The organism is Pseudomonas sp. P5_B3, assembly GCF_056400405.1.
On record NZ_JBFULI010000026.1, the window covers coordinates 1 to 81159 of the forward strand.

Here is an 81159-nt window from a genome sequence, read left to right on the forward strand (position 1 = left end):
GCTGCGACCACACGCAATACTTCCATGCCCTGACCGTCGCCGAGGTTGACGTCCAGCAAGACAACATCTGGCGGTTCACGCCGAATGGCGACGATGGCGGCCGTTGCGCGGTGGAACACCCCGGCAAGTGACAGGCCAGCGATCCTTGGCGACACCGTGCGCCTCAGTGCTGGCACGGCGTTCGAATCCTCAACGACAAACAGACGCAAAGGGCCTGAATATCTGGCTGGCATCAGTGCAGTCAATGGTTCTGTGCTGGTGACCTGCATGATTTCACCTCTCTTTTTTGACATAGCTGTACAAGACGCTGACGAAGACAACTCCACTCAGCGGACCAAATCTTGCGCAGGGGGAAATATGCTCGAGTAGAACGAAACCGACTATCGACGTTAGCGGGACATCTTTGTGGAGATATCGGCCAAGAGCTTGTAGTGATTCCACTACAAGCAGGCTGGAACGGGTGACGGGGCGCTCTAACTCAACAGGCCGTTTTCGAGCGCATAGCGGGCCAGTTTCGCGTTGCTGTCCATCCCGGTTTTTTCCAGGATGCGTGCCCGGTACGTCGTGACGGTACTCGGGCTCAAGTGCAATATCTGCGCGATGCGGACAATTCGCTCGCCTGAAGCGAGGAGCTTCAGGACTTCAAGTTCCCGGTCGGATAGCGCTTCGTGGGGTGCCTCGTCGCCTCTGCCGATAGCGTTGACCAGTTTTTCTGCCAGCTCTGGACTGACGTGCTTGCCGCCTGAGGCCACCTTGCGAACTGCCGTAACCAGGGTGGCTGCGGAAATATCCTTGGTGAGGTATCCCGCTGCGCCGTGCTTGATTGCGCGTAACGCATAGGCCTCGACCGAATGCATGCTCAACATCAGAATCGCGAGCTTGGGCTTCTCTGCACGCATGAGCTTGAGGAGTTGGAGGCCGGTTTTATCGGGCAGCTGAATATCTACCAGCGCCACGTCGAAATCCTGCTCCCGGACCAGGCGCATGGCGTCTTGTGCCGTCTCTGCTTCGCCCGTTACGTCGATCTCGCCGGCAGTCTCCAGCATGCGTCGCACGCCGTTACGCACGATGCTGTGATCGTCCACCAGCAAGACTCTGATTTTTTGGTCAGTCATCTGTATTTTCCATTCGGCAGTGGCCAGCAAGCCATGGAATCAGCTGCAGAGTTTGACGTTAGCAGGCACAGAGCACACTTGCACTTTTGCCTCAGGCATTGGTGCTCGCTTCTCCGCACAGCGGGTGCAGGCGGTTGGAATGGCCTGTTCCCGGCCAATTTCCCCAGGCTGCGGGGCATTGCGCCAACCTTGCTAATATTTCGTAAGCCAACGCTCAGTTCTCAGCATGGTCAATACTGCAATGCCGGCTCCTGCATGACGCCTTGCGCGTGGCATCCATTTTGACTGGACATAGACATGGCCACAGTAACGACACCAATCGAAGTACTCGACATGAAGACGTTGCTGACAGCGCTGAAGGCGTTGCGCAATGGTGACTTCACCAAGCGTATGCCGGATGACTGGACCGGCATGCCGGGCAAGATCGCCGACACGCTCAACGAGATCATCGACATGGCGGCCGACACCGCCACCGAATTCGAACGCGTGGCGCGACTGATCGGCAAGCAGGGCAAGGTCGATGAGCGTATTCAATTGCCGATGATGAAAGGCTCTTGGCAAAAGATCGTCAACTCGAGCAATGCGCTCACCAGCGACCTCATCAGCCCGATGAACGAGATGATTCGCGTTATCGATTCGGTTGCCGAGGGTAATCTGAGTCAGCGGGTACCACCGGTACTCAACGGCCTGAAACTGCGGGGCCAGTTCCTCAAATCCGCCGGGATCGTGAACACCATGGTGACTCGACTGGGCTCCTTCGCTTCGGAGGTGACCCGCGTGGCGCGTGAAGTCGGCACTGAAGGGATTCTCGGTGGGCAGGCCAAAGTCAAAGGGGTGTCCGGCACCTGGAAAGATCTGACCGACTCCGTCAACGACATGGCCGCCAACCTGACCACTCAGATGCGCAACATCGCTTACGTGACGACCGCTGTGGCCAAAGGCGATCTGGGCAAGACGATTACCGTCGAAGCCAAGGGCGAGATTCTCGAACTGAAAAACACCATCAACACGATGGTCGACCAGCTCTCGAGCTTCGCCTCGGAGGTGACCCGCGTGGCGCTGGAAGTCGGTACCGAAGGCAAGTTGGGCGGTCAGGCGGAAGTGCGCGGCGTATCAGGCACCTGGCGCGACCTGACCGAATCGGTCAACGGCATGGCGGCCAACCTGACCACCCAGGTGCGCAACCTCGCACAGGTGACGACCGCGGTGGCGCGCGGCGACCTCGGCAAGAAAATTACCGTTGAAGCCAAGGGCGAGATTCTCGAACTGAAAAACACTATCAACACAATGGTCGACCAGCTCTCCAGCTTCGCCTCGGAGGTGACACGCGTCGCGCTGGAAGTCGGTACCGAAGGCAAACTGGGCGGACAGGCCAAAGTGACCGGCGTGTCCGGTACCTGGAAGGACTTGACCAACTCGGTCAACGGCATGGCGGCCAACCTGACCACCCAGGTGCGCAACATCGCCGACGTGACGACGGCGGTGGCCAACGGCGACCTGTCGCGCAAGATCACAGCCGAAGCGCAAGGTGAAATTCTCCAACTCAAGGAAACCATCAACACCATGGTGGACCAGCTCTCGACCTTTGCCGACGAAGTGACGCGCATGGCACGCGAAGTGGGAACTGACGGAAAACTTGGTGGTCAGGCCAAGGTGACGGGTGTCGGTGGGACCTGGAAAGATTTGACCGACTCGGTCAACAGCATGGCGGCCAACCTGACCAATCAGGTGCGCAACATCGCCGACGTGACGACAGCAGTCGCCAAAGGTGACCTGGGGCGCAAGATTACCGTGGAAGCCAAGGGTGAAATCATGGAGCTGAAAAACACCATCAACACCATGGTGGACCAGCTCAACAGCTTTGCCGCCGAAGTGACGCGGGTGGCGCGCGAAGTCGGCACCGAGGGAAAGCTCGGGGGACAGGCGCAGGTGCAAGGCGTGTCCGGCACCTGGAAGGATTTGACCGAAAACGTGAACTTCATGGCAGCCAACCTGACCAGCCAGGTGCGAGGCATCGCGAAAGTGGTGACCGCTGTAGCCAACGGCGACATGAAGAAGAAACTGACACTGGAGGCCAAGGGCGAGATCGCCAAACTGGCCGACACCATCAACGGTATGACCGATACGCTGGCGCTGTTCTCCGATCAGGTGACCTCAGTGGCGCGTGAAGTGGGCGTCGAGGGCAAGCTGGGTGGCCAGGCCAACGTGCCGGGTGCTGCCGGCACCTGGCGCGATCTGACCGACAACGTGAACGGTCTGGCGGCCAACCTGACCAATCAGGTGCGCGCAATTGCCGATGTGGCGACTGCCGTGACCAAGGGCGATCTGACGCGTTACGTGGAGGTGGAAGCAAAGGGTGAAGTGGCGGAATTGAAGGACAACGTCAACGAAATGATCCGCAACCTGCGGGAAACCACGCGGCAAAACGCGGAACAGGATTGGCTCAAGAGCAATCTCGCGAAGTTTAACCGCCTGCTGCAGGGCCAGCGCGATCTGGCGGCAGTCTCCAAGATGGTGCTGTCTGAACTGGCTCCGCTGATCAACGCCCAGCACGGTGTGTTCTACATGATGAACGAGAGCCCGCCCGATCCTGCGAAACTCAAACTGATGTCCGCTTATGCGTACAAGGGCAACATCAATGTGAACGATGAGTGGCGGCTCGGCGAGGGCCTGGTCGGGCAATGCGCCTACGAGAAGCGGCGCATCCTGCTGACCGATGTACCCGCAGATTACGTCGCGATTTCATCGGGACTGGGTGCGGCCGCCCCGCTCAATATCATCGTGTTGCCGATCCTGTTCGAGAACAAGGTCAAGGCCGTCGTGGAAATGGCTTCGTTCACGCGCTACAGCATCATTCATCAAACCTTCCTCGATCAACTGGCTGAATCGATTGGTATCGTGCTCAACACGATCGAAGCCAATATGCGTACCGAAGAACTGCTCAAGCAGTCGCAATCGCTGGCGCAGGAGCTGCAAAGGCAACAGGAAGAATTGAGACAGACCAACGAGGAACTGGAGGACAAGGCCGGACTGCTGGAGGAGCAGAAAGCCGAAGTGGAGCGCAAGAACCGCGAAGTCGAAATCACCAAGCTGTCGCTGGAGGAGAAGGCGGAGCAACTGATGCTGACCTCCAAGTACAAGTCCGAATTCCTTTCCAGTATGTCCCATGAGCTCAGAACGCCATTGAACAGCTTGCTGATCCTGGCCCGGCAGCTCAGCGACAACGCGGAGCACAATCTCACGCCCAGGCAGGTCGAATATGCCAAGACCATCCGTAGCGCGGGCAAAGACCTGCTGGAGCTGATCGACGAGATTCTCTATCTGTCCAAGATCGAGTCGGGTACGGTCACACTGGATCTGAATGAAGCGCTGTTCGCCGATCTGCACCACCAGATCGAACGCACCTTCCGGCCGGTCGCCGAAAGCCGGGGCCTGGACTTCACGATTGAACTGGCCCCTACCCTGCCCCCCTGCATCCGGACCGATGAAAAGCGCCTGCTACAGGTGGTCAAGAACCTGCTGTCCAACGCTTTCAAGTTCACTGAACAAGGCAGTGTCAAGCTCAGCATCGAACCCGCTGTGTCCGGGTGGAGCGTGGATCACAGCGAACTCAATAGCGCCGATGCGGTGGTTGCCTTCGTGGTCACCGACACCGGCATTGGCGTATCTGCCGACAAGCAGAAGCTCATCTTCGAAGCGTTCCAGCAGGCAGATACCGGAACCTCACGAAAATACGGCGGCACCGGCCTCGGTCTGTCGATCAGCCGCGAGCTCGCACACCGGCTGGGCGGTGAGCTGCGGCTGATCCCCGGTGAGATCGGCAAGGGCAGTACTTTCGCGCTGTACGTGCCCTTGCGTACACAGGATGCCCAGCATCAGACGCTGGACGAATCAGCGACAGAGGCAGTACCTGGCCAAGTCAGGCGCGACCCTGTGTCAGACCCGTCTGTACAGATACCGGACGACCGCGAGTCTGTCCAACCCGGGGACCAGGTGCTGCTGATGCTCGAGGGCGACACCCGATTCGCCAGCATTCTGCTCGAGGCCGCGCACCACGAGGGGTTCAGGGCTATCGTCACGACCCGTGGCGCGGATGCACTGGAGCTTGTCGAACGCTTCAAACCCGCCGCGATCACTCTGGACCCGGGCCTGACCGACATCGATGGTTGGTCGCTACTCGAGCAGTTCAAGCGCAATTTCGCCACGCGTCACATCCCGGTCCAGATCATCTCGATCGCTGACGATCACACACGCGGGCTGCGCTATGGCGCTTTCGACTATCTGCTCAAACCGGTCACAGCCGACGAGATTCAAAATGCGCTGGTGGGCATCGTGGCATTCGCTCGGCGCAAGACCAGGAATCTGCTGCTCATCGACGGCGACGAAGGGAGCCGCGCCCGTATCCTCGATCTACTCGGCAATACCGATGTGAAGATCGCAACGACCGGCAGCGGCGCGCAAGCCTTGAACAAACTGGCAACGAAACGCTACGACTGCATGGCAATCAATCTCAAATTGCCCGACGTATCCGGCATCGGGTTTCTCGAGGCGTTGCAGGAAGACCACGCCATGCGTGAATTGCCGATCGTCGTCTATGGTGTAGAGACACTGACCAAGCCGGAACGCGAGCGTTTCAGGACACTGCTCGGCAAGGGCGTCATCAAGGCAGTTCAATCGCCCGAGCGCATACTCGACGAAACCGCGCTGTTTCTACACCGCGTCGTAGCCAGTCTGTCGCCGACCCAGCGCAAGATGCTGGAAAAACTCTATCAGGGATCAGACAGTCTCGAGGGTAAAAAGGCCCTGGTGGTCGACGATGACGTGCGCAATATTTTTGCCCTGACCAGCGTGCTCGAGTGCAACAAAATGCTGGTGGCCACGGCCGAAAACGGCCGAACCGCCATAGAACTGCTGCAGCAGCAGCCCGATACCGACATCGTGTTGATGGACATCATGATGCCCGAGATGGATGGCTTTGAAACCATGCGCCAGATCCGTACATTCAAAAGGTTTGAAACCCTGCCCATTATTGCGCTGACGGCAAAGGCGATGATGGGTGACCGTGAAAAGTGCCTCGAGGCAGGAGCATCGGACTATGTCAGCAAGCCGGTGGATACCGACCAGCTGCTGTCACTGATGCGCAAATGGCTCTATCGATGACGCTGTACCGCGCTCATTGCGGCCAGCGCAAACCGAAGTGGCAAAAATGAAGTGGCATAAATATGCAGGAACCCCCGGCATTCAAAGAGAGAGCCCAGGTGCGGCAAGCGCTCCCGCCTGATGGCGTACCAGCATCCGTGTTGCTGGTGGATGACAATCCCGGCAAGCTTACGGCGCTCGCCGCGGTGATTGCCGACATGGGCCTCGATGTTGCCACGGCGACCTCCGGGCGCGAGGCGCTGCGCCTGCTATTGCAGCGCGACTTCGCCGTCATTCTGCTCGACGTGAAAATGCCCGTGATGGACGGTTTTGAAACCGCGGCACTCATTCACGGCCGCCCGAAATCGGCCCACACGCCCATTATCTTCGTCACGGCGGAGGCCGATACGGATTCCGAGCGTTTCCGCGGTTATACGTCCGGCGCAGTGGATTACATCTTCTCGCCGATTGTGGCCGAAGTTCTTCGCGCCAAGATCCTGGTGTTTGTCGACCTGTACTACTTGCAGCGCAAACTGACGATGCAGGCCGAAGAACTGCTGCAATCGAAGCTGCAGCTGCGTGAACTGGCCGCCTATCAGGAGCGCATCAAGGAAGAAGAGCGAAAGCGCATCGCACGCGACATCCATGACGAGCTGGGGCAAAGTCTGCTGGCATTGCGAATTGACGTCTCCATGTTGCAGGCGCGCACCAGTACCCGGCACCCCAAGCTCAACGAAAAGGTCAGCGACGCCCTGAATCACCTCGATTCAGCCATCCGCAGTGTCCGCAGCATCATCAATGATCTTCGACCGCCCGTACTCGATCTGGGACTACAGGCAGCGATCGAGTGGCAACTTGAAGAGTTCCGGCAGCGCAGCGTGATCGATTGCACGATGTCGGTGAAAGACGAGAGTTTGCGTTGCGATCTGAATGAAAAATCCGCCACGACTCTGTTTCGCATCGTGCAGGAATCGCTATCGAATATTGCCCGGCACGCGCAAGCGACACAGGTGCATATCGAACTCTACCGGGAGGGCCGCCGACTTTACCTGCTGATCAAAGACAATGGTGTCGGCATGACGGATCGCAAAAAATCGAACTCGTTCGGGTTGGTGGGGATGAAGGAACGCATCAGCATGCTCGGCGGCGAATTCACGATCGACAGCGCACCGGACAAAGGAACGAGATTGACGATATCGCTGCCACTCGACTGACGTGGCCATTTCTCTTGGCCCAGACACTGCGCACAATCGCACCCGTTATTGGGGGATATTCCCCGTCATCGGGGGTATTCATCCTGGCTGCTCCTACCTGCCTGAAGCCAGCAGACAAGGGGTATGCGGCGTAGAGCCATTAGTCACCTTCTTTCACTTTTGGCGGAAAATTTGCATCATCCTTATCCCGGTTCGAAATCAAACATTTCGCCAGCCGGGCCAGGAGCAGTGGCTCAATACCCATGTATTGCCGCGCGCTCCGAGGAATCGTCAGAGGTGTTTGCGATGAAACTGGATGCCGGAAGGCTGAATCCTAGTCCATTGTCCAAAACCAGGCTGGCGTTAAGTATCTCTGCTGCCGTGATCGTGTTTGGGCTGGGCTTGTCCCAGACCCGGGCAGCCCCCCTCGACAACACCGATCCACCGCCTCCTACCGACCCATCGGCGTTCACCAACCCGCCCGCCGACCCCAATGCCGCATTGCGGGACTTGCTCAAGCTGCCTCCCGCAAACGTGGGCGCCTTCGACTTGCCCAATGGAGTGGTCGGTAACCGCCAGACCCCCTTGGTCGACAATGTGCTGCCACCCGATCTGCAACCCAGCTTCAACATCCCCACTAACGGTAATGCCAGCCCGGTGTTCGGGGCTCAACCGTTCACCCAGAAGCTTGAACTGTTCGAGGAATTCGGCTCGAACAAACTGGATGCGACCGACCCGCCATCCCCGGTTCCATTTCCGGTTCCGACGCTGGGCCCCGCACCGGCGCAAGATCCATTGAACGTGGCACGTAGCGGCCCGTCTCCGGATGCGCTGGACGCCTTTCTCAGGCAGCCGGCATTGACGCCCTTCCCGACAGAGTTCTCCAATGTCCTGGACCGCAACCCCTGGAAGGCGCAGATCGAGCTTTTCCTCAATCGCCGAGTCGACTCGCCCGCAGAAGGCCGGCCACCGGGCAAAGGCTGGTCGCACCAGCGTTTCAATGAGTTTTTCCCGCGCGATGCCTTCAAGACTGTGCAAGCCGGCGCGCACGTCAACAGCGGCTTGCGTGATCGGATGCAACGGCATAACTACGCTGTGGGGGAATTTGCGCCCGGCGGGCTCTATCACAACACCAACGGCAACCCGGCCAACGAGGGCACCACCAAGGGCATTCAAGTGCAGTTCCACCCCAACTTGCCTGTCCAGGACCATAATGCGTTGTGGACATTCGACGGCACCTTTCCGCCCAAACTGCTCCTGGTACGCTATGGCCAAGCGATGCTGATGCGTCATTACGATGCCTTGCCCATTGACCCGTCGGCCAACCGGGGCTTTGGCCTGCACACCCTCACCACCCATGAACACAACGGCCACTCGCCCGCCGAAAGCGACGGTTTTACCAACGCGTTCTTCTTCCCAGGCCAGTACTACGACTATCGCTGGCCGATCCAGTTGGCCGGTTACGACACCATCAACACCACTGCCGAGGACCCACGGGCCGCGTTCCCGTGCGACCCCGGTGAAATCCTGTTCGTCAACGACGCCAGCCCCGGCTTCAAGACCTGCAACAACGGCACCATCAAGATCCGTGGCGACTGGCGCGAAACCATGAGCACCCACTGGTTCCACGACCACATGCTCGATTTCACCGCGCAGAATGTCTACAAGGGCAATGCGACGATGATGAACTACTACAGCGCCGTGGACCGTGGCAACGAGGCGGTCGACGACGGGGTCAACCTGCGCTTGCCCAGCGGTTCGGGGCTGGGGTGGGGTAACCGCGACTATGACGTCAACCTGACGATTGCCGACAAGGCCTGGGACCAGACCGGCCAGTTGTGGTTCAACCCCTTCAACACCGACGGCTTTCTCGGTGACCAGGTGCTGACCAACTGGGAGTTCAAACCCTTCCTGGACGTACGTGCCCGCCGCTACCGTTTCCGCATTCTCAACGGATCGGTTTCTCGCTTCTTCACGCTGGCGGTGGTGCGTCAGGTCAGTGGTAATGGTGGCGAGTTTCCTGGCCCGAACAACTCCGGAGTTTCCTATAACCGGGTGCCGTTCCACATGATTGCCAACGACGGCAATATCATGGAGCACGCGGTGCCGTTCGATGGCAGCCTGGACCTCGATGGCGACGGCGACACGCAGGACCACAATGCCATTCTGCCGATACTGGGCATTGCCGAGCGCTATGACATCGTCGTCGACTTCGCGACAAACGGCATCAGCCCGGGCGACAAGATTTTCTTCGTCAACATTGCGGAGCATGAAGACGGCAAGCGTCCGAAACGCGACATTCCATTGGCGGATGTACTCTCCGAGAAGTACCTGCCCGTGGTCAGGCAAACCAGCCACGGGCCACAGTGGGTCAACGGTGACCCGGGCGTGGGCCTGTTCCTGCAACTCAACGTCCAGCCTTACACCGGCCAGGATGTCAGCATGAATCCGGTCGACTTCGAGCCCGCCAAGCCTGGCAAGCCCGAGGGCAAGTTCATGATCCCCTTGCCCTTGCATCGTGATGACCCTGCGGATATCGCCCGGCTTGCCCAGGCACGGCACCGCACCTTTATCTTTGGCCGCTCCAACGGCACGGACTTCAAGCCCTGGACGATCAAGACCGATGGCGGCGAAGGCTTCGGTATGGACCCGCGGCGGATTTCAGCCGCGCCACAACTGGCCACTGGCCCGACACCGGCAGGGTTCAAGGGCGAAGGCACGCTGGAAGTCTGGAAGATCGAGAACGGCGGCAATGGCTGGAGTCACCCGGTGCATGTGCATTTCGAGGAAGGGATCATTCTCACTCGAGGTGGCAAACCACCACCCGAATGGGAAAAAGGAGCGCGCAAGGATATCTACCGTGTAGGCCGCGATTCCGACAGCCTCGACGATGTCGAAATGGCCATACACATCCGTGAGTTTGCCGGTACCTACATGGAGCACTGCCACAACACACAGCATGAAGACACGGCGATGCTGCTGCGCTGGGACTCTGAGCACCCGGGCCAGTTCCAATTGATGCCCACACCCTTGCCCAGCTGGGACGGCGTGAAATTCGTGAACTCGGTTGCATTACCGACATTCCGTACCGGAGATGGCGTCGGGCCACAGGTCGAGGTCAACAAAAACCCGTAAATAGCAGCAGCGGAGGCAAAGGCTAGCGTCGTCTATCAAACGGCTGTTTATGTCGTCAGCAAATGCACAGGCAACTTTTTTGCTGAAAATTCCCCTGTGGCTATGCCGCGAATTGGCTTTTTTCGAGGGGAAAATGGCAGTGCATTGACCTGGTTTGTTAACCCGGCCAAAGGCTTTTTTATGGCTGATTCGCTCAAAACCCCCGATGTCTTCCATGGAATCTGGAATAAAAGACGAAAAAAACGCCGGGGCTCTCGTCTGCCTTCCCATTCGCCGCAAACCCGGTAATGGTGCAGGCTGCACGATAAAAGATGGCAATGTGCAGCTAGCCAGGAACACTGCCGTTGGTCAGCAAAATTGATCAAGAAATGAACGGATACAGTTTTTTCGGTCAGAATACGCAGCAGGTGGCACGGGCTCTGAACCTCACCTGACCCCCAGAAGCGGAAGTTAAACCTCATATGCGCCAAGTGCGGATGCGGTTTTTTATTACCTGAAAATGGAAATAATCGAATGACTAAAAGTTCATTCGCCAAACTCGCTTTTATCTTGACAGCGTAATGCCGCAAGATAATTCAATTGAAACGGCTGAATCATAACTTCCGTCAGCAACGGCAAACTCTAATCACGCCGTCCTGAACGTCAGGTTGATTCACTGTTAGAACAAAGAGGTAGTCATGGAACTTAGTATTCTTACTTCACCAGTCGGGGAATATTTACGCCTGGGCGTTGTATATTTTCATCTTATCGCCTGCTGCGTGGCAATCGGGCTGGTTTTGACCAGTGACATTGCAATGGTCAAGCAACTCCTGAAGGGCGATGCGTCAGGTCACCACGATGACGCGCACATGGACAGTCTTCAAAAGACCGTATCGCTTGCACTTGTCTGGCTCTGGATTACAGGCATTGCTATTGTCGGGATCGATTATGCCGGCAAGGGGATGGAGTATTTCCTCAATCCAAAGTTACAAGCCAAAATCGGCATCGTTGTGCTGTTGACCATTAACGGCTTCGTGTTGCATCGCGCTGTATTGCCGGCGCTGAAGAAAGCCGGTTCGTTACTGAAACTCTCCTTCAGCCTGCGCATGCTGGCGCTGTTCTCGGGCGCGTTCTCTGGCGTGTCGTGGTTCTATGCCGCCATGCTGGGTGTTGGTCGTCCGCTGGCCTGGAAGTACTCGCTGGTGGAGTTGCTGGCAGCCTATCCGGTGCTCATCGTCGGCGGTTTCGGAATGATGGTACTGCTCACCGTCTGGGCAAAAAACAAAGACGCCGAAGCGCGCCAGGAGCAAGGCACCTGGACTCCAGGAAACGCCGCCCTGGCTGGCTGGTGAATCCAGGTTGAACAAGGACGTTCAGCGCTAACCCATGAATTCTGCTTTAACTGTTAAAAAATCTCACTTGAGGATACCCAAATGAAATCCATGAAAGTTCTCTTCGTAGTCGCCGCTCTGACCGCTTCTTCTCTGGCGATGGCCACAGGTGGCGGTGACCGGACCGTCGCACGCATGGAGTCGGCCCGGACCGTCTCGATGAAAGCCTTCCAGGTTGCCCAGAAACAGAAGGCTGAAGCCGCTGTCACTCAAAGCAAGGCCAAGGCAGCCGACCGCACCAACAGCTGATCTGTTGTGTCGAGTCCACAGTCCAAGCAGCCCGTCTCCACGGGCTGCTTCGTTTACAGGCCGTCGTGGCACGCGTTATCAGCTTTCATCTCCAATAAATTGCTTCATCGGTAAACGCCCCTCGCGCCAACTCAACGTTGCGTCTCTACGATCCTGAGCCAAGGCCAGCGAACCTGGTAACTTTTCGCCTTCTGGTCGAACAAGTCTGGCCTGGGATTCTTTGGATTGATTCTAAGTAGCCCCTGCTCAGTATCGGCCAGGCCGTTGGGTGCATAGACCTCGCCCGTTTCAATATCCAGCCCCATGCAGGTACCGGCAATCAGGTAGCGATCGATCCCGTCTCTGGCCGACTGAAGTTGTGGATAATCCCCGCCAAACCGCTGGTTGTACCACAGGTGAACGCGAGCCTGATTCTTGAATTCAACGTTCACGTCGAGGTGGTTGAACAGATGCCGAGCGGATTGGATGACCTCATTCTCGGCTTCCCACGACAGATCATCATCGAAGTAAAAAACGTCGTAATCCTTCACCCCCCACGCTGGCGGTCGCTGTGACTGATGATTCCACACGGCCTGGAACAGGCAACCGGCGGTGAGCATGCACTGGTTCAAACCGAGCTTGGGCAAGCGATCGGCAAGTTCTGCGTTTACTGGATTGGTCATTGCGATCCTGACCAGGCTTTCGACAGTCGATGTCATTTTCATCCCTTCCAAATCGATCAAGTCCTGGCGACCGACGATACCGCCAACGCTTTACAAATACGCGAAATACACCGCCCTTTACTCACCCTCGGCCAATCTGGCGCGAATCATGCCTCATTCAACGACATGAAGTCGGTACGGACTATGTGGATGACACTTTTGAAGTGAGCCGCCTCAGTGCCTGCCCCGATAATCGATAGCTTACTGACGAACGGTCGAGGTCAAGCATGACGAGCGCAACGATGGAACAAGTCAGCCCAAGAACGCTGAGAAGAGTGATTGTGGCTGCCGGCATCGGCAATTTCGTCGAGTGGTTCGACTTCGCCGTCTACGGCTTTCTGGCCACGACCATCGCCCAGCAATTTTTCCCCAGCGGCGATGCCAGTGCCGCGCTGCTCAAGACCTTTGCGGTATTCGCCGTGGCCTTTGCGTTTCGGCCCCTTGGCGGGATTTTCTTCGGCATGCTGGGCGACAGGATCGGCCGCAAGCGAACCCTGGCGATGACCATTCTGCTGATGGCCGGGGCGACGACCTTGATCGGCCTGCTGCCCACTTATACGGCGATCGGAGTCATGGCGCCGATTCTTCTGTCCCTGATCCGTTGCGCCCAGGGTTTTTCCGCCGGGGGTGAATACGCCGGTGCCTGTGCCTACCTGATGGAGCATGCACCGAGTGACAAGCGCGCCTGGTACGGCAGCTTCATTCCGGTGTCGACATTTTCCGCCTTCGCCGCGGCAGCCGTGGTGGCCTACGCACTCGAGGCGTCCTTGTCGGCCGAAGCAATGGGCAGTTGGGGCTGGCGCCTGCCGTTCCTGATTGCCGCGCCCCTGGGCCTGGTGGGTCTTTACTTGCGCTGGAAGCTCGATGAGACACCGGCATTCCAGGCGGTGACCCAGGAACATGCAGTCGCACACTCCCCACTCAAGGAAACCTTGCGCAACCATGGTGCGGCTATCTGCTGTCTGGGTGCTTTTGTGTCACTCACGGCACTGTCGTTTTATATGTTCACCACCTATTTCGCGACTTACTTGCAAGTCGCGGGTGGCCTGAGTCGCGCCACAGCGTTGCTGGTGTCGCTGATTGCATTGCTGTTCGCTGCGGCGATCTGCCCACTGGCCGGGCTGTACTCGGACCGGGTCGGGCGTCGAATGACGGTGATGACCGCTTGCGGTCTGTTGATTGTGAGCGTGTATCCATCGTTCCTGATGGCCAGCTCCGGCTCGTTCGCAGTGTCCATCGGCGGCGTCATGCTCCTGGCGATTGGCGCGGTGTTGTGTGGCGTGGTGACGGCGGCCTTGCTCTCGGAAACCTTCCCTACCCGTACCCGATACACCGCCTCGGCGATCACCTACAACATGGCGTACACCCTCTTTGGCGGCACCGCTCCGCTGGTGGCGACATGGCTGATCAGCACCACCGGCAGCAACCTGTCGCCAGCGTTCTATCTGATCGCGGTTGCATTGCTCGCGCTGGCGGGTGGTCTGGCATTGCCGGAGACTTCGAGGATTTCCCTGCATGACGTTGCGTCGCAAGAAAAAGCCGAAGGAGTGAGCGCGTCCGCCTGAAACACCAAAAAAGCCTGTCCTGGGCCCGGTGCGGATCTGTAGGAGCGAGCTCGCTCCTACAGTAGCAACACGTCCGCGGAGCGCCCGTTGCCAACGATGCCACTAAGGCAACGCATACACCCTGAACAGTTTTTTCACGGTAGCGTTGGTTCCGCCCAGGTACTGGTCGTAGGCCTTTTCTATGAAGCCCGAGTGATAGGCTTCACTCAGGGCCATATCGACCAGCAAGCGGAAGTCTTCGTCGTTACGCTCCACGATCATCGCCACCGGCGAGTACTCGAAGATGCGGTCCAGGAGCATCAGGTTCTTGGCCGCGCCCTCCTTGGCGACTTCATTGCGCAGCAGCATGCGTTCGGAGAAGAAGGCATCGGCCTTGCCCTCGGCGACCAGCTTGACGCCCTCGTCGTTGTTGGCCACGGTCACCAGCGAAGCGATCACGTTGAGCAGGCGCATCTGTTCGCGAATCCAGTCTTCGGTCACGCCCCCCTCCAGGGTCGCGTAGGTTTGGTTGGCCAGACCGTTGTTAATGCTGGCACGCCAGGTCGGGCCGGTATTGGCCACCTTGCCATTGAGCACATTGAGCAGCGATTCGCGAGCATCGTTGCGCACCACGACCGAGAGGCCGGCAGTGTAGATCGGTATGGAGTAACTGATCATCTTGCGCCGTTCCAGGGTAGGCGGTGTCGGCGTGCAGAGGATGTCGACTTTACCCTGGCTCACCGCGTTGACCTCGTCCGAAATCTTGACGGGCTGGTAGCGCACTTGCAGGTCGGGCAGACCCAGCTCGCTCTTGAGCTTGTCGGCGACTTTCAGGCACAGGTCGATGGCATAACCGCTGGCTTTGTCGCCTTCCTGCTTGCTGAAAGGGGCCAGGTCCGGCAAGTAGCCCAGGGTCAAGGTTTGGCTGCTGCGCACGCGTTCAACGGTGTTGGCGCCAGCCACTAGCGGCAGCGTCGAGAGTGCGAAGGCAAGCAGCAGTCTGGTGGTTGTGGCAAATGGTACGTTCATGTCCGGTTTCCCCGTATGCAGATGTCTGTGCAGTCCTGTTGGCCACGCCTAAGGGTTTGCGGCCCTTGCCTGGTTGGCCGCCGGCGCGTCGGTGAAGCGCTTGGCGAGGAATCCATAGAGCAGGTAGCCGAAAGCGAGCACCAGGGTGCCGCCCATCACTGCGTCCTTGCCGCAGGCATACAAGGCGTACAAGGCGTACGTTATTGCAATCAGCAGGACCACCACGTTACGCGAGTGTATGGCCGACGAGACCCCGGCCTTGTGCATGATCACCAGCAGGCCGGTCATCGCAGTTATATAAGGGATCAGGTTGGTGACCGCCGCCAGGCTGACCAGCTTGCTGAACTGTGCGGCGGCGTCGGGCGAGATGGTCGACAGGGCCAGGAGGGTCTGCAGCACACCGCAGACAATCATGCCGACGACGGGGGCATTCATGGCGTTGACCTTGCTGAACAGCTTGAGGAACAGGTTCTGGTCAGCCGTCATCTTGGCGGTTTGCGCCAGGGTAAATTGCCAGCCCAGCAGCGAGCCGACACAGGCCATGACCGCCAGCGCCATGACGATATTACCGACCATCGGGCTGAACATCGTGGCATAGACCAGCGCGAAGGGGGCGGAGGACTTGGCCAGCTCAGCGTTGGGAATGATGCCCTGGATAACGGTGGTCGACAGCACATAGACCACGGCGGCACCCAGGGTGCCGAACAGGCAGGCCAATGGCACGTTGCGTTTGGGGTCTTCCACGGCATCGGTGGCCTGGGCCGCCGACTCCATGCCCAGGAAGGCCCACAGGGTCAGGGGAATGGCTTTGCCGATGGCTTCGGAAATCGCCAGGCTATTGGGGTTCCAGGCGGCGGCCAGCACATCGGGCTTGAACCAGAACCAGCCGATGATGCTCAGGCCGGCTACCGGAATAATCACGCCCCACACCGTGAAGGCGCCGATCTTGCCGGTGATGCCTGGGCCACCGAAGTTGGCGAAGGTGGTCAGCCAGATCAGTGCGATCGTGCCGATGCACAGTGGAATCGCACCCGTGCCCAGCCAGGGCACGAAGGCCGTCATGTAGCCCACCGCCGAAATGGCCACGGCCACGTTGGCGATGGCCAGTGACAGGAAGTACAGGTACGAACAGAGGAAAAAACCCGACTTCGCATGGGCCTCTTCGGTGTAGGCGGACAAACCGCCGGAGCGCGAGCAGAAGACGCCACACTGGGCAAAGCAGTAGGCGATGGCCATCGAACCAATCGCCGTGAAAATCCACGACAACAAAGAGACGGCACCCAACTGAGCCATGTTGGTGGGCAACATGATGATGCCCGAGCCCATCATGTTGACCGTTACCAGCGTCGTGAGCCCCATCAGGCCCATTTTCTTGCTTGAATCAGCCATCGCAAACTCCTTGCCCTGTTCAGAGAGTTAACCCCTGGGCCCGCTGACCTGACACCTGCCACCGAGTACGAGGGTGATCCTTACTGCTTGATCACATAGCCATACGCCCGCGTGCGACCGCCTTCCTGCTGCAGATAAACGCCTTGAAGTTCCGGTGTGAAGCCGGGCAAGCGGTTGATGCCCTCCTCCAGCGCCAGGAAGTACTTGAGCACCGCGCCACCCCAGATTTCTCCCGGCACCACGCACAAGACGCCCGGCGGGTAAGGCAACGCGCCCTCGGCTGCAATGCGACCATCGGCATCCGCCAACGCCACCAGCTCGACGTTGCCGCGGATGTACTCGATTTGCGCTTGCTGCGGGTTCATGGCCTTTTTCGGGAAGTGTTCCTTGCGGAACATGTCCTTCTGCAGCTGCTGCACGTTGTGGCTGCGATACAGGTCATGCATTTCCTGGCAGAGCCTGCGGATGGTGTAGTCGCGGTAGCGTTCTTCGTACTGCGTATAGATCGCTGGCAGCACCCGGCTCATCGGCGCGTCGTCCTGAACGAAGCGTTCGAAACGGGCGATCTGTGCCGCCAGGTGACTCATCTTTGCCCAGTCTTCAGCCGGGGTGAGCAGGAACAGGATGGAGTTGAGGTCGCATTTTTCCGGAACGATGCCGTTCTGGCGCAGGAAGTTGGCCAGGATGCCGGCGTGAATGCCGAACTCGGTGTAGCTGCCGTCCACCGGGTCGATGCCCGGCGTGGTGAACAGCAGTTTGCAGGGATCGATGAAGTACTGCTTGTCGGCATAACCGGGAAAGGCATGCCAGCGATCCTTCGGATGGAACTCAAAGAAACGGATATCGCTGGCGATAGCATCGGTCGAATGATCCTGCCATGGGCGCCCGTCGATGGTATCCGGCACGAATGGGCGGACCATGGTGCAGGCTTCGATGATCAGCTTGCGCGCATTGATGCCGAACTTCACGCAGTCGTCCCACAGGCGCAGACCACTGCGGCCTGAGTGAATGCGGGCATTCACATCCAGTGAGGCGAACAGCGGGTAGAACGGGCTCGTTGAAGCCTGGGACATGAAGGCGTTGTTGAGCCGGTGATGGTTGCAGTAGCGGGCCTGGCCTTTGATGTGCCGGTCTTTCTTGTGGATTTGCGAGGCCTGGGAGAAACCGGCCTGCTGCTTGTGTACCGATTGGGTGACGAAGATGCCCGGGTCGTTCTCGTCCAGATCGAGCAGCATCGGCGAGCAATCCTTCATCATCGGAATGAACTGTTCGTAACCGACCCACGCCGAGTCGAACAGGATGTAGTCACACAGCTTGCCGATGCGGTCGACCACTTGCCGGGCGTTGTAGATGGTACCGTCATAGGTGCCCAGTTGAATGATCGCCAGGCGAAACGGCCGTGGCAGTTGCGCCTTGTCCGGGGCGACTTCGGCGATCAGCTGGCGCAGGTAGTCTTCTTCGAAACAGTGAGCGTCGATGCCGCCGATGAAGCCGTAGGGGTTGCGCGCGGTTTCCAGATAGACCGGCGTGGCGCCGGCCTGCAACAGCGCACCCTGGTGATTGGATTTGTGGTTATTGCGGTCGAACAGCACCAGGTCGCCCGGGGTCAACAGGGCGCTGGTCACCACTTTGTTCGACGCCGAGGTGCCGTTGAGCACGAAGTAGGTCTTGTCGGCGTTGAACACCTTGGCCGCATGTTTTTGCGCCAGCAGCGCCGGGCCTTCGTGGATCAGCAGGTCACCGAGCCTGACGTCGGCGTTGCACATGTCGGCGCGAAACAGCGTCTCGCCGAAGAAGTCGAAAAACTGCCGACCTGCCGGGTGTTTGCGAAAGAACTGGCCGCCCTGGTGGCCGGGGCAGGCAAAGGTCGCGTTGGCCGATTCGGTGTAATGCTTGAGCGCATCGAAGAACGGCGGCAGCAGGCTTTCTTCATAGGCCTTGGCGGCGGTCTCCAGTTGATTGCCGTAGTACTCGGCATTATTGCTGGACAGGTCAAACACACCATTGACCTGCAAAATCACATCCTGCAGTTGTTTGTAGACCTCCAGGGAACGATTGCTGCGGCCCTGAGAGGCCACCAGGAAGATGGGGATGTCGAAGCCGGTACGCTTGATGGCATCCAGCGCCCCTGCTGCCAAATCATCTTTCGAGAGTACGGCGACAGCGACATCGGTAAAGTCAGTCTGGTCGAGCTGGACGATTTCACGGGAATTACGAAAGCAAACTCGTACCGCATCGCTGGCAGCGATTTTCAAGGCGTTCATAACCAGAATCTCTCGGTCTGTCTGACGTTGAAGTTCCTGGGACGACCAACTTCAGAGGCATCATGTCCCGGGGTCAGGAGCGATTGCCCTATTGGGTATAGTTCATTTTTACTATTTGTTACTTCCTGCCGATTTTTTAAGTTGAATTAATCCAAAGGCATTGATCCTCAGCAATCACGCACAACGCTTGATTGCGGATGAAGCACCCCATCGGTTGCATTCAACCTTTGGGGTGCTGCTCATCCAGCCATCAAGTGCGCCCTGCGGAACCTGAGACGGGCAAGTTCCCGAGCAATTTGAGCCCGGTGCTCTTCACGAAAGTTTCATAGTCCATGGGCTTCTCGATTCGGGTTTCAGCATTAGGCAGTACGTAGGCCCAGGCACGTTTGGACGATGCGTCGTACACCAGCTTGAACAGGCKGGTCGGCACCCAGACCTGGTTGTCGCCGATGGTGGAGTGGCCAGGGTCAAACAGCGGGCCGGTAAAGACAAACACGTTGCCATCGGCGCGCTTGGCAAACTTCCTGACATCAGACTCGACCTTGCTCCAGATCTTGCGGTTGTTGGTCGGGTCTTGCGGCACCATGTTCGACAGCGCAAAGGATTGGGCCATTGCATTGGGGTTCGGTGCATCGGCGGCCGGGGATTGGTGACCACGGTCCACGGCCGGGTGCTGGCTGCGGTAATCGCTCAACTCGGCGCGCCCGCTCTTGGGAATGCGTGGGTCCGGATAGAACTGGTTGGTGCGCTCCTCCCCTTTGGCATCCTGCAACTGGGCCGCATTCAGGCGTTCGACCACAACCAGCGGGGTCTTGCTGGTTTGCGAGTACAGCACCGCGAAGTTGTCGGAACACAGCGCCAGGGGTTTCATGGTTGCCGGCACGGTGGCGGTGTTGATCGGTTTCGCTGCCGGGAACAGATCTGCACAGCCGTCAAACGATGCCTGTTTCTGTTTGCTTGAATAGAGGTCCAGGGCCGCGCTCTGGCTGATCGAGCCCGAGCGGGACGTTTGTTCATGTTGCGCGGTGGGCGGCTTGAGCAGGTCCAGCAGACCGCGGGCTTGTGCCCCGGTCGAGAGCAAAACAAGGGCCGACAGCCCAACTGCAATTTTGCGTAGGTGCATGCTTAAAATCTTCGAATGGAATTGAGGGGTAAACGTAGGGCGAGTCCCGATTCACGGAACCAGGTGGAGGCCGTTGCTGATTATGTGGCGGCGAGCATGCTTTCACTGTCCTTGATCAAGTTACCGATGCGGGGCCGGTCGGTTCCGGGCAGATCGACCGCTTGGGGTCGTGCGGGGTTTATTGACCATGACAAGATACGTTAGTGCCGGGCGGCGGTTGGATTCTATTCGCCAGTGCTCGGCGAAGAAGCGGACCGGATGACATATCCAGTACCACTCGATACCCTTGCGCCCCCGGGTGCCTGACGGCAATTCGGGCCAGACTCACTCCATCCAGACGAACCAAAAATGAAATCCTCCGCAGGTTTGCTGTTGTCGGGTATCGAGCTGGACCGTACCAGCTCCATCCCCTTGTACCGCCAACTCTACTTGCAGATTCGCAAACAGATTCTCGGTGGCAGGATTCAGGGCGGCGTACGTCTGCCGTCCACCCGGACCCTGAGCAAAGAACTGCAGCTTTCGCGAATCAGCATTCTCAATGCGTTCGATCAACTGATTGCCGAAGGTTTTCTGACGTCGCGCACCGGGGCCGGGACCTACGTCGGCAATGAATGGGAAGGCCGCGGTACTGATGACGAAGAACACCAGCCCCAGCCGCCTCGCCTGTCCGATCTGAGCCAGTCCATGCTGTCGTTGCGCAGCGATCATTTTCGCGGCGTTTCCTATGCGGACTGGGCGACCGGGAGCCCGACCTCGTTCCTGCCCAGCCACAGTGCCTACGATGCGTTTCCGCAATCAGTCTGGAAACGGCTGATGAACCGCCACCTGCACAAGCCGACCAAGGCCATGCTCGGTTATGGCGAACTGCAAGGTTTGCTGGCCCTGCGCGAGGCGATTGCCGAATACGTCTTCGATGCCCGGGGCATCGACTGCGCTGCCGAGCAGGTGGTCATCGTTTCCGGTGCCCAGCAAGCCTTTAACCTGCTGGGCATGCTGTTGCTCAATCCGCAGGACAGCTTCTGGATGGAGGATCCGGGGCATATCGCGGCGCGAATTGCGCTCCAGGCCCAGGGTGGTCTGGTGGTCCCGTTGCGTATCGACGAACAGGGGATCGATGTCCGGCAAGGTGTGGCGTTGTGTCCTGACGCTCGCCTGGTATTTACCACACCTTCGCGTCAGCATCCCTTGGGCATCACCATGAGTTATGCGCGGCGCCAGGAGCTCATCGACTGGGCTGCCCGCAATCAAAGCTGGATCATCGAGGACGACTGCGACAGTGAGTTTCGCTACAACGGCCGCCCCCTGCCGGCACTCTATGCCATGGACCAATGGGCCCGGGTCATCTACGCCGGAACGTTCAGCAAAGTGCTCTTCCCCTCGCTACGACTGGGTTACGTGATACTGCCGAACGCCCTGATCGAACCCTTCTGCACCCTGCGGGCGGTCATGGATCGCAGCCCGCCCACGCTGCTACAGGCCGTCACGGCAGACTTCATGCGCGAAGGCCACTTTCTCGGTCATATTCGTCGAATGCGTGCGCTGTACCAGGCTCGCCAGCAAGCACTGGTCGAACAACTGCAGCAACGGCTGGGCACTTTCTTCAGGATCACGCCTGTTGAAGCCGGCATGCACCTGATCGCCTGGTTACCCACGCATCTCGATGACGACGCCCTGGCCAGGGAACTCGGCCAGCATGGCATTCATACCTATCCCCTGAGTGACTACTGCCTCGAGCATGTCTTGCCACCGGCGCTGTTGATCGGCTTTGCCAGCACCCCTGAGGACCAGGCCCAAGAACGCGTCGAAGCGCTGGCCCAGGCCTTGAGCAACATGGGCTATCTGCTGCAGGCCACTTGACGCAAGGCAAGTGGTCTTATGATTTAACTGATAATGGATCTATCGAGAGTTCCTGACTGGCGCGATAAAGGCTGCGCCGGTAGACCCGGCGTCTGAACCAGGAACGACTCGTATGAACAATAAGATCCAGGAACGATTCAACGCATTGCTCAGCCATAAGGCTGTCGAGGCCGGGGCTCCCCCCGTACTGACTGAGGCACTGGCCCGCCAGTTGCTCGACCGACTGGGCCAACTGCGCCTGTTTGCCCATGCCTACCCCTTGCTGACCAACCTGACCCACGGCCGCGTGACACCTGCTGACCTGCTGGACTTCGCCTATCGCCACGAGCTGCAGGGGCTGAGCCTGCACTTGCTCGACGGTGAGGAAAACAGCCTCAGTCAAATGACAGCCACGCAACTTCAGGCGTTCGCTGCCAAGGCCAAAACACTCGGGCTGGATGTGCATCTGGAAATCAGCAGCACCCTGAAAAAAGATGTCGATCAAGTGATCGCCATTGCCAGGGCGCTGGGCACCCGCAACATCCGTGTTTACTCACGCTACGAAGGAGCGCTGTCGCGGGTCATGGACCTGATCGAGTCGGACCTGCACTACCTCGCGCAGCAGGCAGACGAGCACGACCTGTTCTTCGACTTCGAGCAGCATGAGGAGCTCAAGAGCAGCGAGATCGCGCAACTGTTGAACCGCCTGAACCACCCTCGGCTGCATGCCCTGTTCGATTTCGGCAACATGATCAATGCCTGCGAACAGCCCCTTGCTGCGCTCCGTAACCTGGCGCCGCACATACGCCAGACCCACCTCAAGGGTGTGCGCATCGTCCCCGAGCAAAATGCATTCGGCCATTACGGCGTGCTGCAGGGCTGTGACGAAGACGACCTGCCCAACGCACGCATGTTGTTCGAACTGCTGATGCTCGGCGAATCAGCTGTGCAAGTGATCGCGTTCATTCTCGAGCAGGAAAACCACTACGTTGCCCCGGCGTTCCGCCAGATGGACGAAGCCGCGGACCCGTTCATTGCGTACCGGGAAATGAGTGAAACAGCGCTGCCGGAAGGCTTCTCGCTGGAGCAAATGCTGGCCGATGAACACCGTTGGGCCAACAACCAGGTTGCCTATGTACGAGGTCTGCTGGCCGAGTTCCGAACCCTGGCCGAGTTGACCCTGGCCCATTGCGCTGACGCCTGAACCTGACGTGCCGACCGGCACTGCCTACCCAATCAAGCCTGGAGAACAATAATGACATCCCATGACAAGGCCAAATGGCTCAGATTCCTGATTCTCATCCTCGGTGGCGGCACCATCTACAAGCTGGCGAATCTCAAAGACGCCTTTTATATCCCCATGCAAGAGTTCATGGGGCTGTCCCACACTGAAATTGGCGTGCTGCTGAGCGCCAACGCCATCATCGCCACCGCGCTGTTTGTGGTGGGCGGCATGCTCGCCGATCGGTACGATACGCGTAAGCTGATCCCCCTCGGCCTGATCGGTACCGGCAGCCTCGGCCTCTACCTGGCGACCTTTCCGCCCTTCAGCAATCTGCTGATTGTGTTCTGCCTGCTGGCCGTATGTGCCGACTGCATCTTCTGGCCCTCGCTGCTCAAAGCCATCCGCAATCTGGGAGACGATAAGGAACAGGGGCGCCTGTTTGGCCTTCTGGAAGGTGGACGTGGTGTCGTCGATACCCTGGTCGCCTTCTCTGCACTGGGCGTGTTCGTCGCCATGGGCTCCGGTGAAAACGGTCTGAAGTCGGCGATCCTCTTCTATTCGGTCATCGACATTCTTGCCGGGACCCTGACCTGGCTGCTGCTCAAGAGCGGCAATACCCAGTCGACCGCCAAGCCCAAGAACGGAATGTCGAACCTGCTAGAGGCCATCAAGGTGCCGGGCATCTGGCTGGTCAGCCTCAACGTGTTCATGGTCTACATCGTGTATTGCGGCCTGACCTATTTCATTCCCTACCTCAAGGACATGTACGAACTGCCCGTCGCCCTGGTGGGCGCCTATGGCATCATCAACCAGTACTTCCTCAAGATCCTCGGCGGCCCCGCCGGTGGCTTCATTGCCGACAAGCAGTTCAAGAGTTCCAGCCGCTATCTGAAGTGGGCATTCCTGGCTTTGTTGCCGCTGATGGGCGTCATCATGCTCATCCCGAAAAGCCCGGGTTTCATCTATGCGGGCATGGCAGCCACCCTCTCCTTCGCGCTGATTGTCTTTTCCATGCGCGGCGTGTTCTGGGCACCCATGGGTGAAGTCGGCATACCCCAGCACATCACCGGTTCAGCCTTTGGCATTGGTTGCCTGGTCGGCTATGCGCCTGGCATGTTTGCCTACGTCATCTACGGCGCAATCCTTGACCATTTCCCGGGTCAGCAAGGCTACAACTACGTGTTCTCGTTAATGAGTCTGTTGGCCATTGTCGGGTTCATGGTCTCCAGCCTGCTGTATCAAGCGGTTCGGAAAAACTCCACGGTCACCGGCAAGGTCAGCGCCGCGCAAGCCTGAACATAGGTCGGGTGTACGCGTCGCAACACATTGCCGTGCGGCGGTAACCGARASGTTTCGGTTACCGCCGCACGGGCGCCGCCATCAAGCAGCACTGACGATGCTCTTGCTGATCATCCGTGGTGTGTAATCCATCGGTGAAGCTGTCGGATCGCTATACAGTGAACTACTGTCAGTCATGGGCGTGGCGTCCACAGCCAATCTCCAGATATCCGTTGAGTTGCAGGGTTTCCAACCGACTTATCACGATGATCAGGGAACCAGGTCGATGGCAAAAGATGCAAAAGCCGAATCGGAACACGCGACTTTTATCGCACAGGAGACTGAGGCTCTGGTCGAGCCAGCCCTTGTTTGCGATGCCGCTCGCAATGGAATCTGGCGCACACGGATCAGGGTCAAGGCGCGCAATCTGAGTCGCTCGACCCAGTTTGTCATTGCCGCTGCGGTGATCCTGGGACTGACCATGTTCTTCGTCGGCAAACTGGTGAGCGCACGCATAGAAAGTGCCGCGGTACATAGCGCAGCAGAAGCAGGCGCTCAGTACATGGATACGTTTCTGGAGCCCTATGTGCAGGAGATGAGCCGGGACAACAAACTCTCGGATGCAAGTGTCCAGTCCCTGGACCACCTCACGGAAAGTCGTTCGCTCAAACATCATATTGTCTCGATCAAGATCTGGCGGGCGGATGGCACGGTGGTCTACAGCACGAATAAAGCCATCACCAACCACACATTCCCTTTGGATGAGATCACCGAGGCACTCAAGGGCAAAGTGGTCACCGACCTTGAAGGGCTGAACGAGGATGAGAACGAGTTCGAGCGCAACCTCAACGTGCCGCTCTATGAGATCTACGCGCCCCTGCGGGATTCAAGCACCAGGAAAGTCATCGCGGTGGGTGAATTTTATGAAAAGGCCGATAGTCTGAAGCGCGAGATCAATCGCGTCCGAGAGCAGGTATGGGTGGTCGTTGGCGCCGCGACCCTGGCAATGCTGACGCTGCTTTTTTTCATCGTGCGACGCGGTGACAAGATCATCCAGCGACAACAAGTGGCACTGCGCTTACGGCTGCAGGAGCAAACCCGTCTGCACATCAGCAATGCCGAACTCCAGAGCAAGATGGCGACGGCTACCCAGGAGTTTTCCCATGTCAACGAACTCACCTTGAGGCGCATTGGTGCAGACCTGCACGATGGGCCGGCGCAGTTATTGACCTTGATTCTGATCCGGCTCGACGACCTGGCCGAAAACTGTTCCGCTGTCGATCAGGAGTCGCTGGAAACCATTCGTGGCGCCGCCACCGACGCACTGCGTGAGGTCCGCGATTTATCGCGAGGCCTGGCACTTCCGGAAATCAATGAATTGAGCCTGGTGGAAGAGTTGCAACTGGTGGCGCAACGGCACGAGCAACGCACTGGCACCAAGGTCACATTAACCCTGGGACTGCTACCGGAGGCCGCGCCACTACCGCTCAAACTCTGTTTGTACCGTTTTGTGCAAGAAGCCCTCAACAACGCTTACCTGCATGCCAACGGCGAGGGTCAGGTCATCCAGGCGCAATACATTGATGAAGTATTGAACATCAGCGTCAGGGACAGTGGTCCAGGCATGGCGGCGGACGCCATGCTGCAAGGGGCATCCGGCAGAACCCGATTGGGGCTCGCCGGTTTGCGTTATCGCATTGAATCTCTGGGTGGGTTGTTCAGCATCGACTCTTGCGTCTCTGGTACGTCGGTCAATGCACAGTTCAAACTCTAGGGAGTGTTCCGGCATCCATTGGTGTTTTTGCTGCGCCGTTGTGAAGTCGCCCGACAGCTTCGCGCTCCCTGTAATGCCGTAGAGCCGTGACCGCTTCGACACGATTTCGGGCGTGCAGTTTCTGCATCACGCAGCCCATGTGGTGCTTGACGGTTTTTTCGCTGATCATCAGCTTTGTCGCAACCTCCCTATTGGTCAGCCCCTTTGAAACTTCACGAATGACCTCCTCCTCGCGATGGGTCAGATCAATCGTGTGAATTTGCGCTTCGGGCTTCTTGTCGTTACTCAGCAGTTTGTTGGCGAACTCGGGGGTGATATACGTCTCCCCCCTGGCAACCGATCTGATAGCCAGGACCAGTTCCGGTCCGCTGACTCCTTTCAACACATACCCGCGCGCGCCGGCCTCCAGTGCCAAAAAGGCGTCATCTTCGGCTTCCGAAACCGTCAGCATCAGTACCTTCACATTCGACAGTTGAGTGGAAATGAACCGCACCGCGGCGAACACATCGCCCGGCATATTGACGTCCATCAACATCACATCCGGACGGATCTTGCGGGCAATATCCATGGCATCTTGCGCATTGGCGCCCTGCTCCACGACCTGAAGATCCGCCCGTTTTCTCAACGTATTGGCAACTCCCTCACGCAACATCGGATGATCGTCGGCAATGCCGATGCGAATGGTTGGATTCATGACGCGCTCCCGAAACGATCAGCACTCGAACACTCATTGATTAATAGCAGGGAACCGGGGACGCCGCCGGTCGCCAGTCGCATGTCCCGGGCTCCTGGTGTTCGGAAATCAGACTTAGGTCGGACTCAATTCGATCGTCAACAAGCATTCACTATGACAAGACTCTGATTTTCAGACGCCAACCCATTGTTTTAAAACGCCATTAAAAACGTCAATAAACAGCCGGCGCCATAAAACCCGGCCCCATCTTTCATCCGACCAACAGTCGCTCTCCTGCGCTTGGGTACATACAGCCCCCGTGCTCGATAGCAGGCGTTCTCGCGATGAGGCCATCGCAGCCAACATCCATGCCGCCTGACACGCCGCCATCGCGAGCAAGCTCGCTCCCACAATTGATCGCAGGTGTACGCAAATGACGCGCTCACCGCAAAGCCACTGTGGGAGCGAGCTTTTCGGTTCATGTATCGTCACAACCACCTCGCGAAAAATCCGTGATGACATGTCATGACCTCCTTCAGAAACGGACTTTGCCCAGCAAATACGGGGGTTTAAAGGACGAACGGTCGAGAGGCGTCAAGCGCGGGGAATTGCCGGGAGATTGCAGCCACTACAGGCTTTTCAGGCAGGCACGTTCGTCGCGGTGCGATGAACTTCACTTTCATCGCGTGTCACATTAAGTCCTTGTCAAGCGAACTTCAGTAGAGGTACAGCCTTATGAGCATCGCCACAATTGTCAGTGCCGTGATTTCCAGTCTCGCACCCAGTGTCTTCGACCAGAACAGCCTGCAAGAACCCGGCGCGCATGTCTCGGCCGTCGAATACCACTACGGAATGGACATCGATGTGAAACGGGTATTGCAGCGCACTGATACATCCGACAAGACCGGCGTGGTACCGGTGACCCTGGTCTACGAAGACAGCGAAGGCGAGATTCACAAGATCCGCTTCCTCGAATGGGGTGCAAGCCCCGCCGACCCCACCAGAATTGCCTGATCCGCTCACCGATAGGGTTCTGGGCCGTGCCTGCGCGGCGCAGGCCGGAACCCCGAGTCGCTCCAGTCACAGCAACTCCTCCACCGCCGTGGCGCGGGTGTTCCGGGAGCAAACCTGAAAGCGCTTCAACGCGCCCCCCTAGGGTCGGGACGCAGTGATCGGTGACAAGGGTACGCTCTGCGTGACTTTGGCCATCTGGGTGATTTCCACCTGCACCTTGTCCTTGCCGAGCAGGTAATCGGCCAGCTTCTGGGAGAATGGCCAGTAGTTCAGTGCAGCAGTCAGGGTCAGCGGCCCGACGGCGTCGGCCGGTACCAGGAAGGAGAACTCCCCGATATCGTAGCCCTTGGGCAGAATGCGGTTGTCCGAGAGAATCTGTGTGGCATTCCAGACCTCGACGTCCAACGGATTGCCGTCCTCGTCGCCGATGTGCACTTTGAAGTTTCGCGTGTTGTCCTCGGTCTTGCCGTCCTTGATCGCACCCAGTCGATAGACCTCGCGACCACTGGCATCCAGCACCCGGAAGTCGATCCAGATCTCCCGTCCCTCCGGAAAACCGGTCGGCAGCTTGTGCCCGGCGCCGACGTTGGAAACTTTGACGGCTACCGAGTTGTATTGCCCGGGAATGATGGCGGCCGGCAGTTGCTGGAAGGTTATTTCCCCCGCCCGCGCGAGCATGTCGCGCGCGCGTTGCGCGCCCACTTCCTGACCGAGATGCTTGAGCATCATCGCGTTGGCTCCGCTGAACCAATGCGAGGCGACCTCCTCGCGGTCTGGCCCCATGATCGCGGCCTTGCCCGCAAAACCCGGCATATGGCAGCTCTGGCAGGTTACGCCGTTAAGGCTGTAGGCGCTCTCCTGCCATTCGTCATAGGTACGCTCGACCGCCACACTGCTGAACGGGTGCGTGACGTTGTGGCAGGTGCCGCAAAAGTCCGAGCGCGTGTGCAGAGCGGAATACACGGTGTCGTGATAAGGCGAAACGGCGTCTTTACGCGGGCCGAACTTGGTCGGTTTACCGTGCGCTCGAGGGCTCAGAACATAGGCACCGTTATCGAGGCCCGTGCGGGCACTGATGTTGTGGCAGGTCTCGCAATCGACCCCGGGCATCGGATGATTTTTCGCGCTGTCTTCAATTGAAGAGCGGTTGACTTGCGAATTGATCTGCCCGGTCGTGAGACCGATCGGGGTATGGCAGCCGGTGCAGAAGTTATCGACCTTCCCCTCGGTGGCCGAACTCGCACGCTGGAGCAAGGCCCGATAGATGGGTTCATCCCAGGCCTGGGACATCATCGAGGAGCGCCACTGTTTGTAAATCTCCGTATGACAAGCGCCACAGACCTGGGCATTGTCGAAGTCATTTACATTCAAAACCAGGTTGCCGGGGGTATTGGCCCGATGCGGAAAGAACGGCATCGCGCCAGTCACGTGCATGAGCCTGGAACGTGCCGGCTCCAGCCACTTCTCATTACTTTGATTGTCATTAACCTGAGGTTCGTCTGCCGCCATCAGCGTTACCGTCAGCAGGCAAGCCAGAAAACACAACCCGCGCAGCGCTACTTGCGCACGCGTATATCTGGAGTGGCTCATAAGCATTTCCCCTGGACGGTTGCAGAGGAGGACAGCAGCACTTCAATTGAGCAGGCGGGGTATTTCGCGATGTAAACCGATGGTTACATGCGATCACTCAATGGGGTACTGACAGCTCCACAGGTTCCCGACTCTGCAACTTTCAAGAACGGGACAAGCTCTCACTCAGCAATTACTTTGCCAGCGTTGTGTAAAACGCGTGCGAGCCCCGTAAACATTGGCCAGAGGTTGAAATACCGTGCTGGAGGAGACGCGAATACTGCTGGGGAATGGCGCCCCGTTTGTGGGGCAGCTCACTCCGAAATCGGGGGCCACTCACTTGACTCGCTACGACTTACTCCCGGTCTTTCGTCGAGCGGATGAGATTGCCCCGTAACTTCACAATGGCCTTCTGCATTTGCACGAAGTCGTCGGGGTCAAGACCGGTTTGCGGGAAGCCGTCTTCGGTGAGGCCTTCGCGCAGTTTTCGTCCCTCTTTGGTCAGACTGATCCGCACCTGGCGTTCGTCTTCCGGGTCGCGCTGGCGCAGCAAATACCCCATCGCTTCCAGCTTCTTGAGGATCGGCGTGAGGGTATTGGATTCGAGAAACAGCTTTTCGCCGAGGCTGCCAACGGTCTGGTTGTCTTCCTCCCACAGCGCAACCAGGGTGATGTATTGCGTATAGGTCAGGCCGAGCCGTTCAAGCATCGGCTTGTAGGCCTTGCCGAAGGCCAGGTTGGCTGAATAGACCGCAAAACACAGGAAATCGGAGAGTTTGAGATCCAGGGCGGATGTTTTGTCGGTGTTTTTCATGGACGTTCTCATGGGTCAGTCTTGCAAGACTGAAACTATACGTCGTACGCGATGGTRTCGGAAGTGCGTATAAACACTGAAGGCCGGCTCACCGGGAAAATCCCTGGTGAGCCGGCCTTCAGTGGGTTATGCCGTCAGGACATTGATGTCGACATCGATGTTGCCGCGTGTTGCCTTGGAGTACGGGCAGATTGCATCGGCGTTGTGGGCCAACTCGGTCGCCACCCCATGATCMAGCCCCGGCACGCGCAAAGTCAGTCGTGCCTGGAGGAAGTAAGCCGCGCCGGTCTGGCCCAGGTCCACTTCGATGTCGACGGCCATATCCGCCGGCAACACGATATTGCGTTCCTGGGCCACCAGCCCCACTGCCGCGGTGTAGCAGGCAGACCATGCCCCGGCAAACAGCTGCTCGGCTTTCGGGTGCGGCTGGACGGCGGCAAAAACATGGGCCGGTTGGGCGGAACCCGGTGACGACAGTTCGATATCGAGATTGCCTTTGTGACCGCCAACAGCGCTGCGAGTGGTGTGGGTTTTGCCGGTAGCCAGTACTTTTTCGATCTTGCTCATGGGGATTTCCTCAGTATTTAATATGCATGCGATCTTATCGTATACGGTGTATTTAGCATTTAAAAAGACAGCGTTCAGCAATTGGCGTGTGCAATGATCCAGTTGTTGCCGTTTTGGCCATGGGAGGCTTGAGCGGTAGAGATAAACATTTTGCGGCTGCTTGCGGTGTTCATGGCTGAATCTCCAAACGGCAAGGGTTGCTGTTGGCTGTGTTCGCACTCGATTAGATCGCATGCGATAGATGAATATTCAACCAATGCCCCAATGATGTCAAAGTTTATTTTATGCCTTGGCGATGAGCGGTAGACACAAGGTCAACCCCGCTACCCTCCCCCTTGCCGAAAGAATGATCGGCTTCTCACCGTCCGGCCCTATGGGGACCCCGGGGTGAGGTATTGCGCCAGGAACGGATGGTGTGAGTTGTTGTTGCCCGGTTCTCTGGAGCGGCATGCTTCACCAGACAAATTCCTGAATCACAAACTGCCCCGTCCGCGGATCGAACTGACGCACGAAGTGAACGTGCCTGGAACCGAAGCGCCGATCGCTGAACCCGGGCCCTCTGATCACCTCGAAGCTGTTTATCCGGTGGATCGGTACGAAATGCCGGTTATCCATTGGTACGAAATGTCGGCTGTGCATTGGTACGAAATGCCCGCTGTGCATTGGTACAAAATGCCCGCTGTGCATTGGTACGAAATGCCCGCTGTGCATTGGTACAAAATGCCGGCTGCGCATTGGTACGAAATGCCCGCTGTGCATTGGTACGAAATGCCGGCTGTGCATTGGCGCGAAATGCCGGTTCCCCATATGAAACGAGCCACTGTGGAAATGGTGGAATTGCCCGCATTGCTGTAGCTGCCCACTAACCGGAACGGCCGGGTGAGGATTTTGACCGAGGCCGCCACCGCTGATTGCCTCCAGGGAGAGGTTGCTTGCCAGAAGCCCCGCGACCAAGAGCAGGAGTTGCTTGAAGATACGCATAGCGCCACCTCCGACGGTCCCCCTGCACTAAATTATAGTCGGCCATGGACCCCGGCCGGGCCTTGGCGCTGAAACAGACATCTAGCCAAACGGCGTTCTTGTTTCTGTGTTTCCCGGGATTGCGTGAAGAACCCCCAAAAAAAAACGCCGACGTTGCCGTCGGCGCTCAGGAATAGCGATGTCTTGCGATGTATTTCTACATCGAAAGGATATGATGCTCGAAAGCCGACATCTGCCAGACCTTTGGGCCCCGCTCTCAGAACCATGTACCTTTAGGGTATAAGTCCCTCCGCAGGGGCGCTGATGTTTCAAAGGGTCAAACGGTTTTACCCGTCTTTACCTGGATTTTCGTCAGCTCAGCGCAGCGCAGGAATACCCGCGAACAGCCAAGTCTCTTGAGTCGGCGTTGCCTCGTGGCGATTGCGCGCCCACTGAGTCAGCGCCACCATCATCGCAAAGCCGAGTACGATCAACACCGGATAGGCCATCAGCAACTCGGTGAGCGAGTATTTCCAGGCCAGAGGTCGACCGACACCGAGCATGGCGGCATACAGCCAGGACACGCCCGACAGTGCGCCAGAGAACAGGGCAAACATTCGTACACTGACCTTGAGATCAAGCAGCGATCCGACCTTCAGCATTGCCGGCAATACATAACGGTGCAACAACATGCCATTGAATGTCAGCAACAATACAATAATGACTTTGGCTTGAAGTTTCGGATTGGCAAAATAGTTCATGCCTTTATCAAGGTAATCAATACCTATAATCGCAGCTCCGGTGATCCACAAGAATATCAACGCATTGGAAACAGACTTCTGAAGACTGGCCATATGTTCATTATCGTGCCCCGACGACACACGACCTTTCCATAAGTCCTTGACCATTGCGGCATCGCTGGCAAACACCAGGCCAATAGCTACGCAACAAGCCAACAGGTGAACGTAAACAACACCTAAACGCAAAAACTCCATGGATTCTTTCTGGCTGATCAGGCCGATCATTGTATTAATATCCAAGATTACATCTCCACTTATAGCGGCAGTGCAAATTGCACCATGCCCCAGGCATGCGAATTATTTATTCGCACCTGCAAGATCAAGTTCGCAATGATTAAAGCAACTTAATAATTAGGTATTACAAGAGGGAGCGACTCGCCCAGCGAGTCAGTGATGACGGCATACTATCACTCCAGGTCTCAGGTAAAAAAAATCCCCATGTGCATTCCATTCAATGCAGATGAGGTATACGTCCATTTTTCTAGTGAGTACAGCGGGACCCTATAGGATCCGCCTGCTGGGAAATCAGAGCCCACCATATCCCGATCGTTCAATTTTTGAGCAAAAGCATCGACAAACGGTACTGTTTCCAGCACCTGGGGATCCCTGTCTCTTTGGCTGAAACCCGCGGTGCTACGCCGCTGAATCGTTTCTTTTCGTACGTCGAAAAAAATACCGCTATTTCACTGAACTTTCGTCGCCAGACCCGACCAATGGCGAAAACTGCTTACCGCGAAGGCCTGCGCAAATTTTCGAAAATGGGCCCGCTGGACTCTTTCGACCAGGCTGTCGGCTAGTTCTCCATCGCCGATGCCAATCAAAATGCGAAAGATCATGCCGCGCTGATAGCTGGGGAAAAATCAGAGCGGATCAATGCACTCAGGGAAGAAGAATAATGAGGCCGACCCAAGAGCCCATCCATGGCCCTGCGACCAGCAGAGCCATGGATGGGCCGGATCAGCCGCGAATGAACTTCAGCAGATCCTGATTGACCACATCGGCGTGTGTCGTGCACATCCCGTGCGGGTACTTCTCGTACACCTTCAGGGATCCGTTTTTCAGCAACTTGCTCGACAGCAGCGCAGAGTCGGCAATAGGAACGATCTGGTCGTCATCACCGTGCATGACCAAAGTGGGTATGGTGATCGCCCGCAGGTCATCCGAGAAGTCTGTTTCAGAGAAGGCCTTGATGCACTCATAGTGGGCATTTGCCGCGCCAGCCATGCCTTGCCGCCACCAGTTCTGGATCATGCCCGGTGAAACAGCGACACCCGGGCGGTTGAAGCCGTAGAACGGGCCACTGGCAACATCCAGATAAAACTGAGACCGGTTGGCCGCCAGTTGCCTGCGCATGTCATCGAACACCTCGATTGGAAGACCGCCCGGGTTTGCCGGGCTCTTGACCATGACCGGCGGTACCGCACCAATCAGGATCAGTTTGGCCACGCGCTTGTGCAACTGACCATGCCTGGCGACATAGCGCGTTGCCTCCCCGCCGCCGGTCGAGTGGCCGATATGCACGGCGTTGCGCAGGTTCAGTTGCTGTACCAACGCGGCGACATCCGCCGCGTAGTGGTCCATGTCGTGGCCACCGCTCACCTGAGACGAGCGGCCGTGGCCGCGGCGATCGTGTGCAATGACGCGATAGCCCTGGCCAACGAAGAACAGCGCCTGGCTGTCCCAATCGTCACCGCTCAGCGGCCACCCATGGTGGAACACGATGGGCTGGGCGCTCTTCGGGCCCCAGTCCTTGTAGAAGATTTCAACGCCATCTTGGGTGGTCACTTTGCTCACGGTCATGGTTCCGCTGTTGGTGTAAGGAGAGTTGACGGACGAGAGTGCAAGACCGGGTGCCGAGGACAAGGCAACGAGGGCCGTGGCACTCAGGCCGAGCACCAGGAAATCCCGTCGGTCCGGGCTGACAAGCCTTGAATTTTCGCTATCGCTCATGGGTGACTCCGCGTCAGTCAGTGACACGGGAGCCGTAAGGACTCCCCTGTCTGGTCAGGAAATGGGTCATGCCCAAGGTCAGCGCCCTTCCAGCTTTTTCACGACCTCATCGGTCGTCATCAGGCCGTTGGCGATGTAGCGGAAGTTGACCAGCGCGCTACCGTATCCATCGCCGTCAGGCAGCTTCGGGCCGGCGACAGCGTCACGTACGACAACCACCTCGAAACCGCGCTCCAGAAACTCGCGTAGATGCGATTCGACACACAGGTTGGACGCCATGCCAGCCAGGATGATTTTGTCGACCCGCTGCTTGCGCAACTGCAGCATCAGATCGTTGCTTTGCGGGCCATATAACTTGTGCGGTGAGGCGACGAGGGTCTTGCCGTCTTCGATGAAGGGTTTGAATTCCTTCATGAAGTCGGCACCCGAATTGCGAAATCCATCCAGCGTCAAGGCGCCCTTGCGGTCGAACATGCCCAGCTTGTGCTGAACGGTCTCCGCTGGCGCTTCAAACTCCCACTGATGATCATGGGGGTAGTAGTAGTGCGGCGAGATGGCGACGGTCGCTCCAGCTTGCTTGAACGCCGTGAACAGCCGGGTCAGATTCGGCACCAGGTTCTGCTCGGTAACGCTCTGGCCGAAGATTGACCATCCAGCACCCTCCGGACTCATGAAGTCGATCTGCGGGTCGATCACGACCAGCGCGGTTCGACTGGAATCCCATTGAAAGGTGGAGGCCGGGAGCGCGGGTTTGACCGGATCGGCGTAGGGGTTCTCGGCGGCAAAGCCGATGCCGGGCGCCATCAGGATCGCCCCCAGCAAGGTGGCGCAGGAGAGGAGTCTGCCGGGATGAATTCGATTGAAGGTCATTTTGCACGTCCGCAATGTGGGGGTGGTGCATTTACGGTACGGCGAGAAGACGGCACGAAATGGACATTTATCCCTGGATTTCGGCCGACAAGCCCGGTCCCCTTGCATGAGGCGGGTGGCTCGATGCCCCCCGTGACCTTCCATTCAACAAGTGCGTACTATGGCACCCCAATCAGTCTTTGGATGTTCCGTGCATGCAGCGTCACATATGTTTCCTGGTCTACCCGGGCTTCGTATTGCTGGATCTGAGCGGCCCGCTCGAAGCCTTCTCCAACGCCAATCGTGCCCCCGCTTCGGGCTATCGATTCACAGTCGCTTCGCTTGAAGGCGGATTGATCAGCGCTTCGAGCGGACTGCAAGTCGCGACGCAAGCCCTGGAGGTTGTCGACCATCTCGACACGCTGATCATCGTCGGCGCCCCCACCGCTCCGATCGATGACCGGATGATGCCGATGGCAGCGGCGATACGGCAGATGTCCCCGCGTGCTCGCCGCACTGCCAGCGTCTGCACCGGCGCCTTCCTGCTGGCCGAGAGCGGCCTGCTCGACGGTCGTGTCGCGACCACGCACTGGAACTACGCGCCACAATTGCAGGCACGCTATCCGTCACTGCGGGTGGACGGAGATCGTATCTGGACCGAAGACGGCAATGTCTGGACGTCCGCTGGCATGTCGGCTGGCATCGACATGGCCCTGGCGATGATCGAGCAGGACTTGGGCAAGGAAGTGTCACGCTCCGTCGCGCGCATGCTGGTGGTCTACTATCGGCGACCCGGTGGTCAGTATCAGTTCTCTTCGCTGCTGGATTTCGACCCTGGCTCGGATCGGATCCGCACGGTGCTGAGCCATGTGCGCGATCATCTTCGTGATGATCTGTCGGTTGAACGCCTGGCAGACGTTGCACATATGAGCGTGCGCCAGTTTGGCCGCGTCTTCGCGGCATCGGTGGGGGTGACGCCGGCGAAAGCTATCGAGCGTCTGCGTATCGAGTCTGCGCGGCCATTGGTTGAGGACGGGCACCAGACTTTCGAAGAGATCGCCAGGTGCTTCGGGTTCGGCGATGCCGATCACATGCTTCGCAGCTTCGTGCGAGTCGTGGGGCGCACGCCACAAGAACTGCGTCGCAGCGCCCGTCAGGCCAAAGGCAATGGCTCCGGAAAAAAGCTGGACCCATCGCCGGAGTAAGCGAAGGCGCGTACGAACCCCGGATCGGGCTCAAGCCAGCAACTCGGTGATCCACCGGGCCTGACGCGCGATGTCCTGCACCTTTTCTTCGGGCACGGCCTGTTGTACCCGGGCAAAGTGGGTCAGGGTCTTCTGCTTCTGGCGCAGCTTGCGCTGCCATTTGAGCAGGAACGCCGGACTGCGGGCCTGCATCTGCAATGGGCCGAAGTACAGCTCCTCGGCGGTGTACATCACCGGCCCGGCGTGCTCGGCGATGATGATTTCGTAGTCGAAACGATTTTCCCGCAGCACTTCCTCGCAGAGGATGCGGTAGCCATTGTCCATCAGCCATTGGCGCAGTGGCTGTTCGCCGCCGTTGGGTTGCAGGATCAGGCGCTCCTGACCGCTCAGGTACGCCTTGCCGCTGTCGAGAATGTCGCGGATCGTTTCGCCGCCCATACCGCAGATGCTGATCGCCGTGATCCCGTCTCCCGGCTCGATTGCCGCCAGGCCGTTGGCCAGACGCACGGTGATCTGCGGGTCCAGGCCATTCTCGCGCACGGTGCGTTCGGCCGCGCGGAACGGCGTCAACGCCACCTCGCCGGCCACCGCCGCCGCGATGGCGCCACGGCGCATCAACGCCACCGGCAGGTAGCCGTGATCCGAGCCGATATCGGCCAGGCGCGCGCCGGCTGGCACATGCGCCGCCACGCGCTCCAGGCGCATGGACAATGTCTGTTCGTTCACCTGCGGCCCCTTTTCACCACGAACGTCCGGCGCCTTTGGCCGGATCGGGGCGCGATTGTGTCGAGCAACGCCGTGCATTTCAAATTTATGTGGCCAAGTTTATGTAACCAAGGTCATTGCGCCTTTATGCAATCACTTGCGCATACACCGATCTGTCGACGTTGCCACCGGACAGAATCACACCCACCCTTCTTCCCGACATGGCTTCACGTTCCGAAATCAGCGCTGCCAACGCCGCCGCACCGGCCCCCTCAGCGAGGTTATGGGTATCGGTGTAATACACGCGCATGGCCTCGGCGATCTGGTCATCGCTGACCGATACGATCCGCGCCGCACCCTGCGCGTAGACGGCAAAGGCCTCAGGCACCGGCTTGCGTACGGCCAGACCGTCGGCAAAGGTGGTTGCCGAGGCGGTTTCGCATAGGACTCCGGTGTCAAACGACAACTGTGCGGCGGCCGCCTCCGTGGAAACCACGCCCACCACCCGGGTGTTCAGGCCTAGCGCATCGCGGGCGGCGATCACCCCGCAAATCCCCGATCCACAGCCAATCGGTACATATACGGTATCCAGGTCTGGCGCTGCGTTGAACAGCTCCAGCGCATAAGTGGCGACGCCTTTGACCAGCTCGGTGTGAAACGGCGGAACCAGGAACAGGTCATGCACGTGCGCAAGGCGTGCAGCCTCTTCACGGGCATCATCGAAATCGCGGCCATACTCGACCACTTCAGCGCCAAAGCCGCGCATGGCGTTGTTCTTTTCTACCGAGTTACCTTGCGGCACGACGATCAACGCCCGCAAACCCAGAGCGCCAGCCGCCAGCGCCAGGCTCTGGCCATGGTTGCCGCGGGTAGCGCTGACAATGCCCTTCGCGCCTGGGTGCTCGCGTTTGAGCCAATGCATGAAGGTGATACCGCCGCGCACTTTGAAAGCACCGGTAGGCGTGTGATTTTCGTGCTTGACCCACACCGTGCAACCCAACCGCCGAGCCAGCAACGGCCATGGGTACTGGGCGGTGGCCGGCATGACCTGGTAAACGTTGCGTGCTGCCTGTTCGATATCGTCGCGAGTCAGTCTGTGCATGAGTTATCCCCCTGAGATGTTGCCCAGTCTGGACACGGACGCAGTACGCCGGCTTTCAAAAAACTGACCTGACTTTTGTCCCCCCTCTTCACTACTATGGTGTTCATGAGCTATCGAAACCGCATGACGCCACCACTTCTGTCCGAACCGGTCCGCCGTATCGAGGCCGGTGCGTGGTCGATTGAATTGCTCCCCGCAAGCGCGTACGCGACCCGATATGTGGCGACCCAGGCGGGAATTGGCTTTGCCTTCGACAGCCAGAGAGGCCTGCACGCTATCGGCAGTGACCGGGTACAACCCTTCGATGCCATGCCCAACGGCCTGGCGTTCGTTCCCGCCGGGTGTGACGTGTTGTCCGAATCACCCACGGGCGGTGAATACCTGCGGGTGATGCGCACCGACGGTGTTGTGCTGGTCGGGGATCGTGCCTTCAACAATCGCATCGACCGGCAGGCCACTGCCCTCGCATGGCGAATGCGCATCGCGCTGTTGCACGCTTGCGTGGAGGACGATTGGGAGGCCTGGGCACTGGCATTGTCTGAGCGGGCGACGGGTAGCGAAGCAGTGTCGGCAGCGCCCCCTGGCTCGATAACGGGCAACCGGATGCGCTTGCTCGATGAGTTCATTGATGCGGGCCTCGATGGTCCGTTGAGCGTATCGGCGATGGCGGGCGTGCTTGGATTGTCCGAAGGCTATTTCATGCGGTCCTTCAAAAACGTCACAGGCAAAAGCCCGCACGGCTACCTGATCGACCGACGCCTCGCCAGGGCCCGAGCCCTGATGCGCGATTCGACTGCCACGCTGACGCAGATCGCCTACGCCTGCGGTTTCAACTCCCAGGCACACATGGCGACCACCTTCAAGCAACGCCTTGGCGTGAGCCCGGCGCAGTTGCGTCAATGTTCAAGGTTCAGTTAGCGCCGGGTTTTCAGTTGGCTCCGCGTTTTTTGATGTTTGCGATGGGCCGGTGGTCGTTGCATTTCGGTTGTCGCCGGCGTTTGGCTAAGCTTAATGAATCAGGGCGAGCTGAAACTTGTGTGATTGCGGCCATCAACGGATCTGGATGGGCATCAAGACGGTACTCCCAAAGGAGACGACTATGTACGCGGTGATAAGAACCTACCTGGGTACGGGAGCGAAGCAGCTTTTCGAGCGTCTGGAAGAGCGCAAAGACGACATCGAAGCGACCTTGCGGACAGTGCCTGGCCTCGTCAGCTACACATTGCTCAATACGGGTGACGGTGGTACGGCGATCACTGTTTGCACAGACAAGGCCGGCTGTGATGCGAGCCTGAAAGTGGCGCGTGACTGGATTCAGAAAAACACCTCGAGTATCCGCGCCAACCCGCCGATCGTAACCGAAGGACCGGTCATAGTGCAGATCAACTAGGGGGCGTGCTGGCGAGTGCTATACTTTTTTTCAGATTGCAAGAAGTGTGCAACGTTCCCCACGGCACAGCTACTGACTGCAAATCTCGGTTGTTAACGGCTGCCGGACAAAGGAGGTCTACGGCAAACTTGGGTTTGGAGGTGTGGCATGAATCGGCACTATTACATCAGTGACAATCTCAACGATCTCGAAACAGTTGAAAATGAGTTGGAAGCCAGCGGCATCAATTCTGAACAGATTCATGTACTCAGTGAAAAAGTTGCTGATGTCGAAGAACATCACCTCCACGAGGTCAACTCGTTAATGGAACAAGATGCTGTTCATTCCGGTGAGATTGGTGCTGTGGTCGGTCTGCCCCTCGCAGTACTGGTCCTGGGTGGCGCCTATTGGATGGGCTGGACCGAATCCGCCGCAGGCTGGATGCCTTTTGTCTTCCTGGCCATTGTTATTTTGGGCTTCTGCATCTGGGAAGGCGGTTTTTTTGGGTTCCAGGTGCCGAACACTCACTTCCGCAATTTCAAGCAGGTGGTAAAAGAGGGCAAACATATTTTCTTCGTGGATGTTGAACCGGATCAGGAATCGATCCTGGACCAGGTAATCGATCATCATCCAAATCTGAAGATCGCCGGCACGGGAGCGGCAGCTCCCCACTGGACAGTGGCCTGGCAGCACAAATGGCATCAGTTCAAGCGAGTGATATCGGGTTAGCGTCTGGAAACTGATGGCCATCCGAAAGCGGCTTATTGGCCGAAGAAAATGACCCGACTGAGGAAGACATAGTCTGCTTCGGTGGCCATCAGTCCGACCAGCACCAGTAAACACAAAGGCGGCACCAATATGGCATAGACCAGGGCCAGCCGCTCCCAGGCCATATGCATGAAGATGGAGACAATTAAACCTGCCTTCAACAACATGAAAGTGATAATCAGGAACCACCGAAGGTAGCCATGGAAGTGGAAATAGTCGACAAGGTACGACATCGTGCTGAGGACGAATAACAGCCCCCAAATTTTAAGGTACAAACTGATTGGATGTTGCTGACTCTGAGCCTGTGCCATCACCGTGTTCCTCTACCATAAATAGAAGAATGCAAAAATAAACACCCACACCAAATCCACGAAGTGCCAGTAAAGCCCGGCTATCTCGACGTTCTGATAGTTTCCGGAGCGCTCATAATCTCCCCGCAATACTTTGCGCGCCACAATGCTGAGGTAGATGGCGCCGATTGACACATGCAGTCCGTGGAAACCGGTAATCATGAAAAAGCTTGCACCAAATTGCGCCGCCCCCATGGGGTTCCCCCAGGGACGCACCCCTTCTGCGATGAGCTTGCTCCATTCAAAAGCTTGCATGCTGACGAAGGTCACCCCCAAGGCAGCGGTCGCCAGCATCAGGGCCGTGGTTTTCACGCGATCACGGCGATAGGCGAAATTGACGGCCATGGCCATGGTGCCGCTGCTGCTGATCAGCACAAAGGTCATGATGGCGATCAGAATAAGCGGGATCTCTCTTCCGCCGATCGTCAATGCGAACACTTCACTGGGGTTCGGCCAGGCGGTGGTAATAGCCATACGTACCGACATGTAGCCGGTCAGAAAACAGGTGAATATAAAAGTGTCGCTGAGCAGGAATATCCACATCATCGCCTTGCCCCAGGGGACCTGCTTGAAGGCCTCCCTATCCGAGGACCAGTCGCTGGCAATGCCCTGCCATCCCGGTGCAGGTGGCGAACCTGGTGGATTGGATGAACGGGGCTCGGTTTGGGCTTGGGTTTGGGCTAGTGGGTGCAATGCCATGGCTTTTCACCTCAGGCCGCAGAATCTGGCGATGGCTTCATAGGTTTGCGGCGTGCTGGCCAGCAGCGCGAAAAGCACGAACCAAAGGCCCAGCAAGTAATGCCAATAGATGGCGCAGAGCTCGACGCTGGCGCCAAGTTGCGCCAATGGCACATGACGCAGAAATTTGGCGAGGATCCAGCACCAGGCGATCAGCCCGCCCAGCAGGTGGAGCCCATGCAGGCCGGTCAACAGATAGAAGAAACTGTTGGCCGGATTGCTGGCGACAAAGTAGCCCCAGGCGACAAACTGCTGCCAGACCCAGAGTTGCCCCGCCAGAAAGGCAATGGCAAAGACGCCCCCCAATGCAAAACCAATCATGGTTGCGCCCGGTCGAGCCTGTCGGGCGGCCATGCGCGACCACTGCAGTGCGATGCAACTGAGTACCAGAAAAGCCGAGTTCAGCCAGAGCGGCCGGAGATTGCCTAACGGCGCCAAAGGCTCTGTCAGGGGTTCCCAGTCGGCCATTTGTGAACGGGCGACAAAGGCGATCAGGAAGAGGAAGAATAACGAACTCACCACCACCAGAAACAGGCGCAGGCCTACTCTTGCGGTTTGGCTTCGATCGGCCCCCTCGGCGGCCTGAATACCCCCAGGGTCGTGACTCCAACTGCCGCCGGGATCAGCGCCGCCGGCGTTTCTCAATAGCAGCCTGTTCATGTCTTGGCGTCCGCGATTTTAGTTCCGGCACTGAGTTGCCGCATGTGCTCCAGCTCCTCGGCGGAAACCGTTTGCGGCACAAAATCCTGTTCTATCCCCGGCACGCTGTAGTCATAGGCCCAGCGATGCACGACCGGCAATTTCTCTCCCCAGTTACCGTGTTTCGGCGGAGTGTCCGGCGTTTGCCATTCCAGGCTGGCCGCGCCCCAGGGATTACTGCCTGCGGGCTTGCCTTTGAACACACTCCAGGCCAGGTTGAACAGGAACAGCAATTGGGAAACCCCGACAGTCAATGCGACCACCGTAATGAAAACATTCAACTCTTGCGCGGACTGCGGGATGAACGCGTAGTTTTCATAGGCGTAGTAGCGGCGTGGCATGCCCTGGAAACCCAGGTAGTGCATGGGGAAGAAGATGGCGTAGGTGCCCACAAAGGTAATCCAGAAATGCAGCTTGCCCAGGGTATCGTTCGTCATGCGCCCGGTCACTTTCGGAAACCAGTGATAAATGCCGCCGAATACCACCAGTACCGGTGCGACCCCCATGACCATATGAAAGTGGGCCACGACGAAATAAGTGTCCGAGAGCGGTATATCCACGATCACATTGCCCAGAAACAACCCGGTCAGACCGCCGACCAGGAAGGTGACGATAAAGGCCAGGGCAAACAGCATCGGCACGGTCAGATGGATGTCGCCGCGCCACAGGGTCAATATCCAGTTATAGACTTTCAGCGCGGTCGGCACCGCGATGATCAAAGTGGTGACGGCGAAAAAAAAGCCAAAGTACGGGTTCATTCCGCTGACATACATATGGTGTGCCCAGACCACAAAACTGAGTACGCCAATCGCGATAATGGCCCACACCATCATTCGGTAGCCGAAGATATTTTTACGCGCATGGGTGCTGATCAAGTCGGAGACCAGGCCAAATGCAGGGAGAGCAACGATGTAGACCTCCGGGTGGCCGAAGAACCAGAACAGGTGCTGGAACAATATCGGGCTGCCACCCTGATGACCGAGCTGCTGCCCCAGCGAGACCATCGCCGGCATAAAGAAGCTGGTACCCAATAGCTTGTCGAACAGCATCATGATCGCGCTGACAAACAACGCCGGGAAGGCCAGCAAGGCCATGATCGAGGCCATGAAGATTCCCCATACCGAGAGCGGCATGCGAAACAATGTCATGCCATGCGTGCGCGCCTGCAATACCGTGGTGACGTAGTTCAAGCCGCCCATGGTGGTTGCGACAATAAAAATCGCCAGTGAGACGAGCATCAGTACGATGCCCCACTCCACTCCCGGTGTCCCCTGAGTAATGGACTGCGGCGGATAGAGCGTCCAGCCTGACCCCGTGGGGCCGCCAGGCACAAAGAAACCGGCGAGCAACACCAGTACCGCCAGCAGGTAGGTCCAGTAACTCAGCATGTTGACATAAGGGAAGACCATGTCGCGGGAACCCACCATCAGTGGGATCAGATAGTTGCCGAAGCCCCCCAGAAACAAGGCCGTCAGCAAGTAAATGACCATGATCATGCCGTGCATGGTCATCGCCTGATAATAAGTACTGGCGTCCATGAACGCCAAACTGCCGGGGAAACCTATCTGCAGGCGCATCAAGTCGGACAACACCAAAGCGATAAGCCCCACGAACAAAGCCGTCAAGGAATATTGAATGGCTATGACCTTGTGGTCCTGACTCCAGATGTATTTGGTCAGGAAACTCTTGGGCTCGTGCAATGCTTCTGTCTCGGCTTGCTCCGCATAGGCCATCACGTCATCCTCCTGCCGAAGTTTCAGTGTATTTCTGGCTGCTTTACGGCTACTTCCCTGGCTGCGCCTTGCTCGCATCAGCATCAGTATTCGCTTTGGATTTGATAAAAGCGATCAGTGCATCCAGCTCCTTGTCACTCGGCGCCAGGGCCGGCATCACGGCTGCATAGCCCTTGACGATTTTGGCATTGGGATGAAGAACCGAATCTTTGAGATAGCCCTCATCGACCTTCACGCTCGTATCGTCGGCAAGGGTTTCGGTCTTGCCATACAGGCCCTGCCAGCTGGGACCGACGCCCTTGTTGCCATCGACACTGTGGCAGGCCAGACAGCCGAGCGACCCGGCCAGTCGCTGCCCCTGCGCCACCAGGTCTTCACCCGGGCTCGACGCTTCGCCAGTCGAAGGTTCAGCGCCTTGCCCCGCAGCACTCAGTGATTTGATCAGTGCGATGACAGCACCCAGTTCATCGTCATTGAGAGTATAGGCCACCATCACTGGCGGGTAGCCCTGTACCAGGCGGGCCTTTGGATCGAGAATCGACTCTTTCAGGTAGGCCTCGTCGACCTGCACACGGGAGCCATCGGCAAGCTGTTCAGTGCGGCCGTACAAATCCTTCCATCCCGGGCCGAGACTGGCACTGCCATCCTGGCTATGACAGGCCTTGCAGCCATGTTGTTCGACCAACTGGCGGCCTTTTTCCAGCACGCTGTCCCGACTGGGCCTGGCCGCCGTCGTCAATGTCTGCGCAAAAGTCGGTTGGCCTTTTAGCCATTGATCGAAGACGGCCTGTTCCTCCACGATCATATGGCCACGCATGTTGTAATGACCTACGCCACAATATTCAGCGCAAAGGACTTCGTATTTTCCGGTTTTAGTCGGCGTAAACCAAAAGTACGACACCATCCCAGGCACCATATCCATCTTGCTGCGAATTTGCGGTACATAGAAATCGTGCAGGACATCTTTAGCGCGCAGCAAGACTTTCACCGGCCGATCGAGCGGAAGGCGAACTTCATTATTCATTACCAGCACATCGTCCTGCCCTGCAGGATCCTTGGGATCAACGCCGAGGGGATTGGCGGAATCAACAAACTTGATATCCGACTTGCCCAACTTCCCGTCCTGGCCGGGAAAACGAAAGGCCCACTGCCACTGCTGGGCGACCACTTCAAGTTCGTAAGCATTGTTCGGCACCCGGATGAAATCGTTATAAACAACCAGACCAGGCGCCAACATCCCGGCAATCCCTAGCGAGGTAACGATAATCAACCATAACTCCAGCTTTTTATTTTCTGGCTGATAGGCCGCCCGAGACCCCTTCTTGTGACGAAAGCGCATCACCGCTATCGCCATGAATACCGTGATGGCAATGAAAAATATTCCGCTAATGACCAGGGTGATGAACAGGGTGGTGTCTATAGAGCCCCAGTTGGAAGCTGCCGGTGTCGCCTGCCAGGGCGCTAGTATGTTGAATAGCACTGATGCAATAACGATTAGTATCAGGACAATTGCTATTGCCATTTCCTCTTCATCCTATTCCTGTTGTTCATTGGTTATGCAACAGCATCGCCACTTACGTCCAGGCAGGGCAGACAAATACCACCCAGCCGGGCGGGTAAAGTCAGTGAGAAGTATAGAGCCATCGGCTTGTACCGTGAGGCTGACAAGGAAGTTCCGGTTGCCAGCTATACTTGATTTCTGATGACGAACGGCAGAGTGCGACCGCAAGCGGCCCCAAAGGATGAACCCTGCCCTTGTGTAGTCATCAAACGTAAGTGATGACCTTGAGCAGAGACGATAGCTACAGCGTTCAGCAAACCACATGGGAGGTTTCGTCATGAGTGCCCTGACGATCGAAGGCTGGTGCAAGCCCAGCCCCGACCAGAAGTCCATCCCGATCGGTGAGATCCATTTTTACGTCGACGGCCCTCTGCATGTCCGTCTGGAGGAGGCCGAAGAGCGCTTGCAGAATTCCCACGAGCGTGAGTCCATGGTCGATGTCGATATGGACTCGATGGAGTTGATCATGCCGGAGGGATACGCCCCCTTGTCCGACTGTCAAATGCGAGTCTATCTGCACGACGAACGCGGTCAGTTTCATCTGGTCGGGCACCGTGCGAGCGACGGCAGCTTGATCTATACCAACGCGGTGTTGATCGATCAGCTTATTGAGTAACGGCCGGGTGATTCCCGGCACCGGACTTTTGCTTGCTGATTGTCTGCACCAGGCGCCTTGGGAGGTACCGAACTGGCGTTTGAATGCGCGAGTGTCGAGCCACTACGTGCATACGCCAGAACGTCAGGTATTGCATCGACTGGAGAGTCGCAACCCACACTCCAACCATTAATTCCATCGGTTATTTGTGTGAGGAGCATTCGTTCTATTGGGCTCGGTACAGGTGGCTAATCTTCTGAAGTTGAGGGGGGAACCTTCAGAAAGGCGAAAGCATATGGACGCAAACCTGATCGAAACCGACTACCTGATCATCGGTGCTGGCGCGACGGCCATGGCTTTCGTCGATACGCTACTCAAGGAAACGAATGCACGCATGATAATGGTGGATCGACACGACCGACCTGGCGGGCACTGGAATGACGCCTACCCGTTCGTACGATTGCACCAGCCCTCGGCCTTCTATGGCGTCAACTCACGGGAACTGGGCAGCGGAACGAAAGACCAGGCGGCACTCAACGAGGGCTTGTATGAGCTGGCCTCCGGCGCCGAGGTGGTGAGCTACTTCGACCAGGTGATGAATCAGCAGTTTCTGCCGTCAGGTCAAGTCCGTTACTTCCCCATGTGCAACTACACCGGCGACCGCATTGACGACCACCGGTTTACCTCGCAGGTCAGCGGCGTAAACCATCAGGTCCGGGTGCACAAAAAGGTGGTAGACGCCACCCATGCCCAGACGGCAGTTCCCTCGACCCACCCGCCCAGGTACAGGGTGGAGGCCGGCGTACAATGCGTGCCACTGAACGACCTGCCGAAGATCCGGCACCCCCACTCTGGCTACGTAGTGGTGGGGTCGGGCAAGACCGGGATCGACGCGTGCCTGTGGTGTCTGCAAAACGGTGTTGCGCCCGCAAAAATCTGCTGGATCATGCCGAACGATCCGTGGTTGATCGACCGGGCCAACCTGCAACCCGGCCCCGACAGCTTCGAACGAACAGTCGGCGGCCTCATGGCACAATTCGAGGCCATCGCAGCCGCAGGCTCGATCCCGGACCTGTTCGCAAGACTTGAGGCGGCTGGCCAGCTCCTGCGCCTGGATAAGTCCGTCGAACCCACTGCTTACCGCTGCGCCACCGTCACACAAGCGGAATTACGCGAGCTTCGACGCATCGGCAACATTGTGCGCCTGGGCAGGGTGCGAGCTATCGAGCCAGCGCGCATCGTGCTCGACCGGGGCAGCATCGCCACGAGCCCGGATACTCTGCACATTGATTGCAGCGCCAGTGCCATCCCGTCACTGCCTGAAATGAAGGTGTTCGACGGCGCCAGGATCAACCTGTTGATGGTCAGCAGTTGCCAACCCGTGTTCAGCGCGGCCCTGATCGCTTATGTGGAAAGCCACCTGACCGATCAAGCGCAAATGAACGCGCTTTGCACGATGGTGCCCCCGCCTCACGTCCCCACGGACTGGATCAGAATGTGGGCGGTGTACCTGGGTAACCAACTACGCTGGGCAGAGCATGAAGGCCTGTCGCGCTGGATCAGGCAGTCGCGCTTATTCTTTCTGACGGCGGTGCTCAGGGGCCTGCAAGAAACCGACACCGAGAAAATGGCACAACTGTATCGGCTCTCTGTCAGCCGGCAGAAGGCTCAGGCGAATCTGCCGCGGTTGCTGGAGTCCATCGCTTGAATGGCAGGAAGCGCACATGAACGAGCCACACCTCGAAATACTCGACATCAATGGCATCCGCATGCAGGTAGCAACGCAAGGTTGCGGCCCGTTGGTCTTGCTATGCCACGGTTTCCCGGAGCTGTGGTACTCGTGGCGCAACCAGCTTGCGGCGTTGGCGAGCGCTGGCTATAGAGCGGTCGCGCCCGACATGCGTGGCTATGGCGGCACCGATGCGCCGGCCGAACCCGACGCCTACACCACGCTCCACCTGGTAGGCGACATGGTGGAGTTGGTCAACGCACTCGGCGAACAACAAGCCGTGATCGTCGGTCATGACTGGGGCGCGCTGGTGGCATGGAGCGCAGCAATGATGCGACCCGATCTGTTCCGCGCAGTGATCGGCATGAGCGTGCCCTTCTCGCCACCGGGTCGCGTGGAGCTCCTGAGCGCGCTTGCCTCGCGGGGTATCAGCGACTTTTATATCCAGTACTTCCAGACGCCGGGTGTGGCCGAGGCCGAGCTGGAAAGCGATGTCGAGTCGTCGATCCGGCGTATCTACTTCAGTGGTTCGGGTGACGGGCCCGATGGGCCGGTGTTCGGCCGGCTGCAGCCAGGCCAGGGTTTCCTGGGGGGGATGATCGAGCCAGAAACCCTGCCAGCCTGGCTAAGCCTTGCGGATATTGCCTACTACACCGGCGAATTCACCCGCAGCGGATTTCGCGGCGGCTTGAACTGGTACCGCAACATGACTCGCTCATGGGCACTGCTGGCACCCTGGCGCGGTTGCATTATCCGCCAGCCCTCGATGTTCATTGCCGGGAGCCGCGACGCCGTGCTGAAGTTTCCGGGCGCTCCGCAGCAGATCGAAGCTTTCGCGCAGACACTGCCGGGCCTGCGTGGGAGTCATATCCTCGAAGATGCCGGCCACTGGATACAGCGAGAGCGCGCGACAGAGGTCAATGAACTGCTACTGGGCTTCCTGAAAGAACTCTGATGACGTATCACCAGCATTTAATACATATTCTCATTTGTATTTTCTGAATATTGCTGTTTCAAATCGTCAAGGGTTCAATCAATCCGGGGGCTGCTCCAACAGGTCTAGCAACCGAGGCTCAATCGAAGTCGCCGTTACTTCGAGCAGGGCCAGCGTGACAGGCAGCTTGAAGCGTCGTCGCCCCGCGCTGCCAGGATTGACAAACAATCGCTCCTCACGCCATTCCATGCGTGGCTTGTGGGAGTGGCCGGTGATCACCAGCTTTATGCCTGGGTCCAGATCGACCGGAACATCGGCAATGTCATGCACCAACAGCGTCTGCCAACCGTTGAGGTCCAATCGCAGAAAATCAGGGAGATTTCCTGCCCATGCCTGGTTTTGATCATTGTTCCCGCGCACGACGTGCAGCGCAGCGATAGACGCCAGTCGGTGAAGAATTTCCGGGCTACCGATGTCGCCGGCATGAATGATCTGCTCGCACCCCGCCAGGGCGGCAAGCGCTTCGGGACGGAGCAAGCCGTGGGTATCGGAAATCACGCCAACTTTCATGCAAGCTCCAGAACGATATGGGCAATGGCCTGAATATTATGTGGACCCCAGGGAATCGAACGGCACCCAGTGCGGTCCAACACGTGGCAGGACAACCTGCCCGAATCATCGCCTGCCGACCGCCATTGCCTCTGGGAGAACCAATTGTCACCTGCCTTTATGCGCCAACTTGTCCGCTTGGCGATAGCGCTTTTCTGCGTTGGTACTTCGTCCTCTGCTTTCGCCTGCCCGCAAGGACAGTACCAGGTCTGCGTGGGCGCTTGTTTTTGTGCTCCAGGCTCCAAAGGGGACGTTGGGGAGATCTTCGATAACATGAACCAGATAGCGGCCGCCGGTTTACAGAGCTGGATCGTGCAATCGCGCAATACCCTGGCAACGGGTGATATCCGGCCAGTCCCGCTGAATATCCGGGCCCAGCTCGAACCCTACTATGACATTGGAGTGCTCGATTCGGCTCGCTACAAGGTTGGCGACGATGCGGAATTGAACGCCGCAAACACCATGCTGCAGAATCCCGATGTCAATGCAGTCACCCTTGTCGACATCATCGTCTTTCGCAGTCCCGATGATGCACTGAACAATGTCGCGCTGTGGGCGCACGAACTGAAGCACGTGCAGCAGTACCAGCAATGGGGCGTCAGCGAGTTCGCCACTCGCTATACCCGTGATTACTCAGCCGTTGAAACGCCTGCCTACGCGATCCAGACCCAGGTAGCCAGAGCGCTGAGGGCCAGCGTGGCCCAGCCAGGGTCTCCTCGAGTTCCTTCAGTGGAAGCAGCGATAACCCATGAGTAGCTATGCTTGGTTTGTTGACAGACTCTGGTAGCAACATCGTGAAAGGAGGCGTTTGAGATGCAACTCATCACGTTGAAAATCGATAAACCGGATATGACGAATTTCATTTTGGGTCAGACTCACTTCATCAAGTCCGTCGAGGACATCCACGAAGCGCTGGTTAATGCCGTGCCAGGTATCCAGTTTGGCGTGGCCTTTTGTGAAGCCTCTGGCAAGTGCCTGGTGCGATGGTCTGGCACCGATACCTCAATGATTGAACTTGCACAGAAGAATGCGAAAGCCATCGGCGCAGGCCATAGCTTCATCATTTTCCTGGGCGATGGCTTCTATCCGCTGAACGTGTTGAACACCATCAAAATGGTTCCAGAGGTATGTCGTATTTTTTGTGCAACAGCCAATCCAACCGAAGTGATTCTCGCCGAGACGGAACAAGGGCGAGCAATCCTGGGCGTAGTGGATGGCTTGCGTGCCAATGACATTGAAGGCGATGAAGACATCCAGTGGCGCAAGAACCTGTTGCGGCAGATTGGCTACAAACTGTGAGCTGAATTCAATAGCCCCCACTGAAACGCTGAACAACAGCCCGCCACCCTCTCAGTGGATGGCGGGCTGTTGTGTCACTGGCTTTACGCCATATCAGGCTTCGTGCGTGCACGTTGCTCCCGGGCAGACGCTCGCCTGAGCAGCCTCCTGATTCAACGAATCAAGTCACGGATATTTACCTATAGAGCAGATCCTTATACGATGAAGTCCACTCTACTGCGCTCCATCAGGCCTGAGTAAGCTATGGTTGTTATGCATAACAAAGCGATCCAACAAAATGTGCTCTATAGCCACGAAAATTTTGCGTAGAAAAACAAGCAGAATCTGCATGCAGATTCAACTACTTCTACAACTAAATACAATACCATTGAGCACCTGAACAATGAACAACCCTGATTCTCCGCCCGAAAGCTCTAAAGCTTTCAGCATCGTCATAGTGAATTACAAAACACCGGAAATCACCAAGATATGCCTGGACTTATTGCACCAGCATGTGGGCACCAAAGGCGTCCCAATATGGGTAGTTGACAACTACTCCGCCGATGAAAGCACTGAGTATTTACGAACGCTTGACTGGATCAATTTAATCGAGCGTTCTGTAACCGAACCAGAACCAGGCCACATCGCGCATGGCAAGGCACTTGACCTGGTGCTGGAGCGGATTGAAACCGATTATTTATTCTTGATGCACACTGATACGTTTGTTTTCGATAAAAATGTTTTTCCGATGATGATGAATAAATGCTTAAAAAACCCGAACGTCGTTGCCGTCGGTTGTGTTGAGCAATTAAACCGCGGCACCACCAGAACTTTTTGGCGCTTTAGCTCGCGACTATTCAAACATCATTTCAGGCGCCTGAAAATCTCGATGGGATTGCGTTCCAGAGAACCAAAACCGTACAAAGAAGTCTACTTGAAAAGTTTCTGCACCTTGTGGAACTGCAAACTCATCAAACAGCACAACTTGCATTTTTCGATGGATGACCGTGTACCAGGCTATACACTCCAGGACCGCATGACCGAGCTTGGCTATGTCGTTGAAATGTTATCGCCGCGTAAAATCTTCAGTTATCTGGATCACATTCAGGCCGGCACTGTCGCAGCGGCTGGTGGCTATGACAAGACTCATAGACGAACCAAAATGTACAACAACATCCTTAAGCGTCTGAACAAGGACGACAAAAAAAGCTAAGTTACGAATAGACGCAACGAGCCGTGCGCTCAACGCTGCTTGACGTCACCTATAAGTTTTTATATTAAGTTATTGGAGCGGTAATGGCACCCATCACTCAAGCACTACCTATCACCCTGTCCCCGGAGCTTGATTTCGACCAAAACGCCGCCAGCGCCTTTGGTGAGTCATTGACCAGTCGCTATACTCAGGCTACGCCATTTCCGCACATAGTCATCGACAACTTCTTGCACGAAGACCTGATTGCAAGTATCTGCTCGCACTTCCCAACCGAGCCAACCAATAACGAAATGCTCTACGAGCGAGGCTATAAAGGTCAACGAAAACGTCAAATCAGTCCCAACGAATGCGCGCCCCATTTGAAGGCTGTTTTCAACATCTTTAACTCGGCCCCCATGTTGCAATTTCTTGAAAAGCTCACCGGCATCGAAGGTTTGATACCCGACCCCTACTTTGTCGGTGGCGGCCTGCATGAAACCAAAAGCGGTGGTTTCCTGGGGGTGCACTCGGACTTCAGGCTCAACAAAAAGCTTAATGTTGAGCGCCGACTGAATATCATAATTTATCTGACTGAAGACTGGCGAGAGGAATACGGCGGCAACCTGGAACTTTGGGATGTCGACATGAAGACCTGCCTTAAAAAAATCCTGCCGATTTACAATCGATGTGTCATTTTCAATACGGACAAAGACAGTAATCATGGGCACCCAGAGCCTTTGACGACTCCAGAACACATCACCCGCAGGTCTATCGCACTTTATTACTACACCGCAGGAACCATGGTGATCGATCCTGCACAAAGAAACAAAACCCACTACAAACCAAGGCCAAAAGATCGTTTTAGCCTAAAGTACTACATGAATAAACTCATCAAGAAGAAAAACTAAACGGTATCGCCAGACGATCGAGTTCGTGCTTTTTTGAGCGTTAGCTTGCCAATCAGGATATGCCCCCAGGCTCAGTTACAGCGTCGATCAAATGGCCCATGGGGCGCCAAAGATTATAGCCGCTAGTCCTCAAAACGCCCCGTGGCATCTCGATCGCGCTCGTAGTGTCGGGTGAGCGCAAACGCCGGCAACCAGGCCTCGCGCCGCACGATCCAGCTCTCGTAGGTTGGGGTCAACTGGTCAGGGGCATCCAGGGATCCGAGGTTCACCTCGACTTCGTCTGCGCTGCGCGAGAACACCGACGAACCGCAGTGCGGACAGAAATGCCGCCCGGCGTAGTCACGTGTTTCGCCTTCGATCGTCACCGCATCCTGATGAAATATCGCGGACGCATGAAACAGCGCCCCGTGATGCTTGCGGCAGTCGAGGCAGTGACAAACGCCAACCCGGAACGGGCGCCCCGATGCGACAAGGCGCACCTTGCCGCACAGACAACCGCCGGTGAATCGGTCCATGCGGTGTCTCCTCCAGGCCGTCCGAAACGGCGTATCAGCGTGGAAACAGGAACGTCACGGCGGCGCGAAAGCCCCAGCCTTGTGGGCCGTCTTCCGGGCTGTCGAGCCAGTAGCGCGGGCCGGCCTGCACCGTCAGCGGCTGGCCGCCGATTCTCAGCAGTTGGGTGACCGTCAGGTTGATCGGTACCGACCATTCGCGCGATTGCCAATTGTAGGTCGACTCGGTGTTCACCCCGTAGGTCGTGTACGTATGAGTGGTGTACGAGAGGAAGGGTTGCAGGAAGGTCTGGTTGACCTTTTCCTTGTCGTCTGGCGGGCTGCCGTCCAGGCCCCAGATATGGTTGGCCAGAATGCCTCGGGTCCAGCCATTGGACTGTTTCAACGCCACCGCCGTCGGGCCCAGGCCCCATTGCTCGCTGCCGAGCAATTCGTCACTGCCGGTCGGTATCAACAACGCCGGGCCGCCGCCGAGTATCCAGCCACTGTCCGTGGGCTTGGTCGGCGAGAAGAAAAAGCTCTGGGTGATATCGCCTGTGCCGGACTTGTCCGCCGCGCCATTGGGAGCCAGGCCGTGCTGGTCGATGATCGGCAGAATGGTCCGGGAAATGAGGTTCCAGTCTTCGTTCAAGGCAAACGGCAGCACAGGCTGGATATTGGTGACGCTGTGCATACCCTCCCCGGTCGGCCCCATCTTCTGATCCCAGTTGTACTGCACCGGCAGGCTGTACATCGCCGCGACCGGGTTGAGGGCTTTCTTCGCCAACTCTGCCGAATCGTCAGCCTGAGCCACCGTGATGCAGCCCAACACAGCGACGAGTGTCGACGCGGTGCCCATCCATCGTTCTTTCCGATCCATGCTCACTCACCTGTAGACGCCAAAGCCGGGTTGCAAAGGGTTAGCGTAGGCAACTGTGATCGATGTGCAATCTTTCCTGGTCGTGCGTTTAACAGTTTTTAAGAGTTATTGATTCGGATTATCCCGCTGCTACGGGCAGCATTCGGCCCGCATTGACCGGCGTGCAAGCACCTGCTTTGCGTAACCGACTGGCGAATACCAGTGCCCGAATACGAGGCGCCCAGCCCAATGCCTGGAGCCAGGTCGGAACCCGAATGACAACTTTCATCACTTGAGAACCAAACACATGGGCATGTCGAATAAATGGATTGCGGGTATAGCTTTGAGCTGTGTATTTCAGGTCGGCTGTGTCTCGAAAGTGGCACAGCAAGAGCAATACTCGGGCTTCCTGGGCAATTACCAGGGCCTGGAGGAGCAAACTACGCCAAGTGAGCAGAAGGTATTGCGCTGGGTATCGCCGGGGTTCGATCCTCGCGCGTACTCCACTGTGGTGTTCCGGCAGATGGAGCTGTATCCAGCGCCGCAGCCGACCGCGCGCGTCAGCCTGAAGACGCTGCAAGACTTGCAATTGATGGCCAGCAATAGCGTCAAGACCGCCTTTGCCCAGCGCTACACGATCGTCCCATATGCGCAGTTGGTACCGACCGATTCACGGTCGCTGATCCTGCAAGCGGCGATCACTCACGTCAGCGCCAACAACGAAGGCATGCACTGGTATGAGGCCGTTCCAATCGGGGCCATTGTCGGGGCGACACAAGCAGCCACCGGGCATAGGGATCAGACTGCCGAGTTGTACATCGAAGCCAACCTGATCGACGCAAAAACCGGTATGCCGGTCGCGAAGATCGTACGCAAGGTATTCGGCGAGACCATCAAGAATGCCGAACAGCCGATTGTTGCCAATGACTTCAAGGTTGCACTCAAAGGCATGACAGACGATATGCAGGCCCTCCTCCTCAAGCGTTGACGCTCAGGCAAACCCCATCGCAAACGTGGAAATGCCTGCCGTCCACCGGCATTGGATGGCATGGCAAGCGGACCGGCATGGGGTTTCAATGTGACACCCCGCCGCGTTTTCCCTCTGACAAACCGTTAGCCGTGCCGACGCCTGACGTGAGGCTCAATGATGAAAATACTGGCTGAAACCTTAGCGGTCCTTATGGTGTTCCTGAGCACCTGTGCCTTGACGATTCTTGTGATGCTCTTGAGCACCAGCGCCCAGGCGGCGACGGTGGTACCCCTCAAAGGCCAGACCTCCCAGACCATCCAGCAGGACACCAGTGCCTGCCAATCCCAGGCCAACGCGCAACATCCGGTGCAAAGCACCGTGCCCTCCGGTGGTCGGGTCAAGGGCGCCGCAACCGCCGCGGTAGCCGGCGCGACAGCGGCAGAAGTTCGGGGTCGCCAACATGAAAACCTCTATGACCAGATCGACGACGATACCAGGCAAGACTATCGGCAGAACCGCGTACACAGTGCCGCGGCTGCCGGTGCCATCGTAGGGGGCTCCAGGCAACGCCAGGAGCGTCGGCAGAATCTGAGTGCGAGCGAACAAAGCCTCACCGCCAATAACTCCGTCTACAGCAGCTGCCTGCAACAACGTGGTTACGATGTCTTGCCTTGATCGGCGACGACAATGGCCTGAAGTGATTGTGTAGGTGTCCCTGTCGTTTTGCTCGCGTCCTGGCTTCTGACCGCCTTCGTCCGCTCAAAAAAAGGCCCCGGCCCCTTCATGAAAGGACGCGGGGCAAAGCTGTAGAACGAGAGGTGAGGATCGTTTACATCGCGACAAACAAACCATGAACGCGATGTGTGTCAACGCTCCTCGAGATCCATTTAAAGCGGTAGCGACCCTGATTCAAAGCTAATAAGAATCAAAAATAGTCTTCAACGAGCCAAGCGCACAAAAACACAATCATTGATTTGTATCCTGATAGTTCAGGTTGCAATTGAAATCTGTCGCAATAGCGAAGTTAGTTCATTCCGGCCTGGCTCCGTGTAAACCCACCTGCCCGAGCTTGCAGTTTTCGGATAGCGCAGATAATCCATTCCAAGCATTATTCACGGTGTCAAAATCAAAAACCGTGGGTCATCCAGCAATGCTTTTCCCTTGTATGATTGAACTGATACCTCTGACAGACCGGGCTGTTTGCTGCACGGCACGCCTCTGAAACGAGCCAGTCCGGCATTGTAAATGCGACACGCCGTGCACCTTCCGCCTGGCCCTCATCTTCGTTCACTTCCCAGACCAGAATGTACCGAGCCAAATCCGGCCCCTATACTCAGGCCAGCACCGCCTGAACGGAAGATTTATATGAGCTACACCTTCAAGTTGAAAAATGGCGCCGTGGCGGTATTCGATCCGGATAGCGCCATGCTTTCCATTACAACACCCCATGGAGATGTACAAAATTCCACGTTAGGTAGAGCTGAGTCGCGTCTGTTGGACCTGCTGCTCATGGAGCCAGGTGTCACTAAAAGCCGCGATGAAATCATCGACTACACCTGGAATGACCGCGTGGTTGCCTCCGGCAGTTTGAATCAAACGGTTTTTTCGCTGCGCAATATTCTCAATGACAGTCGGGATCACGAGATCCTGATGACTGTTCCTCGACGAGGATATTGCTTCAACCGGCAATGCGTAGTCGATGCAGAAGCGGCTGTACCAGTACCCCGAGAGGAAACGGCGCAGCCACCCGCCTCCCTCCCGGGACAACGACCGCCCCCGGGTAGTGATGAACTGCTTGCACCCCCGGGTAAAACCAATAGATCCACTCGCATTACAAAAGCCCAGCTGATCGCTTATATCGTTTCGCTGGCAGTCGTTGCCTTTACTGTCTTTCAGTTCGACTTCGACGCGCCAAAAATTGAAATCTCCAGTATCGACAAGGATGGACTGGTCATACACGCCGTGGGCAGCGATCTTGCCGAGGCTCAGGCGCTGATGGATCTGTCGGTCAAACAAACTGAACAGCTACCGCCAAACCTGAAGGGCCAGGTCTGGATCAACCTGTATAAAGCCAATTATTCCGTTTCGTGCATCCGCCAGGATCAAAGCACTGCAAATCTGCAGTTGAACAGCAGCGAAAGAGACCTCGCCTTGATGATTCGTCAATGTCTGGAAGTCACCTTATGAAGTTCGGAATTCCGCAAGCCGTTCACTGGCCTCTGATAGGCTTGATCAATGCACTGTGCATTTTCTCTTTTGTCTATTCACCTTCGCACTACATGGAAAACACCAGTTACCAGACAAAATCCCGACAATGGCTGGAGGATCTCGACCAACTCAACACCGAAGAATACCTCACTATCGGGCATGGTCGACTCACGGGGACCACGCTGGAAAGCCTGAATGGAAAAATCCGCAATGCGACCATCTCGGCGAATATAATCGGAGAAAACAACACACACGTCGAGATAAAAGTCAGCAATATCAAACTCAGCCAGGACAATGAACTTTTTGCCATTGAAAAGACTCCTGACCTGTTCTTCAGGCGCCAATATGTGTTGCAGGAAGGCGCCATTCTAAACTACGAGTTGATCCCGACCCAGGATAAAAACGCCGTGTGTTTTTACATCCATGAACTAGGCCGTTTACGCTGCATGAACCATTAATCGGGCTCCCGCAGCGACTCGACGCCCACTTGGCAAAGGTTCACATCAAAGAATTTCCAAACAAAAATAATACTTATTGATTTGAATCAAACGTCTCTCCTGCCAAAAATCCCTCGCCGATAATCCTTGGAATCGAGCCTGCTTGATTCTCGCCCGGGACAATGCCCTATACAGGAGAATCAAGTGAAAGCCATGCATTTCCTGCGAACTCATCAATCGACGACTTTCGGATTCCTGTCGGTCTTTTTTCTGTCCGCCATGCCATTTTATTCGTTCGCGCATGACGAACGCTCCGTCGAAAACACGACCATTGAATATTATGAAATTGAAACAAGCCCGGATGACAGCCAGAAACTGTCGCATCTGAAAATTCAAACTGAGAATGAGTATCATACTGACGAGCAGAACAGTGATTCTGCTCTCCCTGCCCCGCCACAAAGTGATACCGGCATGAGCTACGCCAACTCGCTCATACGACTTTGAGGAGCGTTGTGTTCGCAGGGGCAAGCGGTGACTGGCCTCTTCTGACGACCCCGTAAATATGAGTTATTGACTTTGGCAGACACCATCGAGGTGAGATTATTTTCAGGCCAGATCGCGGCAGAGATGCAGCTGACATTCTGCTCTGCCTGAATAAACTGTTCATAAGGAAATCGCCTCGATGCTACTGAAAAACTTCGTCACCGTGTCGTTTGGTTTGTTGCTTTCTCTCAAGGCCATGGCCGACGACAAGAGCCTCTACAGTGCCAAATTGACGAGTGTCGAAACCAACAAGAAGGTACCAAGTGCAGTGAAAAACAGCTATCAGGTAAAAAACGGTTATCGTATTGACGATTTTTACTCCTTTACAGCTGCAGCCATTGACCCGATGAAACCCCAATTGCAGATCTTCAGTTCGAAAATTGACCCGCGCAACGTTCAACACATGGACGACTCACCGTTGGACAGCAAGTACGCATTTTCGGCGGAACTGGAACTGATCCGGGGACTCTGACAATCCGCTCAAAGCCAATGGGGCGATCTCACCGACAGCAAGGACGCCGAATCGCGTACCTTCTCCATGACTGCCCGTCAGGCTTGACCCCAATCATTTAACAGATGAGCCTTCAATTTCATGAGTATCGCACCGCCCGACGAAATCTTTCATTTGTCTTCTGCCTTGCCGAGCCAACTGAATAGAACAATAGGCAAATGGGAAATGAGCCTTATTCCAACCGAGCAAGAGGCGCGCATTCGGCAACATAAACTCTTTCACAGCCCCGAACTGCAGTGCAGTCGCCTTGAGTTCGACTCATCCGTCACCCTGGTCAGTTCTGTCCCTGCCGGATTCGTTACATTCGCCATCTCGCAGCCCCCGATTGGTCGCCCCGTCGTAAACAATCACAAACTACGGCCTGACGAAATCATCGTACTGCACAGCGATGAATCGGTGCATTACACTTGCGAGCCGAATGAAACGCTTTTCAGCATAACCACAACACTGGAAAACTATGACCGGTGCCGTCAACATCACGCTGTCATCGATATACTTGCAAACAGAACACAACACAGTTTCCAGGCTGAAAACTTTCAATTCATACAATCTGCCGTTCAAGCCATCAGCGCTTGCTGTGTCGACATCAACGACGCTGCTTCAGCACAACGCAGCGCAGCAGAGGGTTCAGCGATTGAAAGCGCAGTGCTAGCTTCTCTATTGAAGTCGTTGACACCCGCTGGCGGTTTCAGCCGCAAAGTCCCGACAAGAAGAAAGGTGGCGATAGAAGCCATACAGTACATCCATGAAAACACAAAAAAAACGCTCACTATAAAGTCGCTCGTAAGGCAACTTGATACCACCACGCGCACCCTGCATTTTGGCTTTATTGAAACGTTCGGGATGTCGCCAATCGCTTACATCAGAAACCTGAGACTCGCCAGTGCCCGCCGCGACCTGATTAATAAAACGTGGCCCACCGTGACAGAAACCGCAATGTTCTGGAACTTTCACCATCTGGGCCGGTTTTCCAAGGCGTATCAGATTGCTTACGGGGAGACTCCGTCAGAAACGGCCAGGCGCAACTCAGCCAAGCCCTGCAAATGATGATTAATAATTTCCTTTGATTAACCACAGAGCCCCACCATTGCTTATTTGCCCGCTCAAGGAGATAAGCATGCATCATCGAATAAACACACTGCCACTCAAGCAGAAAATCGCACTGTGCATTGCCGTCTATGCCAGCGGCATCTTATTGGCCTGGGTAATTGACTGGTACTGAGGACCTTTAATCCGCGACTACAGGGTGCAAAGTGAAATATTGATACCTCGGGGTTTTTCGATGATTGCCGCATATAAAGCGTTACCTGGAAGGCACGCAGTCACTGTATGCCTGATTGCTGCGACGTGCTGGGCCGCATGGCTCTGTGCCGGAGGACTGGCCGATCAATTCGTTGCACGGAAGTTGAATAACGTATATGCCGATCTGCGTGCTGCTCAAGTGGAGCCCAATGCGCAGATCGACAAAGTACTGGAAACCCTCGGCGATCTCGATCGTTCGGGCCAGGAATGCTCCGCCGAGCAATATTCACAACTGGCCGACCTGATTAAAAACCTGCGATTTGTCGATCAAGCGGCAATTCAGTTGCCCAATGGCAAGATCTGTTCCTCCCACGGACAAGAACTCCAGTCGATACTGGCCGATAACGAGAAGCGCAAGTTCTCCGTTGGAAAGCGAAGCTATTGGGTCGATTCTGGTCACGCAGTTTCTGCGGACACCGACTTCATCATTGTGTCGGAACAGTCAACCTACGTCTGGGCAAACAAGAAGATCCTGCTCGACAACTTGAAGTTTCCCGAAGACCTGCAACTGGACCTCATCGGCCCCGGCGGAGCAGCGCCCATTGCCTCCACGGGGCCTCAGCCGTTGAAGATGCGCAAGCCCTTCCACCTTGAAGAACTGGTTATCTCGGCAGACAAGGTCCTCATCGCCTTTGCGGGCAACCGAAATGAACTGATCTCGGTCATTTCTCTTCCGTTGAGCTACCTGACAGGTCTCAAATTCAAATTATTCATTGGCCTTACGTGCGTGTTCGCAGCACTGCTTTTGCTCGCAAGGTGTATTCAACGACATTACACCTCTACTGCCGTACGACTTCGCAATGCCCTGAAAGCCAGCACCCTGGGTGTTCACTACCAGCCTATCGTCAATTTGACGACGGGCTATCTGGTGGGCGCCGAATCACTTTCCCACTGGAACGACAACGGCGCCCAGGTGCCTGCGGATGTTTTCATCCCGGTGGCGGAGAAGTCTGGCTTGATCCGCCAACTTACGCGTTCGGTGATTCGACAAGTCGCGGAGGATTACAGCACCTACCTTTGGGCGTGCAAGGACTTCTACATTACGGTCAATCTTTGCGCCCAGGATATTCAGGACCCGAGCCTCCCAGACTATGTGGCCAGCGTGCTGGCAACCTACAACATGCCTGTGTCCGCCATGGCCTTTGAAATCACCGAAAGGACCCTGCTCGATCAGAAGCCTGCCGCCCTGCAATTGCGACGGCTTCGTGCGTGCGGACACCGCATTGCCGTGGACGACTTCGGCACCGGCAATTGCAACCTCTCGCTCCTGGATTCAGTGCCTTTCGACATTCTTAAAATAGACCGCTCGTTCATCGCAGACGGCAAGATCGCGGCCAAGGACGCCTTGTGGCGCCATATTGCCCGGTTGGCCAAGTCGCTGAGGCTCAAGGTCGTGGCCGAAGGTGTGGAGACTCAGGAGCAACTGCCGCATCTGGTTTCGGAGGGGGTTGTATTGGCGCAAGGCTGGTTGTTCTGCAAAGCGCTGCCTGTTCAAGCACTGGCAAGACGCTACTTTCAATGCCCGGCAAACATCCCGCCTTACGACGCCAAAATATCAATCAATGACTTCTATTAACCCCTCTCGGCCACTCAAATGCTCGCCGAACCCTAACACCAGACAAACCTGTACAAGGACTCCACCACACATGCGACTTCGAAACCTTGGCTTCGCTTCACTGCTATCGCTGCTGTCTTTTCAGGCGCTCGCCGATGACAAAGGTTTATATCTTGGAGCTGGCGTAAGCAGCATACAGACCGACGAATCCAGACTGGACGACGACGACACCAGCTACAAGGTTTATGCAGGGTATCGCGTCAATAGCTACCTGGCCTTCGAGGGGGCCTACGTCGACCTGGGTCAATTCAAGGACAAGAATGTCGATTTCGAAGGCAAATCGGCCCAGGCTGCCGCCCATGTCGGCTTTCCCCTGGGCGATCGGCTGCGGGTATTCGGCAGTGTCGGTGCTCACGCCTGGGACGCCGACGGCAATGCCACCGACGACGATACCGGGGTTGACCTGACCTACGGTGTCGGCCTGGAGGTCGATGTCTTTCGCAACGTCGGCCTGCGCGCTGAATACGAAGTGCTGGAGGTCGGCGAGATCGACCTGAACCAGACGACCGCATCCGCCTATATGCTTTTTTAACACCGCTACAACCGAGCGGCCTTGCCGGTCGCTCAACACTCGATCATGGTGCGAACGCCCTTTCAAGTGTAATCAGGATTCCTTCGATTCCTGCGCGGGGGCCGGGTACCACTTGTCCCTGGGCACCCATTTCTCCTGTTGCGGATCGCCCAGGTAGTGCGGCGACATGATCTGCACACCGTACTCATTGAACACATCCTGGATGTTGGCGTGCAGCATGCTCAGCAGCACGGCGCGCGGCCGGGGCTGACTGGGAATGGCCTGGGCTACCAGCCGGTATTCCGGGTAGAAGTCCGACAATGCCGTCTGGAACACTTGGGCCGGCGGTACTTCGAGTACCCCTGGCGTACGTTTTGCGGCCTCCAGCAGCATCGCCTCCACCTGCCGCCACGGCGTGTCGTAGCCGATGGTCACGACGGTGTCGACCACGTAGCCGGGGCCTTGTACCACCCGCGAGTAGTTCTTGGTGACGGTGCCGGTGATCATCGAGTTGGGCAGGGTCAGCACCTCGCCCAGGCCGGTGCGAATGCTGGTGGTGAACATGCCCAGTTCGGTCACCGTGCCTTCGTAGTCGCCAATGCGCACAAATTCGCCGGGACGCAGGGTTCGGGTGTAGGTCAGGATCAACCCCGCCGCCGCCTGGCCCACCACGCTGGTGGCGCCCAGGGAAATCATCAGGCCGATCAACACCGACAACCCTTTGAATGCATCGGTGCCGGCACCCGGCAGGTACGGATAGGCCATGGCCAGGGCRAACAGCCAGATCGCCAGGGACGTCAGGCGTTGGGTCGGTTGCAGGGTTTCATGGTTCAACCAGCTCAGGGTTCCCGGTACAGCCATGCGCCGCAGTATCCGCCGCATGAACGCGGTTGCGCCGCGGGCGATAAAGAAGATCGCCAGCGCCACGCCCAGCCCGGGTATGGCACCGACGATCCCCTGCAGCAGATAACCGCCGAGCTCCAGCAGATAGTTGTTAAGGCTTTCGCCCCAGGGACGGGTATAGGGAAAGCGTGACAGGACAAAGCCCAGCCATTCGTAGGTAAACAGCATCACGACGATCCAGCGCACCAGCGCCAGCAGGCGGCTGGCCAACGGATACAGGAAATTGGCGTCGACCAGAGGAACCCGTCCGACTTTCAGGGCCTGGGTGTGCCGATGCATCAGTTCGGGCAGTGTCTTCAGCACTCTGCGCCGCAGGTACGACATGCCGAACAGCAGCGCAATGTAAATGCCGGTGGCGAGCAGCGCGGCGACCACGGAGCGCAGGATCAATTGCAGGCTGCGGGCTTCCCGGGTTTCGGCCACGACCTGGCGCAGCTTGTCAGCCGCGGCTTCGGCGGCCTGCTGTACCGAGTCGTATTCGGTCTCGTCGAAGTCCTTGGGCGAAACGATAAAGGCACGCCGGCTTCCCAGCAGCACCATGTAGCTTTTCATGATCGGGTCGATGGTGACATTGAGGTCGTCCGTATCATCCAGCACCTCACCGATCACCGCTTTCGCCCGTTTGACCCGCGAGGCCGGGGCTTCACCGAGGAGGGTCGCGCGAAACACCATGATGCTGCGGTTGGCCACTTTCAATTCAACGGGAGCATCAACCACTTTCGGTGCATCCTCGGCCCACAGTTGCACCGACCAAAACATCCCGAAAACAGTAAACATTACAGCGAGCAGCCTGCTCCGCATGTGTCGGATCCTTACGTCACGAAATTCAGATCGAGGGTACGTATCGCAGCGTAGTTCACCGATGAACGGTTGTCAGATTAGAGCTACAGGCAGTTTCCTTACCCGTCTGTTTCCTTGAAACAGCGAGCTCAATCCCCGGAAATTGTGCTCGTGACCGGACCTGTGGGAGCGAGCTTGCTCGCTATGAGGGCGGCACATCAAACATCTATGCCGACTGATCCTGCGCCATCGCGAGCAAGCTCGCTCCCACAGTGTGTTCCGTACCTGGCTCAAGGGTTGACCTGATAACCCTTGCCCTGCAAACAACTGCTGTAGGCCGACGCGGTATTCGCCTGGGTGGTTTTCTCATCCGCCCGGCGTTCCTGACGCTGGCGCGAACCGCCGACCACGACGCCGGCGGCCGCGGTTTCCTTGGCGCGGTTCTGGCGGTATTCCTGTTGCACATCACTATCGACGCGGTCATAAGCCTCGTCGTGCCGATTGCCGCGCACCTGGGCAGCCGTCGCGCCGGCGGCAGCCCCCACAGCGGCACCCTTGACCCTCCCGCCGGAAGGCGTGGAAGTCGTCGAGGCACTCTGGCTGGCGGCGATGCTGTTGCATTCGTTGATGTCGGCCTGGGTTTGTTGCGAACTTTGCCCTTTCATCGGCACCACCGATTGCGCCCAAAGCGGGGCACTCAAAACCGACAAGGCAAGGCACAGGCTAAGCGATGAAAACCTTCTCATGATGACCTCCGACAGGCTTGCCACACGGGCAAGCCTTGGGGCGACTGGCGGATGGCAAGCGACGCCATGCGTCGCCCTGCCGATCGGATGGAGCAACTGAAAAGTGTAGTTCAACGGCCCCGCAGAGAAGGACTTCCGAACAAGCGGTTGGAGTTGTGCAGGAGCGAGCCTGTTCGCGATGGCGGAGGCTCAGTCAACATGGATGTTGAAGCTGATACCTTCATCGCGGGCCCCTCCCACAGGGGGTTGTGGTGTCAGTCAGGCATTGGTGGTCAGTGGATAGAGCTTGTCATCGAACTGCGCCAACTTCGGAAACACCAGCGGCTGGTCATCATTCAGGTGCTGCAGCCGCTGCCCGTAATCAATCAGAAATTGCTGGCGCGCCTCTTCACTGATGTACGGCACATGCCAGGCCACGAAGGGTTCCAGCACATCGAACCCGACGTAAGCCAGGGTGCCACGCAGGATCGGCCGCAGCATGTCCTCCAGCGGGCCATGAATCGCGCCTTCGCCGAACATGTGTTCGCGGCCGCCAAGGGTCACGGTCACCAGTGCCTTCTTCCCGGCCAATCCACCCTGATCGTAGAAACGCTTGCCGCCATAGCAGATGCCCGACACCAGCACCCGATCGATCCAGCCCTTGAGCATGGCCGGGGTGGAGAACCAGAAGATCGGGAAGTTGAGGATCAGCAGGTCGGCCCACAGCAGTTTGTCCAGTTCCGCCTGGATGTCCGGCGCCAGTGACTGGCTCTTCACGCCCAGGCGTTGCTCAAGGGCATAGACCAGGTACTCGGGGTTTTCCCGTGAGGAAAAGTCCGCGTCGCTGGCCACCGGGTTCCAGTTCATTTTGTACAGGTCGCTGACCTGCACTTCGTGGCCTTGGGCTTCGAGGGTGGTGACGGCCTGGTCACGCAGGGCGGCGGTAAAGGATTGCGGCTCCGGGTGGGCGTGGACGATCAGTACTTTCATGGTGATTCCTTAGACTTTTCCCAGCGTATCGATTGAAGGTGTGGAGCAGTGGGTGATGAACAGTTCGAGTCGCCAACCGTCACACCTGGATCGCCTTCACTTCGACGAACTCGTTCAGCCCCTCCTCACCCCATTCGCGACCGTTGCCCGACTGTTTGTAGCCACCGAACGGCGCCTGATAATTGAACGTTGCGCCATTGAGGAAGCACTGGCCTGCACGCAGTTGGCGACCCAAATGCAAGGCGCGCTCGGCACTGCCGGCCCAGACGCCGCTGGACAGGCCGAACGGCGAGTCGTTGGCGATCTGGATCGCTTGCGCCTCATCGTTGTAGGGAATCAGGCACAGCACCGGGCCGAAGATTTCTTCCTGGGCGATGCGCATGCGGTTGTCGACATCGGCGAACAGCGTCGGGCTGACATAGAAGCCGCGCCCCGGCATGTCACCGCCGCACAGCAGCCGTGCGCCTTCCTGTTGGCCGACCTTGATGTAGTCATGCACGGTGCGTTTTTGCCCGGCCGAACACATCGGACCGAGGAAGCTTTGCGGGTCAAGGGGATCGCCCATGCGCAGGTTCAGGGTTTCGGCCAGCGCCAGTTCGACGGCCTCGGCGTAGCGGCTGGCCGGCAGCAGCATGCGGGTCAGCGCGGTGCAGGTCTGGCCGGAGTTGATCATCACGTCCTGCACGCCGTAGCGCACGGCCGCTGCCAGATCCGCATCCTCGGCGATCAGCAGCGGCGACTTGCCGCCCAGCTCCAGGCACACGCGCTTGACTGAAGGTGCCGCCGCTTGCGCGACCCGTACCCCGGCGCCGGTGGAACCGGTGAACGACACCATATCCACGTCCGGGTGCTTGACCAGCGCTTCGCCGACTTTCGAGCCCGGGCCGCTGACCAGGTTGAACACCCCGGCCGGCAGGCCGATGTCCTCGATCATCTGCGCCAGCAGGAAGGCATGCAGCGGGGTTTCCTGGCTCGGTTTGACCACCACGGTGCAACCGGCGGCCAGGGCCGGGGCGAGTTTGCCGATCAACTGGTGCAGCGGGTAGTTCCACGGGTTGATGAACGCGCAGACACCCACCGCCTCGCGGATCACCAGCGAGTTGCCGACTTCGCGCACTTCGTCCATGAGATGAGCCAGTTCGACGTACTGCTCAAGGCCAGTGATCGGCCCATCGACCTGTACCGAGCGGCACCATTGCACCGGCATGCCCAGTTCCGTGGTGATGACCGCGGCCATCTCATCGGCGCGGGCACGCAATTGATCGACCAGTGCTCGGATGTAACCGGCACGTACGCTGGACGGTGTGCGCGACCATGAGTCGAAGGCCCGGCGCGCAGCCGCCACGGCGTTTTCGACATCAAGTTCATCACCGAGCGGAACACTGCCGCACACTTCTTCGGTGGCCGGGTTGATCACCTCGGCGATGCCCTGCCCAGAAGGTTTCTGCCAGCGACCATCAATAAACAACGCTTTGTGGTTAAGCATGTAGCTGAGCCTCCATCAGTTCTTGAGCACAACGGGCAATGCGTTGGCAGGCATCGCGCAGCGGTTCGGCACCGACCACCAGACCGAGGCGAATATGCCCCGCCGCGCTCGGACCAAAGGCCTCGCCAGCCAATACCGACACACCGTGACGATCCAGCAGACGGTCGGCAAACGCCTGGGCGCTGAGCCCGGTCTGGCGGATATCGAGCATCACGAACATCCCGCCATCGGGTTTCAATGCCTGCACGCCGGGGCAATCGACCAGGCTGTCGCACACCAGGTCGCGACGCTGGCGATAGGCTTCGCGCATGGCGTCCAGTTCCGGCAGGTTGCTTTCCAGGGCCACCACGGCAGCGTCCTGAATGAAATCCGGCGAGCCATAGAGCATGCACAACGCAAGGTTTTCCAGGTGTGCGGCCAGGGATGGCGGCGCCACCACCCAGCCGACGCGCCACCCGGTCATGGCGTGGGATTTCGACAGGCTGTTGAGGGTCGCGGTGCGCTCGGCCATGCCGGGCAGGCTCGCCGGGCTGATGTGCTCGCCTTCGAACAGCAGTTCGCTGTAGACCTCGTCGGAAATCAGCCACAGGTCGTGGGCGATGCACAGTTCAGCCAACGCGGCCCACGTGCTGCGCGGCAGACTCGCGCCGGACGGATTGTGCGGGCTGTTCAGTGCCAGCGCCCGGGTGCGCGCAGTGATGCGCGCGGCGACGTCTTCGGGCAGCACGCGAAAACCGTTTTCCGAGCGCACGGGCACCGGCACCACCACGGCGCCGCAAGCCCCGAACACCGCTTCGTAGGTGACGTACATCGGTTCGGCGACGATCACCTCGTCACCTGGATTGAGCACACATTGCGCCACGCTGAACAGCGCGCATTGCGCCCCGGCCAGCACGGTGACCTGATCCGCCGAAACGGACTGGCCGCTGCGCTGCTGATGACGCCTGGCAATGGCTTCACGCAGGGCACGCTTGCCACGCACCTCGGCGTAGTGAGTGTTGCCGCTCAGCAGGCTGTCGATGGCGCCCTGCACGATAGGCTGTGGCGTGTCGAAATCCGGATCGCCCACGGACAACAGCAGAATGTCTTCACCCTGTTCGCGCAGTGCCAGGGCGCGGTAGTGGATATCCCACGCGGCGGCACCGTCACCGGCGATACGTTGAGTCAGATCGGAAAAGCGCATGGCTTCATCCCCTTGAAATACAGATCAATGCGCACAGGCATGCTTGAGTTCGATCAAAGTCACGCCGTTACGCTTGAAGCCTTGGCGCAAGTCGGTCTGCAACTCGGCCAGGCTTTGCGGCTGAGTCACGGTGCAGCCGAAGGCACGAGCGAGGGCGGCGAAATCCGGGTTGCGTGGCAACACGCCGATGGGTTCGATATCCAGGCCGAGCATGTCGTCGCGGATTTGCCCCAGGGCGTCGTTGTTCCACAGCAGCACCACCAGCGGGCTGTCCAGTTCTTCAACAGCCGTGGCCAGCTCCTGGGCGGTGTAGAGGAAACCACCGTCGCCCACCAGCACCAGGCCCGGCCGTTGCGGTGCACCGAACTTGGCGCCGATGCCTGCCGGCAGGCCATAACCCAGGGTGCCGTAGCCGGTCGGGTGCAGCCAACTGCGGATCGCCAGGCTGTCGAAAGCGTAGTTGCCGGTGTAGGCCAGTTGGGTCATGTCGGTGCTGATGAACGCGTTGTCCGGCAGCTCTGCAGCAATGCGGTCAAGAATCGCTTGATGGATCGACTGCAACGGACCATGGCTGGCCTTGACCGCTTCACGCAGGGCGGCGACCGAGGCAATCGCTGCGCTGGCATCGCGCACATCAGACGGCAGACGCTCAAGCAATCCACTGAGGGTTTGTTGTGCATCGCCGTGCAAGGCAACCGCGCACGGATAAAAGTCGTTGAACTTGCGCGGGTCGATGTCCACTCGCAGCAGCTCGGCGTTGAGTGGCAGGCGCTCACGCCAGTAGTCGGTGTCGGCCATTTCGGTGCCGACCGCCAGCACTACGTCGGCCTCGGCGATCAGGTTCCAGCCCGGCTCCACGCACAGGGATGAACCGGCATTGAGCGGCGCATCCGGAGGCAGCAAGCCCTTTCCGGCGACGCTGGTAAACAGCGGCGCAGCGAGTCGGGTGCTGATATCTTGCAGCTGCGAAACGGCATTCAGCGCACCACCACCGGCGATGATCATCGGTCGCTTGGCAGCGTTGAGTCTGGCCACGGCTTGATCGATGGCGGTGGCGGATGCCGGGCCACGACCCGGACGATGCACCACCTCATTACTCCAGTCACGGGCAATCGGCGCCGACAGCACGTCCAGCGGCACCGAGATGTGCACCGGGCGCGGCCGCTCGCTGTCGAACACCGCATAAGCACGGGCGATCAGTTCCGGCAGGTCTTCGGCGGTCAGCGCCACTGCGGAGAACGCAGTGATCGGTGCGGTCATTGCCCGTTGATCCTGACACTCGTGCAGGCTACCCCAGCCCTTGCCCAGGCTGGCGCTGTGGTTGACGCTGGAAATCACCAGCATCGGAATCGAGTCGGCGTAGGCCTGGCCAATGCCGGTGGCGGCGTTGGTCACGCCGGGGCCGGTGATGACGAAGCACACGCCGGGTTTGCCGCTGACCCGGGCATAGCCGTCGGCCATGAAACTGGCGCCCTGCTCATGGCGGGTCAGCACGTGGCGAATGCCACTGCCGGGCAAGCCGCGATACAGCTCCAGGGTGTGTACGCCGGGGATGCCGAACACGGTATCGACGCCGTAGTTGGCCAACAGGCGCACCAGGGCCTGGCCACCGGTCAATGTTTTGCTTTGCATATTCATGTCCTCACTCCTGGCCGAGGCGAATCAACGCATCGACCGCAGTCGTGCCTTGGGCACCGACCAACAATGGGTTCACATCCAGTTCCAGCAGGTGTGCGGCATTCTCGCAGGCGTAGTCGGCCACTGCGCGGATCGCGCTCACCAAGGCGTCCAGGTCAGCAGACTCGCGACCACGGAAACCTTGCAGCAACGGCGCACTGCGCAGGCTGAGCAAGGCCTTGCGGATCGCACCGTCGGTGGTCGGCAGCAACAGACTGCGACTGTCCTTGAGCAACTCCACCAGAATGCCGCCCGCGCCAATCACCAAGGCCAGGCAAAAATCGTTTTCGCGTTTGATGCCGACGATCAGCTCAGCCAGTGGCGGCTTGGCCATGGGTTCCAGCAACAGTTGATCGAAGGGTACGCCCGGGGCGTAAGCGGCAATGCTGGTACGCATCTGCTCCAGTGCAGCGCTCAATGCCGCGCCGTCCTTGAGGTTCAGCGCCACGGCACCGGCCTCGGTCTTGTGTGGCAGCTGTGCGCTGACCGCTTTGAGTACCAGCGGATAGCCCAATGCTTCTGCATCCTTCAGGGCCTTGTCCGGGGTACTCAATACGCCGTTTGGCGTTGGCAGGCCAAAGGCTCTCAAGGCCTGTTTGGAGTCCCATTCATTGAGCAAACGCCCCTCACCTTCCAGCGCGTGCGGGCACAGCGGAACCAGTGCCGATTCGCCCAAAGCCAACAAGGCCTGGCGGTTGCGCTGATAACCGGCGATGCGCCCCCACGCGGCCAAGCCGTCTTCAACGCCTTGCAACGCCGCAACGCCTTGGGCGTGCAGACGCTCGCGGGCATGGGCCGGCAGTAGTTCGGGGAAGGCCGAGGTGACAAAACCGGTCTTGCCGTGACGTTTCAGTGCCGCGCAGTACAACTCCAGCAGCAGGTCGCATTCCTTGCGCTCGCCGGTGAACTCCGACGGGTAGTCGAGCACCAGCATCGCCGCATCGGCTTCGGTGCGCAGCGCGCTGTCGAGCATGCGGTTCAAGGCTTCGCCGTCACCCCAGATCGCCGTGGTGAAATCCAGCGGGTTGACCAGGTTGGCGTAGGTCGGCAGTACTTGCGCGAGTTCGCCGACCTGTCCTTGATCGAGTTTCGGCAAGCCCAGGTCATTGCGTTCGGCGTAGTCGGCAATCAGCCCGGCATCGCCACCGGAACAGGCCAGCGCAATCAGGCGGTTACCCGCCGGCAGGTTGCCGCAGGCTGCGGCTTTCAAGGTTTCGACAAAACTCACCGGGCCGCTGACGCGAATAACCCCGAGGCGGTCGAACAGTGCGTCGTACAGCGCATCGGAACCCGACAAAGAACTGGTGTGACTCAAGGCCAGTTCGGCGCCGATCTGCGACACGCCGGTTTTCAGGGCAATGATCGGGATGCCCTTCTCCAGTGCCTTGTGCGCGGCACGGGCAAAACCCGGCACATTCTTCAGGCCTTCGAGGTGCAGGCCGATGGCGGTGACACGCGGCTCGTCGAGCAACACGTCCATCAGTTCAGCGACACCCAGTTGCGCCTGATTGCCGACCGAGGCCATGTAGGCCACCGGCAGCGAACGGTCGCTCATGGACAGGTTGTAGGCGAAGTTACCGCTCTGGGTCAGCACCGCCACGCCCTTCTCCACCGCTTTGCCGCCATGGGCCACCGGCCACAGCGCGGAGCTGTGCAGGTAGTCGAGCAGGCCGTAGCAGTTGGGGCCGAGCAAGGCCATGTCGCCAGCGGCCTTGAGCAGTCGCTGTTGCAGGACCTGGCCTTCGGCGCCGGTCTCGGCGAAGCCTGAGGCGTAGCAGATCGCGCCGCCCGCGCCGATGGCGGCCAGTTCGGCGACGCAAGTCAGGGTCAGTTCGCGGTTGGTGGCGATGAACACGGCGTCCGGGCCGCAAGGCAGCTCGGCAACGCTGCGCACGCACGGCACACCTTCAAGGCTGTCGTGCTGCGGATTGACCAGCCACATTTGCCCTTGGTAGCCGCCCTCGGCACAGCGCTTGAGGGCGCGGGCCATGCTGCGGCCGCCGACGAACGCCACGTGTTGCGGCGCGAGCATGCGTTTGAGGTTGTCACGAATGGTTTGGGACATGGGAATTCTCCGGGCCGATCAGCGCAGCAGCGGCCGCAGCAGCTCGCGGGAAATGATGTGGCGCTGGATTTCCGAGGTGCCTTCCCAGATCCGTTCGATCCGCGCGTTGCGCCAGATGCGCTCCACCGGACCTTCGTCCATCAGGCCCATGCCGCCGAAGATCTGCACCGCTTCATCGGCGGTACGGCCGAGCACTTCACTGGCGAACAGCTTGGCCATGCCGGCCTCGCCATCGGTCATGGTGCCCTGGTCCATTTTCCAGGCGGTGTGCAGGGTCAGCAGTTCGGCGGCGCGGATTTGCGTGGCCATGTCGGCCAATTTGAACGACACGCCCTGGTAAGTACCGATCGGCTGGCCGAATTGCTTGCGGTCCGCCGCCCACTGCAAGGACACGTCCAGTGCGCGCTGGGCCTGACCGACGCAGTTGGCCGCGACCATCACCCGCCCGGCGGTCAGCCAGGCGTTGGCCACCTCCCAACCCTTGCCGACTTCGCCCAGCACTTTGCTGGCCGGTACGCGGCAGTCGTCGAAGAACATTTCGAAGGTGTGATAACCACGGTTGCTCACGCACTTCGGTCCACGGCGGATGGTCATGCCCGGGGTGTTGCGGTCGACCAGGAACGAGGTCACGGCGTTGCGCTTTTTGCCGTTGTGTTCGTAGGTGTCGGTCACGGCGAAGACGATGGCGAAATCGGCATGGCCGGCGTGGCTGATGAAGTGCTTGCTGCCGTTGAGAATGAAGTCATCGCCTTCACGCACGGCACGGGTCTTGATCGCATTGGCGTCGGAGCCGGCACCCGGTTCGGTCAGGGCGAAGCAGTCGATCTTTTCACCCTGGATGCACGGCAACAGGTAGTCGTTGATCTGGTCGCCGGTGCAGGCCATGAGGATTTTCGACGGCCGCGCGACAAACACGTGGAGCGCCCAGGACACCTTGGACAGCTCGCGCTCGATCAGCGCCTGGGACAGGTAATCGAGGCCACCGCCACCCACTTCTTCGGGCATGTTGAAGGCGTAGAAACCGGCAGCAATCGCCTTGCCGCGAATCTGTGCCGCCAGTTCCGGGGAGACCTCGTCGGCGCGGTCGACCTGCTCTTCATAGGGCAGCAGTTCCTTCTCGACGAAGCTGCGTACCGAGTCCACCAACATTTCTTGTTCTTGGGTCAGTTGGAAATTCATGGCGCTACCTGTTGTTCGTATTCTGGGAGATGTAGGGGGAATCAACGACCGATGAAGCGTGCCGGGCGTTTTTCCATGGCCGCGCGCAGGGCTTCGGTGCCGTCTTCGCTGCGACCGCAAAGCAGGCCGGCGGCGAGCTCGGCTTGCAGTTGTTCCGGCAGGCTGCGTTCGGCGCCTTCACGCATGAGTTTTTTGGTCTGGGCGAAGGCAAAGGTCGGGCCGCTGGCCAGGCGTGCAGCGAGTTCGCTGGTAACGGTCAGCAGTTGCTCGTCGGGGCAGACATCGCCGACCAGACCGGCGTCGAGGGCACGGTCAGCGCCCCACAGTTCATCGAGGAACAGCAGGCGCTTGGCCTGTTCGCTGCCGATCAGACGCGGCAGGTGCCAACTGGCGCCGGCATCCGGCGAGTAGGCCATGCTGGTGTAGCCGGCCTTGAAGCGTGCCGATTGCCCGGCGATGCGCAGGTCGCAGCACAGGGTCAGGTCCATCCCGGCGCCGACGGCGGTGCCATTGATGGCGGCGATGGTCGGTTTTTCCAGGCTGTGCAGGCGGGTCATCAAGGCGTGGGCGGTTTCGGTCCAGCCGTAGGTTTCCAGCGCGCCACGGGCTTCGGCGTCGGCCCATTCATCGAGGTCGGCGCCGGCGCAGAAGCTGCGGCCGCTGCCGGTGAGCACCACCACACGCACCGCTGGATCGGCGTTGTAAGCGTCGAGCAAGACGTGCAGGTTTTTCAGCGTCGGAATGTCCAGCGCATTGCGCTGGGCAGTGCGATTGAGGGTGATCCAGGCAACGCCTGCTTCGACCTGGCTGAGCAGCGACGATTGAGTGGTCATGGGAATCCTCGAGTTATTGTGATTGGTCTGAGGTGATGCGACTTGAGGCCATACTAAACGAGTGTTCAGTAAGGCGGCAATCGGCTTGGAAATTGGCTGTAACAAGCCAAAAAACTTCGCAACACATTGGTTTTATTGAATTATTTCAAGAATGGCGAGCAACGGCTGTTGGCGCTGTTACAACTTCGAACAACTACCTACGCCCAGCACAAAACAACTGTAGGAGCGAGCCTGCTCGCGATGAGGGAATCACATTCAACATTTCTGTTGACTGATCCACCGCTATCGCGAGCAGGCTCGCTCCTACAGGGGAAACGGTTATCTGGAGGTGTTATGCAGTCGGCAAGCTCGGCGCCAACACGCCCTGACGCTTGCGATGGATCAGGAAGTACGCGCCATAGCACAGCGCAATGAAGCCAAAGCCCCAATACAGCGACGGACGCTGGGTTTCATCCAGTGCCAGGAACACGAACAGCGAGCAGCACAGCGTGATGCACATCAGCGGCAATACCGGGAACCACGGCGCACGGTATTTCAGGTCGCTGAGTTTGCCGCCTTCACGCAAGTACGCCTTGCGGAACTTGTACTGCGCCAGCGCGATGACAATCCAGGTCACGGTGCCGGACATGCCGCTCACGGCCATCAGCACCATGAACAAGGTGTCGGCGGCGACGAAGCTGGTCATCAGCGACACCAGCGCGAAGCACAGGGTGATGCTCAAGGCGCGCAGCGGCACGCCACGCTTGCTCAATGGCGACAGGCTTTTCGGCGCCATGCCGGTTTTTGACATCGCCCACAGGATGCGCGTCGAGGCATACAGGCCGGAGTTGCCCACCGACAGGATCGCGGTGAGGATCACGAAGTTCATCAGGTCGGCGGCAAAGGGAATGCCGACCATGTCGAACACCTGCACGAACGGACTTTCCATCAAGCCTGCCTGCTGCCACGGCACGATGGCCGACAGCACGATAATCGCCAGCACGTAGAAAATCAGCACGCGGAACACCACGTTGCGCACGGCGCGGGGAATGCTCTTTTCCGGCTGATCGGTTTCACCTGCGGCCACGCCCATGATCTCGCAACCCTGGAACGCGTAGACCACGGTCATCATCACCGCGAACACCGCCGACAGGCCGTTGGGGAACAGCGTATCGCCGATCAGATTGGTCGCCATCGGTGCCGGTGCGCCACTGCTCAGGGGCATGACGCCGAAGATCACCAGCACGCCGACCACGATGAAACCGAGAATCGCCGCGACCTTGATCCCCGAAAACCAGTATTCCGCCTCACCGAAAGCGCGGGTGGCCATGGCATTGATACCGAACAGCACCACCACGAACAGCGCCGACCAGTACCAGATCGGCACCGTCGGGAACCAGCGGGTCATCAGCATGCCGGCGGCGGTGAACTCCAGGCCCACGGTGGTGGCCCAACTCATCCAGTACACCCAGCCGATCATGAACCCGGTGGCCGGGCCGATGTATTTGGTGGCGTGAGTCTGGAACGATCCGGACACCGGCATCTGCACCGACAGTTCGCCCAGGCAGACCATCACCAGGTACATCAGGAAACCCGCGACCAGGTAAGCCAGGATCGCCCCCACCGGGCCGCCCTGATTGATGGTCACGCCGGAGCCCATGAACAACCCGGTGCCGATGACGCCGCCCAAAGACAGCATGAAGATGTGCCGGCTCTTGAGGGCGCGGGTCAGCTGGATGCCTTTATGATCAGTGCTGCGATCAGTGTTTTCGTTCATGTCGGCACCTCAACAGTCAGTGAGGTGTACAGCGCGCGACGGGACGTCACGGCGCAGGGTGGGATCAGCTTTACGGCAATTCATTATTATTATCTCCAATAAGCTTCGAAGACCGCGCTGCGGCGGTTGCGTCGATTATTGGAAAGCCATGTAAGTTCGCGTTGACCGTAACGATCGAAGTTGTACAAAGTCGTAACAAACTTGTACGTCAGCTCTGCAACAGGCCTTTGAGGGTAGTCAGTGCCTGCTGCAATTGTTCATTCAACGCGGGGTTCATGTGGCGGATCGCCGACTCATCGTTGCCCAGGGCCAACGTCTCCAGCGCCCTGAGCGTCGCGGCCAGTGAGCGAAAGCCCAGAGAATCGCAACTGCCAGCCAGACGATGCGCCAGTTGCGCGATCTCTGTGCAGTCATCGGCGGCCATGGCTTCATTCAACGCATCGCGGTGTTGCAGAATCGAGTCGCGCAGTACCGACAGCAGGCCCTGGACCTTTTGCTCGCCGAGCAGGTTGCGATGGGTCTGCAACAACGGCCAGTCCATTGCCTCGTCGCTCAGCAGCGACTCGGCGACCGGCGCATGACCTTCCAGCACCTGGCGCAGGTTTTCCAGCTTCAAGGGCTTGGCCAGGACACCGTCCATGCCGGCCTCCAGATAACCGCGCACCAGCGCCGGCTGCACGCTGGCGGTCAGGGCGAAGATGCGGGTGTGGCGATTCGGCCCATCGCTGTTGCGGATCTGCCGGCATAACTCGACTCCGCTGATGCCCGGCAGATGCACGTCCAGCAACAGCAGGTCGAAAGCCCGCGCCGCGCAGTGTTGCAACGCCTGCTCTGCCTCTTCGGCCAGCCATACCCGGTGACCGTCCCGCTGCAGCAAACCCTTGGCCACTTCGCGGTTGAGCGCCACGTCTTCGACCACCAGGATGTTCAGTGCCGGCCCCGCCGCGCGAACCGGCGGGGCCTCAGCCACGCCGCTGGCCGGCTGCAAGGACAGCTCGAACCAGAAACAACTGCCGCGCCCCACTTCACTGTCCACGCCGATGCAGCCGCCCATCTGCTCCACCAGATGTTTGCAGATCGCCAACCCCAACCCGGTGCCACCAAAGCGCTGGGCGACTTCTTCGCTGGCCTGGGTGAAACGCTCGAAAATCTTCGCCTGCATCAAAGGGGCAATGCCGATGCCGTCGTCAGTGACACTGACCCGCAGCCGCTGCCCCGCCCGTTCGCCGGTTTCGCAGAGAAGCGCGACCTCGACGCTGACCTCGCCGCCTTCGGTGAACTTGATCGCGTTGGCCAGCAGGTTGCTCAGCACCTGGCGCAGGAATTGCTCGGCGCCGTGATGATGTTCGGCAATGCGCTGATCGATGCGGCAACTGAGGATCGTATCGTTGTTCAGCGCTCGCGGTTCCAACAGTGTCAGTACCTCATCGAGTAACTGGCGCAGCGAGAAATCCACCGGCTCGGGATGGCTGACGCCCTCCTCCAGCTTGGCGAAATACAGCACTTCATTGAGGATCGTCAGCAAGCCTTCACCGGCCTTGTGCAAGGCGTCCAGGCGTTTGCCGTCCCGGGCATCCAGACGCGCGCCGCGCAGCAGTTCGGCCATGCCGAGAATGCCATTGAGGGGCGTGCGCAGTTCGTGGCTCATGGTCGCCAGAAACCGCGACTTGGCGAGGTTGGCCGCTTCCGCCTCGTCTTTGGCGCGCATCAGGCTGGCGGTACGGCGCTCGACCATTTTCAGCAATTCATCGCGGTTGTCCTGCAAGGCCAGGCGATCGGTTTCCCGGCGCTCGATGTCCCGCAGGATCGCCCGGCGCATGTCGTCCAGCGCATGGGCCACGGTGTCGATTTCGTCGCTGCCGCGGCGCTTGTCCAGGTGCAGGGGTTCCTGCCATTCACCGGCGGCGATGCGCCGGGCAAACTCGGCCATGACTTTCAGGTGCCGGGTCACCAGTCGATAAAACAATCCTGACAGCGCCACGGCCAGACCGCAGAGAAACACCGCCATCCACAACAGGCTGGTCAAACCGGTGGCGTAGAGACGCTGGTACACCGCGCCCAGATCCGTGCTCACTTCCAGTTCGCCAAGGTTACGTAGCGGGCCGGACGGCGGCTGATAGTCCAGGGCAAAGCGCTCGATACGCAGCGGTCCCGCCGGGGTTGGATTGCCCTGTACCAGGTCGAAATCGGCGCTGGTCAAGTGCACCCGCGCGACGTCGGAGAAGTCCACCAGCCCGCGCAACTGCACGTTCAACTGCTCCTGGTTCAAATCCCAGAGGCTGCGTTCCAGGCTGGCCAGGTAGCCGGCGCGGATCAGCTCCATGCGCGAATCGATGTCGCGCATTTCCCGCCGATACTCGATGTACAGTTGCACGCTGCTGGCCAGCACGGTGAAGCACAGGCTGAACAACAGAATGAACAGCAACAGGCGCCGCAACAGTCCACCGGGGCGCGCGCGAATCATTGCGCATCTGCCGGCAGGTTGATCATGTCGCGGTAGGTCACTTCGCTCTCGTTGAGCCAGCGCTCGATGTCACCGGCATCGACCATGCGCTGCAACTGCGCATTGATCTCGGGCATGCGAGTGGCCAAGGGCGAGCGCCGCGACACAGCGACCCGCAGATAGTCCACGCTCAATGCCTTGGGCAAGGCAACGATGTCCTGGCCGCCGGGCAGGTTTTCCACGTACAACTGGCCGGTGCGTCGCTCCTGGGTGATGAAATCGATGCGCCCGCGAATCAGCTTGCCGAAGTTCTGGTGGCTGTCGGACACCCATTCGATATTGTTGTTGTGCGCAACCATGCGATCGAACTCCACACCGTAGCTCTCGCCGAACAACAGGCCGCCACGGTAATGGGCCAGATCGTCCAGTTGTTCGAATTTCACCGGGTGTTGGCGGTTGATGAACAGCGCCACTTCTTCACGCAATACCGGCACCGTCGAGAACAGCATGCTTTGCTCCCGTTGCGCGGTGCTGTAGGCCAGCACCACATCGACCCGGCCTTCGGCGGCGTCCAGCAGGCAGCGTTTCCAGTTGCCCAGCACGACTATCTCGACCTCGTAACCCAACTGGCCAAACAGGCTTTTCACCACGCTCGGCGCCAGGCCGCGCACCTGCTTGCCGTCGCTCCAGGAGATCGGCGGGTACACCGGGTAATCGCAATAGCGAACCTTGTCCGCCGCGACGGCATGGCCGGCCACCAGCATCGCCAGCAGGCAGAGCCATCGCGCCATCAGCTTCAGGCCGCCACGCAGGCAGTGAACAGGTAACCGGCGCCGTGAATGGTGATGATCAACTGCGGTTCGGCCGGGTCGTCGTGCAACTTGCGGCGCAGGCGCCCGACCAGCACGTCGATGGAGCGGTCGTTGGGCACCCATTCGCGGTTGCGGATCTGGTCCATCAACTGATCGCGGCTGAGGGTGTGGCCGCTGTTGCGCAGGAACACGCTGAGCAACTGGTATTCGCCGTGGGTCAGCAGGGTTTCGCTGCCCGACGCATCGATCAGGCGACGGCGGTCGGTGTCCAGTGACCAGTCGGCAAATTGCTTGACCGGCTTGGCCACCGCGACGGCAGGCGCAGGCGTTTGCGCATGACGTACCCGGCGAATCAGGTTTTTCGCCCGGGACACCAGCTCCCTTGGATTGAGGGGTTTGATCACGTAGTCATCGGCGCCGCATTCGAGGCCGACGATGCGGTCGATTTCGTCATTGCGCCCGGTGATCAGGATGATCCCGACCTCCGACCGCACCCGCAGCTCACGGGTCAGGGTCAGGCCGTCCTTGCCCGGCAGGCGGATGTCGAGCATTACCAGGTCGACACTCTGGCTGGCCAGGAAGGTTTCCGCCAGTTCCGCCGTGGCGGCGCAATGGACGTCGTAGCCTTCCTGGGACAGGTAGGCGTGCAACAGATCGCGAATCAGCGGATCGTCATCGACGATCAATACCCGAGGAGTCATCGCTTGGTGTCCGGCATAGGCCCGGGGGGCCAGTTTCTTATTAGAGTGTTTTCCTGCATCGGCGCCAGAGAGTATCGATTGCTGAACGACTGATCAACAGTCGCTCGTCTGCACGCAAAAGCGCTGGCGTCCGCCGGCCTGCAAACCATCGACCCAGGCCTCGCAAATCTGGATGCCCTGCTCCGGGGTGAAGGTACCCGGGTTCAGCCCGTACTCCAGCCACAAGCCGTCGAGCAAGGCGCTGAGGCTGATAGCCGCGAGGTCGGCGTCGAAGTTTTCCCAGCCCTCCTCCCGGGCCAGTTCCGCCAGCACCTTGCGCAGGATGCCGCGATACTCGCCATAGGAATGATCGTGGGCCTGGTTGATGGCCTCGGCGGTTTTCACCGCGCCCCAGAACGCCAGCCAGGCATCGATCAGTTGCGGATCGAGCAATTCGGCGGAAAACGAACCGCGGAAAAACGCCGACAAGCGCTCCCGGGCATTCGGAGCGGCTTGCTCCATCGCGTCGCGCAGCAGGGTCATCACTCGCCCGGTGATCGCCATGTAGGCCTCGGCCACCAGTTCGTCCTTGCCGGAATAGTGATGAYTGATCAGCCCCACCGAGACCCCGGCCTCAGCGGAAATCTTGCGGATCGACGCGCCCTGGAAACCATGACGCTTGAGGCACACCAGCGTCGCCTCGATCAGGTTGGCTTTGCGCAACTCCGGTTCCATGCGGGAAAAACGGGCTTCCTGATTCATCGGCGACACGCTCCTTGGTTGAATCGTTCAGGCCCACACGGGTTAGCGGCGGGCTGAACGACTGTACAGCAAGAGCGGGCCATTTCTCCAGTCAGTTGGCAGTCTGGTAGACCGTGGCGCGCCCATCGCGGGCAAGCCACGCTCCCACAGGATCTCGGTTGTTCGCGGRTYTTGCGTACACCCACTCCCACAGGGTTTGTGGGTGTACGCAAGATCTGCGAACAACCCAAACCACTGTGGGAGCGAGCTTGCTCGCGATGAGGTCAGTCCATACAACAGAGGATCTGGATCAGGCGCGGTAAGCCGGCGCAACTCGATTCAGCAGTCGCAACAACGCCGCCCAGGCCAGTTGCATGGCATCGGGATCGCTCAGTTCACCCTCCTCCCACGGACTCCCCGGATC

Annotated in this window: 70 protein-coding genes and 1 pseudogene; 32 read left to right on the forward strand and 39 right to left on the reverse strand. The window is 58.3% G+C overall.

Going from position 1 to position 81159, the window contains the following annotated elements; all coding sequences use genetic code 11:
- Window positions 1-473: 473 nt before the first annotated feature.
- Window positions 474-1115, reverse strand: a complete 642-nt coding sequence (locus AC1DRN_RS16295) for a response regulator (RefSeq protein ID WP_223460609.1) — start codon at window positions 1113-1115, stop codon at window positions 474-476.
- A 297-nt stretch (window positions 1116-1412) separates the two neighbouring features.
- Between AC1DRN_RS16295 and AC1DRN_RS16300 the strand changes: the two genes are divergently transcribed.
- From AC1DRN_RS16300 to AC1DRN_RS16310, 3 genes are all read left to right on the forward strand, one after another.
- On the forward strand, window positions 1413-6275 hold the full coding sequence (locus AC1DRN_RS16300; RefSeq protein ID WP_223460611.1) for a HAMP domain-containing protein: 4863 nt from the start codon (window positions 1413-1415) through the stop codon (window positions 6273-6275).
- Between the two features lie 62 nt (window positions 6276-6337).
- Window positions 6338-7468 (forward strand): ATP-binding response regulator, encoded by a 1131-nt coding sequence (locus tag AC1DRN_RS16305; RefSeq protein WP_223460613.1) that lies wholly within the window; start codon window positions 6338-6340, stop codon window positions 7466-7468.
- A 285-nt stretch (window positions 7469-7753) separates the two neighbouring features.
- On the forward strand, window positions 7754-10582 hold the full coding sequence (locus AC1DRN_RS16310) for a multicopper oxidase domain-containing protein (protein ID WP_223460614.1): 2829 nt from the start codon (window positions 7754-7756) through the stop codon (window positions 10580-10582).
- 47 nt (window positions 10583-10629) lie between these two features.
- Here the strand turns inward: AC1DRN_RS16310 and AC1DRN_RS16315 are convergent, their stop codons facing one another.
- The gene (locus AC1DRN_RS16315; RefSeq protein ID WP_457266044.1) at window positions 10630-11151 is read right to left on the reverse strand and encodes a hypothetical protein; all 522 of its coding nucleotides are present in this window, start codon (window positions 11149-11151) and stop codon (window positions 10630-10632) included.
- A gap of 108 nt (window positions 11152-11259) precedes the next feature.
- On the opposite strand from AC1DRN_RS16315, the gene AC1DRN_RS16320 reads away from it, so the two are divergent.
- Both AC1DRN_RS16320 and AC1DRN_RS16325 read left to right on the forward strand, forming a co-directional pair.
- A complete protein-coding gene (locus AC1DRN_RS16320; protein WP_223460618.1) occupies window positions 11260-11913 on the forward strand; it encodes a hypothetical protein in 654 nt (217 codons plus the stop codon).
- An 81-nt stretch (window positions 11914-11994) separates the two neighbouring features.
- A complete protein-coding gene (locus tag AC1DRN_RS16325; protein ID WP_223460620.1) occupies window positions 11995-12201 on the forward strand; it encodes a co-regulatory protein PtrA N-terminal domain-containing protein in 207 nt (68 codons plus the stop codon).
- Between the two features lie 131 nt (window positions 12202-12332).
- Here the strand turns inward: AC1DRN_RS16325 and AC1DRN_RS16330 are convergent, their stop codons facing one another.
- On the reverse strand, window positions 12333-12899 hold the full coding sequence (locus AC1DRN_RS16330; protein WP_457266048.1) for a nucleotidyltransferase family protein: 567 nt from the start codon (window positions 12897-12899) through the stop codon (window positions 12333-12335).
- Between the two features lie 230 nt (window positions 12900-13129).
- Between AC1DRN_RS16330 and AC1DRN_RS16335 the strand changes: the two genes are divergently transcribed.
- Window positions 13130-14467, forward strand: a complete 1338-nt coding sequence (locus tag AC1DRN_RS16335) for an MFS transporter (protein ID WP_223460622.1) — start codon at window positions 13130-13132, stop codon at window positions 14465-14467.
- A gap of 102 nt (window positions 14468-14569) precedes the next feature.
- On the opposite strand, the gene AC1DRN_RS16340 is transcribed toward AC1DRN_RS16335, so the two are convergent.
- From AC1DRN_RS16340 to AC1DRN_RS16355, 4 genes are all read right to left on the reverse strand, one after another.
- Window positions 14570-15475, reverse strand: a complete 906-nt coding sequence (locus tag AC1DRN_RS16340) for an amino acid ABC transporter substrate-binding protein (RefSeq protein WP_223460624.1) — start codon at window positions 15473-15475, stop codon at window positions 14570-14572.
- 48 nt (window positions 15476-15523) lie between these two features.
- The gene (gene potE / locus AC1DRN_RS16345) at window positions 15524-16864 is read right to left on the reverse strand and encodes a putrescine-ornithine antiporter (protein WP_223460627.1); all 1341 of its coding nucleotides are present in this window, start codon (window positions 16862-16864) and stop codon (window positions 15524-15526) included.
- 80 nt (window positions 16865-16944) lie between these two features.
- Window positions 16945-19128: an ornithine decarboxylase SpeF gene (gene speF / locus AC1DRN_RS16350; RefSeq protein WP_223460628.1), complete on the reverse strand. Its 2184-nt coding sequence runs from the start codon at window positions 19126-19128 to the stop codon at window positions 16945-16947.
- Window positions 19129-19378: 250 nt separating this feature from the next.
- Entirely contained in the window at window positions 19379-20251 is an 873-nt protein-coding gene (locus AC1DRN_RS16355) for a DNA/RNA non-specific endonuclease (RefSeq protein WP_477786749.1), read from the reverse strand.
- Window positions 20252-20599: 348 nt separating this feature from the next.
- Between AC1DRN_RS16355 and pdxR the strand changes: the two genes are divergently transcribed.
- The 4 genes from pdxR to AC1DRN_RS16375 all read left to right on the forward strand — a co-directional run bounded on the left by pdxR (window position 20600) and on the right by AC1DRN_RS16375 (window position 26364).
- Window positions 20600-22108 (forward strand): MocR-like pyridoxine biosynthesis transcription factor PdxR, encoded by a 1509-nt coding sequence (gene pdxR / locus AC1DRN_RS16360; protein WP_223460633.1) that lies wholly within the window; start codon window positions 20600-20602, stop codon window positions 22106-22108.
- Window positions 22109-22220: 112 nt separating this feature from the next.
- Window positions 22221-23291 carry a sugar phosphate isomerase/epimerase family protein gene (locus AC1DRN_RS16365; protein ID WP_223460635.1) on the forward strand — a complete coding sequence of 357 codons (1071 nt, stop codon included), beginning with the start codon at window positions 22221-22223 and terminating at the stop codon, window positions 23289-23291.
- A gap of 51 nt (window positions 23292-23342) precedes the next feature.
- The gene (locus AC1DRN_RS16370; protein ID WP_223460637.1) at window positions 23343-24608 is read left to right on the forward strand and encodes an MFS transporter; all 1266 of its coding nucleotides are present in this window, start codon (window positions 23343-23345) and stop codon (window positions 24606-24608) included.
- Between the two features lie 268 nt (window positions 24609-24876).
- Window positions 24877-26364 (forward strand): sensor histidine kinase, encoded by a 1488-nt coding sequence (locus AC1DRN_RS16375; protein ID WP_223460799.1) that lies wholly within the window; start codon window positions 24877-24879, stop codon window positions 26362-26364.
- Here AC1DRN_RS16375 and AC1DRN_RS16380 read toward each other — a convergent pair.
- On the reverse strand, window positions 26354-27058 hold the full coding sequence (locus tag AC1DRN_RS16380) for a response regulator (RefSeq protein WP_223460639.1): 705 nt from the start codon (window positions 27056-27058) through the stop codon (window positions 26354-26356). The genes AC1DRN_RS16375 and AC1DRN_RS16380 overlap by 11 nt on opposite strands.
- A gap of 714 nt (window positions 27059-27772) precedes the next feature.
- Between AC1DRN_RS16380 and AC1DRN_RS16385 the strand changes: the two genes are divergently transcribed.
- Window positions 27773-28051: a DUF2790 domain-containing protein gene (locus AC1DRN_RS16385; protein ID WP_223460653.1), complete on the forward strand. Its 279-nt coding sequence runs from the start codon at window positions 27773-27775 to the stop codon at window positions 28049-28051.
- 138 nt (window positions 28052-28189) lie between these two features.
- On the opposite strand, the gene AC1DRN_RS16390 is transcribed toward AC1DRN_RS16385, so the two are convergent.
- The 3 genes from AC1DRN_RS16390 to AC1DRN_RS16400 form a co-directional block, all read right to left on the reverse strand.
- Complete coding sequence (locus tag AC1DRN_RS16390) at window positions 28190-29641, reverse strand: multiheme c-type cytochrome (RefSeq protein WP_223460656.1); 1452 nt, start codon at window positions 29639-29641, stop codon at window positions 28190-28192.
- 334 nt (window positions 29642-29975) lie between these two features.
- Window positions 29976-30434: a MarR family winged helix-turn-helix transcriptional regulator gene (locus AC1DRN_RS16395; protein ID WP_108215731.1), complete on the reverse strand. Its 459-nt coding sequence runs from the start codon at window positions 30432-30434 to the stop codon at window positions 29976-29978.
- Window positions 30435-30560: 126 nt separating this feature from the next.
- A complete protein-coding gene (locus tag AC1DRN_RS16400; protein ID WP_223460658.1) occupies window positions 30561-31001 on the reverse strand; it encodes an Ohr family peroxiredoxin in 441 nt (146 codons plus the stop codon).
- 423 nt (window positions 31002-31424) lie between these two features.
- On the opposite strand from AC1DRN_RS16400, the gene AC1DRN_RS16405 reads away from it, so the two are divergent.
- The gene (locus tag AC1DRN_RS16405) at window positions 31425-31856 is read left to right on the forward strand and encodes a hypothetical protein (protein ID WP_458237053.1); all 432 of its coding nucleotides are present in this window, start codon (window positions 31425-31427) and stop codon (window positions 31854-31856) included.
- A 482-nt stretch (window positions 31857-32338) separates the two neighbouring features.
- On the opposite strand, the gene AC1DRN_RS16410 is transcribed toward AC1DRN_RS16405, so the two are convergent.
- The 3 genes from AC1DRN_RS16410 to AC1DRN_RS16420 all read right to left on the reverse strand — a co-directional run bounded on the left by AC1DRN_RS16410 (window position 32339) and on the right by AC1DRN_RS16420 (window position 35581).
- Window positions 32339-32986 carry a hypothetical protein gene (locus tag AC1DRN_RS16410; RefSeq protein WP_223460801.1) on the reverse strand — a complete coding sequence of 216 codons (648 nt, stop codon included), beginning with the start codon at window positions 32984-32986 and terminating at the stop codon, window positions 32339-32341.
- Between the two features lie 732 nt (window positions 32987-33718).
- Complete coding sequence (locus AC1DRN_RS16415) at window positions 33719-34555, reverse strand: alpha/beta fold hydrolase (RefSeq protein ID WP_223460803.1); 837 nt, start codon at window positions 34553-34555, stop codon at window positions 33719-33721.
- 234 nt (window positions 34556-34789) lie between these two features.
- Entirely contained in the window at window positions 34790-35581 is a 792-nt protein-coding gene (locus AC1DRN_RS16420; protein WP_223460662.1) for a cysteine hydrolase family protein, read from the reverse strand.
- 194 nt (window positions 35582-35775) lie between these two features.
- Here AC1DRN_RS16420 and AC1DRN_RS16425 point away from each other — a divergent pair, with 194 nt between their 5' ends.
- The gene (locus AC1DRN_RS16425) at window positions 35776-36765 is read left to right on the forward strand and encodes a GlxA family transcriptional regulator (RefSeq protein WP_223460664.1); all 990 of its coding nucleotides are present in this window, start codon (window positions 35776-35778) and stop codon (window positions 36763-36765) included.
- Window positions 36766-36795: 30 nt separating this feature from the next.
- Here AC1DRN_RS16425 and AC1DRN_RS16430 read toward each other — a convergent pair whose 3' ends face one another.
- Both AC1DRN_RS16430 and AC1DRN_RS16435 read right to left on the reverse strand, forming a co-directional pair.
- The gene (locus AC1DRN_RS16430) at window positions 36796-37491 is read right to left on the reverse strand and encodes a tRNA (adenine(22)-N(1))-methyltransferase (RefSeq protein WP_317851120.1); all 696 of its coding nucleotides are present in this window, start codon (window positions 37489-37491) and stop codon (window positions 36796-36798) included.
- A gap of 124 nt (window positions 37492-37615) precedes the next feature.
- The gene (locus AC1DRN_RS16435) at window positions 37616-38572 is read right to left on the reverse strand and encodes a threonine dehydratase (RefSeq protein WP_223460668.1); all 957 of its coding nucleotides are present in this window, start codon (window positions 38570-38572) and stop codon (window positions 37616-37618) included.
- A gap of 96 nt (window positions 38573-38668) precedes the next feature.
- Between AC1DRN_RS16435 and AC1DRN_RS16440 the strand changes: the two genes are divergently transcribed.
- The 3 genes from AC1DRN_RS16440 (at window position 38669) to AC1DRN_RS16450 (ending at window position 40670) form a co-directional block, all read left to right on the forward strand.
- On the forward strand, window positions 38669-39490 hold the full coding sequence (locus tag AC1DRN_RS16440; RefSeq protein ID WP_223460805.1) for a helix-turn-helix transcriptional regulator: 822 nt from the start codon (window positions 38669-38671) through the stop codon (window positions 39488-39490).
- Between the two features lie 181 nt (window positions 39491-39671).
- Complete coding sequence (locus AC1DRN_RS16445) at window positions 39672-39962, forward strand: hypothetical protein (RefSeq protein WP_223460670.1); 291 nt, start codon at window positions 39672-39674, stop codon at window positions 39960-39962.
- 147 nt (window positions 39963-40109) lie between these two features.
- Window positions 40110-40670 carry a magnesium transporter gene (locus AC1DRN_RS16450; protein ID WP_223460672.1) on the forward strand — a complete coding sequence of 187 codons (561 nt, stop codon included), beginning with the start codon at window positions 40110-40112 and terminating at the stop codon, window positions 40668-40670.
- A gap of 32 nt (window positions 40671-40702) precedes the next feature.
- Here the strand turns inward: AC1DRN_RS16450 and AC1DRN_RS16455 are convergent, their stop codons facing one another.
- From AC1DRN_RS16455 to AC1DRN_RS16475, 5 genes are read right to left on the reverse strand one after another with little or no spacing between them, the layout of a single operon-like run.
- Complete coding sequence (locus AC1DRN_RS16455) at window positions 40703-41020, reverse strand: cytochrome C oxidase subunit IV family protein (RefSeq protein ID WP_223460674.1); 318 nt, start codon at window positions 41018-41020, stop codon at window positions 40703-40705.
- Between the two features lie 12 nt (window positions 41021-41032).
- Window positions 41033-41758 carry a heme-copper oxidase subunit III family protein gene (locus AC1DRN_RS16460; RefSeq protein ID WP_223460676.1) on the reverse strand — a complete coding sequence of 242 codons (726 nt, stop codon included), beginning with the start codon at window positions 41756-41758 and terminating at the stop codon, window positions 41033-41035.
- 6 nt (window positions 41759-41764) lie between these two features.
- On the reverse strand, window positions 41765-42457 hold the full coding sequence (locus AC1DRN_RS16465; RefSeq protein WP_223460678.1) for a cytochrome c oxidase subunit 3: 693 nt from the start codon (window positions 42455-42457) through the stop codon (window positions 41765-41767).
- Window positions 42454-44229 carry a cytochrome c oxidase subunit I gene (gene ctaD, locus AC1DRN_RS16470; protein ID WP_223460807.1) on the reverse strand — a complete coding sequence of 592 codons (1776 nt, stop codon included), beginning with the start codon at window positions 44227-44229 and terminating at the stop codon, window positions 42454-42456. The genes AC1DRN_RS16465 and ctaD overlap by 4 nt, the downstream gene beginning before the upstream one ends.
- Before the next feature lie 49 nt (window positions 44230-44278).
- On the reverse strand, window positions 44279-45751 hold the full coding sequence (locus AC1DRN_RS16475) for a cytochrome c oxidase subunit II (protein ID WP_223460680.1): 1473 nt from the start codon (window positions 45749-45751) through the stop codon (window positions 44279-44281).
- Between the two features lie 316 nt (window positions 45752-46067).
- On the opposite strand from AC1DRN_RS16475, the gene AC1DRN_RS16480 reads away from it, so the two are divergent.
- From AC1DRN_RS16480 to AC1DRN_RS16490, 3 genes are all read left to right on the forward strand, one after another.
- Window positions 46068-46406 carry a hypothetical protein gene (locus tag AC1DRN_RS16480; protein WP_223460682.1) on the forward strand — a complete coding sequence of 113 codons (339 nt, stop codon included), beginning with the start codon at window positions 46068-46070 and terminating at the stop codon, window positions 46404-46406.
- 274 nt (window positions 46407-46680) lie between these two features.
- A complete protein-coding gene (locus tag AC1DRN_RS16485; protein ID WP_223460684.1) occupies window positions 46681-48093 on the forward strand; it encodes an NAD(P)/FAD-dependent oxidoreductase in 1413 nt (470 codons plus the stop codon).
- 16 nt (window positions 48094-48109) lie between these two features.
- Window positions 48110-49069 carry an alpha/beta fold hydrolase gene (locus tag AC1DRN_RS16490; protein ID WP_223460686.1) on the forward strand — a complete coding sequence of 320 codons (960 nt, stop codon included), beginning with the start codon at window positions 48110-48112 and terminating at the stop codon, window positions 49067-49069.
- A gap of 78 nt (window positions 49070-49147) precedes the next feature.
- On the opposite strand, the gene AC1DRN_RS16495 is transcribed toward AC1DRN_RS16490, so the two are convergent.
- The gene (locus tag AC1DRN_RS16495; RefSeq protein ID WP_223460688.1) at window positions 49148-49618 is read right to left on the reverse strand and encodes a metallophosphoesterase family protein; all 471 of its coding nucleotides are present in this window, start codon (window positions 49616-49618) and stop codon (window positions 49148-49150) included.
- 312 nt (window positions 49619-49930) lie between these two features.
- Between AC1DRN_RS16495 and AC1DRN_RS16500 the strand changes: the two genes are divergently transcribed.
- The 4 genes from AC1DRN_RS16500 (at window position 49931) to AC1DRN_RS16515 (ending at window position 53035) form a co-directional block, all read left to right on the forward strand.
- On the forward strand, window positions 49931-50413 hold the full coding sequence (locus tag AC1DRN_RS16500; RefSeq protein ID WP_317851121.1) for an eCIS core domain-containing protein: 483 nt from the start codon (window positions 49931-49933) through the stop codon (window positions 50411-50413).
- A gap of 57 nt (window positions 50414-50470) precedes the next feature.
- Window positions 50471-50956 (forward strand): adenosine-specific kinase, encoded by a 486-nt coding sequence (locus AC1DRN_RS16505; RefSeq protein WP_223460690.1) that lies wholly within the window; start codon window positions 50471-50473, stop codon window positions 50954-50956.
- Between the two features lie 382 nt (window positions 50957-51338).
- Window positions 51339-52148, forward strand: coding sequence for a glycosyltransferase (locus AC1DRN_RS16510; RefSeq protein ID WP_223460692.1), 810 nt, complete (start codon window positions 51339-51341; stop codon window positions 52146-52148).
- Between the two features lie 83 nt (window positions 52149-52231).
- Window positions 52232-53035 carry a 2OG-Fe(II) oxygenase gene (locus AC1DRN_RS16515; protein ID WP_108215750.1) on the forward strand — a complete coding sequence of 268 codons (804 nt, stop codon included), beginning with the start codon at window positions 52232-52234 and terminating at the stop codon, window positions 53033-53035.
- Window positions 53036-53157: 122 nt separating this feature from the next.
- Here AC1DRN_RS16515 and AC1DRN_RS16520 read toward each other — a convergent pair whose 3' ends face one another.
- The gene (locus tag AC1DRN_RS16520; protein WP_223460694.1) at window positions 53158-53550 is read right to left on the reverse strand and encodes a GFA family protein; all 393 of its coding nucleotides are present in this window, start codon (window positions 53548-53550) and stop codon (window positions 53158-53160) included.
- A 34-nt stretch (window positions 53551-53584) separates the two neighbouring features.
- Window positions 53585-54385, reverse strand: a complete 801-nt coding sequence (locus AC1DRN_RS16525) for a transporter (protein ID WP_411740704.1) — start codon at window positions 54383-54385, stop codon at window positions 53585-53587.
- 307 nt (window positions 54386-54692) lie between these two features.
- Here AC1DRN_RS16525 and AC1DRN_RS16530 point away from each other — a divergent pair, with 307 nt between their 5' ends.
- The 9 genes from AC1DRN_RS16530 (at window position 54693) to AC1DRN_RS16570 (ending at window position 62503) form a co-directional block, all read left to right on the forward strand.
- Window positions 54693-55373: a DUF3313 domain-containing protein gene (locus tag AC1DRN_RS16530; RefSeq protein WP_223460698.1), complete on the forward strand. Its 681-nt coding sequence runs from the start codon at window positions 54693-54695 to the stop codon at window positions 55371-55373.
- Window positions 55374-55532: 159 nt separating this feature from the next.
- A complete protein-coding gene (locus AC1DRN_RS16535) occupies window positions 55533-56030 on the forward strand; it encodes a YMGG-like glycine zipper-containing protein (RefSeq protein WP_223460811.1) in 498 nt (165 codons plus the stop codon).
- A 690-nt stretch (window positions 56031-56720) separates the two neighbouring features.
- Window positions 56721-57542, forward strand: a complete 822-nt coding sequence (locus AC1DRN_RS16540) for a transcriptional regulator (RefSeq protein WP_223460700.1) — start codon at window positions 56721-56723, stop codon at window positions 57540-57542.
- On the forward strand, window positions 57539-58021 hold the full coding sequence (locus AC1DRN_RS16545; protein ID WP_223460702.1) for a hypothetical protein: 483 nt from the start codon (window positions 57539-57541) through the stop codon (window positions 58019-58021). Before AC1DRN_RS16540 ends, AC1DRN_RS16545 begins: the two co-directional genes overlap by 4 nt.
- Before the next feature lie 192 nt (window positions 58022-58213).
- Complete coding sequence (locus AC1DRN_RS16550; RefSeq protein WP_223460813.1) at window positions 58214-58504, forward strand: hypothetical protein; 291 nt, start codon at window positions 58214-58216, stop codon at window positions 58502-58504.
- 178 nt (window positions 58505-58682) lie between these two features.
- On the forward strand, window positions 58683-59015 hold the full coding sequence (locus tag AC1DRN_RS16555) for a hypothetical protein (protein WP_223460703.1): 333 nt from the start codon (window positions 58683-58685) through the stop codon (window positions 59013-59015).
- Between the two features lie 120 nt (window positions 59016-59135).
- On the forward strand, window positions 59136-60101 hold the full coding sequence (locus AC1DRN_RS16560) for a helix-turn-helix domain-containing protein (protein ID WP_223460705.1): 966 nt from the start codon (window positions 59136-59138) through the stop codon (window positions 60099-60101).
- A 235-nt stretch (window positions 60102-60336) separates the two neighbouring features.
- Window positions 60337-61932 (forward strand): EAL domain-containing protein, encoded by a 1596-nt coding sequence (locus AC1DRN_RS16565; RefSeq protein ID WP_223460707.1) that lies wholly within the window; start codon window positions 60337-60339, stop codon window positions 61930-61932.
- 70 nt (window positions 61933-62002) lie between these two features.
- On the forward strand, window positions 62003-62503 hold the full coding sequence (locus AC1DRN_RS16570; protein WP_223460709.1) for an outer membrane beta-barrel protein: 501 nt from the start codon (window positions 62003-62005) through the stop codon (window positions 62501-62503).
- Window positions 62504-62575: 72 nt separating this feature from the next.
- Here AC1DRN_RS16570 and AC1DRN_RS16575 read toward each other — a convergent pair whose 3' ends face one another.
- The 15 genes and pseudogenes from AC1DRN_RS16575 to AC1DRN_RS16645 all read right to left on the reverse strand — a co-directional run.
- Window positions 62576-64186 (reverse strand): mechanosensitive ion channel family protein, encoded by a 1611-nt coding sequence (locus tag AC1DRN_RS16575; RefSeq protein ID WP_223460711.1) that lies wholly within the window; start codon window positions 64184-64186, stop codon window positions 62576-62578.
- A 269-nt stretch (window positions 64187-64455) separates the two neighbouring features.
- Window positions 64456-64911: a YMGG-like glycine zipper-containing protein gene (locus AC1DRN_RS16580; protein WP_223460714.1), complete on the reverse strand. Its 456-nt coding sequence runs from the start codon at window positions 64909-64911 to the stop codon at window positions 64456-64458.
- 258 nt (window positions 64912-65169) lie between these two features.
- A complete protein-coding gene (locus AC1DRN_RS16585; RefSeq protein WP_223460716.1) occupies window positions 65170-65880 on the reverse strand; it encodes an NAD(P)H-dependent oxidoreductase in 711 nt (236 codons plus the stop codon).
- Between the two features lie 79 nt (window positions 65881-65959).
- Window positions 65960-67366, reverse strand: a complete 1407-nt coding sequence (locus AC1DRN_RS16590; RefSeq protein ID WP_223460718.1) for an aldehyde dehydrogenase family protein — start codon at window positions 67364-67366, stop codon at window positions 65960-65962.
- Complete coding sequence (locus AC1DRN_RS16595; RefSeq protein ID WP_223460720.1) at window positions 67359-68549, reverse strand: pyridoxal phosphate-dependent aminotransferase; 1191 nt, start codon at window positions 68547-68549, stop codon at window positions 67359-67361. The genes AC1DRN_RS16590 and AC1DRN_RS16595 overlap by 8 nt, the downstream gene beginning before the upstream one ends.
- A gap of 24 nt (window positions 68550-68573) precedes the next feature.
- Window positions 68574-70181, reverse strand: a complete 1608-nt coding sequence (locus tag AC1DRN_RS16600) for a 5-guanidino-2-oxopentanoate decarboxylase (RefSeq protein WP_223460815.1) — start codon at window positions 70179-70181, stop codon at window positions 68574-68576.
- Window positions 70182-70191: 10 nt separating this feature from the next.
- On the reverse strand, window positions 70192-72291 hold the full coding sequence (locus AC1DRN_RS16605; RefSeq protein ID WP_223460722.1) for an acetate--CoA ligase family protein: 2100 nt from the start codon (window positions 72289-72291) through the stop codon (window positions 70192-70194).
- An 18-nt stretch (window positions 72292-72309) separates the two neighbouring features.
- Window positions 72310-73470 (reverse strand): acyl-CoA dehydrogenase family protein, encoded by a 1161-nt coding sequence (locus AC1DRN_RS16610; protein WP_056725048.1) that lies wholly within the window; start codon window positions 73468-73470, stop codon window positions 72310-72312.
- A 41-nt stretch (window positions 73471-73511) separates the two neighbouring features.
- Complete coding sequence (locus tag AC1DRN_RS16615) at window positions 73512-74303, reverse strand: enoyl-CoA hydratase/isomerase family protein (RefSeq protein WP_223460724.1); 792 nt, start codon at window positions 74301-74303, stop codon at window positions 73512-73514.
- Between the two features lie 331 nt (window positions 74304-74634).
- A complete protein-coding gene (locus AC1DRN_RS16620; protein ID WP_223460726.1) occupies window positions 74635-76059 on the reverse strand; it encodes an amino acid permease in 1425 nt (474 codons plus the stop codon).
- 208 nt (window positions 76060-76267) lie between these two features.
- Entirely contained in the window at window positions 76268-78523 is a 2256-nt protein-coding gene (locus AC1DRN_RS16625) for an ATP-binding protein (RefSeq protein ID WP_223460729.1), read from the reverse strand.
- Complete coding sequence (locus AC1DRN_RS16630) at window positions 78520-79293, reverse strand: substrate-binding periplasmic protein (RefSeq protein ID WP_223460731.1); 774 nt, start codon at window positions 79291-79293, stop codon at window positions 78520-78522. Before AC1DRN_RS16630 ends, AC1DRN_RS16625 begins: the two co-directional genes overlap by 4 nt.
- A gap of 5 nt (window positions 79294-79298) precedes the next feature.
- Window positions 79299-80015, reverse strand: a complete 717-nt coding sequence (locus tag AC1DRN_RS16635; protein ID WP_223460733.1) for a response regulator — start codon at window positions 80013-80015, stop codon at window positions 79299-79301.
- 93 nt (window positions 80016-80108) lie between these two features.
- On the reverse strand, window positions 80109-80756 hold the full coding sequence (locus AC1DRN_RS16640) for a TetR family transcriptional regulator C-terminal domain-containing protein (RefSeq protein WP_477786750.1): 648 nt from the start codon (window positions 80754-80756) through the stop codon (window positions 80109-80111).
- Window positions 80757-81045: 289 nt separating this feature from the next.
- Window positions 81046-81159 (reverse strand): annotated as a pseudogene (locus tag AC1DRN_RS16645) (class II aldolase/adducin family protein); the annotation flags it as partial.

Bases quoted from the DNA above. Each gene is read 5' to 3' on its own strand.
- AC1DRN_RS16450 (WP_223460672.1), top strand. From the start codon at position 40,110: ATGAATCGGCACTATTACATCAGTGACAATCTCAACGATCTCGAAACA.
- AC1DRN_RS16600 (WP_223460815.1), bottom strand. From the start codon at position 70,181: ATGCAAAGCAAAACATTGACCGGTGGCCAGGCCCTGGTGCGCCTGTTG.
- AC1DRN_RS16325 (WP_223460620.1), top strand. From the start codon at position 11,995: ATGAAATCCATGAAAGTTCTCTTCGTAGTCGCCGCTCTGACCGCTTCT.
- pdxR (WP_223460633.1), top strand. From the start codon at position 20,600: ATGAAATCCTCCGCAGGTTTGCTGTTGTCGGGTATCGAGCTGGACCGT.
- AC1DRN_RS16370 (WP_223460637.1), top strand. From the start codon at position 23,343: ATGACATCCCATGACAAGGCCAAATGGCTCAGATTCCTGATTCTCATC.
- AC1DRN_RS16515 (WP_108215750.1), top strand. From the start codon at position 52,232: ATGGCACCCATCACTCAAGCACTACCTATCACCCTGTCCCCGGAGCTT.
- AC1DRN_RS16615 (WP_223460724.1), bottom strand. From the start codon at position 74,303: ATGACCACTCAATCGTCGCTGCTCAGCCAGGTCGAAGCAGGCGTTGCC.
- AC1DRN_RS16540 (WP_223460700.1), top strand. From the start codon at position 56,721: ATGAGCTACACCTTCAAGTTGAAAAATGGCGCCGTGGCGGTATTCGAT.
- AC1DRN_RS16570 (WP_223460709.1), top strand. From the start codon at position 62,003: ATGCGACTTCGAAACCTTGGCTTCGCTTCACTGCTATCGCTGCTGTCT.
- AC1DRN_RS16510 (WP_223460692.1), top strand. From the start codon at position 51,339: ATGAACAACCCTGATTCTCCGCCCGAAAGCTCTAAAGCTTTCAGCATC.
- AC1DRN_RS16485 (WP_223460684.1), top strand. From the start codon at position 46,681: ATGGACGCAAACCTGATCGAAACCGACTACCTGATCATCGGTGCTGGC.
- AC1DRN_RS16380 (WP_223460639.1), bottom strand. From the start codon at position 27,058: ATGAATCCAACCATTCGCATCGGCATTGCCGACGATCATCCGATGTTG.
- AC1DRN_RS16385 (WP_223460653.1), top strand. From the start codon at position 27,773: ATGAGCATCGCCACAATTGTCAGTGCCGTGATTTCCAGTCTCGCACCC.
- AC1DRN_RS16410 (WP_223460801.1), bottom strand. From the start codon at position 32,986: ATGATCGGCCTGATCAGCCAGAAAGAATCCATGGAGTTTTTGCGTTTA.
- AC1DRN_RS16445 (WP_223460670.1), top strand. From the start codon at position 39,672: ATGTACGCGGTGATAAGAACCTACCTGGGTACGGGAGCGAAGCAGCTT.
- AC1DRN_RS16480 (WP_223460682.1), top strand. From the start codon at position 46,068: ATGAGTGCCCTGACGATCGAAGGCTGGTGCAAGCCCAGCCCCGACCAG.
- AC1DRN_RS16550 (WP_223460813.1), top strand. From the start codon at position 58,214: ATGCATTTCCTGCGAACTCATCAATCGACGACTTTCGGATTCCTGTCG.
- AC1DRN_RS16580 (WP_223460714.1), bottom strand. From the start codon at position 64,911: ATGAGAAGGTTTTCATCGCTTAGCCTGTGCCTTGCCTTGTCGGTTTTG.
- AC1DRN_RS16475 (WP_223460680.1), bottom strand. From the start codon at position 45,751: ATGGCAATAGCAATTGTCCTGATACTAATCGTTATTGCATCAGTGCTA.
- AC1DRN_RS16565 (WP_223460707.1), top strand. From the start codon at position 60,337: ATGATTGCCGCATATAAAGCGTTACCTGGAAGGCACGCAGTCACTGTA.
- AC1DRN_RS16340 (WP_223460624.1), bottom strand. From the start codon at position 15,475: ATGAACGTACCATTTGCCACAACCACCAGACTGCTGCTTGCCTTCGCA.
- AC1DRN_RS16505 (WP_223460690.1), top strand. From the start codon at position 50,471: ATGCAACTCATCACGTTGAAAATCGATAAACCGGATATGACGAATTTC.
- AC1DRN_RS16535 (WP_223460811.1), top strand. From the start codon at position 55,533: ATGAAAATACTGGCTGAAACCTTAGCGGTCCTTATGGTGTTCCTGAGC.
- AC1DRN_RS16390 (WP_223460656.1), bottom strand. From the start codon at position 29,641: ATGAGCCACTCCAGATATACGCGTGCGCAAGTAGCGCTGCGCGGGTTG.
- AC1DRN_RS16495 (WP_223460688.1), bottom strand. From the start codon at position 49,618: ATGAAAGTTGGCGTGATTTCCGATACCCACGGCTTGCTCCGTCCCGAA.
- AC1DRN_RS16330 (WP_457266048.1), bottom strand. From the start codon at position 12,899: ATGACATCGACTGTCGAAAGCCTGGTCAGGATCGCAATGACCAATCCA.
- AC1DRN_RS16530 (WP_223460698.1), top strand. From the start codon at position 54,693: ATGGGCATGTCGAATAAATGGATTGCGGGTATAGCTTTGAGCTGTGTA.
- AC1DRN_RS16635 (WP_223460733.1), bottom strand. From the start codon at position 80,015: ATGACTCCTCGGGTATTGATCGTCGATGACGATCCGCTGATTCGCGAT.
- AC1DRN_RS16555 (WP_223460703.1), top strand. From the start codon at position 58,683: ATGCTACTGAAAAACTTCGTCACCGTGTCGTTTGGTTTGTTGCTTTCT.
- AC1DRN_RS16465 (WP_223460678.1), bottom strand. From the start codon at position 42,457: ATGAACAGGCTGCTATTGAGAAACGCCGGCGGCGCTGATCCCGGCGGC.
- AC1DRN_RS16520 (WP_223460694.1), bottom strand. From the start codon at position 53,550: ATGGACCGATTCACCGGCGGTTGTCTGTGCGGCAAGGTGCGCCTTGTC.
- potE (WP_223460627.1), bottom strand. From the start codon at position 16,864: ATGGCTGATTCAAGCAAGAAAATGGGCCTGATGGGGCTCACGACGCTG.
- AC1DRN_RS16420 (WP_223460662.1), bottom strand. From the start codon at position 35,581: ATGACCTTCAATCGAATTCATCCCGGCAGACTCCTCTCCTGCGCCACC.
- AC1DRN_RS16625 (WP_223460729.1), bottom strand. From the start codon at position 78,523: ATGATTCGCGCGCGCCCCGGTGGACTGTTGCGGCGCCTGTTGCTGTTC.
- ctaD (WP_223460807.1), bottom strand. From the start codon at position 44,229: ATGGCCTATGCGGAGCAAGCCGAGACAGAAGCATTGCACGAGCCCAAG.
- AC1DRN_RS16525 (WP_411740704.1), bottom strand. From the start codon at position 54,385: ATGGGCACCGCGTCGACACTCGTCGCTGTGTTGGGCTGCATCACGGTG.
- AC1DRN_RS16455 (WP_223460674.1), bottom strand. From the start codon at position 41,020: ATGGCACAGGCTCAGAGTCAGCAACATCCAATCAGTTTGTACCTTAAA.
- AC1DRN_RS16425 (WP_223460664.1), top strand. From the start codon at position 35,776: ATGCAGCGTCACATATGTTTCCTGGTCTACCCGGGCTTCGTATTGCTG.
- AC1DRN_RS16630 (WP_223460731.1), bottom strand. From the start codon at position 79,293: ATGGCGCGATGGCTCTGCCTGCTGGCGATGCTGGTGGCCGGCCATGCC.
- AC1DRN_RS16305 (WP_223460613.1), top strand. From the start codon at position 6,338: ATGCAGGAACCCCCGGCATTCAAAGAGAGAGCCCAGGTGCGGCAAGCG.
- AC1DRN_RS16605 (WP_223460722.1), bottom strand. From the start codon at position 72,291: ATGTCCCAAACCATTCGTGACAACCTCAAACGCATGCTCGCGCCGCAA.
- AC1DRN_RS16310 (WP_223460614.1), top strand. From the start codon at position 7,754: ATGAAACTGGATGCCGGAAGGCTGAATCCTAGTCCATTGTCCAAAACC.
- AC1DRN_RS16500 (WP_317851121.1), top strand. From the start codon at position 49,931: ATGAACCAGATAGCGGCCGCCGGTTTACAGAGCTGGATCGTGCAATCG.
- AC1DRN_RS16610 (WP_056725048.1), bottom strand. From the start codon at position 73,470: ATGAATTTCCAACTGACCCAAGAACAAGAAATGTTGGTGGACTCGGTA.
- AC1DRN_RS16435 (WP_223460668.1), bottom strand. From the start codon at position 38,572: ATGCACAGACTGACTCGCGACGATATCGAACAGGCAGCACGCAACGTT.
- AC1DRN_RS16590 (WP_223460718.1), bottom strand. From the start codon at position 67,366: ATGCTTAACCACAAAGCGTTGTTTATTGATGGTCGCTGGCAGAAACCT.
- speF (WP_223460628.1), bottom strand. From the start codon at position 19,128: ATGAACGCCTTGAAAATCGCTGCCAGCGATGCGGTACGAGTTTGCTTT.
- AC1DRN_RS16585 (WP_223460716.1), bottom strand. From the start codon at position 65,880: ATGAAAGTACTGATCGTCCACGCCCACCCGGAGCCGCAATCCTTTACC.
- AC1DRN_RS16395 (WP_108215731.1), bottom strand. From the start codon at position 30,434: ATGAAAAACACCGACAAAACATCCGCCCTGGATCTCAAACTCTCCGAT.
- AC1DRN_RS16595 (WP_223460720.1), bottom strand. From the start codon at position 68,549: ATGCGCTTTTCCGATCTGACTCAACGTATCGCCGGTGACGGTGCCGCC.
- AC1DRN_RS16490 (WP_223460686.1), top strand. From the start codon at position 48,110: ATGAACGAGCCACACCTCGAAATACTCGACATCAATGGCATCCGCATG.
- AC1DRN_RS16375 (WP_223460799.1), top strand. From the start codon at position 24,877: ATGGCAAAAGATGCAAAAGCCGAATCGGAACACGCGACTTTTATCGCA.
- AC1DRN_RS16365 (WP_223460635.1), top strand. From the start codon at position 22,221: ATGAACAATAAGATCCAGGAACGATTCAACGCATTGCTCAGCCATAAG.
- AC1DRN_RS16320 (WP_223460618.1), top strand. From the start codon at position 11,260: ATGGAACTTAGTATTCTTACTTCACCAGTCGGGGAATATTTACGCCTG.
- AC1DRN_RS16335 (WP_223460622.1), top strand. From the start codon at position 13,130: ATGACGAGCGCAACGATGGAACAAGTCAGCCCAAGAACGCTGAGAAGA.
- AC1DRN_RS16300 (WP_223460611.1), top strand. From the start codon at position 1,413: ATGGCCACAGTAACGACACCAATCGAAGTACTCGACATGAAGACGTTG.
- AC1DRN_RS16440 (WP_223460805.1), top strand. From the start codon at position 38,669: ATGGTGTTCATGAGCTATCGAAACCGCATGACGCCACCACTTCTGTCC.
- AC1DRN_RS16620 (WP_223460726.1), bottom strand. From the start codon at position 76,059: ATGAACGAAAACACTGATCGCAGCACTGATCATAAAGGCATCCAGCTG.
- AC1DRN_RS16460 (WP_223460676.1), bottom strand. From the start codon at position 41,758: ATGGCATTGCACCCACTAGCCCAAACCCAAGCCCAAACCGAGCCCCGT.
- AC1DRN_RS16545 (WP_223460702.1), top strand. From the start codon at position 57,539: ATGAAGTTCGGAATTCCGCAAGCCGTTCACTGGCCTCTGATAGGCTTG.
- AC1DRN_RS16295 (WP_223460609.1), bottom strand. From the start codon at position 1,115: ATGACTGACCAAAAAATCAGAGTCTTGCTGGTGGACGATCACAGCATC.
- AC1DRN_RS16560 (WP_223460705.1), top strand. From the start codon at position 59,136: ATGAGTATCGCACCGCCCGACGAAATCTTTCATTTGTCTTCTGCCTTG.